75 protein-coding genes and 1 pseudogene are annotated in these 85,381 nt (G+C 36.7%); 34 read left to right on the top strand and 42 right to left on the bottom strand.

The features are described from left to right. The first annotated feature begins 223 nt into the window (after positions 1–223). The 17 genes and pseudogenes from EO766_RS13290 (at position 224) to EO766_RS13210 (ending at position 15,280) form a co-directional block, all read left to right on the top strand. On the top strand, positions 224–397 hold the full coding sequence (locus tag EO766_RS13290) for a hypothetical protein (RefSeq protein WP_179853764.1): 174 nt from the start codon (positions 224–226) through the stop codon (positions 395–397). Positions 398–721: 324 nt separating this feature from the next. Beyond that, a complete protein-coding gene (locus EO766_RS13285) occupies positions 722–1,114 on the top strand; it encodes a hypothetical protein (RefSeq protein ID WP_218330938.1) in 393 nt (130 codons plus the stop codon). A gap of 27 nt (positions 1,115–1,141) precedes the next feature. Then, a complete protein-coding gene (locus EO766_RS13280; protein WP_074420320.1) occupies positions 1,142–1,735 on the top strand; it encodes a TetR/AcrR family transcriptional regulator in 594 nt (197 codons plus the stop codon). After that, on the top strand, positions 1,732–2,130 hold the full coding sequence (locus EO766_RS13275; protein ID WP_074420321.1) for a hypothetical protein: 399 nt from the start codon (positions 1,732–1,734) through the stop codon (positions 2,128–2,130). The genes EO766_RS13280 and EO766_RS13275 overlap by 4 nt, the downstream gene beginning before the upstream one ends. Continuing rightward, positions 2,120–2,446, top strand: coding sequence for a hypothetical protein (locus EO766_RS13270; protein WP_074420322.1), 327 nt, complete (start codon positions 2,120–2,122; stop codon positions 2,444–2,446). The genes EO766_RS13275 and EO766_RS13270 overlap by 11 nt, the downstream gene beginning before the upstream one ends. 12 nt (positions 2,447–2,458) lie before the next feature. Next, a pseudogene (locus EO766_RS13265) lies at positions 2,459–2,740 on the top strand (c-type heme family protein); the annotation flags it as partial. 11 nt (positions 2,741–2,751) lie between these two features. Further along, a complete protein-coding gene (locus EO766_RS13260) occupies positions 2,752–3,039 on the top strand; it encodes a cupin domain-containing protein (protein WP_074420324.1) in 288 nt (95 codons plus the stop codon). A gap of 50 nt (positions 3,040–3,089) precedes the next feature. Further along, positions 3,090–4,391, top strand: a complete 1,302-nt coding sequence (locus EO766_RS13255) for a TolC family protein (protein ID WP_143439429.1) — start codon at positions 3,090–3,092, stop codon at positions 4,389–4,391. Positions 4,392–4,401: 10 nt separating this feature from the next. Continuing rightward, positions 4,402–5,454, top strand: coding sequence for an efflux RND transporter periplasmic adaptor subunit (locus EO766_RS13250; protein WP_074420326.1), 1,053 nt, complete (start codon positions 4,402–4,404; stop codon positions 5,452–5,454). 387 nt (positions 5,455–5,841) lie between these two features. Next, positions 5,842–8,931, top strand: a complete 3,090-nt coding sequence (locus tag EO766_RS13245) for an efflux RND transporter permease subunit (protein WP_074420327.1) — start codon at positions 5,842–5,844, stop codon at positions 8,929–8,931. Positions 8,932–9,037: 106 nt separating this feature from the next. After that, entirely contained in the window at positions 9,038–10,015 is a 978-nt protein-coding gene (locus EO766_RS13240) for a lipid A deacylase LpxR family protein (RefSeq protein ID WP_081301315.1), read from the top strand. Between the two features lie 17 nt (positions 10,016–10,032). After that, positions 10,033–10,497 (top strand): DUF2141 domain-containing protein, encoded by a 465-nt coding sequence (locus EO766_RS13235; protein ID WP_081301316.1) that lies wholly within the window; start codon positions 10,033–10,035, stop codon positions 10,495–10,497. 71 nt (positions 10,498–10,568) lie between these two features. Continuing rightward, on the top strand, positions 10,569–10,775 hold the full coding sequence (locus tag EO766_RS13230) for a hypothetical protein (protein WP_143439430.1): 207 nt from the start codon (positions 10,569–10,571) through the stop codon (positions 10,773–10,775). Further along, on the top strand, positions 10,769–11,308 hold the full coding sequence (locus EO766_RS13225) for a hypothetical protein (protein WP_143439431.1): 540 nt from the start codon (positions 10,769–10,771) through the stop codon (positions 11,306–11,308). Before EO766_RS13230 ends, EO766_RS13225 begins: the two co-directional genes overlap by 7 nt. A gap of 597 nt (positions 11,309–11,905) precedes the next feature. Beyond that, positions 11,906–12,442 carry a hypothetical protein gene (locus EO766_RS13220; RefSeq protein ID WP_074420334.1) on the top strand — a complete coding sequence of 179 codons (537 nt, stop codon included), beginning with the start codon at positions 11,906–11,908 and terminating at the stop codon, positions 12,440–12,442. A gap of 233 nt (positions 12,443–12,675) precedes the next feature. Then, a complete protein-coding gene (locus EO766_RS13215) occupies positions 12,676–13,548 on the top strand; it encodes an alpha/beta hydrolase (RefSeq protein WP_074420330.1) in 873 nt (290 codons plus the stop codon). Between the two features lie 253 nt (positions 13,549–13,801). Continuing rightward, a complete protein-coding gene (locus tag EO766_RS13210; RefSeq protein WP_074420331.1) occupies positions 13,802–15,280 on the top strand; it encodes a TolB family protein in 1,479 nt (492 codons plus the stop codon). Positions 15,281–15,438: 158 nt separating this feature from the next. Here the strand turns inward: EO766_RS13210 and EO766_RS13205 are convergent, their stop codons facing one another. The 7 genes from EO766_RS13205 to ruvA all read right to left on the bottom strand — a co-directional run bounded on the left by EO766_RS13205 (position 15,439) and on the right by ruvA (position 30,444). Then, positions 15,439–15,582 carry a hypothetical protein gene (locus EO766_RS13205; protein WP_179853765.1) on the bottom strand — a complete coding sequence of 48 codons (144 nt, stop codon included), beginning with the start codon at positions 15,580–15,582 and terminating at the stop codon, positions 15,439–15,441. A gap of 133 nt (positions 15,583–15,715) precedes the next feature. Further along, on the bottom strand, positions 15,716–16,840 hold the full coding sequence (locus EO766_RS13200) for an efflux RND transporter periplasmic adaptor subunit (protein WP_143439432.1): 1,125 nt from the start codon (positions 16,838–16,840) through the stop codon (positions 15,716–15,718). After that, positions 16,830–20,150, bottom strand: a complete 3,321-nt coding sequence (locus tag EO766_RS13195; RefSeq protein ID WP_287101287.1) for an efflux RND transporter permease subunit — start codon at positions 20,148–20,150, stop codon at positions 16,830–16,832. The genes EO766_RS13200 and EO766_RS13195 overlap by 11 nt, the downstream gene beginning before the upstream one ends. 30 nt (positions 20,151–20,180) lie before the next feature. Beyond that, positions 20,181–21,590: a TolC family protein gene (locus EO766_RS13190; RefSeq protein WP_287101285.1), complete on the bottom strand. Its 1,410-nt coding sequence runs from the start codon at positions 21,588–21,590 to the stop codon at positions 20,181–20,183. A 68-nt stretch (positions 21,591–21,658) separates the two neighbouring features. Next, positions 21,659–22,330 carry a FadR/GntR family transcriptional regulator gene (locus EO766_RS13185; RefSeq protein ID WP_074419828.1) on the bottom strand — a complete coding sequence of 224 codons (672 nt, stop codon included), beginning with the start codon at positions 22,328–22,330 and terminating at the stop codon, positions 21,659–21,661. A gap of 141 nt (positions 22,331–22,471) precedes the next feature. Further along, on the bottom strand, positions 22,472–29,785 hold the full coding sequence (gene sov / locus EO766_RS13180) for a T9SS outer membrane translocon Sov/SprA (RefSeq protein ID WP_228733162.1): 7,314 nt from the start codon (positions 29,783–29,785) through the stop codon (positions 22,472–22,474). A gap of 38 nt (positions 29,786–29,823) precedes the next feature. Then, positions 29,824–30,444 carry a Holliday junction branch migration protein RuvA gene (gene ruvA / locus EO766_RS13175; RefSeq protein WP_228733161.1) on the bottom strand — a complete coding sequence of 207 codons (621 nt, stop codon included), beginning with the start codon at positions 30,442–30,444 and terminating at the stop codon, positions 29,824–29,826. A gap of 89 nt (positions 30,445–30,533) precedes the next feature. On the opposite strand from ruvA, the gene EO766_RS13170 reads away from it, so the two are divergent. After that, positions 30,534–31,523 carry a beta-ketoacyl-ACP synthase III gene (locus EO766_RS13170; RefSeq protein WP_074419827.1) on the top strand — a complete coding sequence of 330 codons (990 nt, stop codon included), beginning with the start codon at positions 30,534–30,536 and terminating at the stop codon, positions 31,521–31,523. A gap of 48 nt (positions 31,524–31,571) precedes the next feature. Here the strand turns inward: EO766_RS13170 and EO766_RS13165 are convergent, their stop codons facing one another. Then, positions 31,572–32,060 (bottom strand): DinB family protein, encoded by a 489-nt coding sequence (locus EO766_RS13165; protein ID WP_074418134.1) that lies wholly within the window; start codon positions 32,058–32,060, stop codon positions 31,572–31,574. Positions 32,061–32,229: 169 nt separating this feature from the next. On the opposite strand from EO766_RS13165, the gene EO766_RS13160 reads away from it, so the two are divergent. Continuing rightward, the gene (locus EO766_RS13160; RefSeq protein ID WP_074418135.1) at positions 32,230–33,453 is read left to right on the top strand and encodes a trans-sulfuration enzyme family protein; all 1,224 of its coding nucleotides are present in this window, start codon (positions 32,230–32,232) and stop codon (positions 33,451–33,453) included. 7 nt (positions 33,454–33,460) lie between these two features. After that, on the top strand, positions 33,461–33,910 hold the full coding sequence (locus EO766_RS13155) for a GNAT family N-acetyltransferase (RefSeq protein ID WP_068246285.1): 450 nt from the start codon (positions 33,461–33,463) through the stop codon (positions 33,908–33,910). A gap of 63 nt (positions 33,911–33,973) precedes the next feature. On the opposite strand, the gene fabD is transcribed toward EO766_RS13155, so the two are convergent. The 3 genes from fabD to EO766_RS13140 form a co-directional block, all read right to left on the bottom strand. Next, positions 33,974–34,864, bottom strand: a complete 891-nt coding sequence (gene fabD / locus EO766_RS13150; RefSeq protein WP_074419826.1) for an ACP S-malonyltransferase — start codon at positions 34,862–34,864, stop codon at positions 33,974–33,976. Positions 34,865–35,094: 230 nt separating this feature from the next. Further along, a complete protein-coding gene (gene folE, locus EO766_RS13145; protein ID WP_074418137.1) occupies positions 35,095–35,817 on the bottom strand; it encodes a GTP cyclohydrolase I FolE in 723 nt (240 codons plus the stop codon). Next, positions 35,780–36,196 carry a 6-pyruvoyl trahydropterin synthase family protein gene (locus EO766_RS13140; RefSeq protein WP_074418138.1) on the bottom strand — a complete coding sequence of 139 codons (417 nt, stop codon included), beginning with the start codon at positions 36,194–36,196 and terminating at the stop codon, positions 35,780–35,782. Before EO766_RS13140 ends, folE begins: the two co-directional genes overlap by 38 nt. Positions 36,197–36,545: 349 nt before the next feature. On the opposite strand from EO766_RS13140, the gene EO766_RS13135 reads away from it, so the two are divergent. The 4 genes from EO766_RS13135 to EO766_RS13120 all read left to right on the top strand — a co-directional run bounded on the left by EO766_RS13135 (position 36,546) and on the right by EO766_RS13120 (position 39,523). After that, positions 36,546–37,241: a ClpP family protease gene (locus EO766_RS13135; protein WP_074418139.1), complete on the top strand. Its 696-nt coding sequence runs from the start codon at positions 36,546–36,548 to the stop codon at positions 37,239–37,241. A gap of 48 nt (positions 37,242–37,289) precedes the next feature. Then, positions 37,290–37,928 (top strand): ClpP family protease, encoded by a 639-nt coding sequence (locus EO766_RS13130; protein ID WP_074419376.1) that lies wholly within the window; start codon positions 37,290–37,292, stop codon positions 37,926–37,928. Positions 37,929–38,086: 158 nt separating this feature from the next. Beyond that, complete coding sequence (gene clpX, locus EO766_RS13125; RefSeq protein ID WP_074418141.1) at positions 38,087–39,325, top strand: ATP-dependent Clp protease ATP-binding subunit ClpX; 1,239 nt, start codon at positions 38,087–38,089, stop codon at positions 39,323–39,325. Positions 39,326–39,379: 54 nt separating this feature from the next. Continuing rightward, entirely contained in the window at positions 39,380–39,523 is a 144-nt protein-coding gene (locus EO766_RS13120) for a hypothetical protein (protein ID WP_176712999.1), read from the top strand. A 140-nt stretch (positions 39,524–39,663) separates the two neighbouring features. Here EO766_RS13120 and EO766_RS13115 read toward each other — a convergent pair whose 3' ends face one another. The 18 genes from EO766_RS13115 to porX form a co-directional block, all read right to left on the bottom strand. Continuing rightward, complete coding sequence (locus tag EO766_RS13115; RefSeq protein ID WP_068246217.1) at positions 39,664–40,044, bottom strand: hypothetical protein; 381 nt, start codon at positions 40,042–40,044, stop codon at positions 39,664–39,666. Positions 40,045–40,056: 12 nt separating this feature from the next. Beyond that, on the bottom strand, positions 40,057–41,481 hold the full coding sequence (locus tag EO766_RS13110; protein ID WP_074419377.1) for an NADH-quinone oxidoreductase subunit N: 1,425 nt from the start codon (positions 41,479–41,481) through the stop codon (positions 40,057–40,059). Positions 41,482–41,507: 26 nt separating this feature from the next. After that, positions 41,508–42,986, bottom strand: coding sequence for a complex I subunit 4 family protein (locus tag EO766_RS13105; RefSeq protein ID WP_074419378.1), 1,479 nt, complete (start codon positions 42,984–42,986; stop codon positions 41,508–41,510). A gap of 29 nt (positions 42,987–43,015) precedes the next feature. Next, positions 43,016–44,938 (bottom strand): NADH-quinone oxidoreductase subunit L, encoded by a 1,923-nt coding sequence (gene nuoL / locus EO766_RS13100; RefSeq protein ID WP_074419379.1) that lies wholly within the window; start codon positions 44,936–44,938, stop codon positions 43,016–43,018. Between the two features lie 89 nt (positions 44,939–45,027). Then, positions 45,028–45,345, bottom strand: a complete 318-nt coding sequence (nuoK, locus tag EO766_RS13095; RefSeq protein ID WP_228733159.1) for an NADH-quinone oxidoreductase subunit NuoK — start codon at positions 45,343–45,345, stop codon at positions 45,028–45,030. Between the two features lie 4 nt (positions 45,346–45,349). Beyond that, positions 45,350–45,865: an NADH-quinone oxidoreductase subunit J family protein gene (locus EO766_RS13090; protein WP_074418565.1), complete on the bottom strand. Its 516-nt coding sequence runs from the start codon at positions 45,863–45,865 to the stop codon at positions 45,350–45,352. A 1-nt stretch (position 45,866) separates the two neighbouring features. Then, on the bottom strand, positions 45,867–46,343 hold the full coding sequence (locus tag EO766_RS13085; RefSeq protein ID WP_074418567.1) for a 4Fe-4S binding protein: 477 nt from the start codon (positions 46,341–46,343) through the stop codon (positions 45,867–45,869). A gap of 112 nt (positions 46,344–46,455) precedes the next feature. Then, the gene (nuoH, locus tag EO766_RS13080) at positions 46,456–47,532 is read right to left on the bottom strand and encodes an NADH-quinone oxidoreductase subunit NuoH (protein ID WP_081298667.1); all 1,077 of its coding nucleotides are present in this window, start codon (positions 47,530–47,532) and stop codon (positions 46,456–46,458) included. 16 nt (positions 47,533–47,548) lie between these two features. Beyond that, positions 47,549–48,664 (bottom strand): NADH-quinone oxidoreductase subunit D, encoded by a 1,116-nt coding sequence (locus EO766_RS13075; RefSeq protein ID WP_074419380.1) that lies wholly within the window; start codon positions 48,662–48,664, stop codon positions 47,549–47,551. 50 nt (positions 48,665–48,714) lie between these two features. Continuing rightward, positions 48,715–49,140: an NADH-quinone oxidoreductase subunit C gene (locus EO766_RS13070; RefSeq protein ID WP_179853740.1), complete on the bottom strand. Its 426-nt coding sequence runs from the start codon at positions 49,138–49,140 to the stop codon at positions 48,715–48,717. A 26-nt stretch (positions 49,141–49,166) separates the two neighbouring features. Then, a complete protein-coding gene (locus EO766_RS13065) occupies positions 49,167–49,721 on the bottom strand; it encodes an NADH-quinone oxidoreductase subunit B (RefSeq protein WP_074419382.1) in 555 nt (184 codons plus the stop codon). Then, positions 49,712–50,062, bottom strand: a complete 351-nt coding sequence (locus EO766_RS13060; RefSeq protein WP_074419383.1) for an NADH-quinone oxidoreductase subunit A — start codon at positions 50,060–50,062, stop codon at positions 49,712–49,714. The genes EO766_RS13065 and EO766_RS13060 overlap by 10 nt, the downstream gene beginning before the upstream one ends. 235 nt (positions 50,063–50,297) lie before the next feature. Next, positions 50,298–51,437: an acyl-CoA dehydrogenase family protein gene (locus EO766_RS13055; protein ID WP_074419384.1), complete on the bottom strand. Its 1,140-nt coding sequence runs from the start codon at positions 51,435–51,437 to the stop codon at positions 50,298–50,300. A gap of 68 nt (positions 51,438–51,505) precedes the next feature. Further along, positions 51,506–52,372, bottom strand: a complete 867-nt coding sequence (locus EO766_RS13050; protein WP_074419385.1) for a helix-hairpin-helix domain-containing protein — start codon at positions 52,370–52,372, stop codon at positions 51,506–51,508. An 80-nt stretch (positions 52,373–52,452) separates the two neighbouring features. Further along, a complete protein-coding gene (locus EO766_RS13045) occupies positions 52,453–53,235 on the bottom strand; it encodes an MBL fold metallo-hydrolase (RefSeq protein ID WP_245634897.1) in 783 nt (260 codons plus the stop codon). An 86-nt stretch (positions 53,236–53,321) separates the two neighbouring features. Continuing rightward, positions 53,322–53,600: a hypothetical protein gene (locus EO766_RS13040; protein WP_074419386.1), complete on the bottom strand. Its 279-nt coding sequence runs from the start codon at positions 53,598–53,600 to the stop codon at positions 53,322–53,324. Between the two features lie 74 nt (positions 53,601–53,674). Next, positions 53,675–56,149 (bottom strand): TonB-dependent receptor, encoded by a 2,475-nt coding sequence (locus EO766_RS13035; RefSeq protein ID WP_081301253.1) that lies wholly within the window; start codon positions 56,147–56,149, stop codon positions 53,675–53,677. An 89-nt stretch (positions 56,150–56,238) separates the two neighbouring features. Next, positions 56,239–57,795 carry a T9SS response regulator signal transducer PorX gene (gene porX, locus EO766_RS13030; protein WP_074417475.1) on the bottom strand — a complete coding sequence of 519 codons (1,557 nt, stop codon included), beginning with the start codon at positions 57,793–57,795 and terminating at the stop codon, positions 56,239–56,241. Positions 57,796–57,948: 153 nt separating this feature from the next. On the opposite strand from porX, the gene EO766_RS13025 reads away from it, so the two are divergent. The 5 genes from EO766_RS13025 (at position 57,949) to EO766_RS13005 (ending at position 63,322) form a co-directional block, all read left to right on the top strand. Then, positions 57,949–59,160: an HD domain-containing protein gene (locus tag EO766_RS13025; protein ID WP_074417476.1), complete on the top strand. Its 1,212-nt coding sequence runs from the start codon at positions 57,949–57,951 to the stop codon at positions 59,158–59,160. 30 nt (positions 59,161–59,190) lie between these two features. Then, the gene (lpxD, locus tag EO766_RS13020; protein WP_074419825.1) at positions 59,191–60,243 is read left to right on the top strand and encodes a UDP-3-O-(3-hydroxymyristoyl)glucosamine N-acyltransferase; all 1,053 of its coding nucleotides are present in this window, start codon (positions 59,191–59,193) and stop codon (positions 60,241–60,243) included. Between the two features lie 110 nt (positions 60,244–60,353). Further along, positions 60,354–61,760, top strand: a complete 1,407-nt coding sequence (locus EO766_RS13015; RefSeq protein WP_074417478.1) for a bifunctional UDP-3-O-[3-hydroxymyristoyl] N-acetylglucosamine deacetylase/3-hydroxyacyl-ACP dehydratase — start codon at positions 60,354–60,356, stop codon at positions 61,758–61,760. A 116-nt stretch (positions 61,761–61,876) separates the two neighbouring features. Further along, positions 61,877–62,674 carry an acyl-ACP--UDP-N-acetylglucosamine O-acyltransferase gene (lpxA, locus tag EO766_RS13010; protein ID WP_074417479.1) on the top strand — a complete coding sequence of 266 codons (798 nt, stop codon included), beginning with the start codon at positions 61,877–61,879 and terminating at the stop codon, positions 62,672–62,674. A 27-nt stretch (positions 62,675–62,701) separates the two neighbouring features. After that, complete coding sequence (locus EO766_RS13005; RefSeq protein ID WP_074417480.1) at positions 62,702–63,322, top strand: ABC transporter ATP-binding protein; 621 nt, start codon at positions 62,702–62,704, stop codon at positions 63,320–63,322. A gap of 7 nt (positions 63,323–63,329) precedes the next feature. Here EO766_RS13005 and EO766_RS13000 read toward each other — a convergent pair whose 3' ends face one another. Beyond that, on the bottom strand, positions 63,330–64,547 hold the full coding sequence (locus tag EO766_RS13000) for an alanine dehydrogenase (RefSeq protein WP_068246160.1): 1,218 nt from the start codon (positions 64,545–64,547) through the stop codon (positions 63,330–63,332). Between the two features lie 52 nt (positions 64,548–64,599). Further along, a complete protein-coding gene (gene tsaE, locus EO766_RS12995; RefSeq protein ID WP_074419824.1) occupies positions 64,600–65,040 on the bottom strand; it encodes a tRNA (adenosine(37)-N6)-threonylcarbamoyltransferase complex ATPase subunit type 1 TsaE in 441 nt (146 codons plus the stop codon). A gap of 62 nt (positions 65,041–65,102) precedes the next feature. Here tsaE and EO766_RS12990 point away from each other — a divergent pair, with 62 nt between their 5' ends. Continuing rightward, positions 65,103–67,223, top strand: a complete 2,121-nt coding sequence (locus EO766_RS12990; RefSeq protein ID WP_074419823.1) for a heavy metal translocating P-type ATPase — start codon at positions 65,103–65,105, stop codon at positions 67,221–67,223. A gap of 7 nt (positions 67,224–67,230) precedes the next feature. Here EO766_RS12990 and EO766_RS12985 read toward each other — a convergent pair whose 3' ends face one another. Beyond that, on the bottom strand, positions 67,231–68,196 hold the full coding sequence (locus tag EO766_RS12985; protein WP_074419822.1) for an MBL fold metallo-hydrolase: 966 nt from the start codon (positions 68,194–68,196) through the stop codon (positions 67,231–67,233). Positions 68,197–68,388: 192 nt separating this feature from the next. On the opposite strand from EO766_RS12985, the gene EO766_RS12980 reads away from it, so the two are divergent. Continuing rightward, the gene (locus tag EO766_RS12980) at positions 68,389–70,305 is read left to right on the top strand and encodes a RecQ family ATP-dependent DNA helicase (RefSeq protein ID WP_074419821.1); all 1,917 of its coding nucleotides are present in this window, start codon (positions 68,389–68,391) and stop codon (positions 70,303–70,305) included. A gap of 147 nt (positions 70,306–70,452) precedes the next feature. Here EO766_RS12980 and EO766_RS12975 read toward each other — a convergent pair whose 3' ends face one another. Continuing rightward, positions 70,453–70,824: a co-chaperone GroES gene (locus tag EO766_RS12975; RefSeq protein WP_074419820.1), complete on the bottom strand. Its 372-nt coding sequence runs from the start codon at positions 70,822–70,824 to the stop codon at positions 70,453–70,455. A gap of 199 nt (positions 70,825–71,023) precedes the next feature. On the opposite strand from EO766_RS12975, the gene EO766_RS12970 reads away from it, so the two are divergent. Beyond that, entirely contained in the window at positions 71,024–71,722 is a 699-nt protein-coding gene (locus EO766_RS12970) for a response regulator transcription factor (RefSeq protein ID WP_074419819.1), read from the top strand. Positions 71,723–71,789: 67 nt separating this feature from the next. Here the strand turns inward: EO766_RS12970 and ruvB are convergent, their stop codons facing one another. After that, positions 71,790–72,824: a Holliday junction branch migration DNA helicase RuvB gene (gene ruvB / locus EO766_RS12965; protein WP_074417485.1), complete on the bottom strand. Its 1,035-nt coding sequence runs from the start codon at positions 72,822–72,824 to the stop codon at positions 71,790–71,792. Between the two features lie 128 nt (positions 72,825–72,952). Between ruvB and EO766_RS12960 the strand changes: the two genes are divergently transcribed. Further along, the gene (locus tag EO766_RS12960; protein ID WP_074419818.1) at positions 72,953–73,648 is read left to right on the top strand and encodes a type 1 glutamine amidotransferase; all 696 of its coding nucleotides are present in this window, start codon (positions 72,953–72,955) and stop codon (positions 73,646–73,648) included. A 47-nt stretch (positions 73,649–73,695) separates the two neighbouring features. Here EO766_RS12960 and EO766_RS12955 read toward each other — a convergent pair whose 3' ends face one another. Together EO766_RS12955 and EO766_RS12950 are read right to left on the bottom strand one after the other, a co-directional pair. Further along, positions 73,696–73,863 (bottom strand): hypothetical protein, encoded by a 168-nt coding sequence (locus EO766_RS12955; RefSeq protein ID WP_176712962.1) that lies wholly within the window; start codon positions 73,861–73,863, stop codon positions 73,696–73,698. A 34-nt stretch (positions 73,864–73,897) separates the two neighbouring features. Continuing rightward, on the bottom strand, positions 73,898–74,605 hold the full coding sequence (locus EO766_RS12950) for a peptidoglycan DD-metalloendopeptidase family protein (RefSeq protein ID WP_074417487.1): 708 nt from the start codon (positions 74,603–74,605) through the stop codon (positions 73,898–73,900). A 47-nt stretch (positions 74,606–74,652) separates the two neighbouring features. Here EO766_RS12950 and EO766_RS12945 point away from each other — a divergent pair, with 47 nt between their 5' ends. Further along, a complete protein-coding gene (locus tag EO766_RS12945) occupies positions 74,653–77,865 on the top strand; it encodes a S41 family peptidase (protein WP_074419817.1) in 3,213 nt (1,070 codons plus the stop codon). A gap of 106 nt (positions 77,866–77,971) precedes the next feature. Here EO766_RS12945 and EO766_RS12940 read toward each other — a convergent pair whose 3' ends face one another. The 6 genes from EO766_RS12940 to EO766_RS12915 form a co-directional block, all read right to left on the bottom strand. Beyond that, on the bottom strand, positions 77,972–79,714 hold the full coding sequence (locus EO766_RS12940; RefSeq protein WP_074419816.1) for an ATP-binding protein: 1,743 nt from the start codon (positions 79,712–79,714) through the stop codon (positions 77,972–77,974). A gap of 129 nt (positions 79,715–79,843) precedes the next feature. Continuing rightward, positions 79,844–80,968, bottom strand: coding sequence for a histidine kinase (locus EO766_RS12935; protein WP_074420583.1), 1,125 nt, complete (start codon positions 80,966–80,968; stop codon positions 79,844–79,846). Continuing rightward, positions 80,968–82,044, bottom strand: coding sequence for a porin (locus EO766_RS12930; RefSeq protein WP_176712963.1), 1,077 nt, complete (start codon positions 82,042–82,044; stop codon positions 80,968–80,970). The genes EO766_RS12935 and EO766_RS12930 overlap by 1 nt, the downstream gene beginning before the upstream one ends. A gap of 46 nt (positions 82,045–82,090) precedes the next feature. Beyond that, complete coding sequence (locus EO766_RS12925; protein WP_074417501.1) at positions 82,091–82,660, bottom strand: potassium-transporting ATPase subunit C; 570 nt, start codon at positions 82,658–82,660, stop codon at positions 82,091–82,093. A gap of 7 nt (positions 82,661–82,667) precedes the next feature. Beyond that, positions 82,668–84,710, bottom strand: coding sequence for a potassium-transporting ATPase subunit KdpB (kdpB, locus tag EO766_RS12920; protein WP_074421055.1), 2,043 nt, complete (start codon positions 84,708–84,710; stop codon positions 82,668–82,670). A 12-nt stretch (positions 84,711–84,722) separates the two neighbouring features. After that, on the bottom strand, positions 84,723–85,381 hold a 659-nt coding region (locus EO766_RS12915; protein ID WP_287101272.1), incomplete at its 5' end, for a potassium-transporting ATPase subunit KdpA.

The raw sequence follows: 85,381 nt of genomic DNA, 5'->3' as shown, positions 1-85,381 counted from the left end.
GTTTGCTTATAGTGATGAATATGAATATCGATTTAATAAAAGGAATATGCGTAAGTGGCTATTTAATGATGTAGTGGAAAGATTGATGAATCAAATTCCACATCCTTACAATTATCTAAAATCCCTTCGCGTTTATTCTACCTAATCCTATTAAAATATTACCCAATCCATCTTAAAAGAATATCAAATACTATGCAAAGATTTGACGAATGGATTAAACAAAATGATACAGGAATGCAGAATGTCGGGGCCGGAACATGAAGCCCTGCACCACTGGTTAGAACCACTTATCAATGAAAGCAACACATTAATTTCAATTACAGATACTACTTTAGCAAAAAACACATTTGATAAAATTGATAAACATTTGGATGTTTACCGTTATTATTTCAAATAAAATTCAGGCTCAATCATTTTTTTGTTGCTTTTATCGTAAAATCAGCTGACTTACTACAAAAATGATGCTTGCATTTTGTTGTTACCCATATGTAATATATAATTATATAAAAGCAATCTACAACTGAAATAACACCTGCTGCTTTTTTTACAATCTATTGATGACGTCATGATTTAATGATCTGAATTCTAATCAAATAGCAGGTCTGTAAGGAAAACATTTCCTACCCACAAAAGTCCCATGCTACACATTTAAAATAAAATTGGATATTTCAAATTTTTTATTATTTTTGTAAGTGAATATTCACAAACTAAAATTTAAATCATGAACGGAAAAAATAACATAGCCATCGATTTTTTTGTAATGGGATTTTTTATGGCATACAGTTTTCTCTTGATTTATTTAAGGGACTTCGCACCGGGTAAAGTAGAGTGTGTGAATTCATCATATAGTATAGGAAAGCATTTTGAAACAAGATTGGCCCATGTTCACGGCAATCTGTTTGCGTTCCTAAATATTCTTATCGGTTATTTATTACTCCACTTTAGCAAACAACTTCAAAATGTTAAAGTCATCTCCTGGTTTGCTTTAACAGGATTGCTCATGCCAATTGGTATTTTATCTGAAGTAATATCTGGGCTTGCCTCCGGCTTTGATATTAATAGGCGCTATTGCTATGACAGCCTCTGTAATCTGGATTGGAATCTCTTTTTATAAAAATGAAAATCATAAAAGCGGTATAAAATGTTAGCAGAAAAAATTTCAGACAGACAAAAAGAAACCATAGAAGCTGCAGGCAGAATATTATCAAATTCCGGTGTAAGCGGACTAACCATTAAAAATCTGGCTAAGGAAATGCAATTTTCCGAAAGTGCCATCTATCGCCATTTTGCCAGCAAGGAAGCAATCATCATTGCCATGCTTGAATATCTTGCGGAGAATATGGATGAACGTTTAAGCAAAGTGATTCTATCAACACAAAAGCCTGAAGAAAAATTCATAGCGTTGTTTCAAAGCCAGTTTTTATTTTTCAAGAAAAATCCTCACTTCGTAGTGGCAGTATTTTCAGATGGGCTAATGGAAGAAAGTGAAGCTATCAATGAAGCTATCTCTAAAATAATGCAGGTAAAAATGAAACATTTGATGCCTGTTATAATGGAAGGACAGCAAAAAGGGATTTTTACCAATGCTATTACAACTGAAGAATTGATGCACATTGTAATGGGTACTTTTCGGCTACAAATGTTTAAATGGCGTATTGCAGATTTTCAATTCGATATAAAAAGGAATGGCGATAATATGTTACAATCTATTCTTACTTTAATTAAAAAGAAATGAAAACATATCTTTTTTATGTATTTACCATTATGCTAACCGGATTTGGTTTGCTAACTTTATTTCTTAGCATCTCTGTGATTTTTGATTTATTCGGTATTAGAGCAATGGAAGGTAATTATGTTTTGTTTGTAGTATGGTCTAACTTCATTAGTAGTGTACTTTATCTGTTAGCTGCTTACGGTTTTTTTCAATCAAAAAAATGGACTATACCACTAATCATAATTGCAGCAATTGTTTTGTTTATTGCATTGATCGGATTATTGATATACATCAATACCGGTGGTATTTATAAAACAAAAACTATCGGTGCGTTGATTTTCAGAATCATTGTAACACTTTTATTTGCAGCGTTTGCTTATTTCTTAAACAAGAAAAATTATATATATGAAAAATAAACATATTTATATTGCAATAGCTTTGTTATTTCTGATTGGTTGTATGAACAATGAAAAACATGTGGAGGAATCCAACAATACAATTGAAACAGGCGATACAGCAATACATATAAAAAGCAGGCCCAATTATACTGCTATTGGAAAGAAAATTGCAGCAGAAGCGCAGTTGGTGCTGGCAAGAAATCTTGCAGATGCAATCAACAAGGGAGGTGTTGCCTATGCCATACAGTTCTGTAATACACAAGCATATCCTAATACAGATAGTATGTCAAAAATATTAAATGCTGAACTTAAAAGAGTTTCCGACAAAAACTGAAATCCTGCCAACAAAGCCAATGAAAGTGAAAGAGAACAGATTGAATTATTGAAAATGAACATAGCAAAAGGAATAACACCCCAACCAAAACTCGTTGAATTAAATGGTAAAATGGTTGGGTACTACTCTATTGTAACCAATGCATTATGTATGCAATGCCATGGAAAAAAAGGAACAGACATTAATGCAAACACTTTAAAAGAAATCAATCAACTATATCCAAACGATAAAGCAACGGGATATGCCATTAACGAAATAAGAGGGTTATTGGTGGTTACCATGAACAAAAATTAAAAAAATACTAAATGAACATTCAGCAATTACATCCGGAAGAAAAAGCAGTTAGTGCTATCTCACTTTTTAAAGGCAAGGAAGGAGTTGTTACTGCTTTGCAGATTTTTCAAAATGAACAATTAAAAGCGCATGTGAGTAAAGTGCCCGCCTTATTAGTTTGCATTACAGGTAAAGCAGTTTTTGAAAATGGAAAAGGTATCAGAACAATACTGTTACCGGGTGACTATAACAACATAGAACCAATGGTGAAACATTGGGTAGCAGCCATAGAGTACAGTAATTTATTAATTATAAAGTAAAAAAAATTTTTAAAATAAAGTTAGTGAATATTCACTTAAATAATACTATCATGAAAAAATTTTTATTCATATTACTAATGGAGATGCTATCGGCACAAAGCTTCAGTCAGGTACTTAGTCTTCAGCAATGTATTGATTCTGCCATCCAAAATAATTATACTGTAAGAATAGCAGCCTATGATATAAAACAGACCGATGCTAAAGTTGAAGAAGCTAAATCAAACTTACTGCCAAAAATAAATACTGTTATCGACTACCGTTATTATATAAACCTTCCTTATCAGTTGCTACCTGCAGGCGTATTTGGCGGCCCGGCCGGTACTTATAAAGAAGCACAATTCGGTGTGCCGAACAATATCAATGCCAATGTTCAACTTAGCTATCCGCTGTACAATCCGGCATTAAAAGCTACCATTTCTACTATAGAAACCGGCACTGAAATAGCCGTTCTTCAAAAAATAAAGTCGCAGGAAGATATTGTTATGGAAGTATCGAATGTGTATTACAATGCGCAAGTCTTATTAAGCCAACTATCCTTTACTGACAGCAATATTGTAAATAGTAAGAACTTATTAAGTATCATGCAATTGCTATATCAGCAAAAAATGGCTACGGGTACCGATGTACAAAAAATTAATTTACAGTTGGCCCAATTACAAACACAAAAAGAAACAGTTGAAAGCCAATACCAACAGGTAATTAATATTTTAAAGTTTTTAATTGGATTTCCACCGGAAAAAAATATCAATATAATGCCTCATACGCACAGTAACACAAACAGTCATCAAAAAGATGATGCACTTACTGAAGTTAAATTAGCAGAAAAGCAAATAAATTTTTTACAGTCAGAAAAAAACACACTGCAAAAATCTAAACTTCCCATCATCAATTTGAACGGATTTTATGGCACTACCGGATTCGCCAATACTGGCGCAAATGATTTTATAAAATTTTATCCTTTAGGGTATGCCGGAGTGCAGGCTATACTGCCTTTATATACTGGTAATAGTGTTAAGAAAAAAATTAAGGGTAAGGAAATTGAAATTGAAAAAGCCAATACAAAATTGGCCATGATAAAAGACAAAAATGAAGTAGATAAAGAGAATAACGTTTACCAGTTAAATATTGCCAAAAGGAATCTTGTTACCATTCAACAACAAATCAATCTTGCACAAAATATTTACACCAATACCCTGCTTCAAAAAAAAGAAGGTATAGCCACATTAACAGATGTATTACAGGCAGATAATGCTGTGAGAGAGGCACAAAAAAATTATATAGATGCACTCATTGCTATAAGCAGGGCAGAATTAGAAAACAAAAAACTAACCGGAAACCTTCTAAATAAATAATCTTTTAAAAATGAAAAAAATACTTTATGCCATTACGCTTCTTGCCATTACAGCCATTGTAATTGCCAAATTAATGAGTAATAAAAAAACTGCGGAAGCTAAGATCTATCATTATAATAAAGAACAGCCAATTCTGGTACTGGCAGATACAGTGCATCTGACTAAGGAAGACATCAAAAAGAGTTATACCGGAAATTTTGATGCTTTTATGGATTCAAAAATCAGTTCTGAGCTGCAGGGTAAAATCAATACCATTGAAGTACATGAGGGAAGTTATGTACAAAAATGGCAGCCCGTTGTTCAATTAGATAATGCGCTACTACAATTGCAATTACAAACAGTAGAAGTGCAAATAAAAGGATTGGAAGACGATGCTAAAAGATATGGCATCCTCTCAAATGCCGATGCCATTCAGGGCATACAATTAGAAAAAGTACAATTGGCCTTACAATCTGCCAAAATACAACGCAACACTCTTTTGGAACAGATAGCAAAGACAACCATCAGAGCCCCATTCAATGGAATTGTTACCATGAAGTTCAATGAAATTGGAGCATTTGCTGCACCGGGTATGCCTTTACTACAAATCACAGACCTTTCACGATTAAAATTTACCATTAATGTTCCTGAAAATGATTTACCATTTTTTAAAACCAACAATACCTACCCCATTCAGGCAGATATATTTCCTGAATTAAACCTATCAGGTAAGGTTACCCTTATTGGTAGTAAAAGTGGAGTCGGCAATTTATATCCGGTTCAGTTTACATTGAATAATACGCCTGATTTTAAAATAAAAGCGGGCATGTTTGGAAAAGTTTACATCAACAATGCTTTCCCACAACCTGCCATTGTTATTCCGGGTAATGCAGTTGTTGGTTCTGATATTCAACCGCAGGTTTATGTAGTTAAAAATGGCAAGGTAGTTCTTCAAAATATCGTTATTGCTTCCAGAAACAATAACCAAATTATTGTTGCTAATGGTTTAATCCCCGGAGATATCGTTATTACAAGTGGACTCATTAACCTGTATGAAGGAGCAAATGTTTCAATTCATCATTAAAAATTGAGAATTACGAATTAATAAATAAAATAAATAATAATTATATGATTCAGGAAAAATTATTTGCCACCGAAAGCAGAATAATGAATTTATATAAAAGTATAATTGATGATCTGCAAAAAATTGTTTTGTCGAAACAACTATTAATGCCGGAAAGCAGCTGTTGTAGTGTTGTTGATAATAGTTTTTTTAACCTGTAGAGAATTGCAAATAAACAAGCAAGAGAAGGTATTTACCAATAAAGCAGTTCAATAAATATGAAACAAAGTATTTAACCCATCGTGCATTTGAAACCTTTTTTAAGTATTGCAGCTAAAATCTGTTCATTCTTACAAAAAAAATCATTATAAAGAATTGCAATTCGTAATTTTTAATTCGTAATTGATCATGAACATAACAGAAATATCCATAAAACGCCCATCACTGATTATTGTGTTATTTGGGCTATTTACACTATTAGGCATCATTGGTTTTAAAAATCTGAGTTATGAACTCATGCCCGATTTTAATCAGCCGGTAGTAGTGATAAAAACGATGTACCCGGGTGCAGAGCCGGAAGAAGTAGAAACATCTGTTTCAAAAAAAATTGAAGATGCCCTTTCTAACCTTGAAGGGGTAGATTATATGATTACCAAATCATTACCCAATGCATCTGTTGTAATTGTTAACCTGAAATATGGTACAAATTTAGACAATACCATGCAGGATGCGCAAAGATATATTGATAATATCCGAAAAGATTTACCACAAGATGTACAAAGTCCGGAAATGAGCAAGGTATCTCCTAACGATTTACCCATTATGCAAATCAGCGCTACCAGTAATTTACCCGCTACCGTATTTTATCAAAAAATGAAAGATGATTATTTGCCTCAAATTCAACAAATAAAAGGTGTTGCAGATATTTCGATATTAGGTGGAGAAGAACGTGAAATACAAGTTAAAGCAGATCAGGATAAATTAAAACTGTACAAAGTATCCTTGCTGCAGGTAGTGGAGGCCATTAATCATTCAGGGTTAGATATTCCTGCTGGAAGGGTTCAAACACATGCACTTAGTAATTCGGTTCGGGTAATTGGCAAATTTTCACATATACAAAATATTAAAAATGTACAAATTACCATGCCTTCTCCAGGCAATCCTGTTTATGTAAAAGATGTAGCCACAGTTACAGATGGCATTAAAGAAATTACCTCTGTTAACCGATATAATGGTAAAAATGGCATTGGATTATTAATAAAAAAACAAGGTGATGCCAATGCAGTAGATGTATCGAAAGCCATTCATGCCAAACTTAAAACCATAGAACAGCAAAACAAAGCAGCAAATGTTCAATTTGCCATTGCAGATGACAGCACCAACAATACCATTGAAGCAGTTAATTCAGTTGTGTTTGATTTAAGCCTTGCCGTAATTCTTGTATCGGTTGTTATGCTATTGTTTTTGCGCAGTTACCGCAATGCACTCATTGTTATTGTTGCCATTCCTACCTCATTGGTTACGGCATTTGCAGTAATGTGGTTGTTGAACTACACTTTGAACCTAATGACCTTATTGGCCATGTCATTAATCATAGGTATCCTGGTAGATGACGCTACAGTTGTTTTAGAAAATATTCAGCGGCATTTAGACATGAAGAAAAATAAGAGAGAAGCTGCACTGGAAGGAAGAATGGAAATTGGTTTTTCTGCAATGTCAATCACATTAGTAGATGTAGTGGTATTTCTTCCCATCTTGTTCTTGCAGGTTTTCGTAGCAGATATGCTCAAGCAATTTTCAATTGTAGTAATAACCTCTACATTAACCAGTCTGTTAGTAGGCTTTACCCTAACACCCTGGTTAGCATCAAGAATAGGCAAAGCAGAAGATATGAAGCCAACCAACTTCTTCAATCGTTTTTTACTTTGGTTTGAAAAGCAAATAGATAATTTTATACAGTGGTATGGCAAGCAGCTGGTATGGGTATTAAATCACAAACTCATTACCGTTGGTATTATTATTTTGTTGTTTGTATTTACAGGCGTAATACTGAAACAGAGTATTATTGGCAAAGAATTAATTGCAACCGGAGATCAGGGTAAGTTTAGCTTGTATTTAGAATTTGATAAAACTACAGCACTTCAGCAAAACAATATTGTTTCCAGAAAAATTGAAGACTTTATTATTGCACAACCGGAAGTAGCCACGGTTTTTAGTAATATAGGTGGCCCGAGTACAGGTATTGGCAGCCTTGGTGTGGGTGCAGTCAATAAAACCGAATTTACGGTTCAGTTAAAAGACCCCAAAGAAAGAGGGGGTGAATCTACAGAAGCCTTCATGATAAGATTGCGAGGCGCTTTACAAAACAGCTATCCAGGCATCAATTTCTCCATGGCTGCATTAGGCCTTATTCCGCGTTCGGCTCCAATAGAAATTACATTGAGTGGTAATGATTTAAAAACCGTAATGCAATCGGGCAACAATTTAAAAACTGCACTTGAGAAAATACCGGGTGCAGACAATGTAAAGTTATCGGTAGAAGAAGGAAGCCCGGAATATCAGGTAATACCCGACAAAGATAAAATGCAACGGTTAGGTTTAACTACGGGTTATGTAGGTTTAAATTTAAGAACGGCTTATACCGGAAATGAAGATGCTACTCTAACACAGGATGGTACTGAATATCCTGTTCGAATTTGGCTAGATAATCTGGACAGAAAAAACTTTGAAAATATCAAAACATTAAACATCATCAATCCACAGGGAATACCGGTAAAAGTAGAACAATTTGCCAATATTGTTCAGCAAAATGCCCCATCGTTATTAGAAAGAAAAGATCGGCAGCCCTCTGTTACTATTACTGCAAATGCTTTGGGACGCCCTTCCGGCACCGTAGCAGATGACGTAGTGAGTTACTTGAAAAAAAATCCACTACCTGTTGGTATTGAAATGGCATGGGGTGGAGATATAAAAAGACAGAACGATAGTTTTGGTGCCTTAGGTTCAGTACTGCTCATTTCATTCATATTAATTTACCTCATTATGGTGGCACTGTATGATAGCTTTGTGTATCCCTTTGTGGTATTGTTTTCTATTCCGGTAGCTATTATTGGTGCATTTTTGGCACTCAATTTATCAATGAATCAATTAAGCCTTTTCTCCTTATTAGGATTGATTATGCTGATGGGCTTGGTAACAAAAAATGCCATATTGATTGTGGACTTTACCAACCAGCTTAAAGAAAAAGGAATGTATTATAAAGATGCTTTAATAGAAGCAGGCAAAACAAGAATGCGGCCTATATTAATGACCACGTTCGCCATGGTGATTGGTATGCTTCCTATTGCTATAGCTAAAGGAAGTGCCAGCGAATGGAAAAATGGTTTGGCATGGGTAATAATAGGTGGTTTATTGTCTTCACTTGTTCTAACTGTTTATATAGTGCCGGTGGTTTATTATTTTGTGGATAGAACAAAGGAAAAATGGAACAGAAAATAATAGTAATAATGTCTATGCAAACCTTAATTAATACATCATGAAGAAGGTTTACACTGAATCATTCATGAATTGCTATTGATAATTACAATCTGAAAAAACAGCAGATATGAAAAGATGGAAATTAATATGCATCTTTTTAATTATGACTTTTGGTGATACTTTATTTGCCCAGGATAACATGAAAAATCATTCATTAAAAATTTCATTCGACAATGATTTTTTAAATTTTCGAGGAGATGGTACCGACAGGTATTTTACCAATGGATTAAGGATAGATTATTTTTTTAAAAAAGAGAAAACAAGGTTTCCTTCTTCATTATTGTTAAAAATTTCTAACGATAAGAATCTTTATAGCTGGAGTGTAGCGCAATATATGTTTACACCATCTAGAATTGATATAGCAGATATTCAATATGGTGACAGGCCCTACGCAGGAGCTTTAGTTGCCATACATTCATTGAAGTCTTTTGATTATACTAATAAATTAAAGATTTCATCCGAAATATTTATTGGAGTAATGGGGCCCATGAGTTTAGCAGAGGAAACACAAATATGGGTACACAGCCTCATTCATTATACCAGGCCCAAAGGCTGGGCCAACCAGGTTCCAAATGACATTATTATAAACTATAACATTGGATTGGAAAAGGAAATGATTTACCTGCCTGGTAAATTATTATTCTCCACCAATATCGAAACTTTCAATGGCACTTTGTATAATGCCATGGGGGCAGGTTTTATGATGAAAGTGGGCAGGATCAATAATTGTTTTGTAAAAGATAACGCAAAAAATACCATGTTGAACCATAAAACACAATTTTATGTATTTATGAAACCTTCCGTAAGAGTGATACTAAGCAATGCCCTTTTACAAGGCGGGTTTATTACGAAAACTCATAAAGATTATAAAGGATATATTTTAAACAAAGATCAGATAGAGAGGCTAAATGTATTTGCAGAAGCAGGAGCGGCCTATGAACATCCAAAATTTGATTTGGCCATTACACAAAAAATGCGAACATCAGACTTTAAAGAAGGTAATGCAATAGAAGTAGGGAGCATCTCAATAAACTTTAAACTTTAATTTTTTAAAATCATTCCATGAAAAAATTATTCATTCACAACTTCGTCATTCTCGCCGGAATTCTTTCTTTTTTTATTTTTTCTTCCTTTAAAGAACATTATAAGTATCCAACCTTTTCATTAACAGTTGAAGTAAGTAATCTTAGAAATAATGGAGGTTCTGTGGTATTTGCGTTGTACAACCGTGAAGATGCATTCCCCGATGAACATTATAAAAAGTACTATAAAAAGATTGTTGGAAAAATAGATAATAAAAAATCCTCAGTAACCTTTGAAGACTTGCCGGCAGGAAAATACGCAGTAAGTATTTTGCATGATGAAGATAATAACGGCAAAATTAAAAAAGGATTTATTTTACCAAAAGAAGGTATTGGGTTTTCCAATTATCAATCAATAGGTCTTGGAAACAAACCAACATTCAGCAAAGCATCTTTTGAAATAAACAGTAATCTGGAAATAAAATTGAAGATGATTTATATGTAAATTTATGTTTAAATATTTTTATCGTTCGAAAGAAAATCATTCGAAAAGATGGCGGCAAAGAAATAATAGCCGTGTTCGATCCTTCCTATATTAAGAAAAGCTGGAAGCAAACTTACGGACTGGGTATGTTTTGGAGCGGCGTAAGACAGCGGGCATTAAAAGATATAGAGATAGGCTGTCTTGCTTTTGTTGATGTAACTGCCGGTACAGCCCTTCATGGAGAAGCAGTACAGACACCATCGCCCAAAACATTAAAACAAAAAGATAAGCATTGGTGAATCATTATGTGGAAGTTATAGAAAAGCATATCAACGATATACTTTCGGTAACCTGCTACCTGGCAGTGGATGGCTATTTTATGAAAAAAGAATTTATAACTCCGTTACTTGAACAAGGGCTGCATATTATTACCAAAGCCCGTAGCGATTCTAACCTGATGTATGTATTTAAAGGTGCCCAAAAATCTGGCAGGGGAAGGAAGAAATTGTATGATGGTAAGATAGATACCACCAGCATAGACAAGCGCAGACTGGCTTGCCGCTATAGCGATGAACAAATGAAAGTGTATGCTGGTGTTGTTTATTGTAAGCTGTTAAAACAAATGGTACTTGCTGCATTCATCTACTACTGTGACAATAAAAAGCCGGAAATTATTATCAGCACTGATACAACAATGGATACAATGACGATGTGTAAGTATTATGGGCTGCGGTTCCAGGTGGAGTTTTTGATAAGAGACGCAAACAACATACAGGTCTTGAAGATTGTATGGCAAGAGACGAACAAAAGCTTCATACACATTTTAATATAGCCATGACTGTGGTATCGGTTGCCAAAGCAGCATATCATCTATCAGTGCATCAGACTCAAAGAGGAAGTTTTTCGATGGCTGATATAAAAATGATACACATGAACCAGTTAATCACTAAAAGAATTTTCTGTAACTTAGCTTTAGACCTGAATTGCAGAAAAACAAAACGCATTTATCATCAATGCCTGAACTTCGGAAGGCTAAGAGCGTAGAAAAATTACCGGAGTATTGTTAATGTAAAATGACAATAACTCAAATAATCTAAACCAATTTATACTTTTCACTTACTTAGCAAATATTTACAAAGCAAAAATACCTGGAATGCTTTTCGTACAAATGAAAAAAAATAAATGCATTGTTAAATACCAAAATACAACACTAAATTATATTATCTCCAATAGCAAAGCAATTTGTGTAAGCACCCGTGATATATACAAATTTTACAACCAACTGTGTAACTGTAAAAGATTGTTTCTGTTTACTTTTATGGCATCATCATTGCATTTGCATTTCTATCAGTCGTAATTAAGAAATATCAGGGGAGTACCTTAAAAAAGTATTCAATATTTTGGTATGATTCCAATTAAAATCAAAAACATGAACAAGAAATTTATTGTTATTTTCTTTTTGTTAAGTGCCTTAGCATTTAATCAATTATCGGCTCAGTTTAGCCTTAATGTTAACATTGGCACGCAACATGTTTGGGGGCCAACCGGTTATGATTATGCTGAAAATTATTATTTTCCCGAAATTGGTGCATATTATAATGTAGCCGACCAGCAATATACATATCAGGAAAACAACAGATGGGTTACTACACGTAGTTTACCTTATCGTTATCAAAATTATGATTTATACAATGGGTATAAAGTTGTCATTAATCATCCAAGGCCTTATTTACACGATAATGAATACAGAAGCAGGTATGCACAATACCGCGATGTACACAACCAACCCATTATCCGTGATAGCAGAGATAATAAATATTTTGAAAACAAAGACCATCCTATGCACAATCAATGGAAAGGAAACAATCATGATAACAGGAATAATGGGCACGACAATAATGGCAAAGGATATGATAAAGGCGGGAATGGTAATGACGGGCATAGCAATAGCGAACATGACAACTAAAACTATCAAAATATATTGAAGCAGTTATACTGAATAGCGTTTACCATGCGGCATTACTCTTTTTGAGTAGTGCCGTATTTTTTACTGTATTATCTCATTTCACAGAAGGGGAAAACAGCACACCTATGTTCAGTACAATTTTGAAAAGAAGAATCTTACTGCTATTCTTTTAAAATTTGCTAACTTTCATTGCCTATACCGGTAATTTATTTCCATTTAATAATTGATTAGCCATGAAATATTGGAATGCAGGAAACAGTCGTTTACCAATTGTTTTTATCTTTACTACTTTATTCTTCGGACAAATAATTGCACAGGATGACCATCCCATCATACCAATATGGAAAAATGGTGCTCCCGGTTTTGAACAATTAAAAAACATGCCGGAAAAAGCCAAAGACTGGTGGGTAAAAAACATCAACAACCCAACATTAACTGTATTCTTTCCTACAAAAAATATGACCAATGGTACAGCCGTTATCATTTGTCCAGGTGGTGGCCATTCTGCATTAGTATACAATGCAGAAGGAAAAGATGCAGCTGTATATTTAAATAGTTTGGGTATAACTGCTTTTGTTTTAAAATATCGTTTGTTCAGAGAGGCTGGTTCACCATACACTATGGAAAATACGAAACAAGATATTTTCAGAGCAATCAGATTCATTAAAAGTGAAGCCAAACTGTTACAGATTGATACAGCCAAACTTGGCGTAATGGGATTTTCAGCAGGTGGTGAATTAGCCGCATGGCTATCGTATCATTTTAATGAAGGGCATACTGTTGAGCATGATCATATTGATTCTTTTTATGCCAGACCGGCATTTCAAATTTTAATTTATCCCGGACCACTGGCAGTACCTAAATATGTACTCAACAATGCACCTCCTACTTTTTTATTGGCATCGAATGGTGATACCTGTTGTTCTGAATCAATTGTTCAACTCATGATGTTACACAGGAAGGCAGGAGTACCTGTTGAAATACATTTGTTTCAATTTGGCAGCCACGCATTTAATATGGGAAAAAGATCGGAATATATTACACTTAAAAACTGGCCCTATCGGCTTTCTGATTGGATGAATGATAATGGATGGCTCCATCAGTAAGCATATTTTTTCCATAAAAAACAAATGAACGCATCGAAACAACTATTTACGAAATATTTTTACGCTTTTAATGAAATCAATATTTTTTATCCAAAATCAAAACAATATTAGCTATTAGGTAATTCAAAAATAAAATTGCTTAACTTTAAAAAACAGGTTTGTTAATTGAGGAATTTGCATTCAATAGCATTGCAACATTATAATAACAAACCTTATCCTAATCAATATTTTGTGAAGGTTCAACTCAATCCATATGAAAAAATGTATCACCATCTTTGTACTATTCATTATGCTGCAAAACAGTAAGGCGCAAACAAATCATTTAGGCATATTTGAAAGAAATAATGATGTAGGCAATACTTTGCCGGGAAATGCAATTTATAAAACTGATCAACAGGAATATATTGTAACAGGTTCTGGGAGTAATATTTGGTTTAACCATGATGGTTTTCATTTTTTGTGGAAAAAAATATCTGGTGATTTTATTGTACGAACCAATGTAGTCTTTTTAGGGAAAGGTGTGGAAGCGCATAGAAAAACAGGATGGATGGTGCGTAACACTTTAGATAGTACTTCAGCCATGGTGGCAGCGGCATTGCATGGAGATGGGCTAACTTCCTTACAATTTAGAAAAAACAATAATGAAAATATAGAAGAGAAAAGATCTGCTAATTATAACGTAGATGTCATTCAATTGGAACGAAAAGGGAATCTGTTCATTATGTCTGTAGCAAAACAAGGCAACGTATTTACTCGTGACACTATTCTTCTAAACTTAGCAAAAGAAGTGTATGTTGGCTTATTTATTTGTGCACATAATCCTGCTATTCTTGAAAAAGCCTTGTTTTACAATGTAAGAATCATTAAGCCGGCATCTGCTTTACTTGTTCCATATAAAGAATATTTAGGCAGTAATCTGGAAACAATGGAAGTAAGTGCCGGAAAACGAAAAATAATTTATCATTCACCCAAATCAATACAGGCACCAAATTGGATGAAAGACGGAAAATCATTGATTTACAACGGGGATGGGCTGTTGTATCATTTCAATTTAATTACTCAACTGCCTACAGTTTTAAATACCGGAAGTATTATTTACAATAACAATGATCATGTACTTTCGTTTGATGGAAAAAAGATTGGTATCAGCAGCCATAATGAACAAGGTGTTTCGCTCATATATACATTACCTTCAACAGGCGGTGAACCTGAATTAATCACACCAACAGGGCCTTCATATTTGCATGGCTGGTCGCCAGATGGCAAATGGTTAACATTTACCGGTCAACGTAATAATGAATTTGATATATATAAAATTCCCGCCAAAGGCGGGAAAGAAATAAAACTCACCAATACACCGGGTTTAGACGATGGGCCGGAATATGCACCCAGTGGAAAGTACATTTACTTTAATTCAGTTAGAACAGGCCGAATGCAAATTTGGCGTATGAAACCGGATGGCACTGAACAGGTACAATTAACCAATGATATTTATAACAATTGGTTTCCGCATGTTTCGCCGGATGGAAAATGGATTGTTTTTATTTCGTTTGAACCGGATGTAAATCCATCAGATCACCCATTTTATAAACAGGTATATTTAAGATTAATGCCGGTTAATGGCGGCCAACCCAAAGTAATAGCCTATGTGTATGGAGGTCAGGGAACCATCAATACGCCTTCCTGGTCGCCAGATGGGAAATACATTGCCTTCATTAGCAATAGTAATTAAAAACCATTGTTTTGTCCTACTAAAATTGTAAAATAATAGTTCAAACCCTTTACAGCACCATATTTCAGCCGATTTCAAAAGATGGGGGATTCCCTCCAATTTTGAAACAATCATTTTTTAGCCTGTAATCCTTTACAGCAAAGGATTACAGCGATTTTTTAGTTAAGTTTTGTCGGACAATAATGATTTTCTTCTAAAATTTTTTGCTGCTCTTCTGAAATATCGTCCAAAATTTTTACCATTCCTAATTCAACTATCACATATTTTAAACCCAGTTTTTTCAGCTCTTCTTTCACCATCATTATAAAACGAAAGCTTACCATATATTTTATGCAAAGTTTCAAAACAGATAAGCATTGAATTACAATAAAGATAGCTAAAATAATTATAACCCATTCTAATTCAATTTAAACACATTAAATTAAATTTTACCATTTACAATTTGGTTATTAAAAATTGATGTAAGCTGCTTCCCGCTCTAATTTCTTCATTGGCATTTTGTAAAAGTGTATCGCCGGGCAAAATGTTACCAAATATTTCAATTTTACTATTGTTTTCATTTCCCAATTGTACAGGAACCCAATTTACCTTGTTTTGATGTACACATAAAACAAAGGTTCCGGTAGTGGCATACAAAACAGCAGTTTTAGGAACAACCAGATTAGAATCTTTCGTGTTCAAAGGAATATTAACATCCGCAATCATACCCGGTAATAATTTTTTATCGGTATTGTATACATCCATTTCAATACGCTGTGAACGAAGCTTGGTATCTAATGCACCGGCCAACCGATTAATAGTTGCATGAAAAATAATATCAGGATAGGCTTTTACCGTAAAATTAATTTTGCTTCCCTGAGAAAGATATCGGGAAAATTGTTCGGGTATTAAAACTACTAACCTGAGTTTGTTTCTATCCTGCAATACAAACATAGGTAAATCAGAGCCTTTACCAGATGGGCCAACATACGATCCAGGATTGACGTTTCGTAAAGTAATCATACCTGAAAATGGTGCCTGAATGGTTAAATACTTTTTGGTATCTAAAATTTCCCTGTACGAAGCTTTTGCTGCCTGCCATTGCGCATAATCAGATTTTTGTTTGGCTAATGCAATATCTAAATCGTTCGGAGAAATGGTACCAGGAGTTCTACTGGTCTTTAATAATCTGTTATAAGCTGCATCACTGGCAATATAGATGGCCTCTAAAGATTTTAATTTAGATTCTGCAGCCAATAATTGTGCATTAATTTCCGGCGCTTCTGTGGTTGCCAGTAATTGACCATCCTTTACCTGACTGCCTACATCAACCAACACATCTTTTACAAAGCTGTTAATTTTGGCATAGATATTCACCTCCTGAAAAGCAATTAATTCTCCTGGTAATTTTAATGAACCATCCAGCTTTTCTTTGTACACAACAAAGGCTGGTGTTGCAGTAAGGGCCACACTACTATCTTTTTTATTGCCGGCATCTTTAGCAGAATGCCCACCATGGCAACTTTGTACAATAATAAGTGTGGGCAGAAGCAATAGGTACATCCATTTTTTACAAATCATTTTCATGTGTATTTTGATCTAATTCAGGAATATAATGTTTACTCATTTTATCATGTGGATCTAACGAAACAGATTCAGTAGTTGTTTTATTTTGAACCCATGCAAATACCAAAGGCAATATTAACAACACAACAATAGTAGATGCTACTAACCCACCAATTACGGCCCGGCCTAATGGTGCTGCTTGTGCTCCGGCTTCTCCAATACCCGCTGCCATAGGCAACATGCCCATTACCATGGCAACTGTGGTCATTAAAATTGGGCGTAAACGAACAGTAGCCGACTCAACAGCAGACAATACTGCATTCCCATTTTTTATTCGTAACGCCTCTGCATTGGTAACTAATAATACAGTATTGGATATAGAAACACCTACGGACATAATCATGCCCATATATGATTGCAAATTCAAAGTAGAATCGGTGAGCAATAACATGGCAAGAGAGCCTAACAACACAGCAGGTACAGTACAAAGAATAACCAATGAAACTTTAAATGACTGAAAGTTTGCAGCCAGCATTAGAAAGATGACAATGATGGCTGTAATTAAGCCGCCTTGCAAACTGTCTAATGTTTCTGTAAGCACCTGACTTAATCCGCGTGTTTCTACATATAAACCTCTGGGTGGTTTACCGAGTGCTTGTATGGCATTTTCAACATCCTGTGTCGCAGTACCTAAATCTTTTTTAAATATATTGGCGGTAACGGAAAGCGCAGAGATAGCACCAATATCATCATCCTGCCCATAAACGGAATCTTCATGAATTGTTGCCACATCGCCCAACATAGGCCGGTTACTTCCGGGCACTAACGGTATCTGATTGATGTCGGAAACTGATGACATTTTACTTTCCGGAATTTCTACCTGTACCAAATAACTTAAAGATGTTTTGGGATCAATCCAAACATTTTTTTCAGTAAACCGAGAAGATGAAGTTGCAGCAACAAAAGATCGTGAAATTGCGGCGATATTGGTACCTAACTGTGCAGCTCTAACCCTGTCTACATGAATATTAATAGCAGGATAATGAATCGCTTCATCTAATTGTACATCCCGTAAATAAGGTATTTGCTGTAATTTTTGTATAACGCGCTGTGCAAATACTTCATTCTGTAATTTATTTTTTCCGATTATTTTTACTTCAATAGGCGTAGGTGAACCTTGACTTAATATTTTATCTGTTAACTCAATCGGTTCAAAAGAAAGTTTTACCTGCGGCAATACCATATACATTCTTTTACGAATGGCATCTTTTAATGTATCCATATCAAGCGCATATCCTTCTTTAAATGCAACTTGCAGTACTGCTTCCTGCGGACCGGCCATAAATAAGTATATAGGATTTGTTGAAAACTGTGATCCGTGAATACCTATCATGGCAGAAGAAATAGAAACATTCTCTTTGCCAACAATATCATACAAAACATTTAAAGTAGTCAATACATCTTTTTCTGTTTTTTCAATACGGGTACCATCTTCATCGCGAATACGCAACTGAAACTGACCAATATCTGCCTTGGGCAATACATCTCTACCAATCAAAGAAAATAAACCAACAGCTAATGCAACAGACACAACAATATATACAGCAGTAATCCATTTTTTATAAGGCAACAAACTATTTAAAAACTGAACAAACTGAAGTCTGAATCGATCAAATCGAGTAATTTTTCCATCATTATTAAAATCTGCTCTGGTAGCTAGTATTTCTTTTTGCTGCCAGGTATTTTGTTCAGACTCAGGTGTAATAGCAGCAGCTTTGAACTGCTCTGCATCAGATTTTCTTTTTATTTTAAACCATGAAGTACGCTTGGCTGAATCATTGTGCCGGTAATCATCTTTCATGAACCAATTGGCTAACACCGGCACTAGTGTTTGTGACATGATATAAGAAGTAACCATTGAAAATGTAATGGCTAATGCAAGTGGTAAAAATAAAGAACCGGGAATGCCATTCATGGTAAAAGCCGGAGCAAACACTGCCAATATACAAAACAGGATGAGTAATTTAGAAAATGCAATTTCCTGACATGCATCCCATACTGCCAATGCTTTCGGTTTACCCATACTTAAATGCTGGTGAATATTTTCTATGGTAACCGTTGATTCATCTACCAATATACCAATGGCCAATGACAGGCCACTTAAAGTCATGATATTAATGGTTTGATGAAATAGCGAAAGAAATAATACGCCTGAAATAATACAGGTGGGTATAGTTAAAATTACAATCAGTGCACCACGAGGATCACCTAGAAATAACAGCACCATTAAACCAGTTAAAATTGCACCAATAATGCCTTCACTTAATAAGTTTTTAACGGAATTAATTACATAAGTTGACTGATCAAACTCGTACGTTAAATGAACATCTTCCGGCAATAACGATTGGAATCGCGGCAATGCCTTTTTTAAATTTTGAACCACCTCCCACGTAGAGGCACTGGCTGATTTTGTGATGGGCAGATAAACAGAACGTTTCCCATTTACTAAAACATATCCTACCGTAACATCGGCCCCATCTTCTACAGTTGCCACATCTTTTACATAAATATTTTCTGCAGTACCGGTGTATAAAGGAATGTCTTCAAAATCTTTGACCGTATTAATGGTTGCATTGATGGGTGTAAAATAATTTTTATCTCCAATACGCACGTTGCCGGATGGAATGGACTGATTATTCACCCTTAGCGCAGCCACTAATTGATCGGGTGTAATATTATGGGCACGCATTAATGCCGGATCTGCTTTTATTACAACGGTGCGGGCATTACCGCCAAATGGAGCCGGTGATACTAACCCCGGAATTGAACTGAAACCTGAACGGATATAAACATTTGCTAAATCCTGTAACTCGTTATTGCTGCGCGTTTTACTGCTTAACACCAATTGCCCTACGGGTAAGGTAGAAGCATCAAATCGAATGATAAAAGGTGGATTGGTACCGGGTGGAAAAATGGTTTGTGCTCTATTACTGAATGCAGTTACTTCAGCTGCCGCCTGAGCCATATTAGTTCCCTCATAAAACGTTAATTTAATAAGGGTTAAACTTTGAATGTTTTTTGTTTCAATACTTTTTACACCAGATACATACAATAAAAGGTTTACATAATTTTTACCGAAGTAAGCTTCCATTTGATCGGGAGTAAAACCACCATAAGGATGAGAAAGATAAATAACGGGTAAATCAATATTTGGGAAAATATCAATTTTTATAGTACGTATAGCCCTAATACCAAAAAAGAATAAACCGGCAACCAGTACTAAAATAGTAATGGGTTTTCTTAATGCGGTTCTAATTAAATTCATGCTTTAATAGTTGAAATACATTAATATAAATTATTTTATTTGCTGCATTAGTAAATCCCAATCTCCCGAAGCGGCTGCTTTTAGTAAGAGTGCCTGCCATATATTAATACATGCAAGTTTTGCAGACGTTTCTGCCCTATTTACAATATACAATGCCTGTTGCAAATCTATAATGGTAGCTAACCCATTTTCATATAGTACAGATTTTTGCAAAAAAGCATCACGTGCGGCTTTTAATTGAATAGGTACTTCTCGATAACTTTGCAATGTATTTTGAATACGCTGATCTGCCAGTATTAAAGCATCTTGCAATTGCGTATAAGTTTGATCATATTCCTGTTTATATGTCTCCGTTAATTCTCTTTGTGCATTCACCTGTTGTTTTATCTTAGGTATACTCATGATATTAAATGCCAACGATAAGCCGGCAATGTAATTAGAGCGCAGTGGTGTAATGCCATCAAAAAAACTTTTTGAGTAATTGTTGGGCGAAGCAGCGCTGTACTGACTGCCAAAACCAGAACCTCTTGTTTGAAAAATACCAAAAAGATTAATACCGGGCAGGATGCTTTTCTTAATTGCATTTGCCTGCATTTCACTTTGCCGAATTTTACTTTCAAAAAATTTTACTTGTGGGTTAGCAGTAATATTAAATGATGAAACAAAATTTTGAGGAATGCGATTAAAAAAAGAAGTGTCTAAGAAAAATGTTTCAGGTTTTTGATTGAGTAATTGTGCCAATGTACTTTCTGCCTGCTGCCTGTTAGAGATAGCATCAATGAGAATTAAATATGCATTGGAATATTCTGAATTGGCAATAGAAGAATCAACCCCGGGATTAAGTCCATTCAAGGTTCTTGCCAATACGGCAGTTCTAAAAGTATCTGCCCGGTTTAAGTTTGCCTGTGCTTCGATTACCAAACCCTGTGCTGTTAATAAATTAAAATATGCTCCTGCCACTTTTACACTTAACACAAATTTTTCCTGTTCAACATCAGCAGAATCTGTTTGTACCACTGCATTAGCCGCTGCAATGCGGGATTGCTTTCTGCCAAACGTAAATGCCTCCCAGTTAGTAGAAATTAAATACAATGATCCAAAAGCTGCATTCCATTGCTGGCTGTTAAATACAGGCCCTGCTGATGAAACACCAAAAGCGCCATAAGGTGCACCGGGCCCATACAAACCATTAATACTTCCATAATTCTGCTGCATACTTGCCAAAATATTAGGCAAGTAATCATTTTTTACATTTTGTAATAAATAATTGGAAGCTTTTAAGTAGTGCTGCTTTGCTTTAATAGTTTGATAATTATTTAACCCGGAATGGATTGCTTCACTTAACAATAATGGTTGTTGCTGAGCATTAGAAAACTGAATTGTCAATATCAAACTGAAAAACAAAAACACAAAAACACATTTGGCATAGTTTAAAACCATATTATCAATTTAATCAACACTTAAAATTTATTCATTCCTAAAAATTAACCTTTAATGAATCACATTTTTTATTCATCATTTTCCTGGCTTGTAATTGTAGCCACAAAATGCCAGGCTTTTTTTGCATCTCTATCAATTATGCTTTGTAATAACTTTTCATGCAAGTCTTGTTTTAGCATAAACAAGTCTGTATCAACAAAAACTTCCTGAAAAAAATTTTTTAGCTGGGCGGCTATTGTTTTATACAAATCACATAAAATTTCATTACTACATGCTTCAGCAATGGCAAGATGGAATGATATATCAGCGTCAATACATTTTGCAACATCATTCCCAATAGCTGCTTTATAACGTTCTTTTAAATATTTACGCATGCAGTTAATTTGCCGGCTTGTTCTGTAAATAGCCGCTTTCTCTGCAATTTTTAGTTCCAGTAATTGCCTTACTTCATTTAGCTCCTCGCCTCGTGCCGACTGCAAGCGATGATACCATGGCACAGGTGTTCCATTTTTTAAAGCAACAAAAGTACCTACACCCTGCTGAACTTTTAAAATTCCGGAATAAGAAAGTATTCGGATGGCTTCCCGAATGGTTGATCTGCCTACACAAAAATATTCCATCAATTCGGGCTCAGTGGGTAATTGATCGCCTATTTTAAATTTTCCTGAGGCAATGTGTTGTTGCAATTTTTCTGCAACCACATCACTCAGCGAATTTTTTTTTACAGGTTCTGTATGCATATATTACATCATATCATCTGATGAATAAAAGTAAATTAATTTTATTACCAGACCAACATCTTTTGTTAAAAAGCATGTTTTATTAACCTATTTTAACTGAATTTTAAATAATTACCTGACAATGAAAAACGGGAAATATGATTACTGAGCCAATGAAACCCTGACTAAAACGCCAGCCCTGGTAACAATAGTAGGTGCAGCAGTTGAAATAAAAGGAGTCACTCTTCGTTGATCAAAAAACAGCCGGAGATTGATACGGTTATTATAAACATAATCAATAGCGGGTTGAATAATGACAACCTGTTGGCCTCCGGTTCCATAGGCTGTGGATTGGTCTATCCTGCTGTTACTGGTTGCATCATTTCTAAACGACAAATCGAGTTTAATGGTTAAATCGTTCTGCAATTTTGCATTCTTCATGCCCGGCAACTTAAACGGTAAACGTAAGCCACGTTTACGCCAATTGAAGCCCGTTGTCCACTGTGTACTGTTTGTTTCACTTAGCTGGTAATCAATTAAACTTAAACTCAATTGTCTGCTTTTGGCATATTCTAATTTTAAACTTAACTGTTTAGTGGTGGTAACTTCAATACCCAGTAACGGAGCAAACTGCTCTTGCATAGTGATATTGGGAACCAAATAATAAGGTATATAGTTACCACTCAGCGTATCTATAAAGCCCGGTGCACCATAACGAAATGGATCCTGATACAATAATGCACTGGAAAAGCTGTTCATACTTAAAGTGGCAGAATAAGCATGCGTAATATTAATGGCTGTAAAAATTTTAGCCAATGCAGGTATTTTACTTAACCCTGTATAGCTTAAGCGCCAATTGGGTTTTGGAAGAATACCACTAAATGGATTGGATCGAATACCCGATCCGGATCCCTTCAATAAAGGGAAAGTAGAAGGATCTTTTTTGGTATAAGCAGATAAAAAAGCGGGTATTAAAACATCTTGGGAATAGCGCCCGTAACCCGTTGCAAATCCGTCTGAAGTAAAAGTTGGATTCTGCTTCCAATAAGGATTTAAATTGGCTACTCTTTTTGAAATAATTTGTCTGTTATTTTCAAACTGAAGAAAAGTAGAAGATAATTCATTGGGATTGGTTTTTCGAAACAATGTTCCTAAAGCAATATAAGATACGCTGAAACCTCCGGCAGTATATGGATTAAGATGTTGCTGCGGCAATCCCAGCCCCGTTGTGTCTTTAAATAATTCACTGTAGTTTTTTGAGAAGCTTTTATTTAAACTTAGATCTACCCTGAATTCTCTAACAGGTTCTAACTGCGCAGTTAATCCTAATTTTTGTTCAAAATTTTGCTGATACAAGTAGTTGAAAGTACCGTCTTTTGTAATTAACCCTTGTGCCGCTTTTCTGTTTAACCAACTACTATCGGGTTGTCGGCCAAACACATAATCTAACCCTGGTTGCATGGTTTTCATGTCCTGCCCAAAAGCAGTGGTATTTCCTAACCAGCCGGGCACACGGCTATTGTAATTTTCGCCATAGTTCACTGATACATTTTTTATCATGGTAACCAAATGACCGGCTGCTCTAACAGCGCCATTCATTTGTGTGGGCTGATTGGCCTGTTGCAATCGCAATGCAGTTCTGTAATCACGCCGTTGTTGCCGCCATTTTCGCAATGCTATTCTTTTCTTTTTACCATGCAACCTGTTACCTGCAGTATCTGTAATCGCTTCTTCCCGGTTGGGTAAAGTAATTCCTAACGGGTTAGCATTTGCGCCATTAGGGCTGCTCACAGGTTTACCGGTTTGGTTATTAAAGAATTGTTTGGGCGGAGGCGGAGGACGATAGTCTAAATTCCGCAACCATTTTGATTTGGTATAAAGCCTTGTAAAATCAAACTGTGTATTTAAATTATTTTGTTGACTGTTTTCTAAGGTATTACCTAATGAAACAGCCAGTAAACTGGCAGCTATCCAGTTATAGGTAGTAGCATAACTGTATCGGGCTGCTATCCAATTAGTGAACGGGAATTTTGCAAGGGGTAAAGTATACGTTGCACTTGCTCGTTGCTGATAAAGGGTTGTTCGGCCACCACTAATAAAATTCTGCCATACTGAATCTTTTTTAGCTTTGGTATTAATCATTCCATAAGGTTCATCTACCCTGCCAAAACTGGTTGCAGAAAAATCGAGATTTACGGAACGTGCTACATCCCATCTAAAATTATAATATTTATCGAACGTAAAATATTTGTTGTAGGTAGTATCTACCAACATTACTTTGGTTTGTTGCTGATCGGTATTAATAATACGGGGAATATACTGCCCAAACTGCCGGTTCACATCGGCCCTGAAGCTAATGAGAGAAGGCCGCAGGTTCACATTAAAATCGCGAATAAAAGAGGTCCATTGGCTGTTTCCTTTAATTATTTTTTTGAAAGGTTCTTTGTATCTGGGTGGTGCATTATAAGTATATCCTAATCCGGCACGCCATTTTACTAAATTATTGAGCAAAGTAGTGGGGTTGTTTTGTACCGTTTGTGTAAAGGAATAGCTGACATCAAAATTACTGAGGCTCCATAAGTGCACTTTGCCTTTTGGCATTACACGTACATTGGTGAAATTGATGGTTTTGATGGTGGTTTGGTCAATTGCTGCATTTTTAATGGAATCGCGTTTGGCTTTTGTTTGCGCTGCACTTAGTTTTTGAGATAAGGTAATATCCAAATCAAATGGATCATATTTTGGTGAACTTACGGTTTTATCAAAACTGGCAAATACCGGCACCGATAACCTGGTGCCCTTCGGTAACAATTTACCCGCATCAATAGCAATAGAGGCATCAAACTGTGTAAAATTATCCAAAGCCCGTTGCCCAATATGCGATTCTAAGGAACCCCAACCTGCCGTATGCATACTTCCGGAAATAGACATTTTTCCCAAATCGGCCAAACCAATATCTACCCTTCCAACAGCTGCATAAGCACCCCTTTCATTAATATTCGATAGCCGTAATTCATCTACCCAAACTTCAGCACTTAGCGGTGTGGTATTGGTGCTGGCATTTTCTACGCCAATTAAAAATGCATTGACTGCACCAATATTCGGGTTACCTAAAACAGAAAATGTTTTATCCCCAATTACCTGCCGATATATGGTACTAACGGAAGCACCACTATTATTACGTTGTAGTTTTAAATTAGTTAATGTTTGAATATCGAAATCGAGGTTATTTTGTGTTGGCCATACTATAGTATCGGAAACAGGCGAATAATTGCCGGGTGGTGTAACCTTTAAAGGAACTTTTATTTCATAATAATTATTCAGATAGTCTTGCCCTATTCTAACCACCAAATTTAACTGATTGTCTTGCAATGCAGTATTTGGAGCCGCTTCCACATGCGCAAACATGAGCATTTTGCCATACAAACGCATATCATAATTGGGCAAAGTTTTAAACACTGCTCTGGAATTTCCCGGAGTAAGATGACCCACCTGTAAACTCAATGATTGTTCATTTTGTAAAATATTGATACCATTATTGCTTAGCTGTTGCACACGCTGAATGCCGGGAGGAATAACATAGTTTACCGGGGTACGACTACTGTTTTCCTCTAAATTTACAGCAAGGGTATTAAAGGTAATTGTGCTGGTATCAATAGGTGTATAAGAACCTGTTGTATCTAATTTAAACGTAAACTGCCGCCATTGATTGCGTACCAGTTCTAATTTTGCGAAGCGCAATACTACTGAATCCTGAAACCCTGTTAAATACATCCGCATAAACTGGATGGATTTAAAATCTGGTATTTGGCCTGTTTTACTGGCATAATCGCTCAATGGTATCCGAAACAAATACCAATTTTCAGTTCCGGTAGTTCCATCTGCATAGGTTACCGGCACTATGCGTTTATCAGAAATATATTTTGTTACGCCTACATCCATACCCGGCGCAAGATTTACCTGATATTCAAAATATTCTTCATCTTCATTTAAAGTATTATCATGGTTTAAATCTTCATTATCAGGATATAAAGTTGCTGCCGGAGAAAAAGGTGATGTTCCGGTAGCAATGGGCGAATTGCCTTGCGGATTATTGAAATTTTTATAACGCTCCAATATTCCTGCCCCACTTGCATCAAAGCTCGGATCGCGATACCATTTATAATCATCATTCGAAGGATCCTGAATGGCACGTTGATAAATAGGTGAATTTGTGCCAAAATTTGCTGTTATTTTAGAAAGATAATCGGTACGTTTTCTTCGCTCCCCATCATTATCTAAACCATCCAAACCCACATCCTGATATACCCTATCGCCAGGATTGTTGCTGAATGCATTGGTTACTTGAATAGGATTCACAGGCACTCTTCCCCAAGTTGTACTACTATCAATAGCAGCGGGTGAGGTAGGGGTATTTAGTCCGTTTTCATAAAAACGTTTGCCATCTTTCAGAATATCTTCACTTACATTACCAAAATCAATCATTAACTGGCCGCCGGTACTATTCGGCAATTTGATAAAAGGATCCTGAATCCAGAATTGTACATACTCAATATTATTGGTTTCAAAATCTGTTTGATCAATAGCCCGCATAATACCACCCCATCTTTTTTTCGGATTTAATAATTTTCCATTGGCATTTACCTGAGAGGGATCATTGTCATAATTATAAGGGCCAATATCTGTAGGATAGTATGCTACATCGAAAGTTGAGGTTTGAGTATTTACAATATTGGTAGTAAGCTGCGGAAATAACTCATTGGTATATACCAGTCTTACACGAGGATCACTCAGTGCTGCCAAATTTCCTCTCAGCGGATTGTTGGGGCTGTTCTTGTCTTGCAAATTCGGTTCAATATTATACCAGGCAATTTTTGCTCTGTTTTTATTATAGTCAACAGAATCTATTAATAATGCTTCCGGAAAATTAGGATTACCAGCCGGAGTGGAAGCCAAAGCCCATGCCGTTGATGGAAACCTTAAATCAATATTAGAAGTAGTTCCCTCAAAATCATCTAAATAAATTAAACCATTATTGCCCGATCCAATTTGGGGTGGATGGCCGGGTTTAAAATAAGCACCTTCGCCATAAGCAGCAATGGTACTCATGGTTTTGGTAGAATAGAAAGGCAGCTTATTCAAAGCTCTCGTCAATCCGGGCCAGTTAGAGTGATAACTGAAATCAACACCATACATGGTATTGCGAATAGGATCTTCACCATAATTCATTTTGGTAAAGAATGGCCGTTCATTCAAACGCTCTATAGTAGCACCAATGGCTAATTTTTTACTGGCGGCATAATCTAACCGTAAACCAAGGAAACCTCGTTGCTGAATACCAAATGAAGCATTGTTTTCATAAGAAACATTTACGGGAATACCGGAATTAATAATAGCCTGATTTAAAATTTTGACAGAACCTAAATTATAATCAATGGTATAATCAACTCCTTCAGTTAAGGTTTGCCCTCCTGCAGTAAGTTTTACTGATCCGGGAGGTATATTATATGCACCGAGATAAATATCGCTTCCACTGGTGCCTTTTGCCTGCCCCTTCATCACAAAGCGGTCTACGTTAGCATAGGTTTGCGCAATGGCTTTAATGGAATCATATAATTGGTAATACACATATTTTTGAATCAGCGCTGCCGGTTGTCCTGCAAAAGCCAGATTTTGTAAATCTTTACCAAAAGGCTCTAGCACGGGAAAGATAATTTTACCTTGTTGAGACAAGATGGTAAAACCTTCCAGATAATCGAAAATACCATCGGGCTGAGGATCATTCTGATTATTTAAGCGGTCTAAATTTAAAATGGTCAATAAAGGCTTTCCTTCAACAGATGGAGCTGATTCAGGTAAATATCTTTTCAAACCACCACTGGGTTGGTTGTATAATACATTCAATTGAAAACCATCTCTTGACACACCGGCCAGATCTAATGAGTATACGTTTTTCATCATCAATCCCCAAATGGGCAAATTGGTGCGGGCTGATGTAGCTTTCAATAATTTTAAATACAATACTTTTTGTACCCCTTGTGTAGAATCTACAGCAACATCCTGCGAAAATTCACCTACCTGATATACCTGCCCATTGTAAGTGTACTGATAAGCCACTGCCAACACATCATTCGGTTGCAGTTGTGCATTCAATGACAAGAAACCAATTTGCGGATTAAAATAATATTCAGTAGGTGCTAATTTGCGTGCAAAAGTTTTTTCATAATCATTTACCTGCGTTAACCCTTTACTTTGCAAAAATGCACCTACAGTAGATGGGTCTCGGTTTTGCGTAATAGCACTATACAAAGTATTGGCGCCATTTTGTGGTAAAGGGCTGCTCGTTAGTGATTGAAAATTGGGATTATAAGGCTGTGGTTCACCCAAATCCATCAACCCTACTATGGCACGTGTATCAGTAGTTGAACCATTTCTGTTGGTTACCCAAACTTCAATGCGTTGTATTTGTACCTGACTATTTACAATCGGCAAATTACTCATGGCCGTATTGTAATTATTACGGAAATATTGTGCTAACAGAAAGTCGCGGTTCTCATCGTAATCATCTAATTTTTTTTGAAAATTGGTGATGGCCGCACCACCCTGCAAAGCCTGTGTTTGCCGTTGCGACTGCTGGTTCGCTAATACAGCAGTAACACTTAATTTACCAAACTGCAACTGTGTTTTTATACCGAACAAATTTTGTGCACTCGACATGAGTGCCCCCTTGGTTTGAAAGGCAATATTACCGGCCTCAATACTTCTGATAATTTCATCGTCCATGCCTTTATAATTCAACTTTAACTGATTGAGATAATTAAAGTTAGCCAGTGTATTATAATTAATGGGAAGCTTTAATTTATTTCCAATATTGGCATTTACATTTAAATTGGTATTCAGGTTAAAATCAAATCCACCGGTTCTCCGGGCTGCTTCCGGCAAAGTGGGATTTAATGTATTTTGACCATTATAACCCATTTGAATATCTACGCTACCCTGAGGTTTTATGTCTACTTTTAAACCATCCGGACCTACACCAAAAATCCGGTCAAATAGTGTATTATAAACTCTTACCGGCGGTCTTTGAACTTTTTTATTGAGTAAGGTTAAAGCATCGGCACGTTGTTTAAAATAATCGTCCTGTTGTTGCTGGGTTCTTAACTTGTAATACTCTTCAAAAGTTAAAGCGGTCGGTTTTCTGAAATAAGTATTCCCTACTTTTTCTAAAATATAATATTGATTGGTTTTGGGGTCGTACTCTACTTTTTGTTTGATATATGAGGTATCATTTAAATCGAACGGATTTTTATTTTGCCAGGATAAAAAATCGCCCCTCCGGTCATGAATAGGAAAACGCAATGAGTTTCCTCCTTTTTTTAGTGTATCAGTAGTTTGGGCAAATAAACATCCATACGGAAACAACAACACCGAAGCAGTTAGTAAAAAAGCAGTAAGCAATAAGGTTCCTTTCTTCAAAAAAAGCAGGCTTGGTTAGGTAAATTTATAGGCTATTGTTATAAGTTTTTTAATGATTGCTTAATAATTTCTTCTAAAGATAATTCAGGTTTTGTTAACATAATTTTTTTAACTGCATTTTCTGCGGCCGGCCGGCCAATACCCAATGCAATCAGTGCCTGAACAGCGTCATCATCTACAGATATTAAGTTATTGGCGTTAGATAATCCAGTAACATCCATTTCTTTTTTGCTAATCTTATCTCTTAGTTCTAATACCAGTCTTTCAGCCGTTTTTTTGCCAATACCCTTTACAGTGGCCAGCAAAGCGGTATTACCCTGCGCTATAGCCTGACTAATTTCATGTGGTCTTAAACCAGACAACATCATTCTGGCAGTAGCAGCACCCACACCCGATACACCAATTAACAGTAAAAACATTTCTTTTTCTGCCGGTTCGGCAAAACCAAAAAATGTTTGCCCATTTTCGGTAATATGTAAGTAAGTATGTAATAAGCCGGTCGACAAATCTTTGATGGCAGAATAAGTATGCAAACTAATTTGCATTTCATACCCAATACCATTGGCCTCTATAATGGCATGCGCCGGCGATTTAACCACAAAACTTCCTTTTATATATGCTATCATAGTTGCAGGGTCAAAAATAGGGTTTTCATTCATAATATAACCTGCAAATAGGCCAATATGATAGTATTCTAAAATAAAAGCGGATATTTGCGGTCATTTTTACAAAAAAGTACAACAATTATATGAGCAAGATTTCAGCCGCTATTACCGCTGTTGGAGGTTATGTACCCGAAACGAAACTAACCAATTTTGATTTGGAGAAAATGGTGGATACCAATGATGAATGGATAAGAACCCGTACAGGAATAGAAGAACGCAGAATTTTAAAAGAACCCGGCAAAGGCAGCAGCGATATGGCTGTTCCTGCTATCCAGGAAATATTAAAGAAAAAAAAATTACAAGCAACCGATATTGACTGTATTATTTGTGCCACCGTTACACCCGATATGGTTTTCCCCGCTACTGCCAATATTATTGCAGATAAATTAGGCGCCACCAATGCCTGGGGATTCGATTTGAGTGCAGCCTGCAGTGGCTTTTTATTTGCCCTTACTACCGGTGCGGGCTTAATAGAAAGCGGCCGCTACAAAAAAGTAATTGTAGTGGGTGTAGATAAAATGAGTGCCATTATAGATTATACCGACCGCTCCACCTGTATTATTTTTGGAGATGGTGCCGGTGCCGTATTGTTAGAACCCAACACTGAAGAATTGGGTATTCGGGATAGTATTTTACGCAGTGATGGTTCAGGTGCCAAATACCTGCACATGAAAGCAGGTGGTTCTGTAAAACCCGCCACTGTTGAAACTGTTTTAGCAAAAGAGCATTTTGCCTATCAGGAAGGACAGGCTGTATTTAAATTTGCAGTGAAGGGCATGGCAGATGTGAGCGCTGAAATTATGGAAAGAAACAATCTGACTGCAGCAGATATAGCATGGCTGGTACCCCATCAGGCCAATCTTAGAATTATTGATGCTACAGCCAACAGGATGGGATTAGACAAAGAAAAAGTGATGATTAACATTCAACGATATGGCAATACAACTGCTGCTACCATTCCGCTTTGCTTATGGGAATGGGAAGACCGCTTAAATAAAGGCGATAATATTGTTTTATCTGCTTTTGGAGGTGGTTTTACATGGGGGGCCATTTTGCTGAAATGGGCTTATTAAAATAACAATTGAATTTGTTGAGGTGATGGCGGTATTCCATCACCTTTTTTATATTCTAACCCACTGTATATAATCTGTAGATGGCAATTCTGTTACGCCCAATTGCCGTAACATGGTTACCAACTGACCTCTGTGATAGGTACTGTGATTAAAAATATGCAGCAATATTTGCCACAAAGGCTGCTCAAAATATTCTTTTTTTGAATTTTTATATAAAATCACTTTTTCCAATTGTTCATCATTTAAACCATTCATCCATTCCACCCATAGTGTATCCTGACGGGCCAAGCCATTAAGTACATCGCTGGTACTTAATCCGGCATCTTTTAGTTGCCATCCAGTTTGTGGTTCTTCGCGCAGCCGCTGCCACCAAATGGTTTCTGCACCCAGTAAATGTAATAACGTACTGTATATACTTGGAAAACTACTCACCACTATTTGATGGTGCTTTGCCGGTTCTAAATTTTGAATAACATGTATCAATTGCAAATTAGCCCATTGATTATAAATGGCATATGAAATAAATAGCGATTTCATGTTCAATACGTTCTATTCGATCAAAAAAAGTTGTTGATTAAAATTAGATAAAAAACAGCTCAATTCGAACCTTCAATAAAAATAAACCGCATCCCGAAAAATAATCGCAGGTATACTTTAAATTCACCTTTATTTTTGTAACCCATAGTACCATAAAACCAGCCAAATTATGAAGCACATATTCCCCTTTACCGGCATCAGTTCAGTTGCATTGCATAGCACCAGTGAGGAAAATGCCGAGTTTGCACATATTACACCAATCTATGCCACATCTACATTTACTTTTTCTACTGCAGAAGAAGGAATGGAAAGATTTGCAGGGGAAGATAAATCCAGAATTTATGGTCGTTGGGGCAACCCTACTTTTACGGCTGCAGAAGAAACCATTGCAGCATTAGAAGCCTTTGGCATAAAAAACAACAATGGCACACCGCTACAATTGAAAGCATTGTTACATGCCAGCGGACAGGCAGCAATGACAACTCTTTTCATGAGCACACTAAAAGCAGGAGATGCCGTATTATCGCATTACTCCTTATATGGCGGTACTCATGAATTGCTACTAAAAGTTTTATCCAATGCCGGTGTTCACACTATTATTGCAGATTTAAGAGATGTGGCACAGGTGGAAGATATTATCAAAAAAAATCCGGCTATCAAATTAGTGCATTTAGAAACCCCGGCAAACCCAACCATTCAGTGTATCGACATTGCAGCCATTACCCAACTTGCAAAACAACATCATATACTGGTTTCCGTAGATAATACATTTGCTACACCTTATTTACAACAACCTTTTAAATATGGCGTTGATTTTGTTTTTCACTCCACCACTAAATTTTTAAACGGGCATGGTACAGCCATTGGTGGTGTTTTAATTGGAAATGATATTGAATTTATGCAAACACATGCCTGGAAATGGCAGGTTTTACTAGGCGGCAACAGCAATCCCTTTGATGCTTTTTTATTGATGAACGGATTAAAGACACTGGAATTGCGGATGGACCGCCATTGCAGTAACGCAAAAGCAGTAGCTGAATTTTTAGACCAGCACCCGGCCATTGAAAAAGTAAATTATGCCGGATTAGCAACCCATCCTGATTATGCTATTGCAGCCAAACAAATGAAACATCCCGGCGCACTCATGAGCTTTGAAGTAAAAGGTGGATTAGAAGCAGGTAAAAAATTTATAGATAAATTGCAAATGTGTGTTCGGGCAATTTCACTGGGCACATTAGATACTTTATTATCCCACCCCGCCAGCATGAGCCACAGAGGCGTTAGCGTGGAAGAACGTTTGAAATTTGGCATTACAGATGGATTAATTCGGTTAAGTGTAGGTATTGAAAATATTGCAGATATTTTAAATGATTTTGATCAGGCATTATCTTAATAAACATATGAATATTCAAATTAGAAAAGCTGAAAAAAAAGATTGCGCAAGATTATTAGAATTAATTCATGAACTGGCTGTTTTTGAAAAAGCACCGGAAGAAGTAACCGTTACCTTACAACATTTTGAAGAAAGCGGATTTGGTGAAAAGCCTGTTTGGTGGGCATTGGTAGCCGAGGTAGAGGGTGTAGTTCAGGCATTTGCACTTTACTATATTCGGTACAGTACATGGAAGGGGCAGCGCATGTATTTAGAAGATATTTTGGTAACGGAACAAATGAGGGGTAAAAAAATTGGCAGCCTGCTTTTTGATGCGCTTATTCAGGAAGCAAAAGAAAAAAAATTAAATGGAATGGTATGGCAGGTATTGAATTGGAATGAACCTGCCATTCAATTTTATAAAAAGTATAATGCCAAAATTGAAGATGAATGGATGAACTGCTCGCTTCAGTTTTAAAAAATAAAATGGGTAGCTTTCAATAACGGCTACCCATTTTCGTTTATACTTTTTTGGGACATTTTAACTAACGCCATCTGTTGTAATATTCTTTGCAATTTTTTGAACCAACCCCTGCAATACTTTACCCGGACCTACTTCTGTAAAATGCGTAGCGCCGTCAGCAACCATTGCTTCCACACTTTGTGTCCATTTAACAGCACCGGTTAATTGCACTATTAAATTTTGTTGAATGGTTTTGGCATCAGTCACTGCCTGTGCCACAACATTTTGATAAACCGGGCAAACGGGTTCACTAAAATTTGTTTTTTGAATGGCTTCGGCTAATTCTTTTTTGGCAGGCTCCATTAAAGGAGAATGAAAAGCTCCTCCAACCGGCAATACCAAAGCACGTTTGGCGCCTGCTGCTTTCATTTTTTCGCAGGCAATTTCCACTCCTTTAATGGTACCACTAATCACCAATTGTCCGGGACAATTGTAATTGGCAGCCACCACCACTTCGCCTGTTTCCTGTTGTACTTCCGCACAAATGGCCTCAACTTTTTCATCGGGCATTGCCAATATGGCGGCCATAGTAGAAGGTTGTAATGCACAGGCTTTTTGCATGGCATTGGCACGAACTGCCACTAATCGTAACGCATCTTCAAATTGCAACACTCCATTGGCTACCAAGGCAGAAAACTCTCCCAACGAATGGCCTGCTACCATATCAGGCTTTGGTGAAGGCAGCATGGCATAAGCAATCACTGCATGCAAAAAAACTGCCGGTTGCGTTACATTGGTTTGTTTCAACGCTTCATCTGTTCCGATAAACATGATATCGCTAATGCGAAAACCCAATATTTCATTTGCCTTTTCAAACATTTCCTTTGCAATAGCATGTTGCTCATACAATTGTTTACCCATTCCACTAAATTGCGCACCCTGTCCCGGAAAAACATAAGCATGTTTCATTATAAAAAATTTATTGAATTCCTATATTAAAAATTACGATTGCTTTTTAAATGTTTTCATCTGCTGCCAATAAAACATCCATTTAAAATTAATGCAAGTATACTTATAAATTAAAAACCGAAGTATTGTTTTATACAACTATCCTGTAAAATATTTAAAATAGTTTGTATTATATGCATACAAAAGCCGGTAGCAAAAACAACCGGCCAATTGTGCATCGGGCTTTTCTCTCAGAACTTCGTGTTCAATTCCAAATATTTCAGAAATTCATTCCGGGTAGTTTCTTCTTTAAATTTACCTTCGTAAAAAGAGGTAATGGTAGTAGAAGTATCATCTTCAACACCTCGGCTAGCCACACATAAATGCTTTGCATCAATTACAACTGCTACATCGTTGGTACCCAAAATTTGTTGTAATTCGGTGCCTATTTGCATGGTAAGCCGTTCTTGCACCTGTGGCCTTTTAGCAAAATATTCTACCATTCGGTTTAGCTTGCTTAATCCTATTACTTTACCATTGCTCATGTAGGCTACATGCGCTTTTCCAATAATGGGTACAAAGTGATGTTCGCAATTGCTGTAAAAAGAGATATTTTTTTCAACCAGCATTTGGTTATACTGGTAGGTATTATTAAACAAAGTCACTTTAGGTTTATTGGCGGGATTCAATCCTCTGAATATTTCTTTAATATACATTTTTGCCATTCGCTTAGGCGTACCTTTTAAACTGTCATCAGTTAAATCTAACCCCATAATTTCCATAATAGAACGGAAATGTTTTTCGATAGCTTTTGTTTTTTCCTCATCAGATAAATCGAAAGCATCTTCCCGAAGAGGTGTATCTACTGATGTAAGGATGTGATTATCACCCATTTCATCAATCAATACATCGGTTAATTCTGCTTTAGTTTTGCCATTAAGCTGGATACTCGACATAGTTTCGCTCTGTTTCATATAAAAATATTTTTAGTTCTAATTGTTCGTCCAGCTTATCACGCAGCAACTGATAAATAACTTTTGCTATGTTTTCGGCTGTGGGGTTTACTTGTTGAAAGTAACCCGTATCTAAATTCAAATTTTTATGATCAAATTGGTCTAATATTTCTTTTTTAATCAATGCACTCAAAACTTTTAAATCTAACACATAACCGGTATCGGGATTGGGTTCACCGGTTACTTTCACAATTAATTCATAATTATGACCATGAAAATTTTTATTATTACATAAACCAAATACAGTTGCATTTTTTTCATCACTCCATGCATTATTATGCAACCTGTGGGCGGCATTAAAATGTTCTTTACGATATACTGCTACTTTGTTTTGCTTCATAATTTTCCTTTCTGTTACACTTGCTGATGCAATTCACATACAACTGTTCACACAGTTCGGTTGCACACTTCAAAAAAAACTAAAAACCCAACTGAAAACTTTTTTTACAGGCACTGCATCAGAAGTGTGCTGATCAAGTGGCCTGTACCGATAGAAAGCTTTTTTTAATACACTGAAATATTTATCAAAATTAGCCTGCTAACCAATAGTAACCAATTAATGATTATTTTGTTTAAAAATTTTTTATTTTTTTTAAACAAAACAGCTAACCTGTAATTTTGTCGTATTGTTTTTTTTGCATGGTATTTGAACATCTTAAACTCTTAACTTCATTCAAAATTAATTGAGCATGTACTTACAAAAAGAATTTGAGCAATATGCGATTCATCACAGAAGAATTAGCAGTGCAACATTACATAATTACCGCAACCATTTCAATCCAACCGCTTTAACCCCTTATATCATTGAAGAACGCTCCCTCAATGTTGCCCAAATGGATGTTTTTAGCCGGCTTATGATGGACCGTATTATTTTTTTAGGAGAAGCAATAGATGATTATGTGGCCAATATTGTAACAGCGCAATTGTTGTTTTTAGATAGTACAGACCGCACCAGAGACATACAAATGTATATCAACAGCCCTGGTGGCAGTGTATATGCCGGCATGGGTATTTATGATACCATGCAATTTGTTACCCCCGATGTTTCTACCATTTGCACCGGCGTAGCAGCCAGTATGGGTGCCGTTTTATTATGTGCAGGTGTAAAAGGAAAGCGCACCGCATTAAAACACAGCAGAATAATGTTGCACCAACCCAGTGGCGCTATTGGTGGCCAGGCAACAGATATTGAAATTACTGCCCGTGAAATCAAAAAATTAAAGTTAGAACTGTATGAAGTAATTGCAGAGCATACAGGAAAAGATATTGAAACAGTAGGTAAAGACTGCGACAGAGATTTTTGGATGACTGCACAAGATGCCAAAGCATATGGATTGGTGGATGAGGTTTTATTCCGTAATCCTAAAAAAGATAAAAAAGACTAATTGCTGCATTGTCTGCCATTTTTACCAACATTTTAAAGCAAAATATTTATGATTACGAACAAATACATCATTAATCCTTACTTAAATGAAGAAGGAGAAGAAGAAAACAACAATAAGGAAGAGAAAGAACCCATGAGCCCTCAGATGCTGAAAAAAATGGAGAAACTTTTTTTTGAAAGAAGAGCAGTTTATTTGTGGGGAATAGTAGATGATAAAAGTGCCAGAGAGTTGGTGAGCAAATTGTTATTGTTAGATGCAGATAAACCCGGAGAAGAGATAAAATTATACATCAATAGCCCCGGCGGAGTAGTTACCAGTGGCATGGTAATTTACGATACCATTCAACTCATCCAATCGCCCGTAAGCACTATTTGCATGGGATTAGCTGCCAGTATGGGCTCTATTCTATTAAGTGTTGGCAAAAAGGGGAAAAGATTTATTTACCCGCATGGCGAAGTAATGATTCATCAACCCAGCCTTAGTGGTTATATTCAGGCCACATCAGCCGATATTGAAATTCAGGCCGATCAAATGAAAAAAACAAAGGATTTAGGCGCGAAAATTTTAGCTGAAAATTGCGGTAAACCAGTAGAACAAATCATGACAGATTTTGACCGCGATTATTGGATGGATGCGAAAGAAGCCGTTGAATATGGTATTGTAGATGCCGTACTTACCAAGATATAAATCCTGCATCATTACCGAATGTCACTTTTAACCTAAACGGTATCAACAAATTAGTAACTTTGCCAGTCACTACATGTACCTACGGGCAGTGGTTGTATGTTGTTTTAATGTGTTAACCCATTCATTAACAGCTTATTAAAACACACAAAAATTGTATTATGGCCAAACAAACACATTTACATTGTTCATTTTGTGGAAGAAGCCGGGCAGAAGTAAAAATTCTGATAGCCGGACAGGAAGCGCATATTTGTGAAAATTGCATTGAACATGCTCAGGAAATTATTGCACAGGAACTAAAAGATAATAACATTCAACCTGCCACAAACTCAACTAAAATATCTATAAAAAAACCCTTAGAAATTAAAAAGTTTTTAGATGAGTATGTAATTGGGCAGGATGAAGCAAAAAAAGTTTTAAGTGTAGCGGTATACAATCATTATAAACGTATTACTCAAAAAACACAGGCAGATGATATTGAAATTGATAAAAGCAATATCATTATGATTGGCGAAACCGGTACCGGAAAAACATTGTTGGCTAAAACCATTGCCAAAATGCTGAATGTACCTTTTGCCATAGTTGATGCTACTGTTTTTACAGAAGCAGGTTATGTGGGTGAAGATGTAGAAAGTATGCTAACGCGCCTGCTGCAAAATTGTAATTATGATGTTAATGCTGCAGAAAAAGGAATTGTTTATGTGGATGAGATTGATAAAATTGCCAGAAAAGGCGATAACCCATCTATTACCCGTGATGTAAGCGGAGAAGGTGTTCAACAGGGATTATTGAAAATGCTGGAAGGTACAGAAGTTTTAGTTCCTCCGCAGGGCGGCAGAAAACATCCCGAACAAAAAATGATTAAAGTAGACACAAAAAATATATTATTTATTTGTGGTGGCGCTTTTGATGGTATTGATAAAATAATTGCCAGAAGAATTAATACCAATGCCATTGGATTTAATGTAGATAAAGATGAACAGGAAAATAAAAGAAACAACCTGCTGCAATTTGTGAGTGCACAAGATTTAAAATCGTTTGGTTTAATTCCTGAATTATTAGGCCGTTTACCGGTATTAACCCATTTGGATCCCTTAGATAAATCTACCTTACGCAATATTTTAACGGAGCCTAAAAATGCATTAATTAAACAATACAAGCGTTTGTTTGAACTGGAAAATATTATATTAACTATTGACGATGAGGTATATAACTTTATGGTTACAAAAGCTTTGGAATACAAACTTGGGGCCAGAGCATTGCGCAGTATTTGCGAAAGTATTTTAACCGATGCCATGTTTGAGTTACCCGGATCACGGCAAAAAGAATTTCATGTAGATCTGGCTTATGCCGAAAAAATGTTCAATAAAAGCAAATTAAGCCTTTTAAAAGTTGCATAGCCAACATACAATTGAATTAACCCCTAACAAATCAAATCATTAAAAAATAAACACATGAATGAACTGATTGAACGCTTAGTAGCAGAAGCCGGCTTAACGCCCGAACAGGCACAAAAAGCCATTGAAACAATAGCAGGATATGTAAAAGAAAAATTTCCTATGTTGGGAGGCGCAGTCAATAATATTTTCAAAAAATAAAAAAATGAGGAAGTCTCAAAAGTAAAATGATGCGTTTGAAAATGGCTTAAATGAAAACTTTCTCCACCCCCTCCCTTACCGAATAAAAAGAGGCTGCCTCGGACTTTTGAGACAGCCTCATTTTTTTGCCACTTTCCTTATCAGTTCATACAACTGTTATCTGCAAAATAAGGTATATCATCGTGCGATATTTTATCTTTCTGTTGCCAGTATGCCAGTGTTACTATTTTCCCGTCTTTTGTTTTGAGTGCCCTGCCAAAAATTGCATTAGTAACATTAAAGGTTACATCGGTAACACCTATAGTAAACAATTCAGGAACTATTTTTTCGTTCGGCAATGCTGATTCAACAACTGTATTTTTCGCTGCGGGATTGATTACGGGAACAACTACAACGGTATATCCGTTATAGGTTAACAGATTTTTTAAAAACATTACGCGTTCGCTGGAAATATTGCGTTCTACGATAGCACATTTTATTCCATCCAAATCTTCAAATTCATGATTTTTATTGATGGCCATACACATTATTTTTTAAAAAGCAGCGGCTGCTAATGAATAAATGTAAGTATAAATCCAACTACCCACACCGGTAATAATTACCCCCGCAATGCAAATGAAAAAACTAAATTGAACGGGTTTGGGAATCTGAATAGGCGCTATTACTGCGGCAGATTCACGATGAAAAATTACTACTACTACTCTCAAATAATAATACAATGAAACCACTAAATTCAAAGCTGCAAAAGTAATCCACCCAAAATAATTGCTTTGTGCACCTGATAATAACAGGAAAAATTTTCCAAAAAAACCTGCAGTAGGTGGTATACCTGCTAATGAAAACAATCCCAGCAATAACACCCATGCTAAAAAAGGATTGGTTTGATAAAACCCTTTAAAATCTTCAATTTTTTCTTTTCCGGTGATGGCTGCCACCAATGCTATTACCCCAAAAACACAAAGGTTAGAAAATAAATACACCACTATAAAATAAACAACTGCAGCGCTACCAGTTATATTTTGACCCAATAAAGCAATTAAAATAAACCCTACCTGTGTAATGGAAGAGAATGCCATGAATCTTTTAAAATTCTGCTGTCGCAATGCAAATAAATTTCCAACTACAATCGTTAACGTTAGCAGAATCAGGACCATCACATGCCATACATTTTCTAAAGAATTAAATACTTTGAATAAAAAATTCAGCAAAACAAATAAAACAGATGCTTTAGAAACAACTGATAAAAAAGCCGTAATAGTTACCGGAGATCCTTCATAAACATCTGCAGTCCATAAATGAAAAGGCACTACTGAAATTTTAAAAGCCAGTCCAACAAAAAAAAGTACAAAAGCCAAAATAGAAAAAAAATTTATAACCAAATGATCGGCAATATTAATAAAACTGAGCGAACCAGTGCAGCCATATAGTAATGAAATACCAAATAATAATAATGCAGATGCGAAAGAAGCAGAAACAATGAACTTAAATGCAGCTTCAGAAGATTGTTTTTTTTGCAAATGAAAATTAGCCAATATAGCCAAAGGAATGCTAGAGAGTTCTAACCCCACATAAAAAAACAGTAAGTTGGTAGCTGAAATCATACAAAACATTCCCAATAAAGAGCTGAGCAATAATACATAGAACTCCATTATCTGTTCATGATGAAGCAACCAGTTATATGCCTGTAAAGAAATGAGATAAGTTGCAAACACAAGCACCGTTTTTTCAAAAGCATTGAAGGGCGTTAATTGAAACATGGTACTTAAATCAGTGGAATAACCAACCTGCCAAAAGCCTGCCAATACTGTTACTAACAACATGATATTTACCCATTGCATGGTCCATTCCTGTTGCAGTTTCTTACCTGAAAGTTGTACCAGTAATAAAATAAAAATAGTGAGCAACAAGAGCAGCTCTTGTTTAAAAGGTAATAATAGTTGTATATAATAATGCATCATGTGGCTGAAGGGATAGAATGATTCAATTATTTAAAAATATATTGTTGAAAAAACAGTATTGAAGGTGTAATTAATTTCAATAATAAAAATGGTGTTACACCAACCAATAAAATACCCAATACCAAAATAGTACCCGCCCATTGTTCATACCAACGGGCATCTGCTGGCGTATGCTCAAATTGCTTTGCCTTGCCCATTAATACCGTACCAATGGCTCTAAGCACATATACAGCCGTAATTACAATTGATGCGGCAGCTGCAATGGTGGCAATTCTGTATGCTGTAACCGGCTGCTGCCAGGAACCTACTAAAACCGTCATTTCTGCAGTAAAGCCACTCAACCCCGGCAAGCCCAATGAAGTAAGACCTGCCAATATAAACAAACCACCAATAAAAGGCATATATACCAGTAATCCACTCATTTCCTGAATAATGCGGGTATGTGTTCTGCTGTATATCATTCCAATTGCAGCAAAGAAAAGAGCAGTCATCAATCCATGTGAAACCATTTGTAATACTGCACCTGTTAAAGCCACCGGCGTTAACATACCAATTCCAAGCAATACAAATCCGCAATGGCTAATGGAAGAATAGGCATTCATATATTTCAGGTCTTTTTGAACCATAGTAGCAAAAGCACCATACAATATGGCAATAGCTGCAAGCAGAATAATATAAGGCGCATAAAACTGAGCCGCTGCAGGCATCAGTAATAGCACCAATCGCAATAACCCATATCCGCCCAATTTCATTGAAATACCTGCTAAAAACATAGAGCCTGCAGTTGGTGCAGATGAATGCCCATCCGGTACCCATGTATGAAAAGGAAACAATGCCGTAAATACCCCAAAACCAATAAACAAAAAAGGAAAAAATGTTAGCTGTACCGCATAAGGGAGTTGCATGTGAGCAATTTGCAACATATCAAAACTTTGCAACTGGCCGGGTTCGTGGTAATACAAACCTAAAATGCCCATAAACAGTAATGCAGAAGCACCAATTAACATTAATACCAATTTAGTTGCACTATAGGCCTTTTTACCATTACCCCATATCAGAATGAGTAAAAATTTTGGGACTACGGCAATTTCCAAAAAGAAAAACATTAAAAATAAATCAATCGAGATAAAGAAACCATAGGCTCCCAAAGCCAATAATGTTAACAAAATAAAAAATTCCTTTTGCAAAAGCACTTCTTTCCATGAAACCAGAATAGCTGCTATTACAATGAATGCAGTTAAAAACAACATCACCATCGAAATACCATCTACACCAATATGATAATGAATGTGTAAAGGAGCAAACCAGATGATATCTGTTTGTAATAGCATTGCTCCATTTGTTGTTGTTTGTAAACCCAAATATTGTATCAGTACACCAATAATTACCAACAACTGTATTACCGAACCGGCTAAAGCAATCGGCTTCATATACTGCTCATTTTTAACCATCAATAGCAATAAAACAGTTAGCAGCGGAGCGATTAATAAAAAATTAACAATCATATTTTTTGTTCAGGTTTTAGCAACAGCAATCAGTTTTTATATAATACCACTGCCAATAAGCATAGCACACCTATTAAAAAATACAAAAGGTATTGCTGTATTTTACCTGATTGTATTTTTTTTATTAACAATGAAATTTGAAGTGTAAGTAAACCACTTAAATTCACCATCCCATCCACTATATTTTTATCCATCCAAGCGGTTGTATTGCCTATTCCATTCATTACAATTTTGTGTGTAATAAAGAGATATATTTCATCGATATAAAACTTTTGTCGAATGGTAACATACAACCATCCAAACGATTTTTCTAATAAAGCAGGTAAATTATTTTGCTGATAATACAATACTGCCGCATAAAAAATGCCAAGTACAGAGAGTGAAACAGGAATAACGGAAAAGCCAAAATGTATTTCCAACAACAAAGGCTTTCCATTAGCACTTATAAAAGTTCCAAAGGGAATAAAGCCTGTAATCAATACCAGGATAGCAAGTATTATTAATGGTATCCGAATCGGCCAGCCACCCTCATTTGTGATTGAAGTAGCATCTGAAACAGGCTTGTTCCAAAAAATACTAAAATACAATCGAAACATATAAAAGGCAGTAATAGCAGCAGTAATCAATGCTATAGCATATAACCATTTATTGCTTTCATAAGCTGCAGATAAGATTGCTTCTTTACTAAAAAAACCAGAAAAGGGAGGTATACCTGAAATAGCCAAACAGGCGATTAAAAAACTAACATGGGTAACAGGAAGTTGTTTGCGTAATCCACCCATTTCATGCAAATCATTGGTATGCACAGCATGTATAATAGCCCCGGCACCCAAAAACAAAAGCGATTTAAAAAATGCATGTGTAAATAAATGAAACATAGCTGCAGTATAACCTTCATGAATACCATTCAGGCTATCATCTACACCCAGAGCCAGCATCATATAACCAATTTGAGAAATGGTAGAAAATGCCAATACTCGTTTAATATCAGACTGTGTGCAAGCTATGATGGCAGCAAACAATGCCGTTCCAGCACCCACAATTGCAATAATGTACAAAACTGTTGCATCCATTTGGAAAACCGGGAAAAATCGTGCGATTAAATACACTCCGGCAACTACCATTGTGGCTGCATGTATTAAAGCAGAAACAGGAGTAGGTCCTTCCATGGCATCGGGCAACCAGATATGCAAAGGAAACATCGCTGATTTTCCGGCAGCACCCATAAATAAGAGCAGACATGCCCAGGTTAACACCGACATGCCCAAAAATGATGCAGTCGCACCATGCCATAATACCTGTTGCTGTGAAATGGAACTAATCATTTGAACAATATCAAAATCATTGACCAGACTACCCAAAATCAATATACCGATTAAAAACCCAAAATCAGCAAAACGGGTAACAATAAAAGCTTTTTTTGCTGCAGCAACGGCCTCCGGTTTTGTGTAGTAAAACCCAATTAACAAATAAGATGAAATACCCACCAATTCCCAAAACATAAACAGTTCAAAAAGATTACCGGATAATACCAACCCCAGCATGGCAAATGTAAATAAGCCTAAATAGGCAAAATAATAGCCATACCTTTTTTCTCCTTTCATATAACCCATACTAAACACATGCACCATCAACGAAATAAAGCTAACAATTAGCAGCATCATGACAGAAACAGCATCGATGATAATGCTAAAATCAATTGACAGATAATCGGTAAAAACAAGCCATTTCACATCTACCGGCACAAACAAAGCATAGGCTCCATTGATTTTTCCATATTCAAAGAAATATTGCCAGGCAAATACAAATGCCAAAATATTTGTAATCACCAAAACGAGTGTAGAAAAATAACCGGAAAATATTTCCATACGTCTTCCGGTAAAAAAACGGATTACCACAAATGCACTTAATGGTAAACTGAGTATTAGTATCATCATCAACCCTTCGTTCATAGCAGTAATTTAAACATTCAAATAATCCAATTATGTTTGTATTTAATTTATATGTTACACAATAAAATAATTTTTAAATAAAATTCATTTCAATATTGCATTTTCTCTGTTTCAGCCACATCAATTTGTTGTTGATAACGATATAAATGAATGATAATGGCAATGGCAACTGCGGCCTCGGCAGCCGCAATTGTAACTACAAACAAAAAAAAGAAAACACCATCTAATTTTTCTGGATAGAGGTATTTATTAAATGCCACAAAATTGATGTTTACACTATTCAGCATCAATTCAATACTCATTAAAATTGCAATCATATTCCTTCGTGTTAACAGACCAAATACCCCAATAAAAAACAAGGCTGTACTTAACAATAAAATATGTTGCAATGTTATTTGTTGCATCATTTGTTTAACTATTTTTAATTTCTGTTTTTTGTTTCATGGCAATTACAATGCTTCCTATCATGGCTGCCAGTAATAAAATACTTACCAGTTCAAAAGGCAATGCATAACCGTACTGTTGTACACTCATTAATTGTGTACCAATATTTTCAACTGCCGCATTCATTACAACATGGCTCTCTACAAAATAAAAACGGGCTATTATACTGCCAATAAATGCAGTTCCAAAAACAACTGCAGCAATACTAAATATGTATTGCAATAAAGAAGATTGGGCCATTTTTTGCCCGGATTGCTGCGTAAGGAAAATTGAAAAAATAATCAACACTACAATTCCGCCAACATAAATAATAATTTGAACCGCTGCAACAAAATTTAAATCCATCCAAAAATACAAACCGGCAATTCCCAGTAAAGAAAATAAGAGCCAAATAGCTGCCCTAAAAATATGCCGGGCTGTTACAGCTAAAATTCCGGTTATTAAAATAAAGAGTGCAATGCCGTAAAATATAATTGTTTCCATATTATTCAATACCGGCTCTTAATTTTGAACCCGGTTTATTTAAGGTTTTCGTTAATTGTTTTCTATCGTATACACTATGTTCAAAATTTTGTGCCATCACAATGGCTCCTGTTGGGCAAGCTTCTACACACAAATTGCACATGGTGCATAATTCCAAATGATATACAAATGTATTCAATGCTTTTTTCTTTTTCCCTTCCGGCGTAATATCAAATTGGGTAATAATTTTAATGGTTCCATTTGGGCAGGCTAATTCACAGGCAGTACAACCGGTGCAGGCATGTTCATTATTTTCATCGTGCAGCATCACAACTTCACCTTTAAACCGATCGGCCAACTTTAAAGTATTCCGATTATCCGGGTACTGTTCGGTAATAATTTCCTTTGGATGAAAAAAATAATATCCGGTAACGCGCATGCCTTTCAGTAAAGATTTTACTGCATTATAAACATTCTGTATGTATTGTTGTATGCTCATTTTTTTATTTTTGTTACCAGCTATTCGTATAATGTTCAACTTTTGTTGCGTAGCACACTTGTACTGCAATAAGTATAGTATCTTTAAAACGTTTCCACGAAAAAATCAACTTCTATAAATACCATTTTAATATTGCTACAACCGTCATCAATAACATATTCAACAAACTGATGGGTAATAAATATTTCCACTCTAAATTTAATAACTGATCAATTCGTAACCGGGGAAATGTCCATCTAAACCACATGATGAGTAATATCAACAAAAAGGTTTTCCCAAAAAACCAAATTGAAGATGGAATATAATCCATTAAATGGTTAAAAGCCTGCCAATGGCCAATATGCAAGGGCATCCATCCACCAAAAAATAAAATTGCAGCAACGGCACAAACAATAAAAATATTGATATACTCTGCCAGAAAAAACAAAGCAAATTTCATCCCGGAATATTCGGTATGGAAACCGGCCGTTAGCTCTGATTCTGCTTCAGCCAAATCGAAGGGCGCACGGTTTGTTTCAGCAGTAACTGCAATCATGAAAATGATGAATGCAATTATTGCCGGGATATGACCTTTAAAAATCCACCATCCATTTTCCTGTGAGGCAATAATCTCATTTACACTCAGGCTTCCGGTTAAAATAATCATGGTAATCACAGCAACACCGGCCGACAATTCATAACTAATAATTTGTGCGCCGCTGCGCATGGCACCTAATAACGAATATTTGTTATTGCTAGACCATCCTGCCATTAAAATAGCAATTACGGAAATAGAAGCTACCGAAGAAATATACAATACACCAATATTAATATCCCAAATTTGGAAATTTTTGGCAAATGCAATAGGTGCCATTATTAGCATGGCAGCAATCATAATCATAAATGGCGCCAAATTAAATAAAAAGCGATCTGCCCCATCAGGCGTTAAACCTTCTTTCAACATGAGTTTTAAAGTATCGGCAGAGGTTTGTAACCAACCCTTAGGCCCTACCCTGTTGGGGCCTAAACGAATTTGCATAACGGCCGACACTTTACGTTCCATAAATACCAATAGTAACCCCAGTACAGCAAATAATGCAATTACCAATATACCCAGCAAAATATTTTCTGCCACTAAGGCCAAAGTGCCGCCAATATGCAACTGCAACCAGCTTTGAACCGCATTTTTGATTGCTTCTAAACTAATCATATTCATTTATTAATAATCATCTGTCTATGTCAGGAATAACCAAATCTAAAGTTCCCATCGTGGCTACCAAATCACCAATTTTTCCTCCTTTTGCCATTTGATTCAATGCCGATAAATTTGAAAACCCCGGTGATCTGAATTTAATTCTATAAGGTGTTGTACCTCCTTCACTTACAATATAAACCCCTAATTCACCCCTGGCTGTTTCTACGCGTTGATAAAACTCACCCTTGGGTAATTTTAATACAGCCTTTGTCTTTGCCTGAAAATCGCCTTCCGGAATATTATCAATTAGTTGTTCAATGATGTGTACCGACTGCTGCATTTCCTGAATACGCACCCAATAACGGGCAAAAGAATCGCCGCCTGTTTCTATGATTTCTTCAAACTGCACTTGTCCATACACATCGTAGGGATAGCGTTTGCGCACATCACAAGCTACACCGCTGGCACGTGCAACCGGACCACTGCAGCCATACGAAATGGCATCTTCAGCTGATAAATAGCCTACTCCTTTCATTCTGTTTTGAAAAATAATATTACCGGTAACCAATTCATTGTATTCATCAATTTTCTTTTTATAGAGCGCTATAAAATCTTTTACTTTTTGCTGAAACTGTGAATGCAAATCGGCCATTACACCACCCGGCACCATATAATTCATCGTTAAACGGGCACCACAAGTTTCTTCCATAATTTCATTAATGGTTTCTCTTTCTCTGAATGCATAAAAGAAAGGGGTAAAAGCACCTACATCCATAGCCATTGCCCCCCACCACAATTCATGTGAAGCAATACGGGTAAGTTCATCCATAATAACCCGTATATATTGTGCCCGCAAGGGCACTTCTACCTGCAAACCTTTTTCAACACACAAGGCACAGGCATGGTTATTAATGTGTGCCGACAAATAATCCATTCTGCTGGTAACGTATATGAACTGACGATAAGTAAGGCTTTCACACATTTTTTCGATAGAGCGATGAATATATCCTAAATGTGGTTCTATATTTTTAATGGTTTCTCCCTCCAGTGTAATCACTAAATGCAATACACCATGTGTTGCAGGATGCTGAGGCCCTACATTAATGATAAAATCTCCTTCGGGAGTTTTGCCTACCACTTCGTGCATACCGAAAATTTAAAATAGTTTAAATTATTATCATTTGAATCATGCCATTATCATAATCTGATCATATTCACCGGATCTTCAAAATCTTTACGTAATGGCCATCCATTAAAATCATCCGTTAAAATCAATCGTCTTAAATCGGGATGATTGATAAAATTCACCCCAAATAACTCATACACTTCCCTTTCCAGAAAATCGGCCGCTTTCCATATATCACTCACGGTTTCTATTTCAGGATTATCTCTGTTTAAAACTGACTTTATCACCAGATTATGTTGCCACTGTAAAGAGGTTAAATGATACACCATGGTTAAATGTGTTTTCCAATCAACACAGGTTAAACAAAATAAATAATTACAGTTAAACTCCGGCAGTGTATGTAATGCTTTAGCCAATGGCTTCCACCGATCGGCAGTTACCAGTATATTCAACCACTCGCCGCCCTCTTCAAAAACAAGGGCAGCGTTCCAATTCATTAATGCTATTTTCAATGCTTCATTGGTCATTCTGTAAGATTCTTAACGGTAATGGATTGTTGTTCGCGGGTTAAGCCGCTTTTTATTTTTTCCTGTAAAGTAATCAGTGCATGTAATAATGCTTCGGGGCGGGGCGGACATCCTGCAACATACACATCTACAGGAATAATATGATCTGCACCCTTCACCACAGAATAGGTATTATAAAAAAATGGCCCGCCACTAATGGCACAAGCGCCCATGGCTATTACATATTTTGGATCAGCCATTTGATCATATAATCTTTTTAACACCGGTGCCATTTTGTTTACAATGGTGCCGGCAATAATAATCACATCTGCCTGTCTGGGCGAGGCACGAGCCACTTCAAATCCAAAGCGGGAAAAATCGTATTTGGCAGATGCTGTTGCCATCATTTCAATACCACAACAACTCGTAGCAAAAGTGAGTGGCCACAGCGAATTAGCTCTGGCCCAATTAATAATATCGTCTAACTTACTGGTTACAATGGTTCCTCCCGGAGCCTGATGTACTTCACCCGGGAAAACACCTATAACTGTATTGGCTGGTGTTACATCCATTTTAATGCTCTTTTTTTATGCGCATATAAAAACCCAATAAATAAAATCATGATAAAAAAAATCATTTCTATCAATGCAGGGAAACCAATTTTTTGAACTACTACAGCCCAGGGATACATAAATACCAATTCAACATCAAACAATAAAAAAACAATAGCATATAAATAATACCCCACATGAAATTGCGACCAGGGCGTTCCTGTAGTAGGAATGCCACACTCATAAGGTTGCCCTTTTTGAGTATTGATACTGCCTTTTGTAAATAATCTGGATACAAGGATACCACCGGCTGAAAAAATAATGGCAGCAATGGTAAGAATGAACAAAGCAATGGCACCCATAATACTTATTTTGTGAACTACTAACTTAACAAGTAAAATTTAAATTACGAATAATTTTTGATAAGCTGATATTGGCATGGATAGTTTTTTAAAAGTCTATCTTCAGTTGTTATGCATTTGAAAGTATTACGCAACTGCTATAAAAATAGCAAAGCCCCCAAAAATGGGGGCTAAGTTTATGAGCAAGCAACCAAACCTAACGTTCTTTATGAACTGTAGAAACAGTCTCTCTTTACTATAAGAGTATCTCTCGTGCAATTACAATTTTTTGTATTTCAGAAGTGCCTTCACCAATGGTACAAAGTTTGGCATCTCTGTAAAATTTTTCTACGGGAAAATCTTTGGTATAACCGTATCCTCCAAAAACCTGAACCGCATCTGTTGCCACTTTAACGGCCACTTCACTGGCATAATATTTTGCCATTGCGGCTTCCCGTGTATATTTTTCACCCATCATTTTAAGATGACAGGCTTTGTTGATTAACATTTCAGCGGCTGCAATTTCAGTAGCCATATCAGCCAGTTTAAAACTGATGCCTTGGAAATTGGCAATGGGCTGATTAAACTGATGCCTTTCTTTGGCATATTGCACTGCAGCTTTGTATGCACCTTTTGCTATGCCTAATGAAAGTGCAGCAATGGAAATACGACCCCCATCCAGTATTTTTAATGCCTGATGAAAGCCTGCTCCAACTTCACCTACCCTTTGCACATCTGAAATACGGCAATTATCAAATATCATTTCTGCGGTTTCACTGGCTCGCATACCCAACTTATTTTCTTTTTTACCCGCACTAAAACCCGGCATACTTCTTTCCACAATAAATACAGATGCATTATTTTTAGCACCCGGTTCGCCCGTTCTGCATACTACCACTGCTACATCTCCCGATTTGCCATGCGTTATCCAGCATTTGGTGCCATTAATTACCCAGTCATTCCCATCTCTTACAGCTACCGTTTGCATATTTCCAGCGTCACTTCCGGTATTCGGTTCGGTTAAGCCCCATGCACCAATAAATTCTGCACTGGCCAGTTTTGGCAAATACTTCATTTTTTGTGATTCGGTTCCAAAAGTTAAAATATGGTTGGTACATAATGAATTATGCGCTGCCACACTTAAACCTATTGAGCCACATACCTGCGCTATTTCCTGAATAATAGCACTGTATTCGAAATAACCTAAACCCGCACCTCCATAAGCCTCCGGTACCAACACCCCCATTAATCCTAATTTACCCATTTCTTTAAACAGCCCAACGGGAAATTCCTGTTGTTCATCCCACTCCATTACATGCGGCAAAATATACTGTTTTGCAAAATCCCTTGCTGTTTGTGCTACCTGTTCTGTTAATTCGCTTTGATTAAATTCCATACCAATACTACAATACTAACTAATGTTAGTTCACAAATGTAGAAGTTTTTTTGAGTTCACCAAGAAAATTATTCTACCGTACAAAAAGCACTGATTTGCCGATAAGTTTCTGCATTTAAAAAAGGAATTTTTTGCAAATCGGCTACAGATTGAAAAGACCCTTGTTGTTTGCGAAGAATTAAAATGGCTTTTGCTACATTTTCGGGTATAAAAGGATGATGCAATAAAGCAAAAGGCTCCGCACGATTAATATTGATTTTGGGAATTTGCTGCGTATTGATGTAAATATATGGCTCAATCGTAGCATACAATGAATCGGGAAAACCGGGTACTTGTTTTAATTGCACTGTTTGTACAAAACCCTCTAATTTTTCTCTGTAATGCACAATGCCATAGGCCAGTGCAGGCGATATTCCGGGAATTTGCCGGAATGCTTGTACATCAGCCTGATTCAGTTCAACCGAATGAAAAGCAAGGACGGTTTGAGTAGGTTTGTTACCTGCAGCATTTTGTAATGACTGTATTTGTATAAAAGGCAACATGGCATTGGCTTCCTCCGGAAATAGACCCCAAATTTTTCGAATATCTTCCGGCTTAAAAAACTTTCCGCCTTTATTGCGATAATGCAATATTGTTTGAATTAATTTTTGACGCAACCCCATTTGTACCATGCCCGTCGAATCAATGGTATTGGGATCAAAATAAAACAAATGTAAAGCCTTACGGAGCGGTGCGTCATCGGGCATACTTTTTTCCATATTTACATCATCCATTTGCAATGCTGTATTGGATAATGTAAGCACCTGCAAATCGGTGGGCGCCTGTTTAGAAAAATAAGGCAAACTGAATACAAGTACAACTATAGCCAATAGTATAATGATGCCGGTGGTTTGCCGGGTTGAAAAATGCAAATAATGCTTTCTCATTGGTTGCATACAACGAGGTTAATTTTCGGTAGGTAATTGTTGAAATTGCACGTATGGCTTCTCATTTATCCATAAAAATAAAAAAATATTTACACATACAACACCAAACCATCATAACCCAAATGAATATGTTGCGGCAGTTGTTTGCTGACAGAAGCATGTAAACCCAACTGGTGACTGATATGTGTAAAATAAACTTCTGGAACAGATAGTTCATTCGCCAAAGCAATAGCTTCTTGCATACTAAAATGAGAGATATGCGGCTCCTGACGCAAAGCATTCAGCACTATAACTGAGGAGCCTCTAATTTTTTCTTTTTCCTGTTCATCAATTTTATTGGCATCGGTAATGTAGGTAAAATCACCAATTCTATACCCCACCACCGGCATCTTTAAATGCCATACCCAAATGGGTTCTATTTGTAAAGATTGAATTTGAAAAGAAGCATGATTGATCAGATGCAAATCAATTCGAGGTACGCCAGGATAGGCATTTTCGGCAAAAGCATAATAAAAATCGCGTTGCAAAGCCTCTGCTGTTAATGTATTGGCATAAACGGGCATATTGGTATGCTGAAAATAATTGTATGCACGAACATCGTCTAAACCCGCAATATGATCTTTATGCGGATGTGTAAATAAAACGGCATTTAACCGACGATTATTGATACGCAGCATTTGGTAACGAAAATCGGGTGTAGTATCAATAACAAGTGTAACCGGCTCCTGTAAAGATTCTACTAATACACTGCTACGAAGGCGCTTGTCTTTTAAATCTGTTGAAGTACATACTGCACAATCACAGCCAATCATGGGAACACCAGTACTGGTGCCTGTTCCAAGAAAAGTAATTTTTAAATGATGGTTTTGCACAATATCAAAAGTACCTTAATTCCATCATAAAAAAAAGGATGCAGTCACGAGGTGCATCCTTTTCATATTTATATAAAATATTGTACTTATGCGTTGTCAACCGATTTAGCATTTTTCACAATCTCATCGTACAATAACTGACTTTCATGCGTTAATTTATCATAATTGATAGTTACCTGCGGAATTAAATCGAGTAATGTATTAATTCTTCCTTCCATATCTAAGTATTTATTCAACACTACCACTTTTTTAGATTCCAACAAGCACCATCCGCTTTGAAAAGTACCACGTTCATAACGAACAATATAATCGCTCTCTCCTAAAATATTTTCTAATTTGTCTAAATTATTTTGCGTGTATTTCATAATTAAAACTGCTGCACTGCTATGATAACAAAATTAATAATGAAGCAGCAATGTAAAATTTAGATTTATCCACATTAAAACTGATAGCTCAATGTTGTATACAATTGTCTCGGTGCAATGGGTGTAATACTGTAATTATCATGAACCAAATAATTCAGTGTATTAAAAATGTTGGATAGTTTGCATAGTACAGATACTTTTTTATATGCATAACCAACAGACACATCAACAGTTGTAAAATCTGATAATGGAACTAACCGGCTGCCGGATACTGATTGCCCCAATAAATTGTTGTACCCTCCATAACGAGTGCCGGTATAAAAACCGGAAGCACCTAATTTAAACCCTTTCAACATATTGTTAGTAAATGTATAGAAAATACTTGCATTGGCTGTATTCCTTGGGGCATTTACCAATTGTTCCCCTTCAATATTTGAACCCTTTGCACCGGAAGTATGTGTGAACCGGATATAATTATAAGCATAACCGGTAATAAAATAGAAGCTTTTAGAAAGGTTGCCATTCAATCCAACCTCTACCCCATCACTGGTTGTTTCACCACTAAGCATTTTTATGTTTGAATTGGTATTGGGCGTAATGCCATCGGCCAAATACTGTGCCTGCTGTGCCAGGTTACTATTAATAATTCTGTATATACTAATATTTGCTGATAATTTACCATCGGCCAGTATATTCTTGGCACCTACTTCGTATTGGTTAATAATTGATGCTTTTAAAGGATTACCATATACATCTACACCGGTATTTGCAGTAAAATTGTTTGCATAGCTGGCATAAAAAGATACGTTTGTAGCAGGTTGAAAAACCAACCCTATTTTAGGCGAGAATACATTATAGGTAGCAGTAGCTGCAGAGCCTTTTACTGACACAGCCGGACGTGAATTGTTGGTCATACTATCAATCGTTGTTTGTACGTTAGCCTGATAACTATAACGTAAACCGGCAAATAATTGCACTTGTTTTGTAATGGTAATTAAATCTTGCAGATAAATGCCTGCCCGATATGATGGCGCTGTTGTGGTTGCCACCTTCACGGCATTAGGTATATCTGTACGCTGAATGTATTGGGAAGGATTCAATAAATTAATGGTATCGTAAGTTTTCAAAAGGCTTCCATTGGCATTATATATGTTAAATGCATCGGTTTGTGTAACAATACCGGTATAATCGGCACCTGCCAAAAAATGATTTTCAATATTTATTATATTAAATTTTCCATCAATATTCATTTGTGCGGCATAGTCTTTTTCAACACTATGTGCTCTTGCCAAAGGGCGTGCTATAATCCCTGTTTTACCGGCTGTATTTAAATTACCGCATCCGTAATAATCAACATCTGTATTTTGAAAAGATGTTGAAGCGTTAAAAGTAAATTTATCATTTAAAACATGTTTAAATGTTGCAGAGGTAGAACTTTGAAGAACATTATTATATGCCCATAAAACATTTTGAAATCTTGACCGCGGAATGGCTTTAGTTAACACTCTTCCGCTATCTAATAACCCAACTCCGGGATCGGGCGTTAATTGTGCATTCAGATAATCTTGCTGAACAATCAATGAAGATTTTTTTCCGAACCTGTACATTAAAGATGGATTGATATATGTTCTGATTGTTTTTACAACATCTCGGTAACTTCTGTCATTTTCATAACTACCTATTACTCTAAATGCAAGGTTTTTATTGATGGGCCCATACACATCAACAACGGGCTTATATTGCTGATTGCTTCCCATCAACAATGAAATATTTCCGCCAAAATTGTATTTCGGTATTTTACTTATCATATTTATAATTAATCCGCCGGAAGAACTTCCATATAAAAAAGCAGAGCTGCCTTTTATAATTTCAACTGATTCTAACGATACAGCTTCGGGCATGCCGGCAATATTGTAGGGCAATCCGTTTTTAAAAATACTTCCGCCACCTGCACTGCCTGTAATACCAATAATATAGCCTCTTGCTCCATAAGTTTCATTAACACCATAACGTGTTTGTACCAATGAAACACCTGGAACATTTTTTACGATATCACCTAAACGAATAGCCTGCTGATCGGCAATAACTTTACTACTTATCACTGCAGTTGACAATGGCAAATCTTTATCAGGAATATTAATTTTACCTGCATTTAGTTTTTTCTGTGCGCTTTCAACAATAATTTCCTGCAACTGTTTTTCTGATATTTTTAATTGACAAGAAAGAGAAAGCCTTGCACCTTCTTCAATCAATATTTTTTGATGAATAGTTTCATATCCAACAAAGGAAATTTCTATTATATAATTTCCTATAGCAACACCACTAAATTTGAAGAAGCCATTTTCATTGGTAACTGTAGTTCTATTTTTATTTTTATTTTCATTTCTTAAATGAACCGTTACGCCTTCTGCAGGTTCATTATCGGCAGTAATTATTTTTCCGCTGATCTCTCTGCCTCCTTTATCTTCATTATGCGCAAATGATAATTGAGTTGAAAATATACTCATTAAAACAAAACAAATAGTTTTTATGCAATTCATCCATTTCATAAACATTAATTTTTTGCAAAGTTGAAACACTGCAAAAAAAATGAATGCCGCATCGGAAAAATTGAATTACGCAAAAAGGAAAAACAAAACTACTTATTAATCATTTTTACAATTGGTATAATCATTTCTTCCATACTGATACCTCCGTGTTGAAAAGTATTTTTGTAATAGTTGGCAAAATGATTATAATTGTTCGGATAACAGAGATACTCATCTTCTTTTGCAAAGATGAATGAAGAATTTACCGTTGGTACGGGCAATCCGGCTTGCCGCGGATCTTTAAATGCTAATACTTCTTTTGGATTGTAATCTAAATTTCTGCCATGTTTGTATCTTAAATTGGTTGTGGTTTGTTTATCGCCAATTACTTTACAGGGCGATTTTACCCGCACACTGCCATGATCAGTTGAGAGTATGAGTTTAATATTTTTTTCCGAAATTTTTTTTAATGCCTGGTGTAGGGCACTATGTTCAAACCAGCTTTTGGTAATACTGCGGTAACTGGTTTCATCGGCAGCCAGTTCTTTCAATACTTCCATTTCTGTTCTGGCGTGGCTCAGCATATCTACAAAATTATATACAATTATATTCAAATCATTCTCCAGTAAATTATGCATGTTATTCACCAGTTGTAAACCATCTGTGTGGCTCAATACTTTGGTATAGCTAAATTTCAAATCTTCTTTCTGCAACCGCTTTAGTAATGCCCTGAAAAACAGTTCTTCATATAAATTTTTACCGCCCTGTTCATCATCATTTTTCCATTGTTCTGGGAATTTTTTTTCTATATCTACCGGTAATAATCCGCTAAAAATGGCATTTCGACTGTATTGTGTGGCGGTTGGCAAGATAGAGTAATAGGTTTCATCTTCCAGTATTCTAAAGGTTTCGGCAAAAATGGGTTGAATAACTTTCCACTGATCAAAGCGCAGATTATCAATTAGTATAAAAAATAACGGTGTGCCTTTTTCTACATGTGGCAATACTTTAAACTGCATTAAATAATGGCTCATTATGGGTGTTTCGGCAGTGGCAGGTTTTATCCATTCGGCATAATGTTTGGATACAAATTTTGAAAATTCAGCATTGGCTTCCTGTTTTTGCGATGCAAGAATTTCGCGCATTTCGGCACTATTGGTCTTTTCCATTTCCAATTCCCAATACACTAATCTTTTATAGATTTCTGTCCATTCTTTATAATCGGGGTTGTTATTGAATGCCATAAACAATTCCCTAAATTGTTGCTGATAAGCCGTTGTGGTTTTTTCAGACACCAATCTTTTATTATCAATAATTTTTTTCAGGCATAATAACACCTGATTGGGGTTTACGGGTTTCAATAAATAATCTGTTATCTGGCTGCCAATGGCATCATCCATTAAACTTTCTGTTTCATTTTTGGTAATCAGCACCACCGGTATTGCCGGATGTGCTGCTTTTATTTTAGCCAGTGTTTCCAAACCGGTAATACCTGGCATCGACTCATCTAAAAAAACAATATCCACTAAATTTTCTTCCAGGTATGATAATGCTTCAAAGCCACTGGCAAAACTTTTTACACGATATCCTTTGTTTTCTAAAAATATAATTTGCGACTGTAAACCCTCTATTTCATCATCGGCCCAAAGTATTGTTACTGGTTCCATAAGCATCTTTTTCATTAATTACAATTGTGTGCAAATAGCAGGCCAGTCATCCATCAAACAGATATGCCTGCATTTTACTGCTATAACTCAAATATATTCGATAGCCACACAAATAGTACATTTGCTGGCTGCTTTAACAAACTGGCAACACGCATGAAAGCTACTCAAAAAATTATTAATGACCCGGTGTATGGTTTTATTACCATCAATCATCCATTAATTTTCGATATCATTAATCATCCCTATTTTCAAAGATTGCGGCGTATTCATCAAATGGCATTGGCATATTTGGTGTATCCCGGAGCAGTACATACCCGTTTGCATCATGCCCTCGGTGCTTATCATTTAATGTGCAATGCTATTGCTGAATTAAAAACAAAACAGGTAGAGATTACTCCAGAAGAAGAAGTTGCAGTAAAAGCCGCCATTTTATTACATGATATTGGTCATGGCCCTTTTTCGCATGCCTTAGAAAACCAATTAATTCAATCGGTACATCATGAAACCATTAGCCTTGCCCTGATGCAAACTATAAACCGGCAATTAGATGGCCGCCTGCAAATGGCGATTGATATTTTTACCGGCATCTATCACAAACCTTTTTTACATCAACTCATTAGCAGCCAGTTAGATGTAGACCGGATGGATTATTTAACCCGTGATAGTTTTTTTACCGGTGTGAGTGAAGGAGTGATAGGTTATGACAGAATCATTAAAATGCTTGCAGTTCATAACGGACAGTTAATGGTAGAAGAAAAAGGCATTTACAGCATTGAAAAATTTTTAGTAGCTCGCCGGCAAATGTACTGGCAGGTATATCTGCATAAAACCGTATTAAGTGCCGAAAAAATGCTAGTACATATTTTAGAGCGGGTTCGCTTTTTAATAGCTGCCGGCAACAATAGCTTTAAAACCGGTGGAGTATTGGATGATTTTCTCTATCAAGACACTACCAGCCTTTCTGATGAAATTTTAACCCGGTTCTGCCGTTTAGATGATGTGGATATTTCATTTGCCATAAAAAAATGGTCGGAACACCCTGATTTTATCGTTAATAGTTTATGTAATAAATTGTTAAACCGCCAGTTGTTTAAAATTAAATTAGAAACAAAGCCGTTTACCAATGCATTCATAGCAGAAAAAATCGCTGAAGCTGCAGGTTTTTTAAAAATATCTGAACAGGATGCAGCCAATTTTGTATTTACCGGTGAGGCCGTTAATACCATGTATCAGCCTGATGATGAGAACATTAAAATTCTCTTTAAAACTGGCGAGGTAAAAGATATTTCTGCTATTGATAACCCGTTAATTCACCAAACTATTTCTTCACCCATCAAAAAATTTTACATTTGCACATTATTGTAGGGGTAAGGAAGATTAAAAAGATTAACAAATATGCAATTTACTGCTGCTCAAATAGCTCTATTAATTGATGGACAAGTAGATGGGGATGCTACTGTAGCTGTAACCTCTTTTGGAAAAATTGAAGAAGCCAAAGCAGGGCAATTGTCATTTTTAGCAAACCCTAAATACGAAGATTATTTATACCATACTCAGGCTTCCATTATTATTGTGAATCATAATCAAACTTTAAAACAGCCTGTAAAAGCCACATTAATTCGCGTACCGGATGCCTATGCAGCATTTGCAGCCCTGCTTACTAAATATCAAAAATTAGTAACCGAACAACTCAATGGAATTGAACAGCCCTCATTTGTAGCGGCTACCGCACAATTAGGAGACAATGTTTATATTGCAGCTTTTGTGTACATCGGAAAAAATGCAAAGATTGGCAATCAGGTAAAATTGTTTCCGGGTGTTGTAATTGGAGATTATGTAACCATTGATGACAATACTATTTTACATGCAGGGGTAAAAGTATACAACCATTGCCAGATTGGTAAAAATGTTACCATTCATGCCGGAACAGTTATTGGGGGCGATGGCTTTGGATTTGCCCCTTTAAATGATGGTACTTATCAGAAAATACCCCAAATTGGGAATGTTATAATTGAAGACAATGTAGAAATAGGCTCCAATGCCACTATCGACCGTGCTACCATTGGATCTACCATTATTCGTTCCGGTGCCAAATTAGATAATTTGATACAAATTGCCCATAATGTTGAAATTGGGCATCATACCGTTATTGCAGCACAGGCCGGCGTAAGCGGCAGTACTAAAGTGGGCAATCACGTAATGGTAGGCGGGCAGGCGGGTATTGTTGGCCATCTCACCATTGCCGATGGCAGCAAAATTAATGCACAAAGTGGGGTAAGCAAAGCCATCAAACAACCCAACAGCGTAGTAACCGGTTCGCCTGCTTATGAATATACTGCAGCCCTAAGAAGCCAGGCTGCCTCCCGAAAGCTTCCAATACTTGAAAAGAAAGTAATGGAGTTAGAAAAAATGGTACAGCAATTGCTTGCAGAAAGAGTTACACCATAATCTTGCACTTCAACCGTTAATCGGCTTATTTTTGCATAAATTATAACAATTCAGGAAAAAGGAAGCATTATCAAATTGTGAATTTTGCTGCCAATTAAAACAAATCAAGAATGGATCAAAACTTTAATCCGGATAAACAACATACCCTCAGTAAAAGCATTAGTATAAAAGGCACAGGTTTGCATACCGGCATTTTGGTTGAAATGAATTTAAAACCTGCTAATCCGGGTTTTGGTATTCAATTTCAAAGAACCGATTTACCGGGACAGCCCATTATTAAAGCCGATTGCGATTTGGTTACCGATACTTCTCGTGGTACTACGCTTCAATTTGGTGATGCCAAAGTAAGTACTGTTGAACATATTCTGGCTGCCTTGGTAGGATTAGGTATTGATAATGTTTTAATTGAAATAAACGGACCTGAAATACCCATTATGGATGGTAGCTCAGCTCCTTTCATCACTTTTATTGAAGAAGCCGGCATTGCCGAACAGGATGCCGCCAAAGCCTGGTATAGCATTGATGAAAACATTTATTTATACGATGAAAAGAAACGGGTTGAAATGGTAGCGATGCCCGCTATTGATTACCAAATAACTACACTGATTGATTTTAACAGCCCGGTATTAGGTACCCAGCATGCCGGATTAAAAACCATCAAAGATTTTAAAACCGAAATAGCGCCCTGTCGCACTTTTGTTTTTTTGCATGAATTAGAAATGCTGTTAGATAATAACCTGATTAAAGGCGGCGATATTAATAATGCCATTGTGGTGGTAGATAAACCTTTAACCGATGGTGAAATGGAGCGGCTGGCCAAAACATTTAAACGCGAGAAAATTGAAGTTAAAAGCGAAGGCTACTTAAATAATTTAGAATTACGCTTTCCGAATGAGCCTGCCCGCCACAAATTATTAGATGTTGTGGGCGATTTGGCGCTGATTGGTTACCCCATTAAAGCCCGTATCATTGCCAATAGGCCCGGCCACAGCACCAATGTTGAATTTGCAAAGAAAATAAAACAATACATCAAGAAAAACAAACACGTTAAAGATGTACCGGTATACAATCCGGCAGCACCCTCCATATTTAACCTGCAACGTATCGAGAAAACATTACCACACCGCTTCCCGTTTTTGTTGGTAGATAAAATTATTGAACTAACAGATACACATATTGTAGGGGTAAAAAATGTAACTTTTAATGAATGGTTTTTCCAAGGGCACTTCCCTAACAACCCTGTTATGCCAGGTGTATTGCAAATTGAGGCTTTGGCACAAACAGGAGGTATTCTCTGTATTAATACCCTGCCGGAAGGTGATTATGATACTTATTTCTTAAAAATTGACAACTGCAAATTCAAACAAAAGGTATTACCCGGAGATACCATGATTTTAAAAATGGAATTCATTAGTCCAATTAGAAGAGGTATCTGCGAAATGAAAGGTATGGTTTATGTAGGCGGAAAAGTGGCTACTGAAGCTAATTTAGTAGCGCAACTCGTAAAACGCAATTAAACCTTAAACTATTCCTAATATTTCTATTTTTGTAACGGTCGGTAAACATCGGCCCATTTTTTAAAGTCTATTCTGCCATACAAACCAGAATAGCACAAATCAATAAATCAAAGCGGATGACACATCCCTACACCTACATAGATCCCAATGCTAAAATAGCAGCCAATGTTAAAATAGACCCATTCACTGTAATACATGGTGATGTTCAGATAGGCGAAGGCACCTGGATTGGCAGTAATGTCACCATTATGGATGGTACCAGAATTGGAAAAAATTGCAGAATTTTTCCTGGAGCAGTTTTAGGCGCTATTCCACAAGACTTAAAATATAACGGAGAAAAAACAACTGTTGAAATTGGCGACCATACCACCATTCGCGAATTTGTAACCATAAACCGCGGAACAGCCGATAAGTGGAAAACAACCGTTGGCAGCCATTGCCTCATTATGGCTTACAGCCATATTGCACACGACTGTATAATTGGGAACAACTGTATTTTAAGCAACAGTGTTCAGGTGGCCGGCCATGTGGTAATGGGCGATTGGGCCTGGATAGCAGGCGTTAGTGCTGTTCATCAATTTGTTCAAATTGGTCAGCATGCCTACATAGCCGGTGGCAGTTTGGTGAGTAAAGATGTGCCTCCTTATATTAAAGCAGTACGTAACCCATTAAGCTATGGTGGGGTAAACAGTGTGGGACTGAAAAGAAGAGGTTTTGAATTAGAAAAAATTAACCACATCATTGATATTTACCGCATTATTTTCAACAAAGGTTTTAATACCTCGCAGGCACTTGCTTTAATTGAAGAAGATTTGCCTGCCAGCGATGAAAGAGATGAAATTGTAACATTTATCAGGGAAAGTGGCAGAGGTATTATCAAAAAGTTTGCCTCTGATATTAGTGATGAGGATTAATTCAAAGTATCCGCTATTTTCATACAAATGACAATTGTATTACAAGATGCAGGCAAAAAATTTAACCGCGACTGGATTTTCAGGCATGTAAGCTTTACTTTCTCAGCATCAACATCCTATGCTATTACCGGGCCTAATGGAAGTGGCAAAAGTACATTACTACAAGCCATTGCCATGGCATTAAGAGTAAATGAAGGAAAATGCATCTGGCAAAACGAAACCGGGCAATTCATTCCGGAAGATCAGGTACACCAATATTTATCGATTGTTGCGCCTTATCTGGATATAATTGAAGAGATGACAGCTACTGAATTTTTGCATTTTCATGCCCAATTTAAACCACTGCTACCGGGTATTTCAATTCCCGCTATTATAGAAAAAATTGGCCTTGCACAATCGGCCCATAAGCAAATACGCTATTACAGCAGCGGCATGGTACAAAGAGTAAAATTAGCACAAGCTATATTTTCAAATACACCGGTATTGTTATTAGATGAGCCCTGCACCAATCTGGATGCAGAAGGTTACCAGCTTTACCACGATTTAATTGCTGATTATGCCACTGCCAAAACCATTATTGTAAGCAGTAATGATGCAGCCGAAATGGATTTTTGTAAAAAAAGAATTGCTATTACTGATTATAAATAAACCGGAATTAATATCGCCTGCTGGCAATCAGTAAATTCAAATCATTGTATTTCAAATTGAATTTTTGGCTCAGATAAAAATCGGTTAATGCCCCCTTAAACAAATAAATTCCTTCGCGCAGATTAATACTGTGCCATACCATTTCTTCCATTCCCCCTTCATCACTAATTTCCAATAATAATGGCATTAATACATTACTAATGGCATGGCTGGCTGTTCGGGCAAACCCACTGGGTATATTGGGTACACAATAATGAATTACGTTGTGTTTTAGAAATACCGGCTTTTCATGGGTGGTTAATTCACTGGTTTCAAAGCAACCACCACGGTCAATGGAAACATCAATAATGATACTTCCGGGACGCATAGCGGCTACCATTTCTTCAGTAACCACAACGGGCGCTCTTCCATAATCGCTGCTAAGCGCACCAATAGCCACTTCGCAAGTTTTAAGTTGTTTGGCTAAAATACCGGGTTCCAATACACTGGTCCATACCCGCTGCCCCAAATTATTTTGCAATTGTTTCAACCTGTATACATTGTTATCGAATACCTTAACACTGGCACCCAATGCCAATGCATTTCTAGTAGCTACTTCGCCCACTGTTCCTGCACCAATAATAATTACTTTAGTAGGCGGTATACCACTTACACCACCTAACAGTACCCCCTTGCCTTTGTTAAAACTGCTTAAATACTGTCCTGCAATGAGCATTAATGCACCACCTGCAATTTCGCTCATACTTCTTACAATGGGGTAACTGCCGTGTTCATCTTTTAAATTTTCAAAACTTAATGCCGTAATTTTTTTATCCATCATCCGTTCCAATATTTCACTTTTTAAAGCAGAATGATGTATGGGGGAAATAATGGTTTGATGCATCTGTAACAAAGGAATATCTTCTATTACAACCGGTGCACTTTTTAATAACAATGGTGCCTTAAATACCTCAGAATGATGGTATACAATAGTAGCACCCGCCTCGCTGTAATCTTTATCGGTATAATTGCTTCCCTCTCCGGCCTTGTGTTCCACCACAACCCTGTGCCCATTCATCACCATTACACGCACCGCTTCAGGAGTTAATGATATTCTATTCTCCTGAAAAGCCGTTTCTTTGGGCAACCCTATTTCAAGTGGTAAACCCTGTGGTTTAATATCCAATGTTTCTTCCAGTGTTTCGTAACTGAATGAAGTAGAAATAACCGGCTTTTTTGACGACATATGTTTGCTTTAAGAAAATCTATGAATATGGGTAATAAAAATACAGTATTTATTACAAATATGAAGGTATAAATGAATGGTGAGACAGTTCTGTTATAATTCTCCGGGTGGTTTCATTTACCACAACAATCCGAATAATAAAAACATCATCCGGCAAAATACCAATTGCTTTTTCAGGCCATTCTATCCAACACCAATAGCTGTTTACCAATTCTTCTATTCCGGCATTTACAGCCTCTTCCTCATCTTTTAACCGATACCAGTCCATGTGGTAAATAGTTTTGTCCTCGGCCGTAGTATATTCATTTACAAGCGCATAAGTTGGGCTGCTCACTGTTTGCTGAACTCCGCAATAAGTTGCCAAAGCATGAATTAAAGTAGTTTTTCCGGCACCCATAGGCGCTTCAAACACCCATGTATCGGCAGTTTTTCCTTCTTCAATTAAATAAGGCATAAGAGCCGGCAGTTCAGATAATGTAAAAATTGCATCCATAGGGCAAAGATATTCCTACTTACGAAAGGGTTGGTAACCCATAACTAAATTAATTTTGCAGTATGGAGAATGTATCGTGGAAAGTAGAAGGTATGAGTTGCACCAATTGTGCTCTCACCATTCATAAATATTTGGAAGAAAAAGGGGTTGATAATGTGAAAGTAAATTTTATTGGTGGCGAGGTAAATTTTGACTTGAATGATACCACCAAAAAAACCATTCTGCTGAAAGGCATTGAAAGTTTAGGATATCATGTAAAAAACGAAACGATTCCTGCTGAAAGTAAAGCCACTACCCGTTGGAATTTACGGTTCACCAATCATGGTCAGCGCTTTTTATTCTGCGCTGTTTTTACCCTGCCACTCATGTTGGATATGTTTGTGCACAGCCATTTTTTAATGAATCCCTATGTACAGTTAGCCCTTACCCTGCCTGTATATTGGGTGGGCATAAAATTTTTTGGAAAAAGTGCCATTAAAAGCTTGCGCAATGGTATACCCAACATGAACGTTCTGATTGCCTTAGGTGCCACTGCTGCTTTTATTTACAGTTTATACGGTATGCTCATTGGCCGTGCTGCCGATTTTATGTTTTTTGAAACAACTGCAGCCATTATAACCTTAGTTTTTTTGGGCAACTGGTTAGAAGATAAATCTGTTGAAACTACGCAAAAAGCCATTCGCAGTTTAGCAGTAACGCAAAAAACCAAAGCAAATATGATTGCTTTTGATGACCAGCATCAAGAGCAAATATTTCAGGTAGAAAGCGAGTCATTAAGAGTAGGCGATTTAATTTTGATTAATTCTGGAGAATCTGTACCCATGGATTGTAAAATTTTATGGGGTGAAGCAAAAGTAAATGAATCACTGTTAACCGGTGAAAGTATTCCGGTACAGAAAACAATGAAAGACCTGCTGATTGGTGGCAGCACTTTGGAAAGTGGCACTGTTAAAGCGCAGGTAACTGCAGTAGGAAAAGATACTGTATTAAGCAATATTTTAAATTTAGTAAAACAGGCACAGGCTGAAAAACCACCAGTACAGCAATTGGCCGATAAAATCAGCGCCATATTCGTACCCACCGTTATTAGTATTGCAGTGCTTACCCTAACTGGCAATTATTTTTTTACGAATATTGGTTTTGGTAACAGTTTACTAAGGGGTATTGCCGTTTTAGTGATCTCCTGCCCTTGCGCTATGGGATTGGCTACTCCGGCAGCTATTGCCGTAGGTTTGGGCCGTGCTGCAAAAAATGGCATACTATTTAAAAATGCCAGAAGTTTGGAAGTATTTAAAGACATTAAACAGGTAGTATTTGATAAAACCGGCACGCTTACCACCGGGCATTTTTCTATCACAAAATTTGAAACAACCATTGATACAGATACTTTTCAAAGTATAGTAGCTTCTTTAGAAAAATATGCAGCCCACCCCATTGCAAAAGCGATTGTAAAAGAATGGAAACCGGTTGTACTCATTCACTTTAGTTCTGTTGAAGAAATAAAAGGTTTGGGAATGAAGGGCATTGATAAAGCAGGAAATGTTTACATGGCAACTGCATACAAGCAGGTATCCGGTTTAACTACCGATAATGCACACAATGTATATATTACCAAAAATAATGAACTATTGGGTTGGTTAGATATTGAAGATACCATTCGCCCTGAAGCAGTGCAGGTAATTCAACAACTCCATCAAAAAAACATCAAAACAATTTTATTAAGTGGTGATTCAAAGGCTAATTGTGAGAAGATGGCCAAAGTGGCAGGAATAGATACTGTATTTAGTGAACAAACTCCTGAACAAAAATTGCAAACCATTGCCCGGCTCACCACCCAGGCACCTACTGCTATGATTGGCGATGGTATTAATGATGCTCCTGCATTAGCAAAAGCAACAGTAGGTATTTCGCTCAGCGATGCTTCGCATATTGCCATGCAAAGTGCACAGGTAGTTTTAATGAATCACGGACTTACACACCTGCCGCTGGCATTAGGCTTGGGTAAACACACTTACCAAACCATTCGTGAAAATTTGTTTTGGGCCTTTTTCTACAACATCATTGCCATACCTATTGCAGCATTTGGTTATTTAAACCCTGCCCTGGGTGCATTAGCCATGGGATTAAGTGATGTGGTATTAGCCATTAACAGTGTTCGTTTAAATTACAAAAAAGTAGTATAACCCTCTTTTAAAAAAACAATGGTACTGCCTGTTGGGCAAATATAAATTGCAATTGCAAAGCATTGTTTTGCAACAACTGCCGTTGAATAATAGCTTCATTATTGCCCGAAGGTTTCATATGTGTAATTACAATAGGTAATCCCTGCACAGCATTTATTCCTGTTAAATTGACCAGTACATGCATTTCATCCAATAATAATTTTGGGGTAAGATGACCGAATAACTGATTCTCCGGCTGCTCATTCGGATAAGAAACTTCTATAAAAATGGCTTTTAATTTTTTTTGCTGCACAAAGGGTGCTATGCATTGCCATAATTGTAATAAATCATGGCTATGTTCAATGGTATCGGCCCCAGTATCACCCAAATAAAGCAGGTAACCAGATTGATACCTGACTAAAAATGCCGTACTTTTATAATTAGATCCGTGGCTTAAAACAAAGGGTGTTACCATCATGTCTGTTCCTTCAAGCGGTACCTCCCGTCCCGTTGCGAGGGGCACATAATGGTATTTATTTAAAAATGGCAGCGTTCCTGCATCCCCAAAATTGGCCCAGCTTTGCCAGGTAAAATAGTTTTGTTCTAATACCTGTAAACAATAAGGCATGGCATAAATATTTTTTTTACTGTCGTTGGGAGCATTGATAATTAAACCGGCCACATGGTCTAAATGCCCATGTGAAATGCAATAACCTTTAATTGAATCCTGCAAAACAGCAGTTGAGGTAGTACCCTTCCATAATTTTTTTTGAATGGCTTTTTGAATGCCGGCATCAATGGTGCCGGCATCTAAAGCAATATACCGGCTGGTCCCATTCACCGCAATTAAATAGGCTGATAAGTTACTTTCATCCAATCCACCCTTTACACCTAATGGAACAACTTTAAAAACAGGCTTTTGAGCCTGCAATAGCAGTTGAAAACCCATGAACAAAAATACCATTACAACAAGGCGATACCGTAAGTAAATCATAGTTCAATATTTATAAACACATTTATCAATGATGGAAGTATTGCAAATCAAAACAATAAGGTAAAATGATTTTCCTAAACCTGCATATTTCAATTTTTATATTTATCCGGTAAATTTCAGCGAATAATTTGCAGTTCCATGTTATTTTTATACAGTTTTTTATGAACAGATGTATTAAAGCACCGCCCAATAATGAAATCAAAGCCCATAACACCAAGAGAAGTATTGCAACAGTATTGGGGTTATTCTGATTTTAGGGGATTGCAACTGCCTATTATTGAATCGGTACTGGCAGGAAAAGATACACTGGCTTTATTACCTACCGGTGGTGGTAAATCAATTTGCTTTCAGGTACCCACATTAATGAAAGGGGGTATGGCGCTTGTAATTTCGCCATTAATTGCATTGATGAACGATCAGGTAGCCAGACTCAATCAATTGGGCATCGCCGCTACTACCATTGAAAGCGGCCTTAGCTATTTTGAAATACAATTACTTTTAGAAAAAGCAGTAGATGGTAAATTTTCTTTTTTATATGTATCGCCGGAGCGTTTACAAAATAAACTCTTTCTTCTTTTTTTACCCGATTTACCTATTGGTGTTGTAGTAATAGATGAAGCGCATTGCATTTCACAATGGGGGTATGATTTCAGGCCATCCTATCTGCAAATTGCAAAACTGAAGCATTACATTAATGCAGTACCATTTATTGCATTAACCGCATCTGCTACTTTACCGGTGCAACAAGATATTATTCAGCAACTACAATTAGTGCAAACAGCTGTATTTAAACAATCCTTTACCAGACCTGCACTTTCGTATACTGCATATGAAACAGATAGTAAAATCAATAAAGTTATTGAAATTCTGCAGAAGGTACCCGGTAGCAGTATTGTGTATTGCAGTACCCGAAAGCAGACCAAAGATGTAGCACATTTGTTACAATTACAGGGCTTTTCAGCCGATTTTTATCATGCGGGATTATCTAAAGAAGAAAGAAACCAAAAGCAATTCAACTGGATTCAAAATAAAACACGCATTATGGTTTGTACCAATGCCTTTGGAATGGGTATTGACAAACCGGATGTAAGAACGGTTATTCATTACAACATCCCCGACTGCATTGAAAACTATTATCAGGAGGCAGGCAGGGCAGGCCGCGATAACCAAAAAGCCTATGCTGTTTTGTTATATCATCCCGACGATTTACAGCAATTAGTTCAACTACCTGAAAAACGTTTCCCTCCGGTTGAAATCATTCGGAAAATTTATCAGGGACTAGCCGATTATCTGCAAATACCGGTTGGTATTGGGCAGGGCAACTATTATGATTTTGATATAGAAAATTTTGTACAGTATTTTAAATTAGATGCCGCTACAGTATTTAATGTTTTAAAAGTATTGGAACAGGAGGGGCATTTATTATTCAATGAATCGGTATTTGCACCATCGCAGGCAGGGTTTAAAGTAGACAAAGAGGTATTATTTGAATTTCAGAAAAACTTTCCTGCATTAGAAAAAATAACGCAAACATTGTTGAGAACCTATCAGGGAATATTAGATAACCGTGTTTCTATTTATGAAAGGCAAATTGCCAAAATTGCACGCATCAGTTATGATACAGTAACCGAACATCTGCATCAGTTGCAACAGTATGGCATCATAGAATATTTGCCACAGAAAGATACCCCACAAATTTTTATGTTATTGAACCGGGCACCGGCTGCTTCCCTACACATCAATTATGAACAATACCATGCCAGAAAACAACAGTACAGCCAACGTATTCAATCCATCATAGCCTACGCAAAAGAAACCAAAAACTGCCGCAGCAATATAATTGCCCGATATTTTTCAGATGAATCCAATCAACGGTGTGGCATTTGCGATAATTGTTTACGAACCAATCACCAACATTTAAGTACAAAAGACTTTAAAAAAATTGAACGGGAAATCATGAATGCAATCCCACAACATGGGATTGCGTTGGCTAACTTAAAAGCCCTGTTCCCAAATGAAATGGAAAAACAATTTCATGAAGTACTGCAAAGTTTATTGGATGCCGCATACATTACAATAGATGCACAAAATGGTGTAACTAAAAAATAATTACCACTCCCGGCCCAAAGTGTTTTTTAAAATTTCAGCCAATGATGCTGTTTCCCTTCCGGTTGCATCTGCAATGATTCCGGTTTTTCTAAAATTTGCAAAGGCAGCCAAATAACTTAAAGACTAAATTGCACTGCAACCTGCCATTTATAAATCCTCTTCCCTTTCCAGCATTAAAATGGCATGCTGCGGAACTATAAAATATTTTTCGCCTTCATAGATTAATTCAGTGGCACCATTTAATAAAAATAAAGCCAAATCACCTTCACGTGCCTGTAAAGGAATGTATTTTACCTGTTCTTCCTCTGTTTTCCAGGGTTCGTTTTCAACAGGTAGCGGAATGGCATAACCCGGTCCTGTTTTAATGATATAACCTTGTTGTACTTTTTCTTTTTCCTGTACACCGGGGGGTAAATACAATCCGCTGGAGGTTTGTTCATTCGGTTTAGAAGGTTTAATTAAAACCCTGTCGCCAATAATAATGAGCTTTTTCAATTTGTTGTCCTGCGTTATCATCATATACACTAATTTTCTTCACTTAAAAACAAGCTAAAGTAGCAACTGTTAACGGGTTTTGAAAAATTCTTGTGTAACAACCACAAAAATAGTAATATCTTTAGCAGAATGAAAGCAGCTTTTTAACAAAAGATTGCGCCGGCAATCAAGTTAATTATTGCTGTAATGAACTTTATTTGAATACTTAAAAATAAGAATGGTTATGGAAGAAAAAAAGAAATACAAAATTTTGCTCTGCGAAGACGATACCAATCTGGGTATGGTACTTAAAAATTATTTGGAACTGAATGATTATGAAGTGGTATTGGAAAGAGATGGCCGATTAGGCTTAGCCGCTTTTCAGCGGGAAAAATTTGATATTTGCCTGTTAGATGTAATGATGCCTAACGTAGATGGGTTTACGCTAGCTGAAGAAATTCGTGATGTTGACCCCGATATACCTCTCTTCTTTTTAAGTGCCAAAACCATGAAAGAAGATGTAGTGCAGGGCTATCGTTTAGGTGCCGATGATTATATTACCAAGCCTTTTGACAGCGAAGTACTGCTACTGAAAATAAAAGCCATTTTAAAAAGGAATGAAGAAGAAAACCGCATTAGCGATAATATAGAATTTGATTTAGGCTCTTATCATTTCAATCCAAAACTGAGAGAGTTATCGCATAACGGTCAAACCCATACGCTTTCACCCAAAGAAAACGAATTATTAAAAATGCTGGCAGAGCATAAAAATGATTTATTGCCTCGTGAAAGGGCTTTGAAGAAAATTTGGGGCAGCGATACCTATTTCAATGGCAGAAGCATGGATGTATACATAGCCAAACTGCGTAAGTACCTAAAAGATGATACCAATATTGAAATTGTAAACATTCATGGCAATGGTTTCAGATTGGTAGCGCCATAATGCCAAAAGCATATTCGATTTTTATGCAAAAATGCCACTCGCTTGAATGAAGTGGCATTTTTTATGCTTATTCGTTAAATAAACCGGGCTGTGTACCCTTGGGCTTATGTTTGCCTAAATGTTGGTAAGCTTTGGCAGTTACCTCTCTGCCCCTTGGTGTTCGTTGCAAAAAACCTTCCTGTATTAAAAAAGGTTCATATACTTCTTCAATGGTACCCGATTCCTCACCAACAGCGGTTGCAATAGTAGTAATACCTACCGGCCCGCCTTTAAATTTTTCAATGATGGTTAACAAAATCCGATTATCCATATCATCTAAACCATACTCATCTACATTCAATGCTTTTAATGCATGTTGTGTAATGCCAATATCAATCATTCCGTCATTCAATACCTGGGCAAAATCGCGTACCCTGCGCAATAAACCATTGGCAATACGTGGGGTTCCCCGGCTGCGCCGGGCTATTTCAGCAGCAGCTTCTTCCGAAACAGGCACATGCAATATAACAGCACTGCGTTGTATAATTTTTTGAAGCGTAGCTGCATTATAATATTCCAACCGCGATTTTATACCAAAACGGGAAAGCAAGGGTGCCGTTAATAAACCACTGCGGGTAGTGGCACCCACCAACGTAAAGGGGTTGATGTTGAGTTGTATGCTTCTTGCATTGGGGCCACTATCAATCATAATATCAATCCTGAAATCTTCCATGGCCGCATACAAGTATTCTTCTACCACAGTACTTAACCGGTGTATTTCATCAATAAACAAAACATCATTGGGTTCCAGATTGGTTAATAAGCCGGCCAAATCGCCGGGTTTTTCAATAACCGGACCACTGGTTTCACGGATGTTTACGCCCAGTTCGTTGGCTACAATTCTGCTTAAAGTGGTTTTACCCAACCCTGGGGGGCCATGAAAAAGTATATGATCCAATGCCTCTCCGCGAATTTTTGCCGCTTTAATAAAGATAATCAAATTTTCTATCAACTGCGGTTGCCCCGAAAAGTCATCCAGCTCATTGGGCCGTATGGTATTTTCAAACTCCTTATCGGGCTGGTTTAACTGTTCTTTGCTACTATCTAAATTAGGATTTGACATTGTGTGTGTGATGCAATAATTTTATAAAGTAAATATTTTCTGAGCATATCATCTGCATTATGGCTTCAGTGAAGCTTTTTTGCCGGAATATGCATGGGTAAAACTACAAAAACAATAGCTACGAAGTTATGCGAGTTCATTTCATACAGCATGTTTCTTTTGAAAATCCGGGCAGTTTACTGCAATGGGCTAAAAATATGGGGCATCAAATTCATATAACCCGTGTGTTCAATGAAGAACCCTTCCCTGAGCCAGATCAATATGATATGCTGATTGTAATGGGTGGCCCTATGGGTATATATCAGGAAAAAAAGTTTAAATGGATGACTGCCGAAAAAACCTGTATTGAACAAGCCATCCACGCTGCAAAGAAAGTGCTGGGCATTTGCCTGGGCAGTCAGCTCATTGCTTCCGTTTTAGGTGCCGGCGTGTATGCGCATGTTCAACAGGAAATTGGCTGGTGGCCTATTTATTCTTCCAATCCACATCCATTAGCACAACTATTGCCACAAGCTTTTCATGGCTTTCATTGGCATGGCGATACGTTTGACCTTCCGGCTAATGCAGTTTCGCTTTTTCATTCAGATGCCTGTACACAGCAGGGTTTCATTTATCAAAACCAAGTATTGGCATTACAATTTCATCCTGAAATAGAAATGCATCTTTTATTGCAAATGTTACAACATGGCAAACATGAACTCATCAATGCCCCTTTTGTGCAAACAGAACATGCTATCATTAAGCAAACAGAAAAATTCTTGCCACAACAATATCCATTCCTGATAAAGCTGCTGGATATGTTTTTAAAAGACCAATTTGAATAGTTTATTCTTCTTCAATACCTGCCTGCTTTGCATGGTGTTATACCTGATTATTCATGCGATGCTGCATGTTCTGTATTTGCATGTGTTGTTGGCGGATGATATGGGCCTTTACATTGTGCCATGAGTACCAAAAAACAGAAAACAACTGCAAATGATAAAAAAATGGTGAGGGTAAATTTTTTAGTATCTTCTTCCTGGTGTATTTGATGTGACATGTAATGGTTTTTTCGCAAATTTAAACAGAAGAAATTAAAAATCAACCACAGCATAACGCTGCATTTGTAAAATTACATCTGGATTGGGGCAATTTTGGGCATAGTGGTGCAGTTGATTGGCTGCACAAACACCAGGGTAATCACCTTTATAATCTTCCATATCTAACATTAACTGAAAATGAAGATGCGGTGGCCAATAACCATTTTCTTCCGGAACACCCAACCAGGCAAAATTTTCTCCTTGCTTTATCAGTTGCCCTTCTGAAACACGGCTCAAACTTTTTAAAGCCAAATGGCCATACAAACTATAAAATTGTAGTTCATGAATATGGTGCGTTAATATAATGGTAGCACCATAATCGCCATAGGCTCTATTGAAAGCAAAACTATGTACTGTGCCGGCTAAGGGTGCCATTACGGGTGTACCTTCTCTTCCCCAAATATCTATTCCTAAATGAATACGGCGGGGTGCAGTACCATCAAACACTGAGCTACGGGCATAAATATTGCGGTGTTCCAAATAGCCGCCAATACCATATTTTGCTTTTGCCTGCCGCAAAACACCATTCACGGTTGTTGCAAACAAAGCCACATTTTCCACTACTTCTTTGCGCCAAATATCATTTTTTGCTGTAAAATCCATTGCTAATAATTTGTCGGAAAACGCCTGAAAAGGCACTATGGAAGCAAAGCTGGTTTGTAGCGGCTGTATCCGTTCATAAAAATCTGTAAGGCTATCCATTTTGCGTGATTATCTTTAATGCTCTGATAAAAATAAAACTAAATGCCATGCAGAAATTTATCTTTTTCATGATGCTGTTAGGTTACAGCATTATAGGTTCTTCGCAAAACAATCCACCCTTGTGGTTACGTTACCCGGCTATTAGCCCTGACGGCAATACCATTGTATTTGGTTATAAAGGCGATTTATACAGTGTACCTGCCACCGGTGGCACTGCCATCCCGTTAACACTAAATGAATCGCAGGAAGAAATGCCGGTTTGGAGTCATGATGGAAAAAGTATTGCCTTTGCCTCTGACCGTTATGGAAATTTTGATGTGTTTGTAATGCCTGCGAATGGCGGCGAAGCAAAACGCATCACTTTTAACTCAGCCAATGATTTTCCATGGGATTTTTCGCCCGACAATACCAAAGTGATTTTTGGAAGTAGCCGAAATGATTTGAATACATCTGTTCGTTTTCCACAAAAAGCGTTGTTCTTAAAATTGTATGATGTGCCAGTAAGCGGCGGCAGAAACATTCTTTTAAATACTGCCGGCACTGAAGACGTGCATTACAGCAATGATGGAAAAGAAATTGTGTTCCAGGATAGAAAAGGGTATGAAGACCCCTGGCGTAAACACCAAACCAGTAGCGTAACGCGTGATATTTGGTTGTACAACTTCCAAACAAAAAATTATAGAAAATTAACGAGTTTTATTGGCGAAGACAGAGAGCCTGTTTTTTCAGCCGACAACCAATATGTGTATTATCTAAGCGAGAAAAACGGTACACAGAATATTTATAAAATGCCTTTGCAATTAAAAATAGCAGAACAGCAATTGACCGATTTTAAAGATTATCCGGTCAGACATCTTTCCCGCTCTAACAACAACACCCTTTGTTTTTCCTGGAATGGTGAAATATATACGCTGAAGCCGGATGGTAAACCGGAAAAAGTAAACATCATCATTAACGCAGATACCAGGGGCAATGTTGAAAAAAATGTAACCATTAATGGTGGCGCCACTGAAATGAGTGTATCGCCTAACGGTAAGGAAATTGCGTTTGTATTTAGGGGCGAAGTATTTGTAACCAGTACCGATGGTAGTTATACCAAACGCATTACCAATACACCACAACAGGAAAGAATGGTGGCATTTGCACCCGATGGAAGAAGTTTATATTATGCAGCAGAAAGGGGTAACAGCTGGGATATTTTAAAAGCGACCATTGCCCGTAAAGATGAGCCTTATTTTTATGCTGCTACTTTAATTAAAGAAGAGCCGATAATTGCTACCGAGAAGGAAGAATTTCAACCCATGCCCTCGCCGGATGGTAAAAAAATTGCTTATTTAGAAGAACGGAATATACTGCGGGTATTTGATATAGCCACCAAAACAAGTACCACTATTTTACCGGCAGGCCAAAATTTTTCTTACAGCGATGGCGATCAACGATATGAATGGAGCCCGGATAGCAAATGGATAGCCGTTAGAAGCAGTAAAGGTGTTTTTGGTTTAAGCGGCGGTGCTATATTGGTATTTAAAGCAGATGGCACTGATGCCACCGGCACCGATGTTACCCAAAGTGGTTTTAGTAATAACCGCCAGCAATGGGCAATGGGCGGTAAAGCCTTGCTCTTTACCTCTGATAAAGAAGGTAAGCGCTCATTGGCTATACAGGGGCCTAAAGAAGCTGATGTTTATGCTTTATTCTTTAACAAAGCAGCTTATGATCAATTTCAACTGAATAAAGAAGATGCAGCCTTATTAAAAGAAAAAGAAAACAAGGATACCATTAAAAAGAAAGAAAACATAGTATTGGATTTTAGCAACATAGATCATCAGAAAGTAAGGCTTACCAATGCTTCCATGAATTTGGATGATTATAAATTATCGGCCGATGGCAGCAAATTGTTTTTATTAGCCCGATTTGAGCAAGGCGCCAATTTATGGCAAATGGATACCCGTACAAAAGAAATGAAGCTGCTTACCAAATTAAGCAGTGGGGGTAATATGGAATTGAGCAAAGATGGTAAACAATTATTTGTTTTAGGCGGCGGTAAGTTGATGAAAGTAGATGTAGAAGACGGCAAGGTAACCCCCGTTACTATTAACGGCGAAATGATTTTAAATACTGCCGGTGAACGTGCCTATATATTTCAACATGCCTGGCGCCAGGTAGAAAAGAAATTTTACGACCCCAAATTACATGGCGTTAACTGGGCAATGTACAAAACAGATTATGCCCGTTTTCTACCCCACATCAATAACAACTACGACTTCCAGGAATTGTTAAGCGAATTATTGGGCGAACTAAATGCCTCGCATACGGGTGGCCGTTATACACCCCGCAACCCCGATGGCGACAATACCGCCTCATTAGGTTTATTTTATAATGAAATGAAAGGCGGCAATGGATTAGAAATTACAGAAGTGATAAAAGGCGGACCTGTTGATAAAGCCTCCAGCAAAATAAAAGCAGGCGATATAATCATGGCTATTGACGGTGAAAATATTACCGATACCAACGACTGGAATATTTTTTTAAACAGAAAAGCAGGTAAAAATGTTTTGTTGCAGGTGTATAATCCTGCTACTAAAACCACTTGGGAAGAGACTGTTAAACCCATTACCGTTAGTGAAGAAAATACACTATTATACAAACGCTGGACCAACACCATGTCTGAAATGGTTAACAAACTGAGTAACGGACAAATAGGTTATGTACACATACAAGGTATGAACGATGCGAGTTACAGAGAGTTTTTTGATAAGGTTATGGGGAAAAACTACAACAAAAAAGCACTGATTGTAGATACCCGTTTTAATGGCGGAGGCTGGCTGCATGATGATTTGGTTACTTTCTTGAAAGGGAAACAATACCTCAGCTTTGCACCATATGGCTTTAAAGCAGAAGGTGGTGAACCCGCAGGCAAATGGACGAAACCCAGTTGTGTGTTAATGAGCGAAAGCAATTATAGCGATGCATTTTTATTTCCCTATGCTTACCGCGCCAATGGTATTGGTAAATTGATTGGCAAACCGGTACCCGGCACCGGTACTGCCGTTTGGTGGGAAACACAAATAGACCCTACCATTGTTTTTGGCATACCCATGATTGCTACCATTGGTAAAGAAGGGCGCCCAACAGAAAACCTGCAAATCAATCCGGATATTGATGTAGATAATCCGTACAATGATGTATTGTTTGGAACAGATGATCAGTTGGCGGCAGCAGTAAAAGAAATGCTGAAAGAAACCACAGCCAATCAATAATAATAACGGTACCGTATATTATTTCAATAGAGGCCGTCTCAAAACTATTTGAGGCGGTCTTTTTATTTTGTATAAATTTCTAAGTTCAAATAATAGGTGCAATTTTTTAAATATTTGTATTTACGACAGGTAGTATAAACCAAAAGGTACTTCCAGAGCCAAAATCACTGATAACATGAATGCTGCCACCCTGTGCTTCCATAAATTCTTTACATATACTAAGCCCTAAACCGGTTCCTTCATTTCTATTGCCGGGTATACGAAAATAGCGATCAAAAATTTTATTGATGTATTGCGGTGCAATACCAATACCAAAATCTTGTACCGAAAACTGAAAATTATTGTTGATTTGCTGTACCTTAATTTCAACAATTGAGTTATCGTAAGAATACCTAATGGCATTAGAAATGAGGTTCGACAATACCCATGCTGTTCTGTCTTTATCAGCCATTACCTCAGGTAAATTTTCGGGTAAATGAATGTTTAAATGAATATTTTTCTGTGATGCCATTTTTTGATTGGCTTCAATAGCATATTGTACAATTTCATAAGGAGTACATGGAGCAACAGAAAGCTCAATTGCCCCACTCTCTAATTGCGATAAATTTAACAACTCACCGGTTATTTTTAGTAATCTTGTGGCATCCTCTTTTATACTTTCAACAAGGCTTATTTGTTCTTCATTTAAAGTTCCGAGTTGTTTTTTACCAAGTAACTCAACACTCAATTGTATGGAGGATAAAGGCGTTTTCAATTCATGTGAAATGGTTGCAATAAAATTTGTTTTTGCAAAATCTAACTCTTTATAAGGGGTAATATTTTGCAGCAGAATTACATTACCTATCAATTTTTCTTCAGTTTCTCCGGTTGGAATAATTCTGATGGGTATAATTTCTTTTTCGAAGTAACTTTCTTTATTATTAGCATATATTTTTATAGGTTGTTTCTTAATACTTTCATTCTTTGTTTCTACAAACATCTCATGTACCAGATTTCTAATCAGGTCATTTTTAACAGCTATATCCTGAACCGGTTTTCCCATTACATCTGTATTCTTTAACCCGGTTATTTGTAAAGCCGTATTATTCATAAATAAAATTCTTTTTTGCTCATCTAAACCAATAATCGGATCTTCCAAATTATCAATGAGTGTTTCAATTCGTTTTTTGGCCATCATCAGTTTATCGATATTACTAAGCTGATATTCCTCTAATTTTTCTGCCATAGTATTAAATGATGATGCCAGCTCTGCAAATTCATCATGCCCCGAAAAATGAACCCTTTGTGAATAATTTTGTGCTGCAATCTGTTTAATACTATCGGTTAATTCACGGATAGGATTGGCAATGCTGCCCGGCAAATTAACAAACATTACAAATGCTGCTAAAAAACAAATAGTACCTGCTAAAGTTATCCAGAATACAGATTTTTGAGCGGTTAAATTAGCAATATTGCTTTTGCGTTGAATGGCTTGCATATTTAACAGCATAATATCGGTAATATCATTTCTAATTTGCTTTAATAAACCTGAATCTTTTGGATTTGCCATTAACTGTTGAAAATGAGAGGTTAAATGACTGGTTAATTCATCCTCGCCAATTTCTGTAATATTATGTTGTTGATGTTGCAGGCTATTTAAAAAAAGTTTAAGATTATCTTTTTGTTCTATACCATTATTTAATGCAATTTCCATATTCCTGGAATAATCAATTGTATTGTAGTTGGCAACGAGAATATTTTTTGAATCGGAAGACAATTTATTGATGTAGAAAATACTCAAAGCAGTAAGCAGAATTATCATTCCAAATAACAATCCTATTCCAATTGACAATTTCACCTTCGTTTTCATCTGTTATAGTTTGATTTTAGCTACTTGAAAAATAACTCAATCATTTTCCCGATTGGTATGCAGCTTTTATTATGGCTCATTTCATGTTGTTTAATTTGTTGTCATTACTTTTTTGGAATAATGAATGCTTTAACTCAATATAACCAGATCTATTTTGCTGGAAGATAATTTTTTTAATAATTCATTAAAAACATTGGTAACCAGTATTAAACGAAACAAACTGAGATGGGGTTTGCCAATACAAATGGTGGTAATAAAACGTTCTTCAGATTGTTCAATAATTGTTTTAGCAATATTGTTATTAGATACTTTTATGATTTCTGCCCCTAATTCAGTAGCTATTTTAAAATTGTTGATTAAGTGTCGCTGTTTATCTAATGGTATGCGTTCCGGACTTTCTTTTGGCGTTTGCACATATAATACATACCATTTTGAATTATAATAATTGGCCAATCGTGCTGTTTTGCGAATAACCGTTTTAGCAGTATGCTCATTAGAACTGATACAGGCTAAAAATCGTTCATGTTTTAGTGCATTGCTTTTTATAACTTCTGTTTCAACTTTTCTTTCAACCTGCGAAGCTACCTCTTTCAATGCCAATTCTCTTAATTGCAAAATATGTTCACTCTGAAAAAAATTTTTCAGTGCTGCGGCTATTTTATCTGATGTATAAATTTTACCTTCTTTTAATCGGCTAATCAATTCATCGGCTGTAAGATCAATGTTAACTACTTCATCTGCCAGATTCAGCACACTATCGGGTATTCGTTCTTTTACTTCAATACCAGTAATTTTTTTTACTTCTTCATTCAGGCTTTCAATGTGTTGAATATTTACAGCACTAATTACACTAATTCCTGCATCTAAAATATCTAAAACATCCTGCCATCTTTTTTCATTTTTGCTTCCCTCAATATTGGTATGGGCCAGTTCGTCTATAATTACTACTTCAGGTCTTAACTGCATAATGGCAGCAACATCTAACTCTTCTAACTCCTTTCCTTTGTAAAATAATTTTCGTCGGGGTATTTGTGGAAGCCCTACTAACAATGCTTCCGTTTCCTTACGTTGGTGTGTTTCTATATAACCAATTTTTATATCGATACCATTTTTTAACAGGGCATGTGCTTCCTGTAACATCCGGTATGTTTTTCCTACACCTGCACTCATGCCAATGTAAATTTTAAATTTACCGCGTTTCGACTTTTTAATCAAGTCTAAAAAATGTTGTACTGTTTCTTCTTTGCCCGGCATTATAATACAATTGAAATAGAAGTGGTCATTGCAAAATTGTTATGAACAGGTATATTATTATTTTCGAAATAGGTTTCAGCGGCATAAAAATCTCTTGCCTCTATTCTCCATAAAAGTTTTGAACTAATAGCTCTATCATAATTAATGGAATATCCAAATGTTTTAAAACCATTTTGAAAATTTGCAGGAATAATAACATTATCAGGATCTGCATAATATTCTATTCTTGCAGCCCATACATTTTTTGGAGATGGTTTCCATTGTGCAATACATACGTAAGAATACCAATGATTGAAGGCATGACTTCCGGTTGATTTTTGTTGAAAACCTATATCAAAGCCTGCTGTAATACCCCATTGTTGTGTTAGCTGAAATATACCATACAAATTATGAAAATAACGCATTGCACGAATGCTGTCAGGAAGTATATTGCCTATAAATGAACTACTGTTGAGGGTAATATTTGATGTGGGTTTAAATGTAATTTGATGGCCAAAAGCAGGTGTATTATTGCCATTGATTCTGCTTATATTTTGCCAGCCGTTCAACAATAATAGAGCCATATACCATTTTTGGTTGGGTGTAGTATATGCTACCCTTACACCACTTTCATAATAGGGTGTATTCTCCGCCAAAATACTTCTGGAGAGTGTCCAACAATCTTTTCCAATAGCACTTTCAAAACCGATATGTGAAGCAAAAATACCGGCATCTGCCCAAATATCCTTTTTGCGGGATAGCTTTATGCCTATATTAGCTTCAAAAATATTTTTAAATACTCCATTTTCTGTTGAAAGATTGGCATTCATATAAGTTCCTGTAGCAAAAGCAAGATTTGCCCTTACCTTATTTTCAGTAATAGCAGCTTTTAAAAATCCAAGATTCAAATTTACCTCATTGTGTTGGTTGTAGCTATATAAAAAAGCAGGTCTGTTATGGTTAGGCGGATTTACAAAATCATAAGCATAATATACATCCAAATAGCCACTAAGTTGTAGCTTTTGATTCAATGAATCGTTTTGGGCATGGGCATAACCTGTAATTATATAAACGGATAGAAACATAATTTTCTTCATGTACCAGTTCATTTTACATTCTTGCATGCATAGCTGATGTATCTCTTTAATGGTTTGTCAAGGAATCTAAAGCAATGTTAAGCGCCAATACATTCACAGATTCGGGTCCAAAAATTCCTAACAAGGGTTTATCGGTATGCTGCCGCACCAATGATTCAATAATAGTTTTAGGAATATGTCTTATTTGGGCAATTCTGTTTACCTGTATCATAGCAGATTGCACAGCAATATGAGGATCTAAGCCGCTACCACTTGCGGTAACCAAATCAGACGGTATAGCCGATGCTGGAACACCGGGATGATGGACTTGGAATGAATCAACATGTTGTTGTACCGAAAGCAAATAATCCGGATTATTGGGCCCTTTATTACTTGCACCTGCTGCTGCTGCTGCATTATAATTAACAGCAGAAGGTCTTGACCAAAAATATTTATCATCTGAAAATTTTTGTCCGATATTCCGGTACATTTTTTTTCCATGCACCATCCATACTGCAGCCTCTCCTTTATCAGGCGTAATCTGAGCAACGCACCATACTAATGCAGTATACATTACAGAAAAAAGCAGCAAGCAAACCAATGTTAAACGAATGGCAGGTAATAAATAGTATTTCATAAAATGTTTATATAAAATTTGCAACAACAATATCAATGATTTTAATGCCCACAAAAGGAACAATAATTCCCCCCAGTCCGTATATCAGTAAATTACGCCGCAGCAGTGCGCTAGCACCAATAGGTTTATAGGCTACACCGCGCAATGCCAGTGGAATGAGCAGCGGTATAATAATGGCATTAAAAATAACTGCAGAAAGAATAGCGCTCTGCGGGCTATGCAAATGCATGATATTCATTCCCTGTAGGGCAGGTATATAGGTAATGAACAATGCGGGCACAATTGCAAAGTATTTTGCAACGTCGTTTGCAATACTAAAGGTTGTTAAAGTGCCGCGTGTCATTAATAATTGTTTTCCAATTTCAACTACTTCAATCAATTTTGTAGGGTCATTATCGAGATCTACCATATTACCGGCTTCTTTGGCTGCCTGTGTTCCACTGTTCATAGCTACCCCTACATCTGCCTGAGCCAATGCCGGTGCATCGTTGGTGCCATCTCCCATCATTGCAACCAGCCTTCCTGAAGCCTGTTCTATTTTTATATAATTCATTTTATCTTCCGGCTTTGCTTCAGCAATAAAATCATCCACACCTGCTTTTTCAGCTATAAACCTGGCTGTTAACGGATTATCGCCGGTAACCATAACTGTTTTAATACCCATCTTCCGTAAACGCTCAAACCTTTCTTTAATACCTGTTTTAATAATATCCTGCAATTCTATAACCCCCATTACTTTCTCATTTTCAGCAACCACCAATGGTGTACCACCTTTACTTGAAATGGATTGAACAGTTGCATGTACATATTCAGGAAATGTATTTCCTGCATTTTCACAAATTTTTCGGATAGCATCTGCTGCACCTTTTCTGATACGCATATCATCTATATCAATACCCGAACATCTGGTTTCTGCAGTAAATGGAATGAAACGTGGGTTGTTGAGTTGCATCATCGCAGTATCTAATGCGGCTAATTCAATAATCGATTTTCCTTCGGGCGTTTGATCGGAAACCGAACTCATTACAACCAGTTTCTTAAAATAATCGGGGTCAACATTTGTGGCCGGATAAAATTGAGTTGCTTTTCTGTTTCCAATGGTAATGGTACCTGTTTTATCTAATAGTAACACATCAATATCGCCGGCAGTTTCTACTGCTTTGCCGCTTTTGGTAATTACATTGGCTTTCAATGCACGATTCATCCCTGCAATTCCTATTGCTGATAACAACCCACCAATGGTAGTAGGTATCAGGCAAACAAATAAGGCAATAAAAGCGGCAATGGTAATAGGTGTATGCGCATAATCTGCAAATGATTTTAAAGTAACTGTAACAATGATAAAAACCAGTGTAAAACCTGCCAATAAAATGGTTAATGCAATCTCGTTGGGTGTTTTTTGGCGTGAAGCACCTTCCACTAAAGCAATCATTTTATCTAAAAAACTTTCGCCCGGTTCACTGGTTACCTTTACTTTAATTGTATCGCTAAGCACTTTTGTTCCGCCTGTAACGCTGCTTTTATCGCCACCCGCTTCTCTAATTACAGGTGCACTTTCACCGGTAATAGCACTTTCATCAATGGTTGCCAGGCCTTCTACTATTTCCCCATCGGCAGGAATAATATCATCTGTTTCACATATAAAAATATCCCCTTTTTTTAATTTGGAAGCCGGAACAACAATCATTTCATTCACATACATTTCGCCTACCGGCAATATTAATTTGGCGGGTGTGTCTTCCCTTGTTTTCCGCAAACTGTTGGCTTGTGCTTTACCCCTTGCCTCGGCTATGGCTTCGGCAAAATTGGCAAACAGCAAAGTAATGAACAGTAATAATGTAATTACCAAATTGTAAGTTAAACTTCCCTGACCATTCGCTCCGCCGGCAATCCAGATACATACTCCTCCCATTACTACGGTTCCTACCCAAACGGTAAACATGACCGGATTTAAAATCATGGTAGCAGGATTTAATTTCAGGAATGACTGCTTTAATGCACCGGCCAATAATGCTTTATTTAAAAATTGTTTAGATGCAATATGATTCATTTGAATATATTTTTAATGAAAGGAAAAATATTCAGCAACAGGCCCTAAAGCCAAAGATGGAAAAAATGATAAAGCTGCAACAATTATAATAACGGCCATTACCATTAAGCCGAAGGTAACCGTATCGGTTTTTAACGTACCGGCACTTTCAGGAATATATTTTTTTTGTGCCAGTAAACCGGCAATAGCTACCGGCCCAATGATGGGCAAATACCTCGATAACAGCATTACAATGCCATCCGAAATATTCCACCAGGGAGTATTGGCTCCAAGCCCTGCAAATTCGCTACCGTTATTGGCACTGGCAGAAGTAAATTCATATAACATTTCGCTAAAGCCATGAAAACCCGGATTAGAAAGCCAGCCCGCATATTCAGCAGGATGATGCGCATATAAATAAGCAGCAATGGCTGTACCCGATAATATTAAAAATGGATGAATCAAAGCAATAATCATCGCTATTTTCATTTCTTTTGCTTCAATTTTTTTACCCATCAGTTCGGGTGTTCTGCCTACCATTAATCCACTGATAAATACAGCCAGTATCATGAAAATATAAAAGTTTAAAAAGCCTACGCCAATACCCCCATAAAAAGCATTTACCATCATTCCCAACATGGTACACATGCCGGCAAGCGGCATAAAACTATCATGCATCGCATTTACAGAAC

The sequence above is a fragment of the Hydrotalea sp. AMD genome, from assembly GCF_004100315.1.
GTDB lineage: Bacteria > Bacteroidota > Bacteroidia > Chitinophagales > Chitinophagaceae > Hydrotalea > Hydrotalea flava.
This window is presented reverse-complemented; position numbering and strand designations above follow the sequence as displayed.

What these genes read in the sequence shown, in the direction of transcription:
- EO766_RS13290 (WP_179853764.1), top strand. Translation starts at nt 224, where the DNA reads ATGATACAGGAATGCAGAATGTCGGGGCCGGAACATGAAGCCCTGCAC.
- EO766_RS13285 (WP_218330938.1), top strand. Translation starts at nt 722, where the DNA reads ATGAACGGAAAAAATAACATAGCCATCGATTTTTTTGTAATGGGATTT.
- EO766_RS13280 (WP_074420320.1), top strand. Translation starts at nt 1,142, where the DNA reads ATGTTAGCAGAAAAAATTTCAGACAGACAAAAAGAAACCATAGAAGCT.
- EO766_RS13275 (WP_074420321.1), top strand. Translation starts at nt 1,732, where the DNA reads ATGAAAACATATCTTTTTTATGTATTTACCATTATGCTAACCGGATTT.
- EO766_RS13270 (WP_074420322.1), top strand. Translation starts at nt 2,120, where the DNA reads ATGAAAAATAAACATATTTATATTGCAATAGCTTTGTTATTTCTGATT.
- EO766_RS13260 (WP_074420324.1), top strand. Translation starts at nt 2,752, where the DNA reads ATGAACATTCAGCAATTACATCCGGAAGAAAAAGCAGTTAGTGCTATC.
- EO766_RS13255 (WP_143439429.1), top strand. Translation starts at nt 3,090, where the DNA reads ATGAAAAAATTTTTATTCATATTACTAATGGAGATGCTATCGGCACAA.
- EO766_RS13250 (WP_074420326.1), top strand. Translation starts at nt 4,402, where the DNA reads ATGAAAAAAATACTTTATGCCATTACGCTTCTTGCCATTACAGCCATT.
- EO766_RS13245 (WP_074420327.1), top strand. Translation starts at nt 5,842, where the DNA reads ATGAACATAACAGAAATATCCATAAAACGCCCATCACTGATTATTGTG.
- EO766_RS13240 (WP_081301315.1), top strand. Translation starts at nt 9,038, where the DNA reads ATGAAAAGATGGAAATTAATATGCATCTTTTTAATTATGACTTTTGGT.
- EO766_RS13235 (WP_081301316.1), top strand. Translation starts at nt 10,033, where the DNA reads ATGAAAAAATTATTCATTCACAACTTCGTCATTCTCGCCGGAATTCTT.
- EO766_RS13220 (WP_074420334.1), top strand. Translation starts at nt 11,906, where the DNA reads ATGAACAAGAAATTTATTGTTATTTTCTTTTTGTTAAGTGCCTTAGCA.
- EO766_RS13215 (WP_074420330.1), top strand. Translation starts at nt 12,676, where the DNA reads ATGAAATATTGGAATGCAGGAAACAGTCGTTTACCAATTGTTTTTATC.
- EO766_RS13210 (WP_074420331.1), top strand. Translation starts at nt 13,802, where the DNA reads ATGAAAAAATGTATCACCATCTTTGTACTATTCATTATGCTGCAAAAC.
- EO766_RS13205 (WP_179853765.1), bottom strand. Translation starts at nt 15,582, where the DNA reads ATGATGGTGAAAGAAGAGCTGAAAAAACTGGGTTTAAAATATGTGATA.
- EO766_RS13200 (WP_143439432.1), bottom strand. Translation starts at nt 16,840, where the DNA reads ATGATTTGTAAAAAATGGATGTACCTATTGCTTCTGCCCACACTTATT.
- EO766_RS13195 (WP_287101287.1), bottom strand. Translation starts at nt 20,150, where the DNA reads ATGAATTTAATTAGAACCGCATTAAGAAAACCCATTACTATTTTAGTA.
- EO766_RS13190 (WP_287101285.1), bottom strand. Translation starts at nt 21,590, where the DNA reads ATGGTTTTAAACTATGCCAAATGTGTTTTTGTGTTTTTGTTTTTCAGT.
- EO766_RS13185 (WP_074419828.1), bottom strand. Translation starts at nt 22,330, where the DNA reads ATGCATACAGAACCTGTAAAAAAAAATTCGCTGAGTGATGTGGTTGCA.
- ruvA (WP_228733161.1), bottom strand. Translation starts at nt 30,444, where the DNA reads ATGAATGAAAACCCTATTTTTGACCCTGCAACTATGATAGCATATATA.
- EO766_RS13170 (WP_074419827.1), top strand. Translation starts at nt 30,534, where the DNA reads ATGAGCAAGATTTCAGCCGCTATTACCGCTGTTGGAGGTTATGTACCC.
- EO766_RS13165 (WP_074418134.1), bottom strand. Translation starts at nt 32,060, where the DNA reads ATGAAATCGCTATTTATTTCATATGCCATTTATAATCAATGGGCTAAT.
- EO766_RS13160 (WP_074418135.1), top strand. Translation starts at nt 32,230, where the DNA reads ATGAAGCACATATTCCCCTTTACCGGCATCAGTTCAGTTGCATTGCAT.
- EO766_RS13155 (WP_068246285.1), top strand. Translation starts at nt 33,461, where the DNA reads ATGAATATTCAAATTAGAAAAGCTGAAAAAAAAGATTGCGCAAGATTA.
- fabD (WP_074419826.1), bottom strand. Translation starts at nt 34,864, where the DNA reads ATGAAACATGCTTATGTTTTTCCGGGACAGGGTGCGCAATTTAGTGGA.
- folE (WP_074418137.1), bottom strand. Translation starts at nt 35,817, where the DNA reads ATGAAACAGAGCGAAACTATGTCGAGTATCCAGCTTAATGGCAAAACT.
- EO766_RS13140 (WP_074418138.1), bottom strand. Translation starts at nt 36,196, where the DNA reads ATGAAGCAAAACAAAGTAGCAGTATATCGTAAAGAACATTTTAATGCC.
- EO766_RS13135 (WP_074418139.1), top strand. Translation starts at nt 36,546, where the DNA reads ATGTACTTACAAAAAGAATTTGAGCAATATGCGATTCATCACAGAAGA.
- EO766_RS13130 (WP_074419376.1), top strand. Translation starts at nt 37,290, where the DNA reads ATGATTACGAACAAATACATCATTAATCCTTACTTAAATGAAGAAGGA.
- clpX (WP_074418141.1), top strand. Translation starts at nt 38,087, where the DNA reads ATGGCCAAACAAACACATTTACATTGTTCATTTTGTGGAAGAAGCCGG.
- EO766_RS13120 (WP_176712999.1), top strand. Translation starts at nt 39,380, where the DNA reads ATGAATGAACTGATTGAACGCTTAGTAGCAGAAGCCGGCTTAACGCCC.
- EO766_RS13115 (WP_068246217.1), bottom strand. Translation starts at nt 40,044, where the DNA reads ATGGCCATCAATAAAAATCATGAATTTGAAGATTTGGATGGAATAAAA.
- EO766_RS13110 (WP_074419377.1), bottom strand. Translation starts at nt 41,481, where the DNA reads ATGATGCATTATTATATACAACTATTATTACCTTTTAAACAAGAGCTG.
- EO766_RS13105 (WP_074419378.1), bottom strand. Translation starts at nt 42,986, where the DNA reads ATGATTGTTAATTTTTTATTAATCGCTCCGCTGCTAACTGTTTTATTG.
- nuoL (WP_074419379.1), bottom strand. Translation starts at nt 44,938, where the DNA reads ATGAACGAAGGGTTGATGATGATACTAATACTCAGTTTACCATTAAGT.
- nuoK (WP_228733159.1), bottom strand. Translation starts at nt 45,345, where the DNA reads ATGATGCAACAAATAACATTGCAACATATTTTATTGTTAAGTACAGCC.
- EO766_RS13090 (WP_074418565.1), bottom strand. Translation starts at nt 45,865, where the DNA reads ATGGAAACAATTATATTTTACGGCATTGCACTCTTTATTTTAATAACC.
- EO766_RS13085 (WP_074418567.1), bottom strand. Translation starts at nt 46,343, where the DNA reads ATGAGCATACAACAATACATACAGAATGTTTATAATGCAGTAAAATCT.
- nuoH (WP_081298667.1), bottom strand. Translation starts at nt 47,532, where the DNA reads ATGATTAGTTTAGAAGCAATCAAAAATGCGGTTCAAAGCTGGTTGCAG.
- EO766_RS13075 (WP_074419380.1), bottom strand. Translation starts at nt 48,664, where the DNA reads ATGCACGAAGTGGTAGGCAAAACTCCCGAAGGAGATTTTATCATTAAT.
- EO766_RS13070 (WP_179853740.1), bottom strand. Translation starts at nt 49,140, where the DNA reads ATGAATTGGAACGCTGCCCTTGTTTTTGAAGAGGGCGGCGAGTGGTTG.
- EO766_RS13065 (WP_074419382.1), bottom strand. Translation starts at nt 49,721, where the DNA reads ATGGATGTAACACCAGCCAATACAGTTATAGGTGTTTTCCCGGGTGAA.
- EO766_RS13060 (WP_074419383.1), bottom strand. Translation starts at nt 50,062, where the DNA reads ATGGGTGCCATTGCTTTGTTCATTCTTACCATTGCTGCCATTATTTTT.
- EO766_RS13055 (WP_074419384.1), bottom strand. Translation starts at nt 51,437, where the DNA reads ATGGAATTTAATCAAAGCGAATTAACAGAACAGGTAGCACAAACAGCA.
- EO766_RS13050 (WP_074419385.1), bottom strand. Translation starts at nt 52,372, where the DNA reads ATGCAACCAATGAGAAAGCATTATTTGCATTTTTCAACCCGGCAAACC.
- EO766_RS13040 (WP_074419386.1), bottom strand. Translation starts at nt 53,600, where the DNA reads ATGAAATACACGCAAAATAATTTAGACAAATTAGAAAATATTTTAGGA.
- EO766_RS13035 (WP_081301253.1), bottom strand. Translation starts at nt 56,149, where the DNA reads ATGAAATGGATGAATTGCATAAAAACTATTTGTTTTGTTTTAATGAGT.
- porX (WP_074417475.1), bottom strand. Translation starts at nt 57,795, where the DNA reads ATGGAACCAGTAACAATACTTTGGGCCGATGATGAAATAGAGGGTTTA.
- EO766_RS13025 (WP_074417476.1), top strand. Translation starts at nt 57,949, where the DNA reads ATGAAAGCTACTCAAAAAATTATTAATGACCCGGTGTATGGTTTTATT.
- lpxD (WP_074419825.1), top strand. Translation starts at nt 59,191, where the DNA reads ATGCAATTTACTGCTGCTCAAATAGCTCTATTAATTGATGGACAAGTA.
- EO766_RS13015 (WP_074417478.1), top strand. Translation starts at nt 60,354, where the DNA reads ATGGATCAAAACTTTAATCCGGATAAACAACATACCCTCAGTAAAAGC.
- lpxA (WP_074417479.1), top strand. Translation starts at nt 61,877, where the DNA reads ATGACACATCCCTACACCTACATAGATCCCAATGCTAAAATAGCAGCC.
- EO766_RS13005 (WP_074417480.1), top strand. Translation starts at nt 62,702, where the DNA reads ATGACAATTGTATTACAAGATGCAGGCAAAAAATTTAACCGCGACTGG.
- EO766_RS13000 (WP_068246160.1), bottom strand. Translation starts at nt 64,547, where the DNA reads ATGTCGTCAAAAAAGCCGGTTATTTCTACTTCATTCAGTTACGAAACA.
- tsaE (WP_074419824.1), bottom strand. Translation starts at nt 65,040, where the DNA reads ATGGATGCAATTTTTACATTATCTGAACTGCCGGCTCTTATGCCTTAT.
- EO766_RS12990 (WP_074419823.1), top strand. Translation starts at nt 65,103, where the DNA reads ATGGAGAATGTATCGTGGAAAGTAGAAGGTATGAGTTGCACCAATTGT.
- EO766_RS12985 (WP_074419822.1), bottom strand. Translation starts at nt 68,196, where the DNA reads ATGATTTACTTACGGTATCGCCTTGTTGTAATGGTATTTTTGTTCATG.
- EO766_RS12980 (WP_074419821.1), top strand. Translation starts at nt 68,389, where the DNA reads ATGAAATCAAAGCCCATAACACCAAGAGAAGTATTGCAACAGTATTGG.
- EO766_RS12975 (WP_074419820.1), bottom strand. Translation starts at nt 70,824, where the DNA reads ATGATGATAACGCAGGACAACAAATTGAAAAAGCTCATTATTATTGGC.
- EO766_RS12970 (WP_074419819.1), top strand. Translation starts at nt 71,024, where the DNA reads ATGGAAGAAAAAAAGAAATACAAAATTTTGCTCTGCGAAGACGATACC.
- ruvB (WP_074417485.1), bottom strand. Translation starts at nt 72,824, where the DNA reads ATGTCAAATCCTAATTTAGATAGTAGCAAAGAACAGTTAAACCAGCCC.
- EO766_RS12960 (WP_074419818.1), top strand. Translation starts at nt 72,953, where the DNA reads ATGCGAGTTCATTTCATACAGCATGTTTCTTTTGAAAATCCGGGCAGT.
- EO766_RS12955 (WP_176712962.1), bottom strand. Translation starts at nt 73,863, where the DNA reads ATGTCACATCAAATACACCAGGAAGAAGATACTAAAAAATTTACCCTC.
- EO766_RS12950 (WP_074417487.1), bottom strand. Translation starts at nt 74,605, where the DNA reads ATGGATAGCCTTACAGATTTTTATGAACGGATACAGCCGCTACAAACC.
- EO766_RS12945 (WP_074419817.1), top strand. Translation starts at nt 74,653, where the DNA reads ATGCAGAAATTTATCTTTTTCATGATGCTGTTAGGTTACAGCATTATA.
- EO766_RS12940 (WP_074419816.1), bottom strand. Translation starts at nt 79,714, where the DNA reads ATGAAAACGAAGGTGAAATTGTCAATTGGAATAGGATTGTTATTTGGA.
- EO766_RS12935 (WP_074420583.1), bottom strand. Translation starts at nt 80,968, where the DNA reads ATGCCGGGCAAAGAAGAAACAGTACAACATTTTTTAGACTTGATTAAA.
- EO766_RS12930 (WP_176712963.1), bottom strand. Translation starts at nt 82,044, where the DNA reads ATGAAGAAAATTATGTTTCTATCCGTTTATATAATTACAGGTTATGCC.
- EO766_RS12925 (WP_074417501.1), bottom strand. Translation starts at nt 82,660, where the DNA reads ATGAAATACTATTTATTACCTGCCATTCGTTTAACATTGGTTTGCTTG.
- kdpB (WP_074421055.1), bottom strand. Translation starts at nt 84,710, where the DNA reads ATGAATCATATTGCATCTAAACAATTTTTAAATAAAGCATTATTGGCC.